The sequence below is a fragment of the Nocardioides malaquae genome (genome assembly GCF_015070385.1).
In the GTDB taxonomy this organism is placed as follows: domain Bacteria; phylum Actinomycetota; class Actinomycetes; order Propionibacteriales; family Nocardioidaceae; genus Nocardioides; species Nocardioides malaquae.
Genome location: NZ_JADCSA010000006.1, coordinates 57672 through 173014, shown reverse-complemented (window position 1 = coordinate 173014; position 115343 = coordinate 57672). Strand labels below are relative to the sequence as shown.

General features: G+C 69.8%; 97 protein-coding genes and 1 pseudogene (1 of these 98 only partly in view). 36 read left to right on the top strand and 62 right to left on the bottom strand.

Translation table 11 applies throughout. The features are described from left to right. Positions 1-15: 15 nt before the first annotated feature. Entirely contained in the window at positions 16-1794 is a 1779-nt protein-coding gene (locus tag IEQ44_RS08170) for a DUF429 domain-containing protein (RefSeq protein WP_193637952.1), read from the top strand. Positions 1795-2052: 258 nt separating this feature from the next. Here the strand turns inward: IEQ44_RS08170 and IEQ44_RS08165 are convergent, their stop codons facing one another. Next, positions 2053-4263, bottom strand: a complete 2211-nt coding sequence (locus IEQ44_RS08165) for a 3-hydroxyacyl-CoA dehydrogenase NAD-binding domain-containing protein (RefSeq protein WP_193637951.1) — start codon at positions 4261-4263, stop codon at positions 2053-2055. A 27-nt stretch (positions 4264-4290) separates the two neighbouring features. Beyond that, a complete protein-coding gene (locus tag IEQ44_RS08160; protein ID WP_193637950.1) occupies positions 4291-5502 on the bottom strand; it encodes an acetyl-CoA C-acetyltransferase in 1212 nt (403 codons plus the stop codon). A 139-nt stretch (positions 5503-5641) separates the two neighbouring features. On the opposite strand from IEQ44_RS08160, the gene IEQ44_RS08155 reads away from it, so the two are divergent. Continuing rightward, the gene (locus IEQ44_RS08155) at positions 5642-6391 is read left to right on the top strand and encodes a MerR family transcriptional regulator (protein ID WP_193637949.1); all 750 of its coding nucleotides are present in this window, start codon (positions 5642-5644) and stop codon (positions 6389-6391) included. Between the two features lie 3 nt (positions 6392-6394). On the opposite strand, the gene IEQ44_RS08150 is transcribed toward IEQ44_RS08155, so the two are convergent. From IEQ44_RS08150 to IEQ44_RS08120, 7 genes are all read right to left on the bottom strand, one after another. After that, positions 6395-9085, bottom strand: a complete 2691-nt coding sequence (locus IEQ44_RS08150) for an ABC transporter permease (RefSeq protein WP_193637948.1) — start codon at positions 9083-9085, stop codon at positions 6395-6397. Continuing rightward, positions 9082-9807 (bottom strand): ABC transporter ATP-binding protein, encoded by a 726-nt coding sequence (locus IEQ44_RS08145; protein ID WP_193637947.1) that lies wholly within the window; start codon positions 9805-9807, stop codon positions 9082-9084. Before IEQ44_RS08145 ends, IEQ44_RS08150 begins: the two co-directional genes overlap by 4 nt. Then, entirely contained in the window at positions 9804-10427 is a 624-nt protein-coding gene (locus IEQ44_RS08140; protein ID WP_193637946.1) for a PadR family transcriptional regulator, read from the bottom strand. The genes IEQ44_RS08145 and IEQ44_RS08140 overlap by 4 nt, the downstream gene beginning before the upstream one ends. A gap of 246 nt (positions 10428-10673) precedes the next feature. Then, positions 10674-11099, bottom strand: coding sequence for a pyridoxamine 5'-phosphate oxidase family protein (locus IEQ44_RS08135; protein ID WP_193637945.1), 426 nt, complete (start codon positions 11097-11099; stop codon positions 10674-10676). Positions 11100-11142: 43 nt separating this feature from the next. Then, a complete protein-coding gene (locus IEQ44_RS08130; RefSeq protein ID WP_193637944.1) occupies positions 11143-12612 on the bottom strand; it encodes a DEAD/DEAH box helicase in 1470 nt (489 codons plus the stop codon). Positions 12613-12876: 264 nt separating this feature from the next. Further along, entirely contained in the window at positions 12877-13389 is a 513-nt protein-coding gene (locus tag IEQ44_RS08125; protein WP_193637943.1) for a transthyretin-like family protein, read from the bottom strand. A 121-nt stretch (positions 13390-13510) separates the two neighbouring features. Continuing rightward, on the bottom strand, positions 13511-14656 hold the full coding sequence (locus IEQ44_RS08120) for a CaiB/BaiF CoA transferase family protein (RefSeq protein WP_193637942.1): 1146 nt from the start codon (positions 14654-14656) through the stop codon (positions 13511-13513). Between the two features lie 192 nt (positions 14657-14848). Here IEQ44_RS08120 and IEQ44_RS17910 point away from each other — a divergent pair, with 192 nt between their 5' ends. From IEQ44_RS17910 to IEQ44_RS08105, 3 genes are read left to right on the top strand one after another with little or no spacing between them, the layout of a single operon-like run. Then, positions 14849-15436 carry a PadR family transcriptional regulator gene (locus IEQ44_RS17910; protein ID WP_193637941.1) on the top strand — a complete coding sequence of 196 codons (588 nt, stop codon included), beginning with the start codon at positions 14849-14851 and terminating at the stop codon, positions 15434-15436. Beyond that, positions 15433-17445, top strand: coding sequence for an NADPH-dependent 2,4-dienoyl-CoA reductase (locus tag IEQ44_RS08110; RefSeq protein ID WP_193637940.1), 2013 nt, complete (start codon positions 15433-15435; stop codon positions 17443-17445). Before IEQ44_RS17910 ends, IEQ44_RS08110 begins: the two co-directional genes overlap by 4 nt. A 17-nt stretch (positions 17446-17462) precedes the next feature. Then, complete coding sequence (locus IEQ44_RS08105) at positions 17463-18638, top strand: nucleotide sugar dehydrogenase (RefSeq protein ID WP_193637939.1); 1176 nt, start codon at positions 17463-17465, stop codon at positions 18636-18638. A 17-nt stretch (positions 18639-18655) separates the two neighbouring features. On the opposite strand, the gene IEQ44_RS08100 is transcribed toward IEQ44_RS08105, so the two are convergent. The 3 genes from IEQ44_RS08100 to IEQ44_RS08090 are packed head-to-tail and all read right to left on the bottom strand — an operon-like array spanning position 18656 to position 23656. Beyond that, the gene (locus tag IEQ44_RS08100; RefSeq protein ID WP_193637938.1) at positions 18656-20308 is read right to left on the bottom strand and encodes a glycosyltransferase; all 1653 of its coding nucleotides are present in this window, start codon (positions 20306-20308) and stop codon (positions 18656-18658) included. Continuing rightward, positions 20305-22251 carry a hypothetical protein gene (locus IEQ44_RS08095; RefSeq protein ID WP_193637937.1) on the bottom strand — a complete coding sequence of 649 codons (1947 nt, stop codon included), beginning with the start codon at positions 22249-22251 and terminating at the stop codon, positions 20305-20307. Before IEQ44_RS08095 ends, IEQ44_RS08100 begins: the two co-directional genes overlap by 4 nt. A gap of 37 nt (positions 22252-22288) precedes the next feature. Next, the gene (locus IEQ44_RS08090) at positions 22289-23656 is read right to left on the bottom strand and encodes a GH1 family beta-glucosidase (RefSeq protein ID WP_193637936.1); all 1368 of its coding nucleotides are present in this window, start codon (positions 23654-23656) and stop codon (positions 22289-22291) included. A gap of 17 nt (positions 23657-23673) precedes the next feature. On the opposite strand from IEQ44_RS08090, the gene IEQ44_RS08085 reads away from it, so the two are divergent. The 3 genes from IEQ44_RS08085 to IEQ44_RS08080 all read left to right on the top strand — a co-directional run bounded on the left by IEQ44_RS08085 (position 23674) and on the right by IEQ44_RS08080 (position 25462). After that, complete coding sequence (locus IEQ44_RS08085) at positions 23674-24390, top strand: pirin family protein (RefSeq protein ID WP_193637935.1); 717 nt, start codon at positions 23674-23676, stop codon at positions 24388-24390. A 153-nt stretch (positions 24391-24543) separates the two neighbouring features. Continuing rightward, complete coding sequence (locus tag IEQ44_RS17660) at positions 24544-24678, top strand: hypothetical protein (protein ID WP_264674449.1); 135 nt, start codon at positions 24544-24546, stop codon at positions 24676-24678. A 190-nt stretch (positions 24679-24868) separates the two neighbouring features. Beyond that, complete coding sequence (locus IEQ44_RS08080; protein ID WP_193637934.1) at positions 24869-25462, top strand: YceI family protein; 594 nt, start codon at positions 24869-24871, stop codon at positions 25460-25462. 184 nt (positions 25463-25646) lie between these two features. Here the strand turns inward: IEQ44_RS08080 and IEQ44_RS08075 are convergent, their stop codons facing one another. The 3 genes from IEQ44_RS08075 to IEQ44_RS08065 all read right to left on the bottom strand — a co-directional run bounded on the left by IEQ44_RS08075 (position 25647) and on the right by IEQ44_RS08065 (position 29409). Further along, a complete protein-coding gene (locus IEQ44_RS08075; protein ID WP_193637933.1) occupies positions 25647-26360 on the bottom strand; it encodes a hypothetical protein in 714 nt (237 codons plus the stop codon). A gap of 115 nt (positions 26361-26475) precedes the next feature. Then, positions 26476-28275 (bottom strand): DEAD/DEAH box helicase, encoded by a 1800-nt coding sequence (locus IEQ44_RS08070; protein WP_193637932.1) that lies wholly within the window; start codon positions 28273-28275, stop codon positions 26476-26478. A 105-nt stretch (positions 28276-28380) separates the two neighbouring features. Beyond that, positions 28381-29409 carry a hypothetical protein gene (locus IEQ44_RS08065; protein WP_193637931.1) on the bottom strand — a complete coding sequence of 343 codons (1029 nt, stop codon included), beginning with the start codon at positions 29407-29409 and terminating at the stop codon, positions 28381-28383. Positions 29410-29639: 230 nt separating this feature from the next. Between IEQ44_RS08065 and IEQ44_RS08060 the strand changes: the two genes are divergently transcribed. Genes IEQ44_RS08060 through IEQ44_RS08050 form a run of 3 tightly spaced genes read left to right on the top strand, consistent with a single transcriptional unit; the run spans position 29640 to position 33382 of the window. Next, the gene (locus IEQ44_RS08060; RefSeq protein ID WP_193637930.1) at positions 29640-30200 is read left to right on the top strand and encodes a hypothetical protein; all 561 of its coding nucleotides are present in this window, start codon (positions 29640-29642) and stop codon (positions 30198-30200) included. Further along, positions 30188-31387 carry an aminotransferase class V-fold PLP-dependent enzyme gene (locus IEQ44_RS08055; RefSeq protein WP_193637929.1) on the top strand — a complete coding sequence of 400 codons (1200 nt, stop codon included), beginning with the start codon at positions 30188-30190 and terminating at the stop codon, positions 31385-31387. The genes IEQ44_RS08060 and IEQ44_RS08055 overlap by 13 nt, the downstream gene beginning before the upstream one ends. Before the next feature lie 9 nt (positions 31388-31396). After that, on the top strand, positions 31397-33382 hold the full coding sequence (locus IEQ44_RS08050; RefSeq protein WP_227487126.1) for an MFS transporter: 1986 nt from the start codon (positions 31397-31399) through the stop codon (positions 33380-33382). An 86-nt stretch (positions 33383-33468) separates the two neighbouring features. On the opposite strand, the gene IEQ44_RS08045 is transcribed toward IEQ44_RS08050, so the two are convergent. The 4 genes from IEQ44_RS08045 to IEQ44_RS17905 form a co-directional block, all read right to left on the bottom strand. Next, positions 33469-35901 (bottom strand): ABC transporter permease, encoded by a 2433-nt coding sequence (locus IEQ44_RS08045; RefSeq protein ID WP_193637928.1) that lies wholly within the window; start codon positions 35899-35901, stop codon positions 33469-33471. After that, positions 35901-36707 carry an ABC transporter ATP-binding protein gene (locus IEQ44_RS08040; protein WP_193637927.1) on the bottom strand — a complete coding sequence of 269 codons (807 nt, stop codon included), beginning with the start codon at positions 36705-36707 and terminating at the stop codon, positions 35901-35903. The genes IEQ44_RS08045 and IEQ44_RS08040 overlap by 1 nt, the downstream gene beginning before the upstream one ends. Positions 36708-36836: 129 nt before the next feature. Next, positions 36837-37523 (bottom strand): response regulator, encoded by a 687-nt coding sequence (locus IEQ44_RS08035; protein ID WP_193637926.1) that lies wholly within the window; start codon positions 37521-37523, stop codon positions 36837-36839. Further along, positions 37520-38686: a sensor histidine kinase gene (locus IEQ44_RS17905; RefSeq protein ID WP_193637925.1), complete on the bottom strand. Its 1167-nt coding sequence runs from the start codon at positions 38684-38686 to the stop codon at positions 37520-37522. Before IEQ44_RS17905 ends, IEQ44_RS08035 begins: the two co-directional genes overlap by 4 nt. A gap of 150 nt (positions 38687-38836) precedes the next feature. Here IEQ44_RS17905 and IEQ44_RS08025 point away from each other — a divergent pair, with 150 nt between their 5' ends. Then, complete coding sequence (locus IEQ44_RS08025) at positions 38837-40366, top strand: SDR family NAD(P)-dependent oxidoreductase (RefSeq protein WP_193637924.1); 1530 nt, start codon at positions 38837-38839, stop codon at positions 40364-40366. A 146-nt stretch (positions 40367-40512) separates the two neighbouring features. Then, entirely contained in the window at positions 40513-41394 is an 882-nt protein-coding gene (locus tag IEQ44_RS08020; protein ID WP_193637923.1) for an alpha/beta hydrolase family protein, read from the top strand. A 115-nt stretch (positions 41395-41509) separates the two neighbouring features. Here the strand turns inward: IEQ44_RS08020 and IEQ44_RS08015 are convergent, their stop codons facing one another. From IEQ44_RS08015 to IEQ44_RS07985, 7 genes are all read right to left on the bottom strand, one after another. Next, positions 41510-42766 carry a VWA domain-containing protein gene (locus IEQ44_RS08015; protein ID WP_193637922.1) on the bottom strand — a complete coding sequence of 419 codons (1257 nt, stop codon included), beginning with the start codon at positions 42764-42766 and terminating at the stop codon, positions 41510-41512. Continuing rightward, positions 42763-45177: a DUF5682 family protein gene (locus IEQ44_RS08010; RefSeq protein WP_193637921.1), complete on the bottom strand. Its 2415-nt coding sequence runs from the start codon at positions 45175-45177 to the stop codon at positions 42763-42765. Before IEQ44_RS08010 ends, IEQ44_RS08015 begins: the two co-directional genes overlap by 4 nt. Before the next feature lie 4 nt (positions 45178-45181). Beyond that, positions 45182-46270 (bottom strand): ATP-binding protein, encoded by a 1089-nt coding sequence (locus IEQ44_RS08005; RefSeq protein WP_193637920.1) that lies wholly within the window; start codon positions 46268-46270, stop codon positions 45182-45184. Next, positions 46267-47778 carry a DUF5691 domain-containing protein gene (locus tag IEQ44_RS08000; RefSeq protein ID WP_193637919.1) on the bottom strand — a complete coding sequence of 504 codons (1512 nt, stop codon included), beginning with the start codon at positions 47776-47778 and terminating at the stop codon, positions 46267-46269. Before IEQ44_RS08000 ends, IEQ44_RS08005 begins: the two co-directional genes overlap by 4 nt. After that, positions 47775-49106 (bottom strand): SWIM zinc finger family protein, encoded by a 1332-nt coding sequence (locus tag IEQ44_RS07995; RefSeq protein ID WP_193637918.1) that lies wholly within the window; start codon positions 49104-49106, stop codon positions 47775-47777. Before IEQ44_RS07995 ends, IEQ44_RS08000 begins: the two co-directional genes overlap by 4 nt. A 66-nt stretch (positions 49107-49172) precedes the next feature. Next, positions 49173-49595: a VOC family protein gene (locus IEQ44_RS07990; RefSeq protein WP_193637917.1), complete on the bottom strand. Its 423-nt coding sequence runs from the start codon at positions 49593-49595 to the stop codon at positions 49173-49175. Between the two features lie 84 nt (positions 49596-49679). Continuing rightward, the gene (locus IEQ44_RS07985; protein ID WP_193637916.1) at positions 49680-50003 is read right to left on the bottom strand and encodes an antitoxin; all 324 of its coding nucleotides are present in this window, start codon (positions 50001-50003) and stop codon (positions 49680-49682) included. A 90-nt stretch (positions 50004-50093) separates the two neighbouring features. Here IEQ44_RS07985 and IEQ44_RS17900 point away from each other — a divergent pair, with 90 nt between their 5' ends. Further along, entirely contained in the window at positions 50094-50714 is a 621-nt protein-coding gene (locus IEQ44_RS17900; RefSeq protein WP_319804569.1) for a TMEM165/GDT1 family protein, read from the top strand. 309 nt (positions 50715-51023) lie between these two features. Next, positions 51024-51605, top strand: a complete 582-nt coding sequence (locus tag IEQ44_RS07975; RefSeq protein ID WP_193637915.1) for a hypothetical protein — start codon at positions 51024-51026, stop codon at positions 51603-51605. A 60-nt stretch (positions 51606-51665) separates the two neighbouring features. Here the strand turns inward: IEQ44_RS07975 and IEQ44_RS07970 are convergent, their stop codons facing one another. The 3 genes from IEQ44_RS07970 to IEQ44_RS07960 all read right to left on the bottom strand — a co-directional run bounded on the left by IEQ44_RS07970 (position 51666) and on the right by IEQ44_RS07960 (position 56362). After that, a complete protein-coding gene (locus tag IEQ44_RS07970; RefSeq protein ID WP_193637914.1) occupies positions 51666-53006 on the bottom strand; it encodes a hypothetical protein in 1341 nt (446 codons plus the stop codon). A gap of 389 nt (positions 53007-53395) precedes the next feature. Then, a complete protein-coding gene (locus tag IEQ44_RS17895) occupies positions 53396-55507 on the bottom strand; it encodes a GmrSD restriction endonuclease domain-containing protein (RefSeq protein ID WP_193637913.1) in 2112 nt (703 codons plus the stop codon). A gap of 618 nt (positions 55508-56125) precedes the next feature. Beyond that, positions 56126-56362, bottom strand: a complete 237-nt coding sequence (locus IEQ44_RS07960; protein ID WP_193637912.1) for a hypothetical protein — start codon at positions 56360-56362, stop codon at positions 56126-56128. Between the two features lie 164 nt (positions 56363-56526). Here IEQ44_RS07960 and IEQ44_RS07955 point away from each other — a divergent pair, with 164 nt between their 5' ends. Next, positions 56527-57534 carry a hypothetical protein gene (locus IEQ44_RS07955; protein ID WP_193637911.1) on the top strand — a complete coding sequence of 336 codons (1008 nt, stop codon included), beginning with the start codon at positions 56527-56529 and terminating at the stop codon, positions 57532-57534. A gap of 14 nt (positions 57535-57548) precedes the next feature. On the opposite strand, the gene IEQ44_RS07950 is transcribed toward IEQ44_RS07955, so the two are convergent. The 6 genes from IEQ44_RS07950 to IEQ44_RS07925 form a co-directional block, all read right to left on the bottom strand. Continuing rightward, positions 57549-58550 carry a hypothetical protein gene (locus IEQ44_RS07950; RefSeq protein WP_227487125.1) on the bottom strand — a complete coding sequence of 334 codons (1002 nt, stop codon included), beginning with the start codon at positions 58548-58550 and terminating at the stop codon, positions 57549-57551. 2 nt (positions 58551-58552) lie between these two features. Next, the gene (locus tag IEQ44_RS07945) at positions 58553-59629 is read right to left on the bottom strand and encodes a hypothetical protein (RefSeq protein WP_193637909.1); all 1077 of its coding nucleotides are present in this window, start codon (positions 59627-59629) and stop codon (positions 58553-58555) included. 262 nt (positions 59630-59891) lie between these two features. After that, positions 59892-61586 (bottom strand): competence protein CoiA family protein, encoded by a 1695-nt coding sequence (locus IEQ44_RS07940; protein ID WP_438861846.1) that lies wholly within the window; start codon positions 61584-61586, stop codon positions 59892-59894. A gap of 301 nt (positions 61587-61887) precedes the next feature. Then, positions 61888-63231, bottom strand: coding sequence for a hypothetical protein (locus IEQ44_RS07935; RefSeq protein WP_193637907.1), 1344 nt, complete (start codon positions 63229-63231; stop codon positions 61888-61890). Next, positions 63228-65963, bottom strand: coding sequence for a restriction endonuclease (locus IEQ44_RS07930; protein ID WP_193637906.1), 2736 nt, complete (start codon positions 65961-65963; stop codon positions 63228-63230). Before IEQ44_RS07930 ends, IEQ44_RS07935 begins: the two co-directional genes overlap by 4 nt. Positions 65964-65967: 4 nt before the next feature. Further along, entirely contained in the window at positions 65968-67827 is a 1860-nt protein-coding gene (locus IEQ44_RS07925; RefSeq protein WP_319804568.1) for a site-specific DNA-methyltransferase, read from the bottom strand. 862 nt (positions 67828-68689) lie between these two features. Between IEQ44_RS07925 and IEQ44_RS07920 the strand changes: the two genes are divergently transcribed. Both IEQ44_RS07920 and IEQ44_RS07915 read left to right on the top strand, forming a co-directional pair. Next, positions 68690-69751, top strand: coding sequence for a site-specific integrase (locus IEQ44_RS07920; protein ID WP_193637905.1), 1062 nt, complete (start codon positions 68690-68692; stop codon positions 69749-69751). Further along, complete coding sequence (locus tag IEQ44_RS07915) at positions 69748-71535, top strand: hypothetical protein (RefSeq protein ID WP_193637904.1); 1788 nt, start codon at positions 69748-69750, stop codon at positions 71533-71535. Before IEQ44_RS07920 ends, IEQ44_RS07915 begins: the two co-directional genes overlap by 4 nt. 399 nt (positions 71536-71934) lie before the next feature. Here the strand turns inward: IEQ44_RS07915 and IEQ44_RS07910 are convergent, their stop codons facing one another. From IEQ44_RS07910 to IEQ44_RS18045, 8 genes are all read right to left on the bottom strand, one after another. Then, the gene (locus IEQ44_RS07910; RefSeq protein ID WP_193637903.1) at positions 71935-72894 is read right to left on the bottom strand and encodes a DUF5926 family protein; all 960 of its coding nucleotides are present in this window, start codon (positions 72892-72894) and stop codon (positions 71935-71937) included. Positions 72895-72912: 18 nt separating this feature from the next. Further along, a complete protein-coding gene (locus IEQ44_RS07905) occupies positions 72913-73692 on the bottom strand; it encodes a glycerophosphodiester phosphodiesterase (protein WP_193637902.1) in 780 nt (259 codons plus the stop codon). A gap of 41 nt (positions 73693-73733) precedes the next feature. Continuing rightward, complete coding sequence (locus IEQ44_RS07900; RefSeq protein WP_193637901.1) at positions 73734-74159, bottom strand: hypothetical protein; 426 nt, start codon at positions 74157-74159, stop codon at positions 73734-73736. Between the two features lie 121 nt (positions 74160-74280). Continuing rightward, the gene (locus IEQ44_RS07895) at positions 74281-74736 is read right to left on the bottom strand and encodes a hypothetical protein (RefSeq protein WP_193637900.1); all 456 of its coding nucleotides are present in this window, start codon (positions 74734-74736) and stop codon (positions 74281-74283) included. 46 nt (positions 74737-74782) lie between these two features. Further along, positions 74783-75997 (bottom strand): ATP-binding protein, encoded by a 1215-nt coding sequence (locus IEQ44_RS07890; RefSeq protein ID WP_193637899.1) that lies wholly within the window; start codon positions 75995-75997, stop codon positions 74783-74785. Between the two features lie 62 nt (positions 75998-76059). Further along, the gene (locus tag IEQ44_RS07885; RefSeq protein ID WP_193638007.1) at positions 76060-76662 is read right to left on the bottom strand and encodes a cadmium resistance transporter; all 603 of its coding nucleotides are present in this window, start codon (positions 76660-76662) and stop codon (positions 76060-76062) included. Then, a complete protein-coding gene (gene cmtR, locus IEQ44_RS07880) occupies positions 76659-77018 on the bottom strand; it encodes a Cd(II)/Pb(II)-sensing metalloregulatory transcriptional regulator CmtR (protein ID WP_006590980.1) in 360 nt (119 codons plus the stop codon). The genes IEQ44_RS07885 and cmtR overlap by 4 nt, the downstream gene beginning before the upstream one ends. A 76-nt stretch (positions 77019-77094) precedes the next feature. After that, the gene (locus tag IEQ44_RS18045) at positions 77095-77397 is read right to left on the bottom strand and encodes a DUF4192 family protein (protein ID WP_193637898.1); all 303 of its coding nucleotides are present in this window, start codon (positions 77395-77397) and stop codon (positions 77095-77097) included. Positions 77398-77713: 316 nt separating this feature from the next. On the opposite strand from IEQ44_RS18045, the gene IEQ44_RS07870 reads away from it, so the two are divergent. The 7 genes from IEQ44_RS07870 (at position 77714) to IEQ44_RS07845 (ending at position 85072) form a co-directional block, all read left to right on the top strand. Next, positions 77714-79696: a heavy metal translocating P-type ATPase gene (locus IEQ44_RS07870; RefSeq protein WP_319804567.1), complete on the top strand. Its 1983-nt coding sequence runs from the start codon at positions 77714-77716 to the stop codon at positions 79694-79696. 80 nt (positions 79697-79776) lie between these two features. Further along, a complete protein-coding gene (locus tag IEQ44_RS18040; protein WP_227487124.1) occupies positions 79777-80223 on the top strand; it encodes a DUF6153 family protein in 447 nt (148 codons plus the stop codon). Positions 80224-80309: 86 nt separating this feature from the next. Then, positions 80310-80906 carry a DUF305 domain-containing protein gene (locus tag IEQ44_RS07865; RefSeq protein ID WP_193637896.1) on the top strand — a complete coding sequence of 199 codons (597 nt, stop codon included), beginning with the start codon at positions 80310-80312 and terminating at the stop codon, positions 80904-80906. A gap of 69 nt (positions 80907-80975) precedes the next feature. Next, on the top strand, positions 80976-81827 hold the full coding sequence (locus IEQ44_RS07860) for a F510_1955 family glycosylhydrolase (RefSeq protein WP_193637895.1): 852 nt from the start codon (positions 80976-80978) through the stop codon (positions 81825-81827). Continuing rightward, positions 81743-82681 carry a DUF3152 domain-containing protein gene (locus IEQ44_RS16890; RefSeq protein WP_227487123.1) on the top strand — a complete coding sequence of 313 codons (939 nt, stop codon included), beginning with the start codon at positions 81743-81745 and terminating at the stop codon, positions 82679-82681. Before IEQ44_RS07860 ends, IEQ44_RS16890 begins: the two co-directional genes overlap by 85 nt. Before the next feature lie 27 nt (positions 82682-82708). After that, positions 82709-83335: a CueP family metal-binding protein gene (locus tag IEQ44_RS07850; protein WP_319804566.1), complete on the top strand. Its 627-nt coding sequence runs from the start codon at positions 82709-82711 to the stop codon at positions 83333-83335. 855 nt (positions 83336-84190) lie between these two features. After that, entirely contained in the window at positions 84191-85072 is an 882-nt protein-coding gene (locus IEQ44_RS07845; RefSeq protein WP_193637892.1) for an Fpg/Nei family DNA glycosylase, read from the top strand. A 51-nt stretch (positions 85073-85123) separates the two neighbouring features. On the opposite strand, the gene IEQ44_RS07840 is transcribed toward IEQ44_RS07845, so the two are convergent. Further along, positions 85124-85564, bottom strand: coding sequence for a PaaI family thioesterase (locus IEQ44_RS07840; RefSeq protein WP_319804565.1), 441 nt, complete (start codon positions 85562-85564; stop codon positions 85124-85126). Between the two features lie 29 nt (positions 85565-85593). Then, positions 85594-86214 carry a LysE family translocator gene (locus IEQ44_RS07835; protein WP_193637891.1) on the bottom strand — a complete coding sequence of 207 codons (621 nt, stop codon included), beginning with the start codon at positions 86212-86214 and terminating at the stop codon, positions 85594-85596. A gap of 82 nt (positions 86215-86296) precedes the next feature. On the opposite strand from IEQ44_RS07835, the gene IEQ44_RS07830 reads away from it, so the two are divergent. From IEQ44_RS07830 to IEQ44_RS07815, 4 genes are all read left to right on the top strand, one after another. Then, positions 86297-86749, top strand: a complete 453-nt coding sequence (locus IEQ44_RS07830) for an Lrp/AsnC family transcriptional regulator (protein WP_193637890.1) — start codon at positions 86297-86299, stop codon at positions 86747-86749. A gap of 98 nt (positions 86750-86847) precedes the next feature. After that, complete coding sequence (locus IEQ44_RS07825) at positions 86848-88071, top strand: outer membrane protein assembly factor BamB family protein (protein ID WP_193637889.1); 1224 nt, start codon at positions 86848-86850, stop codon at positions 88069-88071. Then, the gene (locus IEQ44_RS07820) at positions 88068-88415 is read left to right on the top strand and encodes an FAD-dependent oxidoreductase (RefSeq protein ID WP_319804564.1); all 348 of its coding nucleotides are present in this window, start codon (positions 88068-88070) and stop codon (positions 88413-88415) included. Before IEQ44_RS07825 ends, IEQ44_RS07820 begins: the two co-directional genes overlap by 4 nt. A 26-nt stretch (positions 88416-88441) precedes the next feature. Next, positions 88442-89953: a SulP family inorganic anion transporter gene (locus IEQ44_RS07815; protein ID WP_193637888.1), complete on the top strand. Its 1512-nt coding sequence runs from the start codon at positions 88442-88444 to the stop codon at positions 89951-89953. Positions 89954-89996: 43 nt separating this feature from the next. Here IEQ44_RS07815 and IEQ44_RS07810 read toward each other — a convergent pair whose 3' ends face one another. Together IEQ44_RS07810 and aat are read right to left on the bottom strand one after the other, a co-directional pair. Next, entirely contained in the window at positions 89997-90413 is a 417-nt protein-coding gene (locus tag IEQ44_RS07810) for a hypothetical protein (protein ID WP_193637887.1), read from the bottom strand. A gap of 17 nt (positions 90414-90430) precedes the next feature. Next, positions 90431-91162 (bottom strand): leucyl/phenylalanyl-tRNA--protein transferase, encoded by a 732-nt coding sequence (gene aat / locus IEQ44_RS07805; RefSeq protein ID WP_319804563.1) that lies wholly within the window; start codon positions 91160-91162, stop codon positions 90431-90433. Positions 91163-91231: 69 nt separating this feature from the next. On the opposite strand from aat, the gene IEQ44_RS07800 reads away from it, so the two are divergent. Beyond that, positions 91232-91927 (top strand): EcsC family protein, encoded by a 696-nt coding sequence (locus IEQ44_RS07800; RefSeq protein ID WP_193637886.1) that lies wholly within the window; start codon positions 91232-91234, stop codon positions 91925-91927. Here the strand turns inward: IEQ44_RS07800 and IEQ44_RS07795 are convergent. From IEQ44_RS07795 to IEQ44_RS07785, 3 genes are read right to left on the bottom strand one after another with little or no spacing between them, the layout of a single operon-like run. Beyond that, the gene (locus IEQ44_RS07795; protein WP_193637885.1) at positions 91885-93117 is read right to left on the bottom strand and encodes a hypothetical protein; all 1233 of its coding nucleotides are present in this window, start codon (positions 93115-93117) and stop codon (positions 91885-91887) included. The two genes, IEQ44_RS07800 and IEQ44_RS07795, sit on opposite strands and share 43 nt — an antisense overlap. Before the next feature lie 14 nt (positions 93118-93131). After that, a complete protein-coding gene (locus IEQ44_RS07790; RefSeq protein WP_193637884.1) occupies positions 93132-94274 on the bottom strand; it encodes a hypothetical protein in 1143 nt (380 codons plus the stop codon). Beyond that, complete coding sequence (locus IEQ44_RS07785) at positions 94271-95353, bottom strand: hypothetical protein (protein ID WP_193637883.1); 1083 nt, start codon at positions 95351-95353, stop codon at positions 94271-94273. The genes IEQ44_RS07790 and IEQ44_RS07785 overlap by 4 nt, the downstream gene beginning before the upstream one ends. A 109-nt stretch (positions 95354-95462) precedes the next feature. Here IEQ44_RS07785 and IEQ44_RS16885 point away from each other — a divergent pair, with 109 nt between their 5' ends. Further along, complete coding sequence (locus tag IEQ44_RS16885) at positions 95463-95960, top strand: hypothetical protein (protein WP_227487122.1); 498 nt, start codon at positions 95463-95465, stop codon at positions 95958-95960. 27 nt (positions 95961-95987) lie between these two features. Here the strand turns inward: IEQ44_RS16885 and IEQ44_RS07775 are convergent, their stop codons facing one another. The 3 genes from IEQ44_RS07775 to IEQ44_RS07765 are packed head-to-tail and all read right to left on the bottom strand — an operon-like array spanning position 95988 to position 100467. Next, positions 95988-96950, bottom strand: a complete 963-nt coding sequence (locus IEQ44_RS07775) for a hydroxymethylglutaryl-CoA lyase (protein WP_227487121.1) — start codon at positions 96948-96950, stop codon at positions 95988-95990. Next, the gene (locus tag IEQ44_RS07770; protein WP_193637882.1) at positions 96947-98881 is read right to left on the bottom strand and encodes an acetyl/propionyl/methylcrotonyl-CoA carboxylase subunit alpha; all 1935 of its coding nucleotides are present in this window, start codon (positions 98879-98881) and stop codon (positions 96947-96949) included. Before IEQ44_RS07770 ends, IEQ44_RS07775 begins: the two co-directional genes overlap by 4 nt. Further along, a complete protein-coding gene (locus IEQ44_RS07765) occupies positions 98881-100467 on the bottom strand; it encodes a carboxyl transferase domain-containing protein (RefSeq protein WP_193637881.1) in 1587 nt (528 codons plus the stop codon). The genes IEQ44_RS07770 and IEQ44_RS07765 overlap by 1 nt, the downstream gene beginning before the upstream one ends. Before the next feature lie 109 nt (positions 100468-100576). On the opposite strand from IEQ44_RS07765, the gene IEQ44_RS07760 reads away from it, so the two are divergent. Then, positions 100577-101134 carry a TetR/AcrR family transcriptional regulator gene (locus IEQ44_RS07760; RefSeq protein WP_193637880.1) on the top strand — a complete coding sequence of 186 codons (558 nt, stop codon included), beginning with the start codon at positions 100577-100579 and terminating at the stop codon, positions 101132-101134. A gap of 7 nt (positions 101135-101141) precedes the next feature. Here IEQ44_RS07760 and IEQ44_RS07755 read toward each other — a convergent pair whose 3' ends face one another. Together IEQ44_RS07755 and IEQ44_RS07750 are read right to left on the bottom strand one after the other, a co-directional pair. Then, complete coding sequence (locus IEQ44_RS07755; RefSeq protein WP_193637879.1) at positions 101142-101807, bottom strand: SWIM zinc finger family protein; 666 nt, start codon at positions 101805-101807, stop codon at positions 101142-101144. Then, positions 101804-104524: a DEAD/DEAH box helicase gene (locus IEQ44_RS07750; protein WP_193637878.1), complete on the bottom strand. Its 2721-nt coding sequence runs from the start codon at positions 104522-104524 to the stop codon at positions 101804-101806. The genes IEQ44_RS07755 and IEQ44_RS07750 overlap by 4 nt, the downstream gene beginning before the upstream one ends. 158 nt (positions 104525-104682) lie before the next feature. On the opposite strand from IEQ44_RS07750, the gene IEQ44_RS07745 reads away from it, so the two are divergent. Then, a complete protein-coding gene (locus tag IEQ44_RS07745) occupies positions 104683-105171 on the top strand; it encodes a glutathione peroxidase (RefSeq protein ID WP_193637877.1) in 489 nt (162 codons plus the stop codon). A gap of 158 nt (positions 105172-105329) precedes the next feature. Next, positions 105330-106922, top strand: a complete 1593-nt coding sequence (locus tag IEQ44_RS07740; protein ID WP_193637876.1) for a DHA2 family efflux MFS transporter permease subunit — start codon at positions 105330-105332, stop codon at positions 106920-106922. Between the two features lie 15 nt (positions 106923-106937). Here IEQ44_RS07740 and IEQ44_RS07735 read toward each other — a convergent pair whose 3' ends face one another. Both IEQ44_RS07735 and IEQ44_RS07730 read right to left on the bottom strand, forming a co-directional pair. Then, a complete protein-coding gene (locus IEQ44_RS07735; protein ID WP_193637875.1) occupies positions 106938-107387 on the bottom strand; it encodes an SRPBCC family protein in 450 nt (149 codons plus the stop codon). Between the two features lie 65 nt (positions 107388-107452). Continuing rightward, positions 107453-108757 (bottom strand): hypothetical protein, encoded by a 1305-nt coding sequence (locus tag IEQ44_RS07730; RefSeq protein WP_227487120.1) that lies wholly within the window; start codon positions 108755-108757, stop codon positions 107453-107455. A 112-nt stretch (positions 108758-108869) separates the two neighbouring features. On the opposite strand from IEQ44_RS07730, the gene IEQ44_RS07725 reads away from it, so the two are divergent. Both IEQ44_RS07725 and IEQ44_RS07720 read left to right on the top strand, forming a co-directional pair. After that, positions 108870-109106: a hypothetical protein gene (locus IEQ44_RS07725; protein WP_193637874.1), complete on the top strand. Its 237-nt coding sequence runs from the start codon at positions 108870-108872 to the stop codon at positions 109104-109106. After that, positions 109103-109651: a hypothetical protein gene (locus IEQ44_RS07720; RefSeq protein ID WP_193637873.1), complete on the top strand. Its 549-nt coding sequence runs from the start codon at positions 109103-109105 to the stop codon at positions 109649-109651. Before IEQ44_RS07725 ends, IEQ44_RS07720 begins: the two co-directional genes overlap by 4 nt. Positions 109652-109667: 16 nt before the next feature. Here IEQ44_RS07720 and IEQ44_RS07715 read toward each other — a convergent pair whose 3' ends face one another. The 5 genes and pseudogenes from IEQ44_RS07715 to IEQ44_RS07700 form a co-directional block, all read right to left on the bottom strand. Continuing rightward, positions 109668-111785 carry a RecQ family ATP-dependent DNA helicase gene (locus IEQ44_RS07715; RefSeq protein ID WP_193637872.1) on the bottom strand — a complete coding sequence of 706 codons (2118 nt, stop codon included), beginning with the start codon at positions 111783-111785 and terminating at the stop codon, positions 109668-109670. A 70-nt stretch (positions 111786-111855) separates the two neighbouring features. Continuing rightward, positions 111856-112632, bottom strand: a complete 777-nt coding sequence (locus tag IEQ44_RS17890; RefSeq protein ID WP_319804562.1) for a phospholipid scramblase-related protein — start codon at positions 112630-112632, stop codon at positions 111856-111858. A 150-nt stretch (positions 112633-112782) separates the two neighbouring features. Continuing rightward, positions 112783-112878, bottom strand: a pseudogene (locus IEQ44_RS18035) (DUF2510 domain-containing protein); the annotation flags it as partial. A gap of 354 nt (positions 112879-113232) precedes the next feature. Then, the gene (locus IEQ44_RS07705; protein WP_193638001.1) at positions 113233-115152 is read right to left on the bottom strand and encodes a M13 family metallopeptidase; all 1920 of its coding nucleotides are present in this window, start codon (positions 115150-115152) and stop codon (positions 113233-113235) included. Between the two features lie 69 nt (positions 115153-115221). Beyond that, a protein-coding gene (locus tag IEQ44_RS07700; protein WP_193637870.1) for an NADPH:quinone oxidoreductase family protein crosses the window boundary here: on the bottom strand, positions 115222-115343 show its 3' portion. The gene runs 853 nt beyond the window's last position; 122 of the gene's 975 nt are visible here — the last part of the coding sequence; its start codon lies beyond the right edge, outside the window; it ends in the stop codon at positions 115222-115224.

Below are 115343 nucleotides of genomic sequence, written 5' to 3'. Positions count from 1 at the left end.
TGCGAGGCTGCTCCCATGCACTTCGTCGGAGTCGACCTCGCCTGGGGGGAACGCAGGCCCACCGGGCTGGCGGTCCTCGACGACGCCGGGCAGCTGGTGCACCTGGCCAGCGTCGTCACCGACGAGGAGATCGTCGCCTCCCTCGAGCCCTACACCGACGACGCGTGCGTGGTCGCGCTCGACGCCCCGCTCGTCGTCACCAACCCGACCGGCAACCGGCCCGCCGAGCGGGCTCTCAACAAGGTGTTCGCCGCCTTCGACGCCGGCGCCCACCCCGTCAACACCGGGCGGGCCGAGTTCGCCGAGCAGCCCCGCGGCGCCCGGTTGGCCGAGCGTCTGGGCCTCGACCTCGACCCCGCCTCCTCGCGCACCCGGCGGGCCATCGAGGTCTACCCGCACGCTGCCACGATCTCGCTCTTCCGACTCGGCCGCACGCTGAAGTACAAGCAGAAGACCGGCCGCGGCCTCGAGCAGCTGCGCGCCGAGCTGCTCGTGCTGCTGGGCCTGGTCGAGTCACTGGCCACCGCCGATCCCCCGCTCGTGCTCGACCCGCCGGCCGCCCCCGACGCCTGGGCCCAGCTGCGTACGGCCGTGGAGACCGCCGGGCGCAAGAGCGACCTGCGCGTGGCCGAGGACCAGGTCGACGCCGTGGTCTGCGCCTACGTGGCACTCTTCGCGACGCGCCGCCCGGAGGAGACCGCCACCTTCGGTGACGCCGCCACCGGCGCGATCGTCACCCCCGCGCTGCCGGAGGGGCACTCCCCCGCCAAGCGCGGCCGCCGACGGACGCCGGTCGCCGACCCCGGCACGGCGGTGCGGGAGTACGCCGAGCAGCTGCCCGCCCTGCGCGCCGCCACCACCGAGTGGGTCGACCTGGTGCGCGCGATGCTCGACGACGCCGGCATCAACTACCTGACGGTGGACGGGCGGGCCAAGTCGCTCAGCTCGTTCGCCGCCAAGGCCACCCGCCTCGTCGACGGGGTGCCCGCCTTCAGCGATCCGCTGCGCCAGATCCACGACCAGGTGGGCCTGCGCGTCATCACCTACGTGGAGAGCGACGTGCAGGCGGTCGTCGACGTGCTCACCGACCAGGTGAGCGTGCTCGACGACCGCGACATGGGGGTCGAGACCGCCAGCGAGGGCCGCTTCGGCTACTCCAGCCGCCACCTGCAGATCGGCCTCGACGCCACCCGGGATGCGGAGCGGCCCCAGCTGGCCGGTCGCAGCGCCCAGGTGCAGGTGCGCACGGTGCTCCAGCACGCCTGGGCGGAGTTCGAGCACGACATCCGCTACAAGGGCTCCATCCCCGAGGAGCATGCCCCCGACCTGGACCGTCGCTTCACCCTGGCTGCCGGGTTGCTGGAGCTGGCCGACCGCGAGTTCTCCATGATCCGCGAGCGGCTGATGTCCCCCGGAGAGACCGGCGGAGACCTCGAGGAGAGTCTGGACCAAGAGCTCAGCGCAGACCCCCGCATCACGCCCCGCGAGCTGGCCGCCTTCCTCGCCGGGCAGTATGCCGACGCCGGTTGGTCTCGCACCGACCACTACGCATGGATCGGAGCGCTGGCGCTCGAGCTCGGCATCACCTCGCTGCGCGAGCTGGGCGAGGTGATCCGCTCCGTCGACGCCGACCTGCTGGCCAGCCGGATGGGCTACCGCTACCCGCCCGGCGCGGTGCGCCGACTCGACGACGCCCTGCTGTGGACCTACGGCGACACCTACGTGCAGCTGCGCGACAACTCCCACCGGGTCGACTCCCTGCGGGCCAGGCTCGCCAAGATGCGCGGGGAGTGACCACCACGTCGGAAGCTCGCGCGTTGTGGCGGCGTATGGGCCCAATGGGGGCCGAGTCTCCGACACGGTGGTGGTCGAACTCGCTGCGGGTACTGCCGGTGCTCGGGATGTCTGCGGCGTGCACCGGCGCCGAGCCGGAGTCCGGTTCCGGGTCCGGGCCGGCCCAGGAAATGGCCGGACGGGGAGGGAACCTCGCGGCTCCCTCCCCGTCCGTAAGCAACTCAGCGCGTCACGCACTGCGCCTTCTCACTGCACTTTTCACTGGGGCAGCGACTCACCCTTCGCGGCGAGACCCTCCAGGTAGGCGCCCGGCTCGAAGCGGTCGCCGTAGGTGGCGGCCAGCTCCTTCGCGCGCTTGATGAAGGCGTCCAGACCGACCGAGCCGTCGGCAGCCTCGTAGCCGGTGATGAACTGCGCCGCACCACCGAGGCGGGCCGGGAAGCCGATGCCCATGATGGAGCCGATGTTGGCGTCGGCGGCGGAGGTGATGACACCCTCCTCGAAGCACTTCGCGGTCTCGAGGGCCTCGATGAAGAGCATCCGCTCCTGGATGTCGACGAAGGGGATCTGCTCCTCGCTGGGCGGGAACTCCTCCTTCAGGCCGGGCCAGAGCTTGGCGCGCTTGCCGGACTCGTCGTAGTCGTAGAAGCCCTTGCCGACCAGGCGCGAGGAGCGACCGAGCTCGATCATCCGGTCGACGACCGTCTTCGAGGCGTCGTTGGGCACCTGGATGCCCGCCTTCTCCATGGCCGCCTCGGTGGCCTTGCGGATCTTGACCATCAGCTCGAGGTTGAGCTCGTCGGAGATCTGCAACGGCCCGACCGGGAAGCCGGCCATGGTCGCGGCCCGCTCCAGCGAGACCGGGTGGACGCCCTCGCCGAGCATCCGCAGACCCTCGTTGATCTGCACGCCGATGACCCGCGAGGTGTAGAAGCCACGCGAGTCGTTGACCACGATCGGCGTCTTGCGGATCATCTGGACCACGTCGTACGCCTTCGCGAGCGTCGCGTCGGAGGTCTCCTCGCCGCGGATGATCTCCACCAGCGGCATCTTGTCGACCGGCGAGAAGAAGTGCAGGCCGATGAAGTCGGCGGGACGGTCCACACCCTTGGCCAGGCCGGTGATCGGCAGGGTCGAGGTGTTGGAGCACAGCAGCGCGTCGGGGGCGACGTTCGGCAGGACCTCGGCGTAGACCTTCGCCTTCAGCTCGGGGTCCTCGAAGACCGCCTCGATGACCAGGTCGGCGCCGGCGGCATCGGCTGCGTCGGCGGTCGGGGTGATCCGGGCAAGGAGCGCGTCGGACTTCTCCTGGGTGAGCTTGCCGCGGGAGACACCCTTCTCGTTGATCTTCGCGGAGTAGGCCTTGCCCTTCTCGGCGTTCTCGAGGGAGACGTCCTTGAGCACGACCTCCATGCCGGCGCGGGCGCAGACGTAGGCGATGCCCGCGCCCATCATCCCGGCGCCGAGCACGACCACCTTCTTGGCGACGTACTTCTCGAAGCCGTCGGGACGCATCGCGCCCGAGTTGATGGCCTGCAGGTCGACGAAGAACGCCTTGATCATGTTCTGGGCGTTCTGGCCGGTGACCAGCGAGACGAAGTAGCGCGACTCGATGCGCGAGGCGGTGTCGAAGTCGGTCGTGGCGCCCTCGACGGCGGCCGACATGATCGCCTTCTGCGCCGGGTAGTCAGCACCCTTGAGCTGCTTCTGCAGCAGGGCCGGGAAGGCCGGCAGGAAGGAGGCGAGCGCCGGCGAGGACGGCTTGCCGCCGGGCATCTTGTAGCCGGGGCGGTCCCACGGCTGCGTGGCCGCGGCCTCGTCACCGGCGTTGTCGAGCACCCACTGGCGCGCGGCCGGCAGGAGCTCCTCCTGGGTGGCGACGAGGGCGTCGACGAGGCCCTTCTCCTTCGCCTGGGCCGCCTTGAAGCGCGGACCCTGGAGCAGGATCTCCATCAGGGCGGTCTGCAGGCCGAACATGCGCACGGTGCGGGTCACGCCGCCGCCACCGGGCAGCAGGCCGAGGCTGGCCTCGGGCAGGCCCACCTGGACGCCGGAGGAGTCGACGGCGATGCGGTGGTTGGCGGCCAGCGCGATCTCGAGGCCACCGCCGAGGGCGGCGCCGTTGATCGCGGCGACGACGGGGACGGGGAGGGTCTCGAGCTTGCGCAGGGTGGCCTTGATGCCCTCGACCTCGGCGAAGAACCGCTCGGGCGTGCCCTCACCGGAGGTCATGGCCTTGAGGTCACCGCCGGCGAAGAAGGTCTTCTTGGCCGACGCGATGACGACGCCCTTGACGTCGCCGGCCTCGACCTCGGTGGCGAGCCGGTCGACGACGGCGGCCATCGAGCGGGCGTACAGCTCGTTCATTGTGTTGGCCGACTGGTTCGGGTCGTCCAGGGTCAGGGTGACGACGCCGTCGGCGTCGCGCTCGTAGCGGACCGCGGTCTCGGTCTGGTTCTCGGTGCTCATCAGTTCAGTTCCTTCTCTCAACCCGACTCAGACCAGCTCGACGATGGTGGCGATGCCCATGCCGCCGCCGACGCAGAGCGTGGCGAGGCCGCGACGCTGGCCGCGACGCTCGAGCTCGTCGATCAGGGTGCCGAGGATCATGGCGCCGGTGGCGCCGAGGGGGTGGCCCATGGCGATGGCGCCGCCGTTGACGTTGGTGATCGAGTCGTCGATGCCCATGTCGCGCATGAAGCGCATGGCGACGGCGGCGAACGCCTCGTTGATCTCGAAGAGGTCGATGTCGGAGACGCTCAGGTTGGCCTTGGCCAGCGCCTTCTTGGCGGCGGGGCCGGGGCCCGTCAGCATGATGACCGGGTCGGCGCCGGAGACGGCCGTGGCGAGCACGCGGGCCCGCGGCGTGAGGCCGAGGTCCTTGCCGACCTGCTCGGAGCCGATGGCGACCAGGGCCGCGCCGTCGACGATGCCGGAGGAGTTGCCGGCGTGGTGGACGTGGTCGATCTCCTCGAGCCAGTGGTACTTCTGCAGCGCCACCTCGTCGAAGCCGGCGTCGCGGCCGATCTGGGCGAACGACGGCTTGAGCTTGGCGAGCGACTCGGCGGAGGTGCCGGGACGGATCGTCTCGTCACGGTCGAGCACGACCAGGCCGTTGATGTCGCGCACGGGCACGACGGAGTTGGCGAAGTAGCCCTTCTCCCACGCCTCGGCCGCACGCGCGTGCGACTGCGCGGCGTACGCGTCGACGTCGGTGCGGCTGAAGCCTTCGACGGTGGCGATCAGGTCGGCGCCGATGCCCTGGGGCACGAAGGAGGACTTGAACGCGGTGGCCGGGTCCTGGGCCCACGGGCCGCCGTCGGAGCCCATCGGGACGCGCGACATCGACTCGACACCGCCGGCGAGGATGAGGTCCTCGAAGCCGGAGCGCACGCGCTGGGCAGCCTGGTTGACGGCCTCGAGGCCGGAGGCGCAGAAGCGGTTGAGCTGCACGCCCGCGACCTCGTCGGGGTAGCCGGCGGCGAGCGCAGCGGTCTTCGCGATGTCGGCGCCCTGCTCGCCGATCGGGGAGACGACGCCGAGCACGACGTCGTCGACGCGACCCGGGTCGAAGCCGGGGTTGCGGTCCTTGACCGCGTCGAGGAGGCCGACCGCGAGGTCGATCGGCTTCACCTCGTGGAGGGTGCCGTTGGCCTTGCCCCGCCCACGCGGCGTCCGGATGTGGTCGTACACGAATGCTTCTGCCATGACCGTCCTTGGTGATCGTGTTGGTGCGCCGATTGTGACATTATCGGTGTCACGGTCGTCAAGGGGTGCCACGGAATCCGGCGCCCCGACCTTCCCGTGCGGCGCGCACGAGGGCCAGATCCAGCGAGAGGGAGACGCGATGGCGGACCAGGACGTCGACACACCCGTGGAGCCGCGCGACGCCCTGCGCGACCTGCTCACCCTCGACGAGCTGACCGCCCGGGTGGGGATGAGCGTGCGCAACGTGCGCTTCTACACCACCAAGGGCCTGGTGCCCCCGCCGATCCGCCGTGGCCGGTCGGGCTACTACACGCCCGCGCACGTCGCCCGCCTGGAGCTCGTCCAGGAGCTGCAGGCCCACGGCTTCACCCTCGCGGCCATCGAGAAGTACGTGGCCGCGATCCCCGAGGACGCCTCCGCCGAGGAGATCGCCATGCAGCGCACGATGCAGGCCCCGTGGATGGCCGACCGGCCCGTACGCCTGACGCGCGCCGAGCTGGACTCGCGCGCCGGGCGTGAGCTCACCGACGACGAGCTCACCACCCTGGAGGAGATGGAGATCACCCTGCCCTGCGGCGACGGCACCTACGAGGTGGCGCTCACCCAGTTCTCCGTCGGCCTGGGCCTGCTCGAGATCGGCTACCCCGCCGCGGCCGCCCGCGCCGGCCGCGAGCTCTACGCCCGCCACGGCAAGGAGCTCGCCGAGGAGCTGCTCGCGGTCTTCCGCACCCAGGTCTGGCCGACGTACAAGGAGGCCGGCATGACCCGCGAGCGCCTCTCCGAGGTCGTCGCGCGGATCAAGCCGCTCTCCATCACCTCGCTGGTCTCCGCCTACGAGACCGCGATGGACGAGGCCACCCGGGCCGACATCGTCCACCGCGGTCGCTGAGGCTCAGTCGATCCGCGCCACCATCGGCAGGCGCGACCGGGAGAAGAGCCAGACCACCGCCGCGGAGAACAACGGCAGCGCGACGACCAGGGAGCCGATCAACACCCACGGCACGTCCAGGTAGGGACCGGTCGGAGCAAACCCGTAGTCCGTGACTGTCATCGATCGGGAGAGCGCCAGCCCCGGCACGAATCCGACCAGAGCGCCGAGCACGGCCCCGACCGAGGCGATCATCAGGGCATACGACGCCGCGACGGACCGTCGGGTCCGCGGCGACCCACCCACCGCCGAGACGGTGGCCAGGTCAGGCTTGGCGTCGGCCAGCGACAGGAACGTCGCCGTCAGCGTGCCGGCGAGCATCAGCAGGGCGCCGACCACACCCAGGACCCAGATCAGCACGACCACGTCCGCGTCGCGTTGGAAGCCGCGCTCGACCTGGAGGTGGGCGCGCGCACTGACGTCGCGCACCGCCCCCGCCAGCGTCCGCTCGTCGGCGGCGTCGAGCTGGCTGGTCACCGCCAGACCGATGGGCTTCACCGCACCGTCGGCGAAGCGGCTCTCCAGCGACGTCGGCACGATGACCTGCGCCCACGGCGAACCTGCCACGCGCACGACTTCCGCAGGCATCGTCACGCGGTCAACGACCCGGTCCTCGCCACCCTCCCACTGCCGGTGGACGAGGATGACCTCCTCGAACGCCCTGCGGGGCTCGCGGTTCCCCAGGACCACGGCCTTTCCGGTTGCCAGCACCGCCGCGATCTCCTCACGCTCAGCAGCGCTCAGGGTCATGTCCGACGGCGCGTCCTGGACCAGGATCGAGCTGCCGAAGCTGGAGCCGTAGGACTCCAGAAGATGAAGGTCACGTCCTCGGTCGTTGCGGATCATCCAATAGCTGTTGCTCTGGTGGCCGTAGACCTCCTCGGCCCCCCGCACCCGCACCACCTCTGCGCTCGGCAGCGCCGTGGTCGCCGCGGACTCGATCTCGTCCCACGGCGGCTCGTCGCCGGGCTCCATCAACTCGGTGTCGAAGGTGACCAGACCCGTCCCGAGCGCGGTCATCGGCATGTAGGTCTCCTGGTTCTCCAACTCGTCGCTGGCGACGCTGATGCCCAGAGCGACCACTCCGGCCACCGTCGCGGCCACGGCAGCGATCGCCGGGACCGTCCGCGTCCGGTGCCGCGCGGCGTCACGGGTGGCATACCGCATCGGCAGCGGGAGGCGGCGGGCGGAACGGGCCACCAGCCCGACCAGGGCCGGCACCACCAGGATCATCCCGATCATGGTCACCACCGCGGAGGCCGACATCAACACCGGTCCCAGGTCTTGCTGACGCTGGGCGCCGATGACCGCTCCGGTGACCCCCAGCCCCAGGACCAGGACACCGATCACCGGGACCTGCAGTTTCGGGGCCCCGTCGGACCGGCGACCCGCCAACGCGGCCACGACGTCCTGGCGCGAGGTCAACCATGCCGGTACGACCGCGGCGAGCAGGGCCGAGGCCAACCCGAAGGCGCCGACCACCAGCAACACCAACCACGGCACGTCGAAGGGGCCGAAGCGCTCCCACATGAGCCCCTGCGCCCACGGCATGACGGCGGCCGCCACCGGGACGCTGAGCACCAACCCTGCCAGGGTGGCGACGAACCCCAGGACCACACCGGCAGCGAGGATGACGCGACGGGCCTGCCGCGGCGTGCCACCAGAGGCGGCGACGAGCGCGAGCGTACGCGTGTGGTGGCGCGCCATGACGGCGAACGCCGGCCCGGCCAGCAGCACCACCTCGAGCAGCACCATCGTGATGATCATCGCCACGACGGCCATGTACTCCACCTGCTCCGCGGAGGAGGAGTACATGCCCTCGTCCTCCTTGTAGGGCACCTCGGAGTCCGGGGGCGGGTCGGTGACCACGGCCCGGGAGAAGACGACGAACTTTTCGTCGTTGAGCTCCAGGACCTCGTCCCAGGTGACCGGGTCACCACCCACCAGCCATGTCGTGCCCCACCACTGGTCGCGTTCGGGCGCGTCGGCCGCCAGCAGCGACCCCGGCGGCCCGTACGCGATCGTGTTGTTGACGTCGGTGGCGTCGCGGACCACGCCGACCACCGAGGGGGCTGGCTCCACGCCGCTGACCGGGAAGGCAGAACCGATGTCGAACCCGGCGGCGAGCAGCTCCTCGGTCACGACGACCTCGTCGGGCGCCCCGGGAAGCCGACCGTCGACCACCTCGACCAGGCCGGCCAACAGCGGATCGCTCCACTCCCCCTCGCGCACGTCCACGAGGGAGGGCGCACCATCGGGAAGAAGCACGGTCGAGGAGGAGCTCAACAGTTGCTGCACCGGGCGGTCGTCACCCAGGAGGGCGGCCAGCTCCGTCGCCCCGGGGAGCTTGCGGGACGAGCCGTCGCCACCCACGAAGTTGACCCCCTCGCGTGGGTCGGGCAACTGCAGGACCTGCTCGGTGCCCTCGCTCCAGATCTGGGCCTGCGCCACGTCGCCGAGCTCACGCCCGATGCGTTCGGCCCCCCGCACGTCGGCGGTCATCACCACGATGGCGCCCGACGAGACCAGCAGCACCGGCAGCGCGATCAGCGCCAGGACCAGCGCGCTGCGGGCCTTGTGGCGCCGCACGTCGCGCCAGGCGACGCGCAGGGCCATGCCCCAGCCCGCTCGCCACCCCGCTCCAGGGGCACTCATCGCAACACCTGGGCGCCGACGCCCACGCTGGCGCCGGACTCGTCGACGACCAGGCCGTCACGCAGGTAGACGACGCGGTCGGCCCAGGCAGCGTGACGGGCCTCGTGGGTCACGAGCACCCCCGCGGCGCCGGCGTCGCAGAAGTCGCGCAGCACCCGCAGCACCTCCTCGCCGGTCTCGGTGTCGAGCGCGCCGGTCGGCTCGTCGGCCAGGATCAGGCGGCGCTCGCCCACCACGGCGCGAGCGATGGCGACGCGTTGCTGCTGACCGCCCGACATCTCGTCGGGGAAGCGGTCGGCGAGCTCGGTGATGCCGACCCGCTCGAGGGCGACCAGCGCGGCCTCGCGGGCGTCGCGACGGGAGTCGCCGTCGAGTTCGCGCGGCAGCGCCACGTTCTCCGCGGCGGTGAGCGCCGGGATGAGGTTGTAGTCCTGGAAGACGTAGCCCACGGACGTACGCCGCACGCGGGCGCGGCCGGCGCCGTCGAGGGTGTTGAGGTCGGTGCCCTCGATGACGACGCGGCCGGTGCTCGGGGTGTCGAGGCCGCCGGCGAGGTTGAGCAGGGTCGACTTGCCCGAGCCCGAGGGGCCCATGACGGCGACGAGCTCGCCGGGGCGGGCGGTGAAGGTGACGCCGCGCAAGGCGTTGACGGCGAGCACGCCGTCGCCGTGCACGCGGGTCACGTCGTCGAGGTGGAGCACGGCAGAGGTGAGGACGTTCATCGGGTCTCCCCAGGGGTGACGGCGGGGCGCGTCGCCCCGGAGCTGTGGTCGAGGGCGGCGCGGCGCAGCCGGTTCTCGCAGTGGTCGAGCCAGCGGATCTCGGCCTCGGTGTCGAAGATGAGCGAGTCGAGCACCAGGCCGTGGGCGAGGCCGGCGGTGCTGCCCGGCTCAGGGGTGTGGGCGCGCTTGGCGCGGGTGTGCTCCTGCAGCGCGGCCATCGTGGCCGAGCGCTGCTGCTGCACGAGGTGACCGATGTCGACCCCGGGCAGGGTCACGGCCAGCGCCAGCTTGATGGCGAGCTCGTCGCGCGGCGGGTGGGCCCGGGGGACGGGGGTGGCGAACCACGTCGCCACCTCCGCCCGCCCGGCCTCGGTGATCCGATAGCTGACCTGGCGCTCCCCCGCACCGTCGGTCTGCCCGGACCCCGCTGACGCTTCGGCGTCGTCACCGGCCACCACCTCGACCAGCCGGTCACGCTCGAGCCGCGACAGGGTCTGGTAGACCTGCCCGACGTTGAGCGGCCAGGTGGCCCCCGTGCGCTGCTCGAACTCCGCCCGCAGCTGGTAGCCGTACATGGGTCCCTGCTCCAGCAGGGCCAGCAACGAGTGCTTGATCGACATGCGCACCCCCTCTCGAGCCGTCCTCCGCTCGACGGATTTCGAGTGGATACCGGGTATGTATAGCAGGTATGCATACCCGGTATCCAGTTGTTCAGCCCGCGCGCCATCGGCGCACGCGTCAGCACAGGGCAATTTGCGAAATGATCGAACGGTCGATCATTTCGGCGGGACCCCTGCGCCGAGGCGCGGGCGACGAGAGGAGTGGGCCGACTCCTCAACAGGAACCGGCGACGCCGAGCAGCAGGCTCAGTCGCGAGGAGTGATGCGCGTCCAGGGCTTTGTCAGGTCGAAGCGCCGCCCGGTCATCTCGGTCGGGGTGATCTCGACGACGTTGTACTTGAAGTCCGCCACCCACGGTCGCAGCGGCACGTTCTCCGAGCGGTGGGCCTCGTCCTCGGGCAGCAGGCGCGCGGTGCCGCGCACAATGACACTGGCGGCCTTCGCGTCGTCGTACTCGTCGATCTCGAAGGCCACGTCGGGGTTCATCACGATACCGAGCAGCTTCGAGCCCTCGGCGGTGCGGAAGAGCAGGGTCCGGTGGTCGACCGCGTAGTTGATCGGCGCGATGTGCACCTCGTCGGCGAGGTGGAAGGCGAGGCGGCCGAACTCATGGGAGCGCAGGAACTCCCAGCACTCGTCCTCGTCCATGATCCGGGGCGCGTCGGCGGTCATGGGGCCAACCTACTCCCCCGCCGGCGCGGGGAGGGAGTGGCGGTCAGCGACCCCGGCTGAACGACGCGGCGCTGTGGCTCGACGAGCCGCCGGAGCGGTTGCCACCCCGGGCGCCGCCGGAGCGACCGCCGGAGCGCTGGCCACCCTGGCCGCCTTGACCGGCACCTGCCTGGGCGCGACCGCCGGAGCGGCCACCGCCGCTGCCCTGGCCGCCACCCTGCTTGGGCTGACCCGAGCGGGTGTTCGGGCTGTTGCCCGCCTTGCGGCGCTGACGGTTGCGACCGCCCGACTTGGGGGCGCCGGACGACTGCGCCTGCACGGGGGCGGGCGCCTCGTAGCCACCGGGCACGAGGACCCGGTCGCCGGGCGCGAGGCTGGCCAGCACCGGGTGCTTGGCGGAGTCCAGCTTGGTCGTCGTCGGCTTGATGCCCGCGAGACGGGTCAGCGAGCGGACGTCCTTGACCTGGTCGTCGGTCATCAGCGTGACGACGGTGCCCTCGGCGCCGGCGCGGGCGGTGCGGCCCGAGCGGTGCAGGTAGGCCTTGTGCTCCGACGGCGGGTCGGCGTGGATGACCAGCGCGACGTCGTCGACGTGGATGCCGCGGGCGGCGACGTCGGTGGCGACGAGCGTCGCGGCCTTGCCGGAGTGGAAGGCCTCCATGTTCCGCGTACGCGCGTTCTGCGACAGGTTGCCGTGCAGGTCGACCGCAGGCACGCCGTTCTTGTTGAGCTGGCGGGCCAGCGCCTTGGCGCCGTGCTTGGTGCGGGTGAAGACGACCGTACGCCCCGGCGCGCTCGCCAGGTCGACGAGCACCGGCAGGCGGTGGTCGCGGTTGATGTGCAGCACGTGGTGGCTCATCTTCGCCACCGGCGACTGCGCGGAGTCGGCCTCGTGGGTGACCGGGTTGGTCAGGTAGCGCTTGACGAGCACGTTGATCGCACCGTCGAGCGTGGCCGAGAAGAGCAGGCGCTGACCCGACTGCGGGGTCTTGTCCATGATCCGCTTCACGCCGGGCAGGAAGCCCAGGTCGGCCATGTGGTCGGCCTCGTCGAGGATGGTGACCTCGACCGCGGAGAGGTCGCAGTGGCCCTGACCCATGAGGTCCTCGAGGCGGCCGGGAGCGGCCACGACGACGTCGACACCCCGCTTGAGGGCGTTGACCTGCGGGCCCTGGCCCACGCCGCCGAAGACGGTCTGGACCGTGAGCCCGGCGACGCGCGCCAGCGGCTCGAGGGAGTCCTTGATCTGGGTGACCAGCTCACGGGTGGGGGCGAGGATGATCGCGCGCGGCTTGTTCGGCATCGCGGGCAGCTTGGCCGCGTCGAGGCGGGCCACCAACGGCAGCACGAAGGCGTACGTCTTCCCGGAGCCGGTGCGGCCACGGCCGAGGACGTCGCGTCCGGCCAGCGAGTCGGGAAGCGTGGCTTCCTGGATCGGGGTGGGGGAGGTGATGCCCTGCGCGGCGAGGACGTCGGACAGCGCAGCGGGCACGCCGAGTTCGGCGAAGTTCATGTGGAGATCTCATCTGTGCGGGTGTCTCACCAACGCACTTCCGCCGGCTGGCGGAGCTGGCAACCCTGGGTCTACCTGGGGCTGCGGCGCACCTCGCGAGGCGAGGCCGGGGCTCCCGACGGGAGACCAGGGACGATCGAGGCAAGACTGGACGATGCGTCTGTTTCCCCAGCCTACGTGGCGCGGGCTGTCGCTGGGCAATCGGGCGCGCCGCCGACTACGTCACACCCGCCCCACGCAGGCCTCGGCGCTGCGCCTGAGCGACTAGTCGCCGCCCCCACCCTCGGTCTCCTCGCCACCCTTGGCGGGCGTCAGGTTGATCTGCAGTCCCTCGGCGGCGTGCACCTCGGTCACCCCGGTCTCCTCGGCCTTGGTGAGCCGGACCGTCGTGCGGGCGAGGAACTCGTCGGCACCCACCCGACGCACGTCGATGCCGACCATGCCGTCGCCGGAGGCATGGGGACTCAGCTGGGCCACCATCCCCTCGAGCACGAAGCGGCCGTCCTCGTCGGTGGTGTCGGTGTCGATCGACAACAGCTCCGGCGCAGCGGTCGCCCCGCCCTGCGGCGCGGGCCAGACCCACAGCTCGAGCTCGACGCCCGCGGCGGGCTCACCGCCGTCGAGCAGCACGCCCGAGGCCACCTCCTGCACGTCGTCGTCGCTGCCCTCCGCGTCACCGCCGCAGCCCGCACTGCCCCACGCGACGCCGGCCACGAGCAGCATCGCTCCCACCTTGCGCCGCCACGACCCGACAGGTCTCTTGCTCGCCCAGCTCACGCGTCCCCCATGCATGCCACCAGTCGCCTCCCCCGCGACTGCCTACCGAACGGTAACCGGCACCTCGCCCGGTGTCACCCACGTCCGCCCACCGGGCTGGACCACCTGCCCGGCCGGCCCCTCACCGCTGGACGGCGGCCCCGGAGTCGATGAGGGCCTCGACGTCGTCGATGCCCCACGCGGTCAGCGCCGCCCGGGTGTCGGCGCCGCGGTTCGACGGCGGCGTCGAGAGGGTGGCCGGCGTGCGCGAGAAGCGCGGCGCCGGCGCCGGCTGCAGCACGCCGCCCGGGGCGACGTAGGTCTCGCGCGCCGCCATGTGGGGGTGGGCGGCCGCCTCGGTGAGCGTCAGCACGGGGGCCACGCAGGCGTCGGAACCGTCGAAGACCGCGGTCCACTCCTCCTGCGTACGCTCCGCGAAGCGCGCCGCGATCGCTTCACGGATCGCAGGAGCCTGGGCAGGGTCGTTGCGGTCGGGCAGGTCGAGCTCGGCGAGACGGCAGAACTCGTCCCAGAACTGGGGCTCGAGCGCACCCAGCGTCATGTGGCCGCCGTCGGCGGTCTCGTAGAGGTCGTACCACGGAGCGCCGCCGTCGAGCGGGCCCGTGCCACGACCACCGGCCACGCCCATGCCGGCGAAGGTGGCGGCCATCGCGTTGAGGTGGGCGGCGCCGTCGACGATGGCGGCGTCGACCACCTGCCCCTCCCCCGAGAGTCGCGCCTGCAGCAGCGCGGCGAGCACCCCGATGACGAGGTAGGTCGAGCCGCCGCCGAAGTCGCCGACGAGGTTGGTCGGGAAGTGGGGACGGGAGGGGTCCTGGCCGAGCCCGTGGAGCACGCCGGCGAGGGCGATGTAGTTCATGTCGTGGCCGGCCGCGTGGGCCAGCGGACCCTCCTGGCCCCAGCCGGTCATCCGGCCGTAGACCAGGCGGGGGTTGCGGGCCAGGCACGCGTCGGGACCGAGGCCGAGTCGCTCGGTGACCCCGGGGCGCATGCCCTCCACGAGCACGTCGGCGGTCTCGACGAGGCGGAGCACGGTCTCGACGGCCGCGGGGTCCTTGAGGTCGAGCGCGACGCTCGGCCGGCCACGGTTGAGCAGGTCGGCGCTGCCGAAGTCGAAGGTGCCGCCGCTGGAGCGCTCGACGCGGATCACGTCGGCGCCGAGGTCGGCCAGCAGCATGCAGGCGTGCGGACCCGGGCCGATGCCGGCGAGCTCCACGACCCGCACCCCGCGCAGCGGACCGGTCCCCTGTCCGAGTTCGTACGTCATGGTCGGGAGTGTGACAGAAGAACTGTCACGGTCAACACCCCTCCGCGCCGGACGGCATCGGAGACACGCGGAGGAAGGTCCCGGATGGGCGGCGTGTCGCAGCTGGACCGGGGCCTTTCCCCTGTCGATCTACGGCGAGCCCTGACCGATAGGACCTTGCAACTCGTTGCATAGGTGTGGCACGCTCCTCCCGTGGCCCTCGAACACGCACTCCTCGTCGCGCTCAGCGAGAAACCCGGCTCCGGGCTCGAGCTGACGCGCCGCTTCGAGCGCTCCTTCGGCTACTTCTGGCACGCCACCCACCAGCAGATCTACCGCGTGCTCGGCCGCCTGGTCGACGCCGGCGAGCTCGACGTCGAGGTCGTCGCCCAGACCGGTCGCCCGGACAAGAAGGTCTACCGGGTCAACGAGGCCGGGCAGCGCGCGCTGGCCGACTGGCTCGCCACCTCCACGCCGCTGGAGCCACTGCGCAGCGAGGTCGCGGTCAAGATGCGCGGCGCCTCCTTCGGCGACCGCGCAGCCGTGCTGGCCGGCCTGCGTGAGCACCTCGACGACCACCGCGTACGCCTGGAGCACTACCAGCGGCTCGCCGCGGCGTACGGCCTCGACCCGGGCAGCGACCTTCCCGGCGCCGCCCGCCACCTCGAGGGGGCGACCCTCGACCAGTACCTCGTGCTGCGCGGTGGCATCCGCCTCGAGGAGTTCTGGATCGGGTGGATCACCGACTACCTCGACGCCCACTCCACCAACCCCGAACCCGACCCAGGGAGCACCCGATGAGCCACGACCACCTGCTGAGCCCGATCACCCTCGGTCCGCTGACGCTGCGCAACCGCATCGTCATGGGCTCCATGCACACCGGGCTGGAGGACCGTGCGCGCGACCTCGACCGCTTCACCGCCTACCTGGCCGAGCGCGCCCGGGGCGGCACCGGCCTCATCGTCACCGGCGGCTTCGCGCCCAACAAGCGCGGCTGGCTCAAGCCGCTCGGCTCGGAGATGTCGAGCCCGCGCCACGCGCGACGCCACGGCCAGGTCACCGACGCCGTGCACGCCGAGGGCGGCGCGATCGCGCTGCAGGTGCTGCACGCCGGGCGGTACGCCTACCACCCCTTCCAGGTGGGCGCCTCGACGAAGAAGTCGCCGATCACCCCCTTCAAGCCCTCCGCCCTCTCGTCGAAGGCCGTCGACCGCACCGCCACCGACTTCGCGAAGGCCATCGCCCTGGCGAAGCAGGCCGGCTACGACGCCGTCGAGGTCATGGGCTCCGAGGGCTACCTCATCAACCAGTTCATCGCCGCCCGCACCAACGACCGCACCGACGCCTGGGGCGGCAGCGCCGAGAAGCGGATGCGCTTCCCCGTCGAGGTCGTGCGCCGCGCCCGTGAGCTGGTCGGCGACTTCCCGATCATGTACCGCATCTCCCTGCTCGACCTCGTCGAGGACGGCCAGACCTGGGAGGAGACCGTCGAGCTGGCCCACCGCCTCGAGGCGGCCGGCGTCACCGTGCTCAACACCGGCATCGGCTGGCACGAGGCGCGCGTGCCCACGATCATCACGCAGGTGCCGCGCGGCGCGTGGCGCGACGTCACCGCCCGGCTCAAGGCCGCCGTCGACGTGCCGGTCTGCGCCTCCAACCGGATCAACACCCCCGACCTGGCCGACGAGATCATCGCCTCGGGCGACGCCGACCTCGTCTCGATGGCCCGTCCGCTGCTCGCCGACCCCGAGTTCGCGAAGAAGACCGCCGAGGGTCGCACCGACGAGATCAACACCTGCATCGCCTGCAACCAGGCCTGCCTCGACCACATCTTCGTCAACAAGGAGGCCTCCTGCCTGGTCAACCCGCGCGCCTGCCGCGAGACCGAGCTGGTGCTCGGCCCGGTGCGTACGGCCGCGACGGTCGCCGTCGTCGGCGCCGGACCGGCGGGCCTGGCCACCGCGGTCTCCGCCGCCGAGCGTGGCCACCGGGTCACCCTCTTCGAGGCCTCCGGCGAGCTGGGCGGCCAGTTCCGCCTGGCGATGCAGGTGCCCGGCAAGGAGGACTTCGCCGACACACTGCGCTACTACCGCCGCCGCCTCGAGGTGCTGGGGGTCGACGTACGCCTCCACACGCGCGCCACGGCCGACGACCTGGCCGACTTCGACCACGTCGTCGTCTCCACCGGCGTGGTGCCGCGGGTGCCGGCGATCGAGGGCATCGACCACCCCAAGGCGGTCTCCTACGCCGACGTGCTCAACGGCTCCGTCACCCCCGGCGAGCGGGTTGCCGTCATCGGGGCGGGCGGCATCGGCGTCGACGTCTCCCACTTCCTCACCCACGTCGAGACCGACCTCGAGGGCTGGAAGGCGCAGTGGGGCGTCGGCGACCCGTCGCTGCACCGCGGCGGACTCACCGAGAAGAAGCCGCGCGAGGTGGCCCGCGAGGTCACCCTCGTGCAGCGCAAGGAGACCCCGATCGGCATCGGCCTGGGCAAGACCTCGGGCTGGGCGCACCGGGCCGTGCTGAAGCAGTCGGGCGTGACCCAGGTGATCGGCGCGAGCTACGACCGCATCGACGACGCCGGCCTGCACGTCACCGTCGACGGCGAGCCGCGGGTCATCGAGGCCGACCACGTCGTCGTCTGCGCCGGCCAGGAGTCGGTCCGTGACCTGTACGACGCCCTCAGCGGCTCGCGTACGACCCCCGACGCGCAGTGGCTCCACCTCGTCGGCGGCGCCGACGTGGCCGCGGAGCTCGACGCCAAGCGGGCGATCCTGCAGGGCACCGAGGTGGCGGCAGCCCTCTGACTACCTAGACTCGCCGCGTGACGAAGACGAAGATCTCGGTCGCCGGCCTCGGCTACGTCGGCCTCTCGGTCGCGGTGCTGCTGGCCCGCCACCACCGGGTGGTCGGCCTCGACCTCGACGCCGACCGGGTCGCGCTGCTCCAGCAGGGCACCAGCCCGATCCACGACCCCGAGATCTCCCGCTTCCTCGCCAGCGAGGAGCTCGACCTCACCTTCACCACCGACCCGGCGACCGCCCACGCCGACGCCGAGTTCGTGGTGATCGCGACGCCGACCAACTACGACCCCGAGACCACCTACTTCGACACCTCCAGCGTCGAGGCCGTCATCACCCAGGTCCGCGAGCTCAACCCCGACACCACGATGGTCGTGAAGTCGACCGTGCCGGTCGGCTTCATCCAGGACGTGCGCGCACGGCTCGGCACCGACGACGTGCTCTTCTCCCCGGAGTTCCTGCGCGAGGGCCAGGCGCTGGCCGACAACCTGCGACCCTCGCGCATCGTCGTGGGCGAACGCTCCGAACGCGGCCGCCGCTTCGCCGAGCTGCTGCTCGAGGGCGCCGACGTCGACGACGTGCCGGTGCTGCTCACCGAGCCCACCGAGGCCGAAGCCATCAAGCTCTTCGCCAACACCTACCTGGCGATGCGGGTGGCCTACTTCAACGAGCTCGACTCCTTCGCGCTCGCCCGCGGCCTCGACACCCGCCAGATCATCGAGGGCGTCAGCCTCGACCCGCGCATCGGCGACCACTACAACAACCCCTCCTTCGGCTACGGCGGCTACTGCCTGCCCAAGGACTCCAAGCAGCTGCTGGCCAACTACTCCGACGTGCCGCAGACCCTGATCCGGGCCGTGGTCGAGGCCAACGCCACCCGCAAGGACTACATCGCCGACGACGTCCTGGCCCGTGACCCCGAGGTCGTGGGCATCCACCGGCTGATCATGAAGGCCGGCAGCGACAACTTCCGCGAGTCGTCGGTGCAGGGCGTGATGCAGCGCCTGGTCGAGCGTGGTGTCGAGGTCATCGTGCACGAGCCCGAGCTCGACGCCGAGACCTTCGGGGGCTGCGAGGTGGTCAACGACCTGGCCGTCTTCAAGGCCCGCGCCGACGTCGTGGTTGCCAACCGCTTCACCGACGACCTGGCCGACGTCGCGGAGAAGGTCTACACCCGCGACCTCTCCGGCACCGACTGACCCGACGGCCGCCCGGCTCAGCCGTCGCCGCGTGAGCGGCGACCCAGCCCCAGCCCCAACCGGGTGCGGGGCGACGAGCTCGCGCGTACGCCCTGGGTCGCGGCCTCCGCCGTGCCCTGTGGTCGTGGCGTGGCGGGGCGCAACGGTCCGCGCTGCACCTTGGCCCGGCCCGCGGCGATCTCGCGCTGGGCCCGCGCCCAGGACTCGGCGCGGTCCATCTGGCGCAGGTCCTGGTTGCGGAAGCGGGGCACCTCGCGCTCCTCCAGCGGCTGCCAACCAGCCTCGAGGGCAGCGACGTCGTGCGCGCCGAAGGCCTCGGCGACCAGCGCGTCGGCCTCGGCGCCGCGCGCACCGTGCCACGCGGCCCGTCCGTAGGCCGCCACCCGCTCCATGCGGGCGACCTCGCGGCCGTCGGCGGAGAGGAAGCGGCGCAGCCCCAGACGCGTACGCTCCATGTCGTAGGCCCAGGCGCGCACCGCCGGCACCGCGGGCGCAAGGTCGCTGGCGTGCAGGGTCAACCGGTAGACCGCCCGCGCGGGCGCAGCCAGCCGGGGGTCGTCGGGCTCGACCAGGTCGACCCGCGGCTCCTCGCGGAACCACCGGTGCGTGACGCCCAGCTCGCGGGCCGGGTCGTGCAGCGGCGAGACCCGGCGGTCGTCGAGGCTGCTCCAGCGACCGACGAGCAGGACGCGCAGGTCGAGCATGTCGGAGTCGAGCAGGGCGTCGACGCACTGGGTGACGCTCTCGAGCTGACCCTCGGCGTCACCGTCGGCGCGCACCACGACCTCCACGTAGGGCACCCGGTAGGAGCGGCCGTAGCGGTTGCGCCGCGAGCGCAGCGACGGGACGTGGTCGGCGAAGTCGGCGTGGTTGTAGCGGTTGACCAGTGCGGAGTGCTCCATGGCGTGGGTGAACCCCAGGTGCCACGCGCGGGCCTCGTGGTCGGGCAGCAGCACCGCACCGGCCTGCGCCAGCCGGAAGCCGAACTCGGTGTCCTCGCCCAGACGCAGGCGCCGCTGCAGCCCACCCGCCGCCTCCGCCATCGCCCGACTCATCGAGACGGTGGCGCCGACGACGCTGCGGAAGCTGCCCCACCCACCCGTGGTCAGGTCGTCGGTCTCGGCCCACAGCTCCTCGACCCACCCGTGCGGCACGGAGGTCTCCCAGTCGTGCAGGGTGGCGATCGAGCCGTCGACCACCCGGTCACGCACCTCGGCGGGCGTCAGCGGCACCTCGGGGTCGACGAAGCGCTTGGTGCCCAGCACCACGGCGTGGTCGATGACGTGGTGCCAGCGTGCGTGGGCCTCCAGGTGGTGACCGAAGACCAGCATGTCGTCGTCGAGCCACACGATGATCTCGCCGTCGGAGGCCTCCACCCCGGTCTGGATCGCGTTGGCGCGGCCCCAGCCCTCCTCCACCCGCACCACGCGGGTGCGCTCGGGGCGCAGCTCGGGCAGCTCCACCGGGGCGGGGTTGCCGTCGTCGACGACCAGCACCTCGACCAGCTCGGAGGGATAGGTCTGCCCGGCCAGCGCCGCGAGCACGGGCGCGAGCTTGGTCGGGTTCCATGCGGGCATGACGACGCTGACGGTCTTCGTCGGCGTCCAGCCACCGAGCGCCGCGACCGACAGGGAACGCCAGTCGTTGCCGCGCACCAGCGGTTGTCTCACAGCGCCTCCTGCGGGGGACGGAAGCCGGGCCAGGAGTGGCCGAGGGTGCCCGGGGCCCGGAAGTTGTCGGGGTCGCCGGCCCAGGTGTGGCCGTGGCCGTGGCGGCGCAGCACGTAGTTGAGGCCGTGGCCGCGATAGATCGTGCCGCCGGAGGCGCGCACCCGCTCCAGCAGCTGGGCGTCGACCCACCGGCGTACGGGCCGGAACCAACCCACCTCGCGCAGCAGGTCGCGCCCCAGCAGCATGGTGCCGCCGGCCACGAAGGTGGTCGAGCACTCGCTGGCGTTGGTGCGCCACAGCGTCTCGTCCGACTCCTCCAGGTGCACGAACTCCGCCGCCGAGCCGACCACGTCGGCGCCCGAGCAGCGCCGCGCCATCAGCAGGTCGTGGACCGTGTGTGGGGAGTACCAGTCGTCGTCGTCCATCTTCATCACGACGTCGTGGGAGGCGGCACGCGCCGCGGCCGTCAGCACGTCACCGAAGAGCACGTCGTCGCCGAAGGAGAGCAGCGTGGGCGCAGTGCCGAGCAGCTCGCCGAGGCGGCCCGGGTCGGCCTCGAAGCCGTGGGTGGCGACGACCAGCTCGACGCGGGCGCCCATCTGGGCGGCGACCCGCGCGACGGCGCCCTCGAGCTCGTGCTCGCGCTTGGTGGCCAGCAGGATGCTCACGCCGGGCAGCGCAGCGCTCGCGCCCTCGCCGGCGCTGACTCCCCGGACCCCTGCGCTCGTGGCCAGCGCGTGACGCCGCACCAGGGTCGAGTGGTGGTCGAAGGTGGCCCGCCGCAGCTTCACCGACCAGGCCTCGCGCGCCAGCGCGTCGTCGAGGTCGGGCGGCGCGACGAGCAGCTCGGCCACCGCGGGCGCCAGCCCTCGCGGCTGCCCGGTGACCAGGGGCGGCACGCCGGCCATCGTGAGCGCGAGCAGGTCGTGGGTGGTCGTGGTGGCCGCGTCGACGCGTACGGCCCGGTGGTCGCGCAGTCGGCGCACCACCTGCTCGGTGACCACGCCGTGGGTCAGCAGGTCGGCCAGGTCGACGTCACCCTTGCCCGGCGTGCGGCGCCACCCACGCGGGGAGTGGACGCGCTCGTCGACGGGTGCGACCTCAGGCTCGGCGACGACCACGGGCGGGCGGGCCAGGATCGGGTGCACGTCGGGGGTCGCGGAGACCGACCCGGGGCCGGGGGTGACCACCACGTCGGGCGGCACCACGCGGTCGGGGTCCACCGCGGCGGTCAGGTCGTCGAGCACCTGCGCGTGCGGGTCGAGGCCGGGCTCCGGGCGGGCACCGACGTACGCCGTCACGAGCGGCGAGCGGTCGGGCAGCGAGGTCGGCACGGCCTGGCGCGCCACCTCCTGCAGCACCTGGCGCGCCGGCACGGGCCGGCCGAAGGAGAGCGTCAGCAGGGCACCGCGCCCGGGTCGGGTCAGCTGCCGGGCCTCGAGGTGGCGCAACGGCGCCCACCCCGGCGGCGGGACCAGGGTGACCGGCTGACGATGTCCGGCCAGCCACACGCCCAGGTCGGTGACCGGCCCCGGGTCGGGCATCCCGGCCGCCGAGCGGCGCAGCGTGGCGCGGTCGAGGGTGACCAGCAGCACCGACTGCCAGGCCGGCTCCTCGTCGGCGGGCCAGGTGGCCGGCAGGTCGTGCTCCCACAGGTGCACCACCCGCGCACCGGCCTCCGACTCGGCGGAGGAGAGCGCGTCGGGCAACGCGGCGAGCGCCTCGGGCTCGGCGACCAGCACCAGGGTCGTACCGGCCCAGGACCGCACCTGGTCGACCAGCGGTCCGGGCCGCTGGCGTGCGCCCGAGGAGGAGGCGACCCGGTCGGTGGAGGCACCAGGGTCGGAGGCGGTGGAGGCGGTGGTCTCGCCGGCTGCGAGGTCGCTCGTCGGGCCAGATCGACGTCGCCGGGAGCGACCTCCCGCGCGCGAAGTCCAAGCCATGCGCCAGAGGATATCCGCCCGCGGGTGGGCCGCCGCGTCAGCGGTCGAGCGGCTGCCCGGCGATGAACTCCGCATACCAGTCGAAGGAGCGCTTGGGCGTGCGTACGCCCGTGGCGGGGTCGACGTGCACGAGGCCGTAGCGCTGGGAGAAGCCGTCGCCCCAGTTGAACTGGTCGAGCAGCGACCAGTGGTAGTAGGCGCGCACGTCGACGCCGCGGTTGATCGCCTGCGACAGCGCCGTCAGGTAGCCCTGCAGGTAGTCGATACGGCGCTGGTCGTCGACCACGCCGTCGGCGTCGGGGCCGTCGTTGACCGCCACCCCGGACTCGGTGATCATCAGCGGCGGCAACGCGGCGCGGTAGCGGGCGCGGAAGGTCATCAACCACTCACGCAGGGAGTCCGGCACGATCGGCCAGCCCGCGTCGGAGGTCGGATGCCCCACCACGTGCTTGGCCTCGAAGGGCATGTCGTGACCCTCGGGCGAGACCCCGATGCGCACCGGGTTGTAGAAGTTGACCCCGTAGAAGTCGAGCGGCTGGCGGATGGTGCTCAGGTCACCCGGCTGGAGCAGGTCGCCGAGCACCTCGTCGATGCCGGTCGGGTAGCGGCCCAGGAGCATCGGCTCCACGAAGCAGGCGTTCCACAGCAGGTCGAAGAGCTTGGCCGCGCCGGTGTCCTCGGGCGCCTCGCTGGCCGGCCAGACCGGCATGTGGTGGGTCGCGCACCCCACGCTGGTCGCGCCGGCCGCACGCAGCGCGCGTACGCCCAGGCCGTGGGCCAGGAGCATGTGGTGGGCGGCGTAGATGCAGTCGAGGCCCCACTGCTTGCCGGGCGCGTGCACCCCCAGCCCGTGGCCCAGCACCGTGGCCACGTTGGGGTCGTTGATCGGCACCCAATGGGTGACCCGGTCGGCCAGCCGCTCCGCCACCACGCCCGCGTAGTCGGCGAACGCCTGGACGGTGGCCCGGTTGACCCAGCCCCCGTCGGACTGGAGGCTTTGGGGCAGGTCGAAGTGGTGCAGGGTGACCATCGGCTCGATGCCGGCCTCCAGCAACCGGTCGACGACCCCGTCGTAGTGGTCGAGGCCCTTCGCGTTGACCTCCCCGCGACCCTCGGGCACCACCCGGGACCACGAGATCGAGAAGCGGTGCGACTGCACGCCGAGGCGCGCCAGCAGCGCGACGTCCTCGTCGACGCGGTGGTAGTGGTCGGCCGCGACGTCGCCGTTCTGGTCGCCACTGGTGTGGCCGGGCGTGTGCGAGAAGGTGTCCCAGACGCTGGGTCCTCGACCGTCCTCGGCGGCGGCCCCCTCGGAGGGATAAGCCGACAGACCGGTCCCGAACCGGAAGCCGGCCGGGAAGAGGGGGAGCTCGGAGGCACCCCGGCTTGATCCTGCCTCGGTCACCCGAGGACGATAACCGCATGCAGACGCGCCTGTACCCCGGATCCGAAAGGTGCGCGACCCAGTCGGCGGACCGGGTCACGCGCCACTCCTTCTCGTTCGGGGAGCACTACGACCCCGACAACCTCGCCTTCGGACCGATGCGCTGCCACGACGACCACCGCTTGTCGTGGGGCGCCGGCTTCGAGGAGCACACCCACTCCGGCGTCGAGCTGGTGACCTGGGTGCTGCACGGTCAGCTGGTGCACACCGACTCCCTGGGGCACCGGACCCTGCTCCCCGCGGGCACGGTGCAGGTGCAGTCGGCCGGCAGCGGGATCCGCCACTCGGAGTTCGCGGACACCTCACCCGAGCCGACCCGCTTCGTGCAGACCTGGCTGGTGCCCGACGAGCCCGACGGTCCCCCGGCGACGTTCGTCGCCTCGGGCATGCGCTCGGGCCGGCTGACGCCGGTGGCGGGCGTGGGCGCCCAGGTGCCGATCGGCACAGCCGGGGCCACCCTGTGGGCCGGCACCCTGGCGCCGGGCGAGCCCCACGACCATCCGGTCTGCCCGATGCAGCACCTCTTCGTGGCCTCGGGCGAGGTGCGGTGGCAACCGGCGGGCGGCGAGGCGGTCGTGCTGGGCGCCGGTGACGCGCTGCGCGTCACCGAGGCCGACGACGTGGAGGCCACGCTCACCCCGACCCGCGAGAGCGACGTCCTGATCTGGACGTTTGGGCCGCCGAACCCGGGGTAGATCCTCCGCAGACCCGCTGAGCGGGTTGACCGCCCGCTCGCCTGAGCAGGCACGCAGGCCCTCGCTGACCCCATGCAGCGAGGGCCTGTTGTCGTCCACGGGCACTACCGGCGTGCTAGGTTAGGTGAACAGAAGGTGAACAGGAGGTGACCCATGGTCAACGTGAAGCCGCTTCACGGCCGCCCGGTCGAGATGACCTGGGTGCCGGTGCGCGACCGCGAGGGTCGGGTCCACATGGAGGCCCGCTGGCACACCCAGCCCCCCACCGACGCCACACGCCCCGCCTGACGGCGTACGACACGACTCATCCAACCGAAGCCCCGCAGTGTTCACTGCGGGGCTTCGTCGCGTCCGCCTGCCGCACCGCGTCAGGATGGAGTGACCCGCCTCACACACTTGCGCGGAATGGCCACCCGTGCCATCCTGTTACTTAGTTGAACGTTGAACAACAACCACCACGACTTCGGGAGCCACCACCATGGGCATCTTCAACCGCAGCAAGAACACCGAGACCTTCGACGCCCCCACGCAGGCCGTGCAGGACATCACCGGCGACTACACCATCGACCCGTCGCACACCCGCCTCGGCTTCTCGGCCCGCCACGCCATGGTCACCACGGTCCGCGGCCAGTTCACCGACTTCTCCGGCACCGCGCACGTCGACACCGCCAACCCGGCCAACTCGTCGGTCTCCGTGACCATCCAGACCGCCAGCATCGACACCGGCTCCGAGGACCGCGACGGCCACCTGCGCTCCGCCGACTTCTTCGACGCCGACAACAACCCCACCATCACCTTCACCTCGACCAAGGTCGAGCGCGACGGCACCGACTGGGAGGTCACCGGCGACCTCACGATCAAGGGCGTCTCCAAGCCCGTCACGATCGTCTTCGAGGAGAACGGCTCCGCCCAGGACCCCTTCGGCAACGTCCGCATCGGCTTCGAGGGCCAGACCGCGATCAACCGCAAGGACTGGGACCTCACCTGGAACGCCGCGCTCGAGACCGGTGGCGTCCTCGTCTCCGAGAAGATCAAGCTCGAGTTCGACGTCTCGGCGATCAAGAACGCCTGACCCACGCGCGGCCTCAGCGCCGCGACCTGAGTCCCGCAACTGTCGGGATGATGAGCCGACACGCCAGTGGCGGCCACATCATCTCGACAGTTGCCATTTCGGGGGCTACGCACCAACTGGTGGCTCGGAGACGGCTGCGCCCCGCACCGCGTCTCCGCTCCACCACTTGCGCAGGCGGCTCGTCTCATGGGGTCGCGCGGCGCCACCCGTCGCCCGGGGGCGGCCCCACCCGGGGTTCCAGCGGGTAGGCCGTCGAGACGGTCCGCGGCCCCTGGACCGCGACGAGCTGCCATCCCGCCTCCCCGTGCTCGACATCGATCCGCATCGAGAGGTCCTGCACCGGCTGCGGGTGCGACCGCCAGGTCACCGCGCCGGCCAGCTCCACCTGCACCTGCTGGTCGTCGCCCGTCGCGACCGAGCGCACCCAGACCGCCCGGTCGTGGTCGAGCCGACGCTTCCCCGCCGACACCCAGGCGTCGCAGTGGCTCTTCGTCAGCCCCTCCACCTGCTGCTCGGGCAGACGTGGTCCGTGCCGCTGCAGCAACGACTGCAGGTCCCCCAAGTCGCGGGAGTCGAGCGCGTGCGTCGCCCAGCCCAGGGCGTACGCCTCCGCTCCCGCCCGCGTGCTCGGCCCCGCGGCGAGTGCGTCAAGGTCCTCGGCACTGACCCGCGTGGCGGGCAGGGTCGGCGCGTCGTCCACTACGTCATCCGCAGTGCCGTCGAGCGGTGCGACCGGGGTGAGGACGGCCCGGTCGTACGCCCGGTTGAGCAGTACGCACCGGCCCGTGGGGTTGTCGAGGTCCTCCGTGCCGAGCACCTCGCCAGCGAGCGAGCACCCCGTCGACACCACCACGACGAGCAGCGCCACTCCCGCAGCCAGGCACGACCGTCGACCCATCGTTCCCCCTCAGCCAGCGCCACCGTGGAGCCGACCGGCCCATCCCAACACGGGATGCGGGGCCGGCACCTGAGTAGACAGGCTCACCCGACAACGCCCGTGAGGGCGAGGGGGGTCAGCCCTTGTGGCGGGGCTTCTTGTAGCCGCCCTCGCGCTTGTCGTAGCCGCCCTCGCGCTTCTTGTAGCCGCCGTCGCGCTTGGGACCGTTGTCCTTGGCGAGCTCGATGAGCTTGCCGGAGATGCGGGTGTCGCGCAGCTTGTCCCAGGCGTCGGCCGGGAGGTTGGCGGGAAGGTCGACCAGCGAGTGGTCCATCCGGATGTCGATGCGGCCGAAGTCGCTGCGGCCCAGGCCCCCCTCGTTGGCGAGCGCGCCGACGATCTGGCGGGGCTCGACCTTGTGGCGCTTGCCGACCGAGATGCGGTAGGTGACGAGGTCGTCGCGCTGCTGGCGCGGAGCACGGTCGCGGCGCTCGCCACGCTCGGGACGCCCGCCACGGTCGCGGCGGTCGCCGCCACGGTCGTCGCGCTCGCGCGGCGTGTGCAGCACCTCCTGCTTGGGGTCGAGCAGCAGCGGCTGGTCGCCCTGCATGACCGAGACCAGGGCGGCAGCCACGTCGACCTCGGGCACGTCGTACTCGGCGACGTAGTGCTTGACGACGTCGCGGAAGAACTCGATCTTGTCGCCCTCGGCCAGCGCCGCGGTGATGGCGTCGTCGAAGCGGGAGAGACGCGTCTGGTTGACGTCGTCGACGCTCGGCAGCTGCATCTGGGTCAGCGGCTGGCGGGTGGCCTTCTCGATCGCGCGCAACAGGTGGCGCTCACGCGGGGTGACGAAGGCGATCGAGTCACCCGTACGCCCGGCGCGGCCGGTGCGGCCGATGCGGTGCACGTAGGACTCGGTGTCGGTGGGGATGTCGAAGTTGACGACGTGGCTGATCCGCTCGACGTCGAGGCCGCGGGCGGCGACGTCGGTGGCGACGAGGATGTCGAGCTTGGCGTCGCGCAGCTGGTTGATGGTGCGCTCGCGCTGCACCTGGGCGACGTCGCCGTTGATCGCGGCGGCGTTGTAGCCGCGGGCGCGCAGCTTCTCGGCGAGCACCTCGGTGACCTGCTTGGTGCGCACGAAGATGATCATCGCCTCGAAGTTCTCGACCTCGAGGATACGGGTCAGCGCGTCGACCTTCTGCGGATAGCTGACCATCAGGTAGCGCTGGGTGATGTTGGCCGACGTGGTCGTCTTCGTCTTGACCGTGACCTCGGCCGGGTCGTTGAGGTGCTTCTTCGAGATGCGGCGGATCTGGGCCGGCATCGTCGCGGAGAAGAGCGCGACCTGCTTGGTGTCAGGGGTGTCGGCCAGGATCGTCTCGACGTCCTCGGCGAAGCCCATCTTGAGCATCTCGTCGGCCTCGTCGAGCACCAGGAACTTCAGCTCGCTCAGGTCGAGCGTGCCCTTCTCCAGGTGGTCCATGATCCGGCCCGGGGTGCCGACCACGACGTGCACGCCACGGCGCAGCGCGGAGAGCTGCACGCCGTAGCCCTGGCCGCCGTAGACCGGCAGCACCCGGACGCCGGGCAGCTTGGCGGAGTAGCGCTCGAACGCCTCCGAGACCTGGAGCGCGAGCTCGCGGGTCGGGGCAAGCACCAGCGCCTGCGGCGTCTTCTGCGACAGGTCGAGGTTGGAGAGGATCGGCAGCGCGAAGGCGGCCGTCTTGCCGGTGCCGGTCTGGGCGAGGCCGACGACGTCGCGGCCCTCGAGCAGGGTGGGGATCGTGGCTGCCTGGATCGGCGAGGGGGTCTCGTAGCCGACCGCCGTGATCGCCTTGAGGACCTTGGGGTCGAGGCCGAGGTCGGCGAAGGTGAGGGCTGCCTCGCCCTCCGTGGTGTCGACGGCAGGGCCAGGCGCAGAGTCACTCATGGCTCCACGGTAGTCGCCCGCGGCGAGCGAGCAAGATTTCTCACCTACGCGACATCGGTCACCCGCAGCCGAGCGCCGGCCGTCACGCGCATCCCGGTGCAGCCGTCACCACGTCCAGCGGAGCCCCACCACGCCCGGACCGAAGTCGTCGCGGGCCACCCGCGCGACGCCCCCCTGGGGCACCACCTCACCGGCGCGCTCCTCCACGTCGTCACGGCTGAACCCCTGCCAGGTGCTCGGGGCGTGCTCGGGGTCGAAGACCACGGCCACACTGATCCGCTCGGCGCGGTGCAGGAGCCGGTGCTCGTAGACGGTGTCGGGAGCGACGTCCTCGGGCAGGTGGGTGCGGTGCACCGTGGTCACGCTCTCCTGGGCCCGCAGCGGCACGGGCAGCACCAGGGCCGCGGCGAAGACGCCGTCGGCGAGGTCGGAGTAGGTGGGTCCGAGGCGGCAACCACTCACCGGCTCCACCCGGGCCCGACTCCGGCTGGGGGAGGCGGTGATCAGCACGGCGGGAAAGGTGTCGACGCCGTCGACCTGGGCGACCCACTCCGTGCGCTGGGTGATCCGGCGCTCCACGCCCCGGGCGTCGAGCTCGAGCACCAGGTCGACGCTGCGCTCGACGAGCTGCCCGGTGCGTTCGAGGCCGAGGGCCGTGCGGGCCCGGTCGACGGCGGCCGCGGCGCGGGCGTCGCGAGAGCCACCGACCTCCTCGACGGCGAGGAGGTCGCCGTCCGGACCGGGTGCGCGGTCGGCGGCGAGGTCGGTGACGACCGGGGACGACGACGCGGGCTGACGCTGCTCACCGAGGCGCCGCGGGGTCGCGGTCGGGTCGACCCAGCGCGACAGGTGGCCCGCGGGCGCGGTCAGCACCTCCTCGAGCACCCGGACGGCGGTGAGGTGGTCGACGCCCGCAGGGGCTGCCGTGCCGGACCGCCAGGCGGCGAGCAGGGGCGTACTCACGTGTACGCCGCGCTCGGTCAGGTGCAGCGAGAGCCCACGCAGCGACGAGCGGCGAGCAGCCAGCAGCGCGCGGAAGTCGCGCGCGAATCCCTGGCCGTCGACGACCTCGCCGACCGGACCGACACCCTCGATGCCACCCTCAGCCAGCCCGTTGCGTTCGTGTTCCCCCATGAACATGTCCTCCCGGAGCGCGGAGGGCCACCGGCCCCGTGCGCCCTCACCACAATAGGGGTTGAGGAGGAGGCGGATCGAGTGCGTCCATACCCCATTTGGCGTGTCGGGCGTCACAAGAACCCCCCGAGCTCCTTCGGTGAGGTCACCGATTGGGGTGATGCCCGTGACAGGAGTGACTGACTAGCGTCCGGGCTTGACCTTCCCCCGTCAGCAACGAGGACCTGATCGTGACGATCTTCGCCCCCATCACCGTGCCTGCCCCGCGCACGGCCCCCGAGACTGACCTGCAGGCCGTGACGCCCCTGATGTCGGACTACCTGACCGACGGCGTCCACCAGGACAAGTTCTCCCTGACCGGAATCACCCTCACCCCGTCGGCCGCGGCCGGGCGGCTGCGCCTCGACGAGTTCGGTCTCTCACCGGAGGACGTCGGCGGCTTCCACCTCACCGCCCCCACGTGCTTCCGGATGGCCGGCCAGCTGGTCGTCATCCACACCCACTGGCTCGCCGGCCTCGAGCAGAAGGCGTTCGAGGTCTGGGTGCGCGACCACACCATGCGCCACAACCGTCCGGTGCGCGACCACCAGGACATCGACCTCACGATGACGTTGACCGCGGCCCGCACCGCCCACCGCCACCCCTCGCTGCTGCGCGTCGAGTACTCCGCGCAGATCGGGCAGGGCGACGTCGTCGGCACCACCACCAGCTTCGTCGACCTGACCCCGCACCCCGAGGCCCTCACCCAGGTGCGGGCGAGCCTGCGAACGGCCGGCGTGTGGACCGACTAGGCCCCGGGGCCCCCGACGCCGCGGAGCGCGGGACGACGCCGTCGCCGGTGCGGGCGATGGTCGGGGCCACCAACCTGCCCCGGCAGCTCAACGTGGCCGGCGCCGGCCCGCTCGGCGTCTCCGCCCACGAGACCATGCGGCTCCTGGTGGACGCCCACCACACCGGTGGCTACTCCGGGCGCGACACCCTGCTCGACCTGTACGCCGAGTCCCGCGCTCGGGTCGCGACCCTGATGGGCACCCTGCCGGGCCTGCTCTCCTTCCAGCCCAGCGTCTCCAGCGTCGTCACGATGCTGTCGCGCTCGGTGCCGTTGGCCGCCGGCGACGAGGTGCTCACCTGGGACGTGGAGTACGGCTCCAACATCCGCGCCTGGCACGTGCGGGCCCGCGAGGTCGGCGCCGAGCTGGTGCGGGTGCAGCCGCCTCTCGACGAGCGGTGGGACACCGGCCTGCTCCTGGAGCAGGTCACCGAGCGCACCGCCGTGGTGACGGTCTCCTCGATCCAGAGCTTCGACGGCTCTGCCACCGACCTGTACGCCCTGCGTCATGCCTGCGACGAGGTCGGGGCACTGCTGCTGGTCGACGTGAGCCAGCACCTCGGCATCGCCGACGTCACGCAGGCCGTCGCGCTGGCCGACGCGGCCTACGCCTCGGCCCACAAGTGGCTGCTCGGGCCCGTCGGGATCGCGGTGGCCGCCTTCACCCCGGAGCTGGTCCGGCGCCTCACGCCACCGGCGTACGGCGCCTCCAGCATCGACATCGTCCAGGCGGCGGAGGCGGCGATCTGGTTCGACCCCACCGCCCCGTTGCGCGACGACGTGGCGCTGCTCGAGGCCGGTACGCCCCCGCTGATCGCCGCCGTCACCACCGGCGCCGCCGCCCATGCGATGTCGCAGGTCGGCGTCGACCGGGTGCACGCGGCCGCGATGGGCGTCCGGGCGCTGCTCGCCGACCACCTCGTCTCCCTGGGGTTGCAGCCGGTGCCGACCACGGTCGACCCGGTCAGCCCGATCATCGCCCTGCGGCCCGCGCCCGACCGCCTCGCCCGGCTCGTCGAGGGGTTGCGTCGCGAACGCTTCCACTTCATCGTGCGGGGCGACATCCTGCGCTTCTCGCCGTGGGCGATGGACGACGACGAGGTCGAGGAGATGCTCACCGGGATCGAGAGGGCCGCGGCCGTCTGGTAGAACGCGGTGATGAGCCAGACCCCGTCCCCGGCCGATGACCGGACCGTCACCGAACCCGGACGCAGTGGTCTGGTCATCGCGGTGCTCGCGGCGGCCGGCATGGCCGTGGCCCTCCAGCAGACGCTGGTCGTCCCGCTGGTGCCGCACATGCCGTCGATCTTCGGCACCACCGTGGACACCGGGTCGTGGCTGCTGACCATCACGTTGCTGGCGGGCGCGGTAGCCACCCCGATCGTCACCAAGCTGGCCGACATGTACGGCAAGCGACGGATGATCATGCTCGCCCTCAGCCTGATGCTGGCGGGCTCGCTGTTGCTCGCGCTGACCACGAGCCTGGCCCTGGCCCTGACCGGCCGGGCGCTGCAGGGGTTGGCGGCGGCCGTCATCCCCATCGGGATCTCGATCCTGCGCGACGAACTGCCGAAGGAGCGCGTCGGATTCGGCATCGCCCTCATGAGCGCCACCCTCGGCATCGGCGGTGGTCTGGGCCTCCCGCTCTCGGGCTTCCTCTACGACAGCATCGGGTGGGCCTCGATCTTCTGGGTCTCGGCAGCCGTGACGGCCACGATCCTGCTGGCCGTCATGCGATTCGTGCCGGAGTCGCCCGTACGCAGCCCCGGCAGCTTCGACCTCGTCGGTGCCGTGGTGCTCTCCATGGGGCTCACGGCGGTGATGCTGGTGATCTCGAAGGGCACCGTGTGGGGCTGGGTCTCGACGCCGACCGTGTTGCTCGCAACGGCCGGCGTCGTGACGTTCGCGCTCTGGGTGCCGATGCAGCTGCGCCGCAGCGAGCCGATGGTCGACCTGCGCACCACGGCCAGCCGCCCGGTGCTGCTGACCAACATCGCCTCGGTGCTGGTGACGATGGGCATGATGGCCAACGGCCTGCTGACCATCCCCTTCCTGGAAGCCCCGGTCTCCACCGGCCACGGCTTCGGCGTCTCGGTGATGACGGCCGGCCTGCTGATGGCCCCCTCCGGGCTGGCGATGGTGGCCTTCGCCCCCGTGTCCGGCCTGATGCTCAACCGCCTCGGGGGCCGGGTGACCCTGATCGTCGGGGCGCTGGTGGTGGCTGTCTCCTACCTGGCGCGCCCGCTCGGCGACGAGGCGCTGTGGCAGGTCGTCGTGCTCTCCACCCTCACCGGCCTGGGGGCGGCCATCGCGTTCGCGGCCATGCCGGCGCTGATCATGTCGGCGGTGCCGATCACCGAGACGGCGTCGGCCAACGGCATCAACTCCCTGATGCGGGCGGTCGGCATGGCGACGGCCAGCGCCGGCACCGCAGCCCTCTTCGCGACCCTCACCACCACGGCCGTGGTCGACGGGGCGAGGGTGCCGGTGCCGTCGACCGAGGCCTACTCGATCGGCTTCCTGCTCTGCGGTCTCTTCGGGGCGGTCGCGGCCGTGGTGGCCGCATTCATCCCGACCGGCGGCGGCGTCGGCAGCGTGCCGGAGCCCGGACGAGGCACCGAGAAGGTCGTGGCGGGCCGCATCGTGCTGGGCACGCCGCGCCACGAGCAGGTGCTCGGCACCGTCGTGCTCACCCGGCCCGACGGCCAGCAGGTCGACTGGGCGCGTCCCGACTTTGACGGCCACTTCGCCCTGGCCTATCCCCATGACGGCCGCTACCTCATGGTGGCCACCGCCCGCGGGTGGGCGCCCAGGGTCACCGTCACCGACCTGGCCGGCGAGGAGGCCGTGGTGGAGGTGGTGCTCGCCGACCGACTCACCGTGCACGGCACCGTGACCCTTCAGGGTGCACCCGCTGTCGGAGCCACGGTGACGATGTTCGAGGGCACGGGCGAGCACACCGGTCACACCACGACCGACGACCGTGGCGCGTTCGAGTTCGCGCTTCCCCCGGCCGGGGTCTACCTGGTCGCGGCGGCGCTGCCGGAAACCGGCGAGTCACGGGCCAGGAAGGTCACGGTGACGGCCGAGTCGGTCGCCGTCGACCTGGAGCTGCTGCGCGAGACCAACGACGCTCCCGCCTGACCGACGACGTCATGCGGAGCGAGCCACCCAGCACCCCCTCCGCATGACGCCGCCGGCCCCGTATGACGCCGTGCCCCAGCGCCGCCTCAGTCCGCGGTCAGCCCGGCCGCCGGGGAGACCCGGGTCGCCTGACGGGCCGGCAGCACGCTGGCCGCCGTCCCGAGGACGCCCGCCGCCGCGAGGATCGCGAGCAGCGCCGGCACGGGCACGGCGAACGAGTGCTCCACCAGCCCGACGACCATCACCTTCACGCCCACCCAGGCGAAGAGCAGGCCCACCGCGACGCCCAGCAGCGACGCCACGCCCGCCAGCAGCGCGCCCTCGACCGCGAGCACCCGGCGCAGCTGGCTGCGGGTCAGGCCCATGGCGCGGAGCAGCGCGTTCTCCCGGGTCCGCTCCAGCACCGACAGGCCGAGGGTGTTGACGATGCCGATGAGGGCGATGACGACGCCGACCGACAGCAGCCCCAGCGCGGCCCCGGTGAGGACCTTCATCTGGGTCTCGACCCAGGCCCGCTCGGCGAAGCCGACGACCAGGCTGCTGCCCACCTCGGCTCCCACCCGGGCCAAGCCCGTCTCCAGGTCGCCGGCGTCGGCGTCGTCGACGGCGCGCACCCAGACCGCGCGGGTCTCGGGGGCGTCCGTCCACTCGGCGAGCGTCTCCTCCGGCACGAGCAGGCCGGGGCCATAGCTGTTGTCCGAGGCGGCCCGGACCCGGTGGACGGTGCCGTCGACGGTCACCGACAGCAGCCCGGTCTCGTAGTAGCGCTCCTGCGCGCGCGGCGCCATCGCGTCGACCACGAGGTGCGAGACCACGGCCTCGGAGTCGCCGAACGGGTCGAAGTCGTCGTCGCGCACCACGGCGCCGTCGGTCGCACCGGCCCCGATGCCGACGACCGGCACCCGCTGACCGCCGACGGTGGCCAGCACGCCCGGCAGGGCGACGGCCTCGGCGACCTCCCCGAGCTGCTCCACGCCGGCGACGACCGCGTCGTCGTAGGGCGCGCGGCCGTCGGCGACCATGATCGCGTCGACCGGGTGGCTGGCGTCGTTGTCAGCATCGATCGCCGCGGAGATCACCCCGAGGCCGGTGAGCATGGCGACGGTGAGCGTCACGCCGACCATCAGCGAGGCGGTGGCCGTGGCCGTACGCCGCGGGTTGCGCGTCGCGTTGGAGGTGGCGAGCCGCACCACGGAGGCGCCCCGACCCCACCCGGCCAACCGGCCCAGCAGCCGGACCAGCGCCGGGACCACGACCGGCCCCAGGAGCAGCACGCCGGCGAAGAAGACGCCGCCACCGGCGACCATGCGCGCCAGCTCGACCCCCTCGGTGCTGCGCTCGGCGGCCTGGGCGAGCAGCACCCCGCCCCCGGCCAGCAGCAGCACGCCGAGCAGGAGCCGGAGCCGTCCTGCCCCGCTGCGGGCGTCGAAGCCCCCGAGCGGTCGCAGGGCGGCGAGCGGGCTGACCCGGGTGGCGGCCCGGGTGGGCAGCCAGGCCGCGACGATGCTCACGAGGACACCGAAGACCATGGCCGCGGCGATCCACCACCAACGGAAGGAAGCCTGCCCGAGCTCCTCCCACCGGGCCCCGACAAGGATGGCGGCGACCACGGAGAGTCCGACGCCGAGGGCCACGCCCAGGACGGACGAGACCACCCCGAGGGCGAGCGCCTCGAGCCGGATCGAGCGCCGCAGCTGCCTGCGGGTCACGCCGACGCAGCGGAGCAGGGCGAAGTCGCGGGCCCGCTGGGCGAAGAGGATGGCGAAGGTGTTGGCGATGACCAGGACGGCGACGCCGAGGGCGATCGCGGCGAAGAAGGAGACCAGCAGCGCGATCACGTCGACGCCCTGGGTGATGCGCGACTGCAGCTCGGCGACGTACTCGTCGGCGGTGCTGACCGCGCCGGCGTCGCCGACCACCTCCGTCGCGACGTCCGGGGGCCCGTTCCACAGCACCGCGTCGACCCACGGCTGGAGCCGGCTGAGGTCCTGCCAGGGCAGGTAGAGGTCGGAGGAGACCCCGACCGCGGCGGCCGCCACCCCGACGACCGTGGTGGTGACGGCGGCCTCGCCGTGACCGATGACGACCTCGTCACCGACGGCCAGGACCTCGGCGGCCACCACGCGTTCGTCGACCAGCGCCTCCCCGCGACCCGTCGGGTGGCGGCCCTCCAGGAGCTCCTGCCAGCGCAGGTCGGGGTGGCGGGCCGCCGTGGCGACGGTGACGTCGTGGGTGCGGCCGTCGTGGCGCAGCGTCTCCCAGGTCATGGCGGCCGGCTCGGCGGCGAAGCCGCCCCGGTCGGCGGCGGCGAGCAGCGCCCCGACCTGCTCGGAGTCGGTGTGGACCACATGGTCGACGCCGGCGTAGGGCTTGCCCACGTCGGCGGTCATGCCGTCACGCAGGGCACCGGCCAGTCCCTCGGTGGTGACGATGAAGGCGACGCCGATGATCACGGCGAGCGCGCTGGCGACGTAGCGCCGGGTGTGGTGCCGCAGCGAGGCGAGCAGGACGGTGCGCATCACGCCACCCGGCGGCGCAGCGCCGCGGTGAGCACGTCGACGGTCGGCTCCACGAGGTGAGCGGAGACGGCGCCGTCGTGCAGCACGACGACCTCGTCGGCGTAGGCGGCGGCCTCCAGCTCGTGGGTCACCATCACGACCGTCATGCCGGCCTCGTGCACGCTGCGGCGCAGGTGCCCGAGGATCTCGGCGCTGGCCTCGGAGTCGAGGTTGCCGGTGGGTTCGTCGGCGAAGACGATGTCGGGGTCGCAGACCAGCGCGCGGGCGATGGCGACGCGCTGCTGCTGCCCGCCGGAGAGCTCGCTGGGGCGGTGGCCGAGCCGGTCGGCGAGCCCCAGGAGGGTGACCACGGCGTCGTAACGGTCACGGTCGACGGAGCGTCCGGCCAGCTCGAGGGGCAGCAGGATGTTCTGGCCGGCGGTCAGCATCGGCAGCAGGTTGAACGCCTGGAAGACGAAGCCGATGTGCTCGCGGCGGAAGAGGGTCAGCGCGGTGTCGTCGAGACCGGCGAGGCGGCGGCCCGCGACCTCGACCTCCCCCGCGGTGGCGGCGTCGAGGCCGGCGAGGCAGTGCATCAGGGTCGACTTGCCGGAGCCCGAGGGCCCCATGATCGCGGTGAACCGGGCGCGCGAGATCTCCAGGTCGACGCCGCGCAGCGCGTGGACGAGGTTGTCGCCCTGGCCGTAGGTCTTGGTGAGCCCGGTCGCGCGGGCGGCCGGGGCGGCACTCGGGCTGCTGGTCGGGCTGGGGGTCTGGCTGCCGATCGGGCTGCCGGTGGAGGGACTGGGGAAGGCTGCGGTACTCATGGCTCCAGCCTCGTCGCCAACGGGGGCATGCGCGTCGGCCTGCGGGACGGTCCTGCGGTCCTCCCGGAGGAGTACGCCCGTCCCCGCCGTCCTCCCGTGGGAGGAGGCGCCCGGTGGCCGGAGCCCGGCTCAGGGCGTGACGAGGCCGGTCTCGTAGGCGAGCACCACCAACTGCACCCGGTCGCGCGAGCCCGTCTTGGCCAGCAGGCGCCCGACGTGCGTCTTGACGGTGGTCTCGGCGACGACGAGCTCGGCGGCGACCTCGGAGTTCGTCAGGCCCTGGGCGACCAGGCGGAGCACCTCGGTCTCCCGCTCGGTCAGGCCGGCGAGCCGGACGTCGTGCGCCGACGCCTGCGGGAAGGCCGGGTCAGGCAGGGCGGCGAAGTGGTCGAGCAGGCGGCGGGTGGTGCTGGGCGCCACGACGGCGTCGCCGGCCTGCACCGAGCGGATCGCGCCGAGGAGCTCGGGCGGGGTCGCGTCCTTGAGGAGGAACGCCGACGCGCCGGCGCGGATCGCGGCGAAGGCGTACTCGTCGAGGTCGAAGGTGGTCAGCACGATCACCCGCGGCGGTTCCGGCTCGGCGAGGAGGCGTCGGGTGGCCTCGACGCCGTCCATCCGCGGCATCCGGACGTCCATCAGCACCACGTCGGCCGCGGTGACGGCGAGCTGGGCGAGGGCCTGGCCGCCGTCGCCGGCGTCGCCGACGACGACCATGTCAGGCTGGCTGTCGACGAGCATCCGGAAGCCGGCCCGCACCATCTCCTGGTCGTCGACCAGGAAGACCCGGATCGGGTCCTGGTCGGGGGTCGCGGTCACAGCGGGATCCTCGCATCCACGACCCAGCCGCCCCCGACGGCCGGTCCGGCGTCGAGCTCGCCGCCGTGCACCCCGACCCGTTCGCGCATCCCGACCAGGCCGTGGCCGGTCCCGTCCGGTGCGGTCGGGGGGTCCCCGGCGGCGCCGCGCCCGTCGTCGGCGACGTGCACGCGTACGGCCTCGCGCTCGACGGTGACGCGCAGCCGCACCGTGGCCTGCGGTCCGGCGTGCTTGCGGACGTTGGTGAGCGCCTCCTGCACGACGCGGTAGGTCGCCAGCCCGACGCCCTCCGGCACCGTCGGCCACTCCTCTGGCAGGTCGGCCTCGACCGGGGTGCCGGCGGCAACCGCCTCGTCGACCAGGTGCGGCACGTCGTCGAGCCTCGGCTGGGGGCGCGTGCCCGACTCCTCGGTGCGCAGCAGCCCGAGCAGGCGGCGCATCTCGGCGAGCGAGGAGCGGCCGGTGTCGGCGATGGTGCCGAGCGTGGTCACCGCCACGTCGGGGTTCTGCGCGGCGGCGTAGCGCGCGCCGTCGGCCTGGACCACGATCACGGAGAGGCCGTGGGCGACCACGTCGTGCATCTCGCGGGCGATCCGGGCGCGCTCGTCCTGGGCGGCGAGTGCGACGTCGCGCTCGGCCATCCGCCGGGTCTGCTCGGCCTGCTCGACGAGGCCGCGCACGTAGCGGTCGCGCTGGCTGCCGGCGACGCCGAGCGCCCACGGCGAGACCGCGAGGCCGGCGCAGGCCAGGGCCGGGGCGACCATGCTGTCGACCCGGGTGGCGGTCGTGGGCGCCCAGCTCGTCCACGCCCAGGCGGCGACGAGGCAGGCGCAGAGGATCACGACCAGGCTGACCGGCCGGCCCCACCGGCTGCCCCAACGTCCGACCGAGTAGGCGGCGACCGGGAAGGCGAGCTGGCCGACGATCGGCTGGTCGGTGACGAGGAGCTGGGTGGCGGAGGCGGCGGCGACGGCCACGAAGACGAGGGTGGGGCGGCTGCGGCGCCACCACAGCAGCGCGACCTGCGCGCCGGAGAGGACGGCCTCGGGCAGCTCGCCGGCCAGGGCGTGGAGGGTGCTGAGTCCGAGGAGCCCCAGGACGAGGAGTGCGTCGAACCACCGGCGGGCGCGGGGGCCGAGGGTCCAGGGCAGCACGGGTTCCACCGGGCGATCGTAGGTGGCGTGGGCGGACGGCCGCGTCCTCCTGCGGGAGGACCCTGCCCGCCGCCCACCCCGCGGACGTCATCACGGACGTACGCCTCGGCAACCGGTCACGATGACGTCCCGCGGCGGGCGCGGTGGGACAATTCGCGGGTGAACGCGCAGCACCCCGAGCAGGACACCCCGCAGCAGCCGGTCGACGGCATCGACCCCGACGAGCTGGCGACCGCGATCAAGGTCCTCCGCGCCCTGCCGGCGCTCGGGCCCGAGCACCCGGACGTACGCCTCATGAAGCGCGAGGCGTCCTACATGTACAAGCTCGTGAAGAAGTCGCGTCGCGCCGAGATCCGCCAGGAACGGATACGCCACGACCAGAGCATCATCGAGAAGACCGCCACCGGGTCGCCGATGCGCATCGACGACGAGACCGCCGGCATCCCGCTGGTCTCGACCGCGCAGGGCGCCTTCGCCGGTGAGCTGATCACCGCGCGGGGCTGCTACATCTGCAAGGAGGACTTCACCCTCGTCGACGCCTTCTACCACTGGCTCTGCCCGAAGTGCGCGGCGATGAGCCACGCCAAGCGCGACCAGGGCACCGACCTCACCGGCAGGCGCGCCCTGCTCACCGGTGGCCGGGCCAAGATCGGCATGTACATCGCGCTGCGTCTGCTGCGCGACGGCGCGCACACCACGATCACCACGCGCTTCCCCAAGGACGCCGTGCGCCGCTTCTCCGCGATGGAAGACTCGGGCGACTGGATCCACCGGCTCAAGGTGGTCGGCATCGACCTGCGCGACCCCACCCAGGTGATCTCGCTGGCCGACGACGTCGCCGCCGCGGGCCCGCTCGACATCCTCATCAACAACGCCTGCCAGACCGTACGCCGCACGCCGGGGTCGTACGCCCCCCTCACCGAGGGCGAGCTGGCGCCGCTGCCCGAGGGCATCGCGCTTCCGGAGATGGTCGCCTTCGACCGGATCTCCGAGGCCCACCCGGCCGCGATCGCCGGCGCCCTGGCCGACGTCGCGGTCGCCCACCACGAGGGCGAGACTCCCGAGTCGGCGCTGGCCGCCCACAACGCCGCGTCGCTGACCGCGCTCGCGCTCAAGGCGGGCAACGCCTCGCTGGAGGCGCACGTCGCCGGCACCGCGGTCGACGCCGGCGGGCTGCTTCCCGACGTGCAGCTCAACAACTCGTGGACCCAGACGGTCGACGAGGTCGACCCGCTGGAGCTGCTCGAGGTGCAGCTGTGCAACTCGATCGCGCCCTTCCTGCTGGTCTCGCGGTTGCGCCCCGCGCTCGCCGAGGCCGCCCGCCGGGCGCCCTCGAAGCGGGCGTACGTCGTCAACGTCTCGGCGATGGAGGGGCAGTTCTCGCGCCGCTACAAGGGGCCGGGCCACCCGCACACCAACATGGCGAAGGCCGCGCTCAACATGATGACGCGCACCAGCTCGGGCGAGATGTTCGAGACCGACAAGATCCTGATGACGGCCGTCGACACCGGCTGGATCACCGACGAGCGGCCGCACCACGAGAAGCTGCGGATCGCCGCGGAGGGCTGGCACGCGCCGCTCGACCTGGTCGACGGGGCCGCGCGGGTCTACGACCCGATCGTGATGGGTGAGCAGGGTGAGGACATCTACGGCTGCTTCGTGAAGGACTACAAGCCGTCTCCCTGGTGACCCCCGGAGACGCACAGGGAGTGTGGGCGCCGCGCCCATAGGCCGCCCCCGCACTCGCTCCTAGTGTGAGCCGGGACACATCCCTCGGGGGGCCAGGTGTTCGACGTCGTCGGCGCCGGCGCCCATGTCCTTCACGGAGCACACCCATGAACAGACGATCGCACTTCCTCGGGGCCCTGGCAGCCAGCCTGACCCTCATCCTCTCGATGGTCGGCTTCGCGCCGTCCGCCTCGGCCGACAGTCCCTACGAACGGGGGCCGGACCCGACCCAGTCGAGCATCGAGGCCCGCCGGGGACCCTTCGCCGTCACGTCGACGTCGATCTCCGACTTCTCCACCCCGGGCTTCGGCTCGGCGACCGTCACCTACCCGACCTCGACCAGCCAGGGCACCTTCGGCGCGGTCGCGATCTCCCCCGGCTACACCGCCTCGGAGTCGACCATCGCGTGGCTCGGACCGCGGCTCGCCTCCCACGGTTTCGTGGTGATCACCTTCAACACGCAGACCCGCCTCGACCAGCCCGCCTCGCGCGGTGACCAGCTCCTGGCGGCGCTCGACTACCTGACGCAGCGCTCGTCGACCGCGATCCGGTCGCGCATCGATCCCACCCGTCTGGCCGTGATCGGCCACTCGATGGGCGGCGGCGGCACGCTCGAGGCGGCCAAGGACCGGCCCTCGCTCAAGGCCACCGTCGGCCTGACGCCCTGGAACCTCGACAAGACGTGGCCCGAGATCCGGACGCCCAGCCTCATCATCGGCGCGGAGAACGACTCGGTCGCCTCCGTCAGCTCGCACGCGATCCCCTTCTACCAGTCGATCCCGTCCTCGACGAGCAAGGCGTACCTCGAGCTCAACAACGCGAGCCACTTCGCGCCCAACACCGAGGACACCACGATCGCCTGGTCCACGATCAGCTGGCTGAAGACCTACGTCGACGACGACGACCGCTACCGGCAGTTCCTCTGCCCCGGCCCCCGGGCCTCGACCTTCGGCGAGATCTCGGACTACCGCAACACCTGCAGCAACTGACACCCGCTGTCACCGCGACGTCATCGTGGGTGGTCGCCCCCGCGGCCACCCACGATGACGTCCGGCGTCGGACACGGCCGGGGTCAGACACGGCCGGGGTCAGACACGGCCGGGGTCAGTCGGAGACCGGTACGTCGTGGGTGGTCACCACGTCGTTGGCGGCGGCCCAGGCGCTGATGTCCCGCTTCTCGATCGCGGCCGCCATCAGGTCGGGGAAGAGGTCCGGGGTGCAGGCGAAGGACGGTACGCCCACCTCGGCGAGCGCGGCGGCGTGCTGGTGGTCGTAGGACGGCGCCCCCGAGTCGCTGAGCGCGAGCAGCGCGACCATGGTGGCGCCGGAGTCGACGACCTGGCGGGCCCGGCGCAGCATCTCGTCGGCGATGCCGCCCTCGTAGAGGTCGCTGATGAGCACCAGCACCGTGTCGGGCGGCTGGGTGATCTGGTTTTGGCAGTAGGCCAGCGCCCGGTTGATGTCGGTGCCGCCACCGAGCTGGACGCCGAAGAGCACGTCGACGGGGTCGTCCATGTCGTCGGTCAGGTCCACCACCTCCGTGTCGAAGACGACCATCCGGGTGCGCACCGAGCGCAGCGACGCCAGCACCGCGCCGAAGACCGAGCTGAAGACCACCGACTCCGCCATCGACCCGGACTGGTCGACGCAGAGGATGATCTCGCGCTGCACCTGCTGCTGGCGGCGGGCATGGCCGACCAGCCGCTCCGGCACGACCGTGCGGTGCTCGGGCAGGTAGTGCTTCAGGTTGGCGGCGATGGTCCGCGGCCAGTCGACGTCGGCGAAGCGGGGACGGCGGGTGCGCGAGGACCGGTCGAGCGCACCACTGACGGCCTGCACCGTCCGCTGCCGCAACCGCTCCTCGAGGGCGTCGGTCACGGTGCGTACGACCTGGCGCGCGGTCTCCTTGGACCGTTCCGGGATCGCGCGCCCCAGGCCCACGAGGGTCGAGACCAGCGCGACGTCGGGCTGGACGGCCTGCATCGTCTCCGGCTCGAGCAGGAGCTCGCGCAGGCCCAGGCGCTCCATCGCGTCGGCCTGCATCACCTGCACCACCGAGGAGGGGAAGTAGGTCCGGATGTCGCCCAGCCAGGAGGCAACCCGCGGGGCGGAGCGGCCCAGCCCTGCACGGCGGTCACCGTCGTAGAGCGCCTTCAACGCCCCGTCGCGCCGCTGGTCGTCGGTCGAGAGCGCGACCGGCTGCCCATCGGCGCCCACCAAGGTCTCGCCGGCGTCGTCGCCGAGCACCAGCCTCCACCGGGTCAACCGGTCCCGGCCCTGAGGCACGTCGTGGGCGACGTCCTGCGCCACGTCCTGGGCCGCGTCCTGGGGCACGTCCTGGGGCACGTCGGGCTCACTCATGCGCCCACCTCCTGGGTCTCGTCGATCCGGGGCCACCCGACCAGCCGGGCGACGGCCCCGATCCCGGGCCACGCGTGGTCCAGCCGGATCCCGGCCTCGACGGGTCGCTGCGCGGCACGACCGCGCTGGGCGAGCCGGGTGCCGAGCGCACGCCGTTCGGCGGGTGACCAGTCGGCGAAGGAGCGGCGCACCAAGGGCAGCAGGTCGTCGAAGTCGCCCTCGGTCAGGGAGGAGACCCAGTCGTCGACGAGCGCCAGCAGGGTCGCGTCGTGCACCAGCAGCGTGGCGTCGCCGGCCAGGAAGCCGGTCAGCCAGGCCGCTGCCACCGGGGCCGGCACCGTCCGGCTCAACCGGCGCGACATCGTGGCCGCGACCTCGTCGACCTCCCACTGCCCGGCGTCGAGCAGGATCCGGGCGGCGCGTCCGGCGACCGTGCCGTGCACGTGCTCCGGGGCGGCGACCGCAGCCAGCGCGGCGTACCACTCACGGTCCAGCTCCTCCTCGGCCAGCAGCGCCAACCCCCGTTGGGCGCCGTCGAGGTCGGTCCGCAGCTGGGTGGCCGCGTCGTCGTCGAGCGAGGCGCAGGCGGTGGGCAGACCGACGCAGGCACGCACCACCATCGTCTCCAGGATGGTGCGGACCTGGCCGGTGTCGACGCCGCGGACGTCGCCGTAGCGGCAGGTGGTGGCGAGCGGCTCGACCGTACGCAGCAGCGCGGGCACGTCGTGCTGCAACGCGGCGCGCTCCTCCAGCGCCGCCAGCACCGCACGGACCGCCTCGGGCAGGTCGGCCACCAGGCTCTGCTGGACGAGGGTCGCCAGCGTGGCCAGGTCGGCGGTCGCTGCGGCCCGGTCGGCGACCCGACCCGCCGCAGCGGTCTCGACGGTCGTGCCCCACACTCCTGCCACGACGAGGTCGACGACGAGCTCGGGGCGCCACTCCAGGCTCCACGCCTCCTTGAAGGTGCCGGTGCTGGAGGTCGCGACGCGCTCGCCCCAGTCGACGCCGAGCAGCTCGAGGCGGTGCAGCAGCACCGAGCGGGCCAGGTGGTTGGGCTTGCGCAGGTCGAGCTCGGAGACGGCGGCGGTCGCGCTGACCTTCATCCGCAGCGCCTTCTGCTGCCGCGTGAGGTCGGCGGTCAGCGGCACGACGGGCGCCGAGTCGGGCACCTGGCCGAGCTCCTCGCCCACCACCACGCGGCGGTGGACGGCGTCCAGCGGCGCCCGGTGACCCTCGCAGAGCACCACCTCGGCGGCGTCGTCGAGCTCGGCGAGACCGACCGAGGGCCGCCCGCGCAACGCGGCCAGGGTGTGCGCGAGCCGGGTGGCCTCGACGACGGAGGCGGTGGAGGCGTCCCAGTCGGCGCGGCGCAGCTCGTGGGCGACCCGGACCAGCCACGTGGTGGCCACGTCGGCCCGGGGAGGTGCCCCCTCGGCGCGGGAGTCAGGGTGGCCGTCGCCCAGTCCGCTCTCGACCAGTCCGCTCTCCGCGAGCCAGTGGGCGAAGAGGTGCTGGTACCAGCCCGGCGAGCTGACACCTGCGCCGTAGCCGGAGTGGAGGCTGAGCCGGGCCGAGGTCCACGGCGCCCAGGCGGCGGCCACCTTCACCTTCGGCAGCCCCTTGACCAGGGCGTTGTCGCGGGTGGCCGGTGGGAACGACTCCGGCACCAGGACCGGCGCGTGCATCGCTCCGCAGACGACGGCGATGCGACCCTCGTCGCCGACCTCCTTCATCGCCGCGCGCAGCACCCTGCGCATCCATGCCTCGCGCCGCTGGTCCTCGACGACGCGGGGGTCGTCGTCGGGGCGGGGGTCGCGGGCACGGACCTCCGCCATCGCCTCGCGCACTGCGTCGAACCGGTCGGCGGCCGCCTCGTGGCGCTGCTCGACGGCGTCCTCCCACCAGCGTTCCGGGTCGTCGTAGCCCGCCGCGGCGGCAAGCATCCCGATCGGGTCGAGGTGGAGGCGCTCGACCACCTCGTCGACCTCGACCTCGTCGGCCACCTCGCCCTCAGCCTCGTCGGTGGCCTCGTCGGCGGCTGCCTCGACCGCGGCCTGCAGCTCCTGCTCCTTCAGCCCCAGCACGTGGGTCGCGGGCAGGTCGAGGAAGCGGACCTCGACACCGTGGGTCAGCGCCCACCGGATCGCCACCCACTCCGGCGAGAACTCGGCGAAGGGGTAGAAGGCCGACAGCTGCGGCGCGTGCGGCGCGTAGACGAGCGCCGCCACCGGCGGACACATCTGCTCGTCGCCGGCCAGCGCCACGATGCCGTCGAGCTCGGGCGGGCCCTCGACGAGCAGCAGGTCGGGCGGTCGCTCGCTGAGGGCAGCCAGCACCGACCGGGCCGACCCGGGGCCGTGGTGCCGGATCCCGAGCACGTCGACCGCGGCGCCGGAGGTGGACCGTGCCATCGACTCAGCCCAGGTCGCGGCAGGCGCGGTAGAGGTCCTGCCACTCGGGACGTTGCCGGACCACGGTCTCGAGGTACTCCTGCCAGACCACGCGGTCCTGCACCGGGTCCTTGACAACCGCACCCAGCAGTCCGGCGGCCACGTCGTCGGCGCCCATCCGGCCGTCACCGAAGTGGGCGGCCAACGCGAGGCCGTTGGTGACGACGCTGATCGCCTCGGCGGTCGACAGCGTCGCGGTCGGCGACTTCACGGTGGTCCGCCGGTCCTCGGTGACACCGCCGCGCAGCTCGCGCATCACCTGCACCACACGGCTGATCTCCGACAGCGACGCCAGGTCTGCGGGCAGGTCGAGCGAGGCGCCCAGGGAGACGACGCGGCTGCGGACGATCTCGACCTCCTGCTCCAACGAGTCGGGCAACGGCAGCACGACCGTGTTGAAGCGGCGCCGCAGCGCGGAGGAGAGCTCGTTGACGCCCTTGTCGCGGTTGTTGGCGGTGGCGATCACGTTGAATCCGCGCTTCGCCTGCACCTCGACGTCGAGCTCGGGCACCGGCAGGGTCTTCTCCGACAGGATGCTGATCAGGGCGTCCTGCACGTCGGAGGGGATGCGGGTCAGCTCCTCGACGCGCACCAGGGACCCCGACTCCATCGCCCGCATCACCGGGCCGGGCACCAGCGCGTCACGCGACGGTCCCTCGGCCAGCAGCCGGGCGTAGTTCCAGCCGTAGCGCAGCGCCTCCTCCTGGGTGCCGGCGGTGCCCTGCACCACGAGCGTGGAGGTGCCGCTGACGGCGGCAGCGAGGTGCTCACCGACCCACGACTTGGCGGTGCCGGGCACGCCCAGCAGGAGCAACGCCCGGTCGGTGGCGAGCGAGGAGACCGCGAGCTCGACGAGGCGCCGCTGGCCGACGTACTTGGGCGTGATGACGGTGCCGTCGGGCAGCTCGCCGCCCAGCAGGTAGGTCGTCACCGCCCACGGCGAGAGCCGCCACGACGGTGGGCGCTGCCGGTCGTCGTGGGCCGCGAGCGCGGCCAGCTCGTCGGCGTAGGCCTGCTCGGCGTGCAGCCGGAGGACGTCGGTGGTGTCGGTCATCGGAAGGCCTCCGTGAGGGTGTGCTGGAACTCGTGGAGCTGCAGGACGTCGGCGAGCAGCTTGCGGCGGTCGATGCCGTGGACCCGGTCGACCAGCGACCGGACGTCGGCGTGCACGTCGGCCGGCAGGGCGTGGGCGAGTACGGGTGCGACGTGGTGGACGACCTCGGGCCGCTGCGGGTCGGCCAGCGCCTGCAGCACGGCGCGGGCCACCTCCGGCTCCCACGGGTGGGGGCCGGCGCGCAGCAGGTCGCCGGTGGCGGGCGGCAGGGGTCGCTTCGCCAGCCCGGCGAGCACCAGGGTCCGGCGGGTGGCGGCGGGCAGCAGCGGGTGGAGGCGGGGGTCGGCGACGCCGGCCCCGTGCAGCGCCTGGGCCCACTCCGGGTCGCGGGTGCGGACCACCGCCTCGGTGAGCAGCCCCAGCAGGGTCGTGTCGCCGCGCAGCATCGCCACCGTCGCGGCGGGTGGTCGGTCGGTGACGTCGGTCCAGGTCGTCAGCGGCGCCTCCTCGACGAGCTGGCGCAGCCACCCGGCGCGCTGCTGCACGGTCGGCGTGCCCTTCGCCGGGGCGAGCCCGTCCCGCACGCCCGCGGCGTCCGGCGCGTCCGGCACCGCCACCTCGAGACGCCGACGCAGGGCACCGCTGACGGTGAGCAGCCCCGCGAGCCGGGCACCCATCCGCTGGCTGCGGGCACTGCCGGGCAGGTCGGCGAGGAGGCCGGCGGCGCGGCGGCGTACGCCCGCGGCACGGTCGTCGAGCGCCGACTCCAGCAGCGGCTCGTCGTCCGGGGAGAGGCCGACGGCGAGCACGGCGAGCAGGTCGGCGCGCTGCTTCGCGCCGTACGTCCCCACGTGCTGCTCCAGCGCCGCCCGCGCCTGCTGCGGGTCGTGCGCGCGGGCCCGAGTGAGCAGCTCGACCGCCTCGCGCACGGGCAGCGCGGTCCACAGCGTGGTCCAGTCGGGCGGCAGGGCACCGCCCAGCTGGCCCGCGACGGCCTGCCCGGCCACGGAGTCGGCGGCGGCCAGGTCCACGTCGGGGTGCAGGGCGGCGAACCACCGGCCGCGCGCGCCGATCGCGGCGGCGAGGTCGGCGCGCGCGGAGGCCGGCACGAAGCGGGAGGTCAGCAGGCCGGGCAGCAGCCGCGGCGGCACCCGCTGCCCAGTCCGCACGGCGTGGGCCAGCCAGGCGGCCACCATCTGCTTGGTCTGCGCCGCCCCGAAGGGCGACTGTCCGAGCAGGAGGTCGAGCAGCTGCTCGGCACGCTGCCCCACCACCGGCAGGTCGTCGGAGGGGGCGACCTCGAAGGGCACGGCCTCCACCGGGGGTCGGGTGCCGGTGCGGGCCACCACGTCGGCGAGCGCCGCCGCCGACAGCAGCGCCTGCTCCCGGCTGCCGGGCGGACGGGCGGCCAGCCCCCAGCCGGCGGGCACGGCCGGCGCCTCCCGGCGCGCGGTGCCGACCAGCGCGGCGGCGCGCAGCTCCTCGGTCCACTCGTGCAGGGTCGTCACAGCGGCACCGCCCCGTCGTCGGACCAGACCGTCAGCGGCAGGAACTGGTGCCCGCCCCACTCGCCGAAGACGTCGGCGGGGCGCCCGCCGGTCAGTGCGACCAGGCTCCACAGCTCCGGACCGGCCACCAGCGGCACCGCGGCGCCGTCGGCGTCGACGAGCTGCCAGCGCCGGTGGTCGGCGTCGGCCGGCGCGGGCCGCACGGCGCCGAGGAGGGCGGGCACACGCGTACGCCACGGGGCCGCGGCCAGCGACTCGCCCGCCGCCGCGACGAGCGCGGCGATGGTCGAGGCGCTCTCCGCCGCGTCGGCACGGGCCGCCACGCCGACGCTGGTCGGCAGGTCGACGAAGAGCGCGCGCCGGGGCGGCAGGCCGGGGTAGCGGGCAACCTCGACGTCGATCACCGCACCGCTCAGCTGCGGCACCGCGAGACTCTGGCCCTGTCCGGCGAAGTCGAGCACCTGGACCACCTCGCCGTCACCGTGGCGCAGCCAGGTCCGCTGGGACTGCAGCGTGCCGTCGTCACTGCGGTGCGCCCCCAGCACGGTCCACGGACCGGGCCGGGAGTCGGCGTCACGGACCTCGGCCGACGGCAGCGCCCAGCCGACCGCGACCCGGACCTCGGCCTGCTCCTCGGGCGAGAGCGCGTCACGTCCGAGCCAGGCGGCGGTGACGGTCCACAGCCGGCCCACCTCGGGCAGCAGGGTCTCGTCCCAGTCCGGCCGGGCGGCCAGATCGCCGAGCCGTCGGACGCGTTCGGCCAGGCCGGGCACCTGGGCGTCGACCAGGCGGGCCGCCGCACCGTCCCACCAGCCGTGGCCCTGGCGCCGCGCAGAGGCCAGACCGCCACGCACCAGGTCCTCCAGCCAGAGCCGGAGGTCCTCGACGCCGGCGTCCATCCGCGCCAGGCGCTCGGCGACCCGCCTGGCCCGGGCCTGCTCGTCGACGGGTGCCGTCGGGGCGTCGGCGCGCGCCTCGCGGTCCGCCTGCGCGGCCACCTTCGCGGCTCGGCCGGCCGCCCACTCACCGGCGTGCTCCGCGACCTGGCCGGACTCGTCGAGGACGCCGTCGGACCAGAGCATGAGCAGGGCGAGGCCGTGCTTGCAGGGGAACTTCCGGCTGGGGCAGGAGCAGCGGTAGGCGGGCGCGAGCACGTCGATGCTCACCTGGTAGGGCTTCTTGCCGCTGCCCTGGCACTGACCCCACACGAGGGAGTCGGTGCACCCGGTCTCGCGCCACGGACCGGGGTGGGCCAGCTTGCGGGCAGCCGTCAGCGAGGCCGCGTCGGGGGCGGCCGCCTGCACCTGGTCATGCGTCCATCGAGCCATCGCCGGTCATCCAACCAGCGACGGCCGACAACGGGACCCCGAACGGCCAGATCCCCTGTCTCGGGATCAGGCCGCCGCGCCGGCGATGTTGACCATCCAGTGGATGCCGAACTTGTCGGTGAGCATCCCGAACTCGTCTCCCCACGGCGCCTGGGCCAACGGTTCGTCGACGCTGCCACCCTCCGCGAGGCCGGAGAAGTAGCCGCGCAGCGCAGCAGCGTCGCCGGCGTCGCCGGAGATCGAGAGGGAGACGTTGCTGCCGACGGTCACCTGGACCATCTCGGACGGAGCGTCAGCGACCATCAGCACGAAACCCGCAGGGGTGTCGAGCCGGGCGTGCATCACCTGGTCGGCGAACGGACCCTCCATGCCGCTCTCGCCGAACGTGGTGACCTGCGGAGTGCCGCCGAGCACCGATGCGTAGAACTCCACGGCTTCACGCGCGCGGCCGTCGACGAGGTTGACGTAGGGGGTGAGCATGCTGGCCATGGAGTCCTCCGGGTGCGTCGGTGGGTGAACCCTTCGACGCCAGTGCTCCCGCGGCCCACCGACAACGGCCACGGCGCCCGCGGGTCAGGCCTCGGGCAGCTGCGGCGGGTCGGTCGGCTCGGCCGGGGCACTGGGCGTACGCCGCTGCGCCAGCTTGTCGAGCCCCCCGAGGAGGGTGTCGCGCACCTGGGTGACCTTGTCGGCGTACTTGCCCTCGGTCTTGTCGTTGATCGCGCCGGTGGCCTTCTCCAGCCACCCCTGCACGTCGTCGCGGCGCTCGTGGGCGACGTCGCCGGCCTTCGTGACGGCTTCCTGCACCAGCTTCTCGCCCTCGTCGACCAGGTCGGTGAGCTGCTTCTCGACGTCGACGTCCTTGATCTTGGCCTTGATGTTGTCGGCGAACGACATGGTTCCTCCTCAGACGAGCGGTCTGGCTCCGCGCCGGGGCCCGAACCACCAGCGTAGGCCCGGCCCCCACACCAGGCTCGCCGTGAGATCGTGGGCGCCGTGGACCCCTTCGTGATCGCCCTCGCCTTCGCGACCATCTTCGTGGTCGAGCTGCCGGACAAGACGTTCATCGCGACCCTGGTGCTGAGCACCCGCTTCCGGCCGCTCTTCGTGTGGATCGGCGTCGGACTGGCCTTCGCCGTGCAGACCGGCATCGCGGTGGCCCTGGGCAAGGCCGCCTCGTTCCTGCCCGACGACGTCGTACGCGGCGCCGCGGCGCTGCTCTTCGCCGTCGGGGCGGTGTTGCTGCTGCGCGAGGCGCGCACTGCCGACTCGGAGGAGTCGGAGACCGAGGAGGAGTTCGCGGCGAAGGCGGCGGCCCGCGGCGAGGTGCACGGCGGCAAGGTGGTCCTGACGTCCTTCATCGTGCTCTTCGCCGCCGAGTGGGGCGACCTGTCGCAGCTGTTGACCCTCTCACTCGTCGCCCGCCACGACGACCCCGTCTCGGTCTTCGTGGGGGCGTGGGCCGCACTGCTGGCGGTCTCCGGACTGGCCGTGATCGTGGGCCGGATCCTGCTCGCCAAGGTGAAGCTCTCGGTCCTCCACTACCTCGGGGCGGCCGTCTGCACAGCCCTCGCCAGCTTCACCGTCTACGAGCTCGTCGCGGGCTGAGCCACCTCCCGGCCCGCTGGCTGGTGTCATACGTTCCGGCTGGCGTCATACGGACGGTGTCGACGGTGGCTCCCTTCGTATGACGCGAGCGGAGAGTGCGCCACGAGCGGGGGTGCGCCAACGAGCGAGGGTGGCCGGCGCGAACGGGGGCGGCCCGGGCAAATGAAGAGGACCTACGGGGAAAACTCTCTTGTCGCAGGTCAAGAGGTCGAGCAACGGCTTCAAATAACGCGCAGTGACCGTTTCAGTAACGCGCATCGTCGTGCCGCGTGCTTCCCCGTCCCTAGCGGTTCGGCGTAGTGTGGGCACATGAATGCGCCAGCGAGTGTGGAGGCCGTCGCGGTGAGGCACGGCGTGCCTGCTGTTGCGCTGGCTGAGGCGTTGGATGACGACCTCGGCGGAACGGCGACGCTGTCTGCTGGTGAGGTGGAGTTCCTCGCCGGGCACGGTGGCGTACCCGTGGAGGTGATCACTTCGCCTGAACTGCGTCGCGCTGCGCTCGTGGAGCGGGAGCGAGCGTCGCGTGCCGATTGGGCGCACGTGGTGGAGACCGCGTTGACGACCGCAGAGGTCGTTGACCGGTTCACTTGGTCGGCGACGAAGGTGTCGCGTCTCGTGCGAAGCCGGGACCTGTACGTAGTGAAGGGCGTCGGCCCGAGGCGCGGGAACGTGTTCCCGGCGTGGCAGTTCGTCGAAGATGGAGTCGTGCCCGGCTTGAGGCACGTCCTGTTACGTCTACCTTGGGACTGGCTCCCCGTCGACGTTGAGCATTGGATGACCACGGCGAACGAGAATCTCCCTGATGATGTGTCCCCGCTGGAATGGTTGATCGGCGGCGGTGCCCCAGAGGATGCTTCTGTGGCGTTCACTACTGACCTGATTGCTTGGTAACGCAACCTCCCGTTGCTGGGCCTATGCGACGGCGGGCACACGACAGGAGGTGCTGGGCAGTCACCAGAGGTTTTGGTAGAACCCGAGGAGGCTGCTGGCGAGCATGATGGCTTGGACCGCGTTTCCTGAGGTCAGTTGGCCGTCGGCGACGGTGTGAACGGTGGCGTGCCGGTTGTACATGCTGCGGTCGCTCTTCTTGTACTCCTCGCTGTAGGTCTTGATGTGAGCAGTTGGAAGAGGTAGCAGGAAGAAGGCATCCCGGAAGTCGTGCTTCGTGTCGATGTAAGCGTGGCCTTCGTCCGCATTCTTGAGTTGTGGGTTGTTGGGGTGTCGAGAGACGAGGCCATCGAGAATCACCGTGGCGAGGGCTTGGGCTGCCTCATGGTGGCCGTCGCGGTAGGTGGCAATGGCCGAACGAATGAGCACTCCCTTCTGAGGTAGGTCATCGTTGACGCTGAGGGAGATCACGTCGTCACAAGCGTCGAAGATGCTTTCCGCGCGCTGAACGAGGATCTTCTTGCGTGCCGCGCTGTCCGCTGCCTCAACCAGCAGAGTTGCGGTCTCTGGGTCGGTGACAAGCGCGAAGGGGATGGCTTCTTCACGCATGAGGGTCAAAGCGATGCTGATGTCGATCTCGATCCCGCGCAGGTTACGTGGCTTGAATCGTTCGATCAGGCGCGAGAAGCGGTCGAGGTCGAGGTCGAGGTCGAGGTTAAGCAGCGACTTGAGGTGTTCCGCCAGCCCGAAGTCAAAGTCTGGTACGCGCGAGCCCTTCAGCGATGTCTGGAAGGCCGGAGCGAACCTCGCGGTCACCGCTGGATGGCTGGCGAGCATCCGTGTCAGGCTCGGGTAGGTCGGCTGCTGGAACGCGCTGCTCGCGAGGGACGCTGCTCTTAGGCGGTCGATGTCGAAGTCGAACTTGGGCGTCTCGACACGTGGCATGAAGTTGGCGACGATGTTGTTCATCTGAGCCTTGTGGCTCTCGGTCAAGTTCGCGTACGCCGCTGCGCCGAGTCCGTCGAAGTTGAAGTTGTTGAACGTCCCCTTCGGAATCAGGTTGGACGCATCTGCGGCCCGCTTGAGCATCGCCCTGTTCGACTCAGTAATTCGGGCCATGGTGCTCTGGAAGTGGTTGGGGAACTTGAACCGTTCGATGCCGTAGCCCCTCGCTCCAAGTGCCCCGAGGTTGGCGGCGCTGCCAACTCCGCGACGTGTAGCCCGCTTCCAGACGTCAGTGTTGGTCCTCAGGTTGGCGAGTAGTTCCTTGCGGGCAGCCTCGTCCTCTTCTGGGGTGCGTGTGCGTTCGTCCCGGATATCGTGGATGTCGAGTGGCTCGTGCTCGGTTTCGGCGGAGGCCGGGTCGTCGGGGGGCTCATGGCTGGGTGGTTCGGTCGCTGTCATCGCGGGTTGGCTTTCTGGGCGGGGGCGTGTCGGGTGGTCATCGGGTGCTGAAAGTTTCGCCGTCGCTGTGGGTGAGCAGGGCACGCCGGTAAAGGTTGTAGAGGTGGTCCTCGACAGCCCGTGTGGCTTCGGGTTTGCTGACCGGTTCGATGTGAGCAGCGGCGAGCGTTGTGATCGCGTCGGTGACAGTGACGACGGTCCCAGTCGGCTTGTCGGGACTGCTGCACGATCAGGCGTCAGTGTGACCTATCCGTGCTGCAGTCCCGTCCCCTTCTCGTTCTGCTGCCTCGATGTGATTCTCATTGGCCGATGAGCGTGGCGACTGTACGCATCCACCGGGTCTCGCAGGGAAGGGCTAGGGAAGCCCTCCGACTCATCGGAGGTGCGTCTCAGACGACTGGTCGCTCTCGGAGGTCTGAGAGAGTCACGACTTCGTCCTCTCCGTCGAAGTGGGCCTGCCAGTAGTCCCATCCGCTGCCGCTTTCGGCGTGGTCTTCCTTGGCGGCTCGGTCCACGGTTTCGCAGAGGTGGTCACCGACCTTGATGTAGCCGTCTTCCATCACTTCTGCGATGGTGCCGGTGCCTTCGGGGTCCACCGGGGTGAGGAGGGTGCCGGGCGGGATGACTCCGGAAGTGACGAGGTACTCGAACGTGGGCAGCGTGGTCGCTGCTGGCGTGGAGGGACTTGCGGGGCGGGTGAGGTCGGGCTCGTAGTTCGGGTCGAAGAGACGCTTGTAGCCCTCGTGGATGACCTTGGCCATGAGGTGACGGCGCTGCTGCAGGAACTCTTCGTAGTCGAGGTTGATCCACCCTTCGGGCAAGGCGTGCCATTCCTCCTGGCGCACCCGGCGGACTTCTTCGATGTTCTTGGCGCTGACCTCTTGGGGCCAGTACGCCGTGGGCGGCTGGTTGGAGATGGTGATGTTGTCCGACCACTCCACGAGCGCGAAGTTCGCGACTTGGTTGATCTTCTTGTTGTCGGTGAGCCCGAGGACGCTCTTGAGGTAGTCCTTGGGGAACAGGTGGTGCTTCTCGATGCCCTTAACGGTTCGACGAAGTGGGTTGATCCAGTCCTTGATCTTGGAGGTGGCCAGCAGCACCTCGGCGTCGAGGATGTTGAGCGCGGCGATATAGCCGACGTAGGCCGGTGCCCCCGTAGAAGACGTGTTGAGGTTCTCGGGCAGGGTGACGCGCCACCAGTCCTCGGGGACGGCGGCGGCGATCTGCCCACTGAGGACCTTGATGAACTCATCAGGGGTGGGGTTGACGCCTTCGAGGCGGTTGAGGTCTTCCTGCATCCGAGTTTCGGGGGACGAGGTGTAGCGCCCAGTGATCTGCGACATGAAGAACCAGCGGGCCATGACCTCGCGCAGTTCATCGACCGGGACCTTGAAGTCGATGCGTCCGATGATCCACAAGGCGTAGGAGTACAGCACCGTGTTCTCGGACGTGATCATGTCCTTGGTGCGGAACCCGGCACGTTCGAGGACCTTCAAGAACTCGTCCCAATGGAGGTTCTTGGTCGCGTGAGCCTGACCAGTCTTCAACCGAGCCAACTCGGTAGTGCGGCGTGCCGGGTCAATCACCCGAGTGCGGGGGTCGCGGCCACGGAGGACGTTGTAGGCGTCTTGGAGTTTGGCGCGGCGCAGACCGACGGCAATGGCGACACGAAGGATCTGGCCCGGCTCGAACGTCATGTACGGGTTCTGAGGCGTCCACTTGGTCGGCTCATTGAGGATGGAGACCACCTCGGCGGGCGTGAACCGCGAGTTGCGTGCCCAGACCTCAAGTTCGGTGCGGCCCTCCTCCCAGAAGACGCTCATCCACGTGAGGATGAAGTCTGCCGACGACAGGTTGACGCCTTCGGAGTTGATGCGCACGAAGATGTCCGCGACAGTTTCGCGCTCTACTTCCTCCTTGATCTGGACGACTTGGAACGTGTAGTTGCGCAGGTCAGCCAGCCGCTGAATGGCAAGTTCGATGGCGTCCTCAGTGTCGGCGTCCACCGTGTGCTTCGGGTCGGCCTTGAGACGCGTCAGGTAGTTACGGCGTGCGGAGATTTGTCCGGCGAAGACGTCACCGATGTCCGCGATCCAATCGCTCTGCCGCTCGATGACTGCCGTGGGCACCTCAAACCGACCTGTCATCGGGTTGAACGCCAACTTGATGGCTTCGCGTGAGTAGTCCTCACGCCAGACCTCCAACCCCTTGAGGACCGCGTACAGGCTGGTGAGCCGCTGCTGCCCGTCCACGACCTGCATGGACGCATCTTGGGTCTTGGCGTTCCCGCCGATTGCCTTGGTGTGCTCACCGTCCTTGTTGGCCCAGAACATCAACTCTCCAACCGGATAACCCCTGTACATGGAGTCGATGAGGTCACGGACTTTGGCGTTGGGCCACACAAACGGGCGCTGGATGTCGGGCAGCCTGATGGTGCCCTTGTCGACCCCTGAGACGAGTTCTTCAACAGTCCATGGGTGGTGTCCAAACTTCGCGCTCACATGTTCCCCCTGCTTGTAGATGGCGTCTTGTGGAGTCGTATCGACGGACGCTGATGCCTCCTAGAACCAGTCCGGCGATCTGCTTGCGAAGGACCCGTCAAGACGCGCCTCAACCCTATGCAAAGACAGGGCTTGTCTTGCCTTGAATCGTTGGTGAGGCTTCAGCGGTCTGCCGAAACAGTCAGTGGCCGTCACCGCCGCGCGAGTCCTGCTTCAACCAGTTGCGTCAGGTCGGTTGTGAGTGTGCGAGTCTGGGTGAGCACTCTGTGGGTGTACGTGGTGATGTCGGCGACGGCGTGGAAGTAGGTGGCGGGCTCTAGGTCAACCGGGAAGGTCGTGAAACCGCTTTCGGCGATCACTCCCTGGGACGTCCTTGATGGCGCTCGTCATCGGTACCCCGGCACCTGGTCTTGAGAGTGACCTCTGCCGTCTCACCCACGCAAAGAGGTCGGCTCGGCGCTGTTCAAGCCACGCCTTCCGCTCGGCAATCTGTGCGCCGGGAATCTTGGCCGCGTTGTTTGCGTGCGCCAGTTGGTAAGCGATTGCCTCATTGGCGACGACGGCGGACCGACGCAACTGCTCCTATGACTCTTGGTAACGCCGTGGGTGGGGCGAGCGTCACTCTTCGGTGCGGATGAACGCGTGGAGTCCTTTGGCGACGGTGAGGAACATCAGAACGAAGGCGACTGATGCGACTGCGGCCGTGATGGCCATGGGAGCGGACTGGGACGTGTGCGCGGTGAAGCCTGCGGTTGTGGCGCTGAGGGCGGCAACGCAGAAACTGATGGCGCAGATGACGAAGGTGCGCAGGTCGAGGATGCCGTTCGGCCTGTTGGGGGTGTTCGTGGTGGCCATGGCCCTCTTCCTTCCGATGTCGTGGTCTCCATGGGAGCACGATTTTGGGGGTCATGGGGTACAGTCAGGTTTGCGTTTTAACCCGCATGGCTAGGCCCAGATCGTTCATGTCATGCCGTAGGCGTCTGGCGGGTTGAAACGTTGATTTTGAGGAGTAAAGATCCGTGCCAAAGTTCTTCGGTTTCGGTGTGTCGGCTCCTCCCACTGTGCGTGAGCGGGTTGCGTTGGAGGGTCGCGCGGCACGGCTGGAGATGGCGGCTCCGTCCGTGAGGGTGGCCAATGACGGCTTCAAGACGATGCAGCAGACGCTGGGGGTGCAGGCGTTTCGTCTGCGGTCCGGGTACGTGTTCGGCGAGAGGGGCGCCAGTTCGGGTGTGTCTGATTTGCGTCAACCCCCGTCGGCGGAGTGTCCTCCGGCGGGGTCGTTGGTTCGGTCTCGTGGCGGCCTGCTGAGGTTCCACTTGCTGGCGTTAGCGGAGGCTCAGTTCCGTGTCCGCGAGGGGGCCAGAGCCTCATCCAACGACCGGCCTCTCGTTCCCGTGAGCAGTGGAGACACGGGGTGGACCGATCTGTTTGCTTCCGACGCTCGGACGACTACCGACAAGCGGTTGTACGTGAGGGCACAGGACAAGCGGTTGCGTGCCATCAAGCAGGCGTTGGACTCGTTGGAGGCAAGTCGGTTGGTGGTGCTGCCGAACCGGGGTCGGGGCGCAGGCAAGCACGAAGGGTTTCTTCTGACGGACGAAACGGCGAGCAGGCTCCCGGACGCTGAACCCTTGCCGTACCGAGTGCCTCGAAGGGACGCGTCGTTTTCGTTGCCGATGTCGTTCATCACCAACGGGTGGGTACATCTCCTTGAGGACACTGAGATTGCGGTTCTGTTGATGGTGGCGTGTGGGCGTGGGTCTATCGCCTCGGGTGCGGTAGCGATTCCGTCGGACGTACGGGTCCTGAACTACGGCATCGGGCGAGATCGGTTCGAGTCGCACCGCTGGCTTGAACGGTTTGGACTCATCACAGTGGAAGGCGTTGACCGTGACATCGACGGCAAGGCCATCGACTTTGAGACGAAGGGGGCATCGCTTCACCGCTTGAGGCTCCGACGGGAAGCATTCGACACGGATGGGCTGACTGTGGTTTCGGGAGCGTTGAAGACGCGTTTGGCACGCTGAGCGTGGGACTGGCGCTAGATATGGAACAGGGCCAGTTGCTCGACCGACGGCGCTGGGCGCTCTCGTGGCGGGAGGACGCTGGAGGTTGTTTTCGAGGCGCGGCTCAGGATGATTCGGTGGACGTCAGTTTCGGTCTTGCTCTTCATCTGCCTTAGGGACACATCCCACGTTTTGTCAGGGTTGCATCGGGCGTAACCGGCCTTTTGGATCAGGTCAAGGGCCTGCCTGATATTGGAGGCCCGGATGCCGCCACCGTACTGACGGCGCAATACCTCAGCCACGTCCGCTGGGACGACGGCTGCTTGTTCTCCGACTGGGTGGACGCTGGGCAGGTAGTGCATGAGCAGGTGTGTTGCAAGGTAGAGAGTTGATGGAACGTCGTTGATGAAACGATGGGCAATCTTGCTCTGGGAGAAGAGGCGGGCGGGCACGGTGAGGTCCTCGTCGAGGACGTGACCGAGGTGGTGGGCACGGGAACCGGGGTCCAGCGTGCCGTTGTCTGCGTGAAGCAGGCGCTGGATGGTGTATTCCGAGTCGCCCTTGGCGTATTGGGCGATGACGGGCCGCTTCGATGGCGCGTAGGTGCCGTCCTTGAGCCGCTCCTCAATCCGAAAGAATGCCCGTTGGCCTCTCGAAATCGGCACAATGAGCAGCACGTCTGGAGTCTGAATCGGGGCGACGCTGCGGCGCGATGGACCCGCTGGCACGGCAGTGATCGTGTCGTAGTTCGCCAGTTGGTTCACGATCTTGGTGATACTGCCATCGTGGCGCGCCACCGAGGCCACCTCACCTATGAGAGCGGTGCCGTCGGTGTACAACACAGTGAAGTCAGGGGTCAGCGACGGTTTCCCGTCTTGTGGGATGACGGGAAACCGTTCGAAGTGCTGGACCGTCGGCCTGAGTTCCGTCGAAACCGTGAGCAGGCTCTGGATGGCTGAAACCACGTCAACGTGCTGGTCGTACACCTCAAACTCACGAAGCAGGTCTTCAACCTGTGTGCTCGACAGTCGTGCCATGGTCACCGAGAGATAAGGTCGTAGATGGAGAACGCTTGCTCCGTGGCCGCTTCGCTGATCCTGTCTGCCGCGAACCAGTCCCCGAGGTATTGGGCGAGTTCGGTAAACGCCCCCGGTGAGGCACGGAAGCCGGGGGTGATTTGGATGCGGTCTGCGGACGTGACCATGACATCGAAGTTTGAACCGTCATGGTGGTCGGTTACAGACAGATGGAAGTAGGGGTTGCGGTGGAGGACCGCGTGGCTCAGGTGGCTGACCTTCGCGATGTGGTCGAGGATCTTTGCGGTGTCGTCGGCTCCCTTGAACCGGTCGATGGGCAGGACGACTTCGATGGGTTCCGGGACGGGGGCACCTGCTCGACGCTGCCGGTCATGCATCAGACGACGTCGCCTGTCAGCCGCATTAGCGAGACGCGGGAGGACAACTGAGTTGAAGACCTCAAAGTTCCCGCTGTAAAAGGTGGCCCCTGAGACGCGACGGACATGCAGGTCCAGCCCCTCGCTTTCAGCGAGGTAGAGCCGGAGGCTGCGAAGGGAGGCTTCTTGCTCTTCGGCTTCTTCGATAGCGGCTCGATGATCTGGGCGCAGTTGGTACTCGTCGCGCTTCCACGACAGGTTGATGGATTTGGGGTCCCGTCGGTGGCGCGCCGACAGGGTACGCACTTCGACCGTCCCGAATTCACTGAGCGCCGACCCAATGTCGGCGAAATCGTTGTGGTTTAAAAAGCAGGGCACGAGGTTCGGGGCGCTACTTCTGATACGCCGCTCAATGCGCTGCCAACGAGCATCGGACGAGGGCGTGCTCCCTACGATGTGGAAGACACCCTCCGCGCCAGCCGGTTCAGCAACAAGCACGAAGTCGCCGTCACGGTCACTGACAAGCATGACCGAACGCTGCCCAACGTTGACCGTGTGGCCACCCGACAGGAGGTCGAGTGGCTCCACCTCCTCAGCCACGATGACCGTTTCAAAAACGACGCACTCGGACGGTCTACCTGCGCTTCCCGCAACCAGCGACGGCAGGGAGGGGGCGGCACCGTTCAGGGCGGCCGACCACACAAGTTCGTCGAAGCGTGACATGGACATGGCCAACCCCCTTCGCGTCCTGTGCTTGGGCTCATCCGTGACATCGTTTGAGTCGATATTGGGTCATCCTCGCGCACTTGAGGTCCGGTTGGGAGTGGCTTCGTGGCATCCGTTTCGTCACAGGGGACTGCTGCACGATCAGGTGTCAGTGTGACCTATCCGTGCAGCAGACCCGAATGAGTGGCTCAGTGGCTCTCTCCAGGACGCGCACCACCCTATGCAAAGACCGGGTTCGTCTTGGCTCGAATCGTGGCGGTCACCAGAGGCCCTCTTGGGGGTCCTCAACTGGAAGGACCTCGTGGGCAGCAGGCGGGGTTTCAAATGTCTGATCGTCGACGCGAACGAGTAGCCCGCGCTGGTGGAGGTTATAGAGGTAGTCCTCGACTGCGCGTGTGGCTTCGGGCGGGGAGACGAGGTTGATGTCGGCGACGGTGAGAGCGGTCAGTGCGTCGGCGACGGTGACGACGGTTCCGGCTGGCTTGTCGTAGATGCAGCGCAGGAAGATTTCGGCGTGCCATTGGGTGGGGTCAGCGTCGATGCTGCGGCGGTAAAGCCCACCTTCCCATCGGATGTGGACTGGGATGGTGTTGTAGATCAGTAGGGTCGCCCGGTGTGCCTCTGACGCTACCCAGCGCTTCGTGAGTGCGAGGTGATGCTTCTGGCGTGCCTCGCGCTCCCGGCGGGATTCTTCGTCCCGCCTCCGTTCGTCTTCTTGCCGCAAACGGTGTTGTTCGGCTTGCTGCTGTAGGAGTCCTTGGCGTTCGCGGTCTCGGCGGGCTCGTTCCTCTGCTTCGGCTCTCAGGAGTGCTTCTCGGTCGACGACGGTGAGGTGTTGGACCCACCCGTTGGCGTTGTCGCTGTGGATCGTGATGTGTCGTTCGTGCTGGAGGCGTTCGAGGAACTCGATGACGGATCGGAACAGTCTTCGGTTGTCGTAGGTGGTTCGGATGTGGTTCTGGGTGAACGCGGCGTAGATGTCTTTGACGGTGAAGGTGTGTCCGGCGGGGCGACCGTGAACTTGAGTGATGAACAGGACGGTGTGCCAGTGCGCCGGGAACGCGTGGACTCCCCGAGGGCGTTCACCGCGATCAGCGATGAACGCAGGAAGCCCGATGCCCCACACCTCATGAGCGCGGGCCTTCCACGGAGACGCGGTCCAACGTTTGAGGTTATCGGCGTCGATCTCTTCCAGAGTCCGTCTGTACGTCCGGTTGCCCTGGGGATCGCGGGTCTGGTCGAGTCGGGCGAGCAGTCCCTGCCGTCGCCGTAGGGCTTCCTCTTCGGCGACACGTGCCGCTGCTTCGCGCAGGCGCGCGGCTTCGTCGATGGCCCACATTCCGGGGGTCACGAGACCGAGAACGGGGTCAAGGCGGCACACCGAAAGGTCGTCAACACGCAGGTACGCCTCGGAGGCGAACTGTCGAACTCGATAGGTGAATTCGGGGTCGGCTGCCAGAGTCCCAACCTGCCGGGTTTGCGGGTTCACGATGAGGACGTGTCGACCGGAATCGATGAAGGCCCGAGCCAGTTCAGGCACTCGAACCTTGACTGGCCCTAAGAGCGACATGTCCGAGTCAGGTTCGACGACTGGCTTGATGCGTGTGTGGCCGAGAAGCCATGCGCATGCAACGTGCTTCGTGTCGTAGTCGGCTTGCTTGGTACGCCAAGCGTCCGGGGTGAACGGCTTGTACTCAACCTCGAACGCCGTGAGCCGCTGATCAGGCCATGTGACCATGACATCTGCGATGCGGTGGATGGATGTTGCAGGGTCCTTCACCGTCTGCTCTTCACGCACCGACCCACCGGCAGGAACCCGCTGGGACGCCCACTCGGCGAGCATCGCCTTCGCTGACAGGTGCGCTTCACTCTCACCATCGGACGGGTGGGGCGCTGGCTGGTTGTGCCGGAAGTGGTCACGACGGGAGTCACTCGCCACGGTGGTGATCTCCACCGTGCACCCCGGCACAGGGCACCGCCAGTCCCGCTTCGCTTCCTCACGCACCTGTCGAGCCATGCCATCCGCGAGGTAGCGCGGGTGACCGGTCGCCCGGTCAACCGCCCACACCTGCCGCGTGTCATCGGTCAGGAAGGCAAGCGAGTCTCTCGCTTCATGCCGTGCAGGCACCTTCGAAGGTGCACCAGTGACTGAGTTGCGCAAGCCGATCCCCCCGGTTCGTCGATGTTGAGGGGTATATCGGACACTGCCGACAGTTTTGTGAGCATTGAGCGCTGAGATGCGCCAGAGACGTCGCTCAGAGCAGCGCGATGAGGTTGCGGTAGTAGGTGCTGTACGCCGTAAGCCAACGGGTTTCTGTTGGCCCCACTTCTTCTGAGAATTTCTTGATCTTCCCTGACCAGAGGTTCCTGTTTTCGAGTCCGGACTGGGCCACGGTGATGAGTGTCGAACGTGGGTATGTGTTGCGTCGGTCCACGAGGCGTTCCCACAGAAAATCCTGGAGGGCGTGTGCAACGTTGAGGGCAGTTTCGGCTTCGGCTTCGGTGGGATGGTATCCGCCGTGAATGATTCTGTGCCTGAGTCGGTAAGCGTTCTGGTACCAGTCTGCGAGTGGCCCTTGACTATCGACGGACCAATTCCCTCTCAGTTTGACTGGGAACTGAGTGTTGACTCGCTTTAGAATTTTGCCTTGTTCAAAAATTGGTGCCGCGTCCGCTTCTGTGACGCCCTCTTCCCATAGGAGGAGTGCGAGCACAGTGTCCAGTAGTACCTCGCAAGATGTATTGGCGAGTAGTACCGTACTTGTAAGATCGCCAGTTACATGGAGTGCGCGACGTGCTTCTACGTATCTTTCTCGCCAGAGGAGTAGGGGATTGTCGGATTGGAGTTCGGTCAACCAATGGCGGAATCCGTCGGTGGTTTCTTCTGTCCAATCTTGACTGGGGAATGGGTCGCCAAGGTTGGTGTGGTCGAGCAACATGATGCCGCCCTCCCAGTGTCCAGTGGGATCTATGAAGACGTGCAGTTCGCGGTCTTTGATGACGTATCTACGTAGAGCGGGTGCTCTGTAGGTCAGCACCAGTAGAGGCAAGCGAACGTATGTCAGAAGGCCGTGGGTGCCTTCGGTTACGTGGCGATGGGCACGCAATGCCTCGTTGGCTGCTGCGACGCAGCGCGTGAAGGCATCCTGTCGCGGTGACCACCGCCGAGGACGTGCTGCATCCGCTTCGGAGATCTCCTCGGGCGATTCGCTGAGCGTCACTGCCTCCACGACGGTGAACGGAACCGAAATGCCAATCGGTTCCACGTTGCCATCAGTGTCTATGTCCAACCCATCTGCCTGCGACGCAACTTTCATTACGGCTCGTTGGGCGGTCTCTGTGCGACCACCTTCGACGTCGACCTGATGGAACGTCAGTGCTGCGTAGGGGATGGTTGCTGAATCTTCGCTCTCGCCCCCGGTGGGAAACGTTGAGAAGTGCTGAAAACCGTCAGGGAAGGCAAGGGGTTCAGGAATTGCAAAGAAATAGCGAACGAGTTCCACTTCTTCTTGGCGAACTAATTTGGGTCGTTTAGAGCGAAAGTGAATATTCGCCAGCCTTGACTTGAGCCATCGCTTTGAGCCTCCCGAAACCGTCACGAACCCTCCGCAATCTGGTCTGCGCTGTCAATGACACCGAAGTTGACGTCGTCGAGGGCTGCGAAGTGGGCGTAGCCGAACTCGACCTTCAGATGCTCCTTCTTGCGCAGTTCGCTGGTGTCTTGGGTGGGTTTGGTTTCGCGGACGAGGTAGAGCCGTTGGTGGCCGTCTTCGTCTTGTTTGATGTAGGCCCAGTCGGGGTTGTAGGGGCCGACGGGGGTGTCGATGAGGAACCAGCGTGGGAGTTTGAGGAACACGAGGACGTCCTCGTGGGCGTCGAGTCGGGCTGCGACTTCGGCTTCGAGGGTGGAGTCCCACACGACGTGGCTGTAGGGGGCCTTGTTGGTGTTGGTGACTTCGTAGACGCGGGCTGCGAGTTCTTCGCGTTCCTTCTCGTCGAGGAAGAGGCTCATCTCGTAGAGAGAGTTGGTGCCGGTGCCTCGTTTTTCGTATTTGATGCCGTCGACGAGGAGTTCGGCGAGGGTCTGGTCGATGGCGTCGCGGGCTTGTTCGATGAACTGTTGGGGGTTGGTGGTGACTTCGCCGAGTCGTCCGCACTGGATGAGGATTTGGGCGATGGAGGCGCGGCTCACGGGGACCAGCCGGGTGAGGTTCCCGAGGAGGTCGGGGATGGGGTAGGAGTTCTGGACGGTGATGGCGCTCTTCTCCGCTACGACGTCAGCGTGAACACCGTCGGTAGTGATGTCGACGTCGCTCTTGACGACACGGATTTTCGCGCCAACCAGTGACGGTTTGCGGCTGAGGCGTGCTGCGGCGTTGCTGATTAGGTCGCTGGTGGAGTAGGTGACCTGATAGGTGGTGCGGTGTTGGATGCGTGCCCAGAGGTCGTTGAACGCTTCGCTGTTGATGGTGTTGGGCTGCCGGGTGACGGGGACACGTTTGGCGCGTGCGTTCTCGATGCTGGTCTTGTCGAACTTGACGCCGGTTTCCGCTTCGATTTCGTGTTGCAGGGTGGCGGCGAACTCGTCGTATGCCTCGTTGGCTACGACAGTCAGTTTGGCTACGCGGGGGTCGGTGACGCGGTTGCCGTTGGCGTCAACGGGCAGGCGGAGGCCACGTCCGATTTCTTGGCGCTTACGCATCTCGGACTTGGAGTCGTTGAGGGTGCAGATGACGAACACGTTGGGGTTGTCCCAGCCTTCGCGGAGGGCAGAGTGGGAGAAGATGAATCGGAGGGGTTCGTCAGTGGACAGCAGACGCTGCTTGTCTTTCATGATGAGTTCGTAGGCGGTGGCGTCGTCTGCGGTGGCAGCGCTCCCTCGGGAGTCCTTCACGGTGCCCTTCTTGTCGACCGCGAAGTAGCCGTCGTGGACCTTGTCGGCGGCGGGGAGGTCAAGGTCGGCGTACTTGGGGCGTGCCTTGGCGGCGTTGTATTCCTCGGTGAACCAGCGGCGGAACTTGCCGTCGTCGGGGGCGTAGTGGGCGACCTTGTCGATGAAGAACAGTGACAGGACCTTGGTGGGTGCGAAACCGGGGTCGTTGCGTCGCTTGTGGAACTCCAGTTCCCGGTCGAGGTGCTCCGCGATGGTCGCGCGGATTTGGGCGCGTTGCACTTCGTCGTGGGACGCGCCTTCGGTGTCGCCCACTGCGACGACGGTGCCGTTGGTGAACTCGATGTAGCCGCCTTCGGCGTTGATGTCTTCGACTACGTAGCCGTCGTAGTTGTCGAGGTCGGTGACCTTGCGAAGGTCGGTGGGTGTTCTCCCGCCTGTGACGTTGACCTTCTTGCGCTTCACGCCGTCGTCGGTAAGGACTGACACTTCGACTTGTGCGGTCACAGTGGTCTTCTTCGCGGTGACCTTGAGGACCTTGAGGTAGGGCTTGTTGCCGTTCAGTTCCTCGGTCACCGACCACACGCTGATGCGTTTGACGAGGCCGAGCCGGTACGCATCCACGGGGGTGAGTCGGTAGACCTGCTGGTAGCGGTCGCGGTGGGTGGCGGAGTACCTAAGGGTCGCTGCCGGGTTGAGGGCGGCGATGGCCTTCTTGGCGGTGTCGGACTCCATGTTCTGTGGCTCGTCGATGATGACGATGGGGTTGCAGGCGCGGATGAAGTCGATGGGACGGTTGCCCATCATGGAGTCTTGGGTGTCGTCGTAAATCTTGTTGGTGTCGGTCTTGTTGAACGCGTCGATGTTCATGATGAGGAACTGCATCGAGTTCGAGTTCGCGTACCCCCGCAGGCGGGCGAGGTCCTTCGAGTCGTACTTGACGACGCCGTACTGGAGACCGTCGTAGAGGTCGGCGAAGTGGGATTGCAGCAGCCGCAGGTTCTGTTCGACGCCCTCACGGATGGGGACCGATGGGACCACGATGACGAACTTGGTGAACCCGTACTCCTTGTTCAACTCCAACGCAGTGCGCAGGTACACGTAGGTCTTGCCGGTGCCGGTTTCCATCTCGACGGTGAAGTCCCACGACGCCAGCGTGCTCACGGCGTCGTTGGCTAGGCCACGGAACGCAGCGGGGATGCCGTTGCGGTCCTGAACTTCGTCGAGGTTCGCCCGGACCTGCTCGTCCGCGACCATGACGTTGTTGCCGAACCCGACGTGGCTGATGAGCGCACCTTGCGCGCCGTCATGGGACATCTCGAACTGGCTGGGGGCCATGGACTGGCCCCTGAACAGGTCGACGACTGCGCGGATGGCGTCGTGCTGGAACTCTTGGTCAGGGTCGAACTGAATCTCGACTGGGGCAGGTTGGGTGGTCAAGTGGTTACACCGTTCGCATCGTGATGTCGGCGTTCTTCAACCGATAGAACGCATTGCTCTTCGCTTGGTCCTTATCGGTAAAAGCAGCGTCGAGCATGACCACTCGTGGGACTCCGAGGTCGACGAGTGCGTCGGTCAGTTCGGTGGTGACGTTGCGGGCGAGGCAGATGGCCAGTTTGTTTCCTACGAGGACGGTTCGTTCCCCGGCGAGGGACACGTCCCGCCATGGCAGGTCGAGCGTTGCGCCTTCCTTCAGCACGACTTCGGCGACGATTGCGTGGTCATCTGCGTCGGCGGCAAGGTTCGAGGAATACAGGGCGAGGGCTTCGGCGAGTTCAGGCTCGCTGGTGGGCGCGGTACTTGAGTCCCACACCTTGAAGTTGCTCGCTGCCAGTTCGAGGTAGCGAAACTCGAACGTTCCGGCAGGACAGGTGGCCGCGTTACCGGTGTTCTGAGTTGCCTCGATGGCCGCTGCCACTCGGGTGCGGGTGATGTCAGCGACGGTTCCGTAGTCGCTGTGCCCGGTGGGCTCGGGGAACTGAACTGAGATGAACCGTCGGTTGCCGCCATCCTCAGCGTTGGCTTGCAGCACACCGTCGGCGGTGGAACCCGACCCTGCGAAGAAGTCGAGCACGATGTCGTCGCCGTCTGGGCTGGTGGCGAGGGTCAGCATCCGTCTGATGAGCCCCGTGGGCTTGGGAGTGTCGAACACGCTGTCGGACGTTTCGAACGTGACGCGCTCCAGCAACTGCTTCTTGGCGTCTTGGTTGTGCCCGACTTCCTTGTAGGTCCACAGGGTCTGCGGGACACGTCCCTGCTTCACCTCAGACAGGAACCGCTTCACCGACGGTGTTGCGTTGCCGTCCGTGCCCCACCAGATGCGACCGTCGGCATCCATTTCGCGGAATGACTCTTCGCTGACACGCCAGTAGTTGCCCTTGGGCGGGCCGTCGATGACACGTCCGCTGGGGCAGGTGATGGGGTAGGTGCCCTTGCTGTAGAAGTTGCGGGCTGAGAGGTCGCCGCTCTTCCACGGGCCGCGAGGGTCGTTGTCGGGGTTCTTGTACGCCGCGTCCATCTCTGCCGTGCGGGGCAGCAGGTTGGGGGTCCACTCGTTCGCGTTGCGGGCGTACACCACGAGGTAGTCGTGGTCCTCGGAGAAGTGCCGTGCGCTGCTCTTCGGGGAGTACACCTTCTGCCAGATGACAGTGCCCACGAAGTTCTCCGGCCCGAACACCTCGTCCATGAGGTGGCGCAGGTTGTGCACTTCGTTGTCGTCGATGGACACGAAGATGACACCGTCTTGGGCCAACAGGTTCCGTGCCAGCGCGAGGCGGGGGTACATCATCGACAGCCAGCCGGAGTGACGGCGACCGGCGGCTTCAGTCTTGGAGGACTTGCGGTTGCCGTCCTCCGCAACCTGCCCGGTCGCTTCAAGGTAGGCAATCAGACCGTCGGAGAAGTCGTCGTTGTACAGCCAGTTGGTGTTGCCGGTGTTGTAGGGCGGGTCGATGTAGATGAGTTTGACCTTGTCGTTGTACCCACGCTGGAGCAGGCGGAGCACTTCGAGGTTGTCACCCTCGATGACAAGGTTGCGGGCCGTGTCGTAGTCGATGGACTTCGCAAGGTTCGGGCGGAGAGTCGCAACGGAACCGACCTGAAGGGAGGCTTGGGCTTCCTGCTTGCCTGCCCACCGCAACCCGTAGTGCTCACGCTCGCCCGTGGTGGCGATGCCGAGAACTTCGGCTGCCTTCGCCGGGTCGAACTCCCCGTCAGTGAACGCCTCAGGCAGCAGGTCCTTCAACTCGGTGACACGGCGGTCGAGGTCCGAGGTCATTGCGAGTTCTACGCGGTCCGCGTCCACTGATTCTGCTCCTAGGTAGCCCATATACAAGCCGTCAACGTACCGGCGAAGAGCAGCCTAGGAGCCAGCGCCGACACGGTGGGCCAGCGCCACGAACTCAAAGGGTCCGGAAACCAGCGAGTGCCTCGGTCCAGTGCTCTGGCGCGAGCGGTTCGCGATGGGGCGATGCCAGCCGGAAGCGATTTAGGTGATTTCGACTGATGCGGCGAAATCAAAGATGAGCCCGAGGGCGCATCGGTGGCGTGCGGAGAGGCTGCTGTTCCCATTGAGGAGGTGGTCGAGGTGGGAGCGGGACACTCCCATCAGGTCAGCAAGTTCCCTTCGTGACATGCGCCGGAAATGCAGTCGGTCTTTCGTGAACTTGGCTATCTCGTGCTGCTCACGAGCGGCGTCTCGGGCAGCACGTGCGGGGACGCTGGACGGGTCGGCGGGCAGCCACGCCACAGGCTGGTGGGTTCCAAAGTGGCTGCTGGTCTCTGGGGTGAGCCACTCACGGGGGGTGGCCGGCAGCGGCTGGGGGACGAGCGGCATCGGTTGGTTCCGCTGGTTCTCAGGGGCATCGGGCACGCCTGACGGTAGGCAGACGCGAGAGCGTTCCACCCACGGTTTCGATCATTATATACGCTAATGACTTGTATCAAGATTCACTGCATGGTTTGCTGATCGAACCCGGTCGGCGCGCGTCCCAGCACTCCGATGACCGGCGCATGAACACACTGCGCACCTCGAAGACGACCTGCTCGTCCACTGACCTCGAATCACGAACCATCGCTCGACCAGCGACCCCACAGCGGGTGAGGAGGTCGAAGTGCCCGACCTCCGCCCACGCCAAGTTGGGCGCTACCGACTCCACCCGGAAGGGGTGGACGAAGTGACGCGCCGTCGCGCCGGGGAGGCGAACAAGCGAGGCCAGTTGGCGACACTCACTGGTCCGTTCATCCTGCGGGACGGGCTGGCCCAGTCAGGGGCCATCTCCCTCGTGGACGCATTCACCATCGTGAAGGCTGACTGGGAGCGTCAGGTCGCTGAAGGTGTCATCAGCGACGGTGTCATCAAGACGTACCTTCACACCCTTTCCTTTTTCCTCGGAGTCGCGGCACGTCTCGGCGTGACCCTGCTTGGGGATGTCACCCCGAACGTGGTGCTGGCGTGGCTGCAGATGCCGGGCAAGGCTGGCCTGTCTCCAGCGCGCAATGTCATGTGGCAGCGACGTTCGGCTATGCGGTCCTTCCTTGAGACGTGTCGGGTGCTCGGGTTGGTGGAGCACAACGCTGCCCATTCTGTTGAACTGCCCGGTCGTAGCACCCGCTACGTGCGCCCCTACTCCGACGTCGAGATGGGCCAGTTGCAGCGGGTGTCGCGCAGTGAACTAGGGGACCTGCGTACCCCTGCTGTGTTGGCGCTGGTGATGTGCGGTGCCTCCACTAAGGAACTCATCAACGTGACCGTCGCCGACGTGGACGTTGCGAACGGGCGCGTGTGGCTGTGTGGTGGCGGTTACCGCCAGCGCGACCGCTGGGTGACGTTCCTGACCGACTGGACGACAGAAGCCATCACCCAGCGTGTCACCGAACTGCGCACCACCTATGGAGCCGACGCTGACGCGGTGTCGCTGGTCTACAAGCCGCACCCCTCCCAGCCGACCCCAACGCGTCAGGCCACCGCAGGCAACACCGTGCTCCTCCGCTTGCAGAAGAAAGCGCGCCTGCACGTCCCCGGCGTGACCCGCACAGAGTCGATTCGCGAATGGACCGCCGCCACTATCTACGCCGAAACTGGCTCCCTCATCGAGGTGGCCCGCCGATTGGGCATGGCATCCCTCGATGCTGCTGCGCACATCGTGGAGTACGACTGGACCAGCGACATCGACACCACCCCGCCGCCTCACCGCGTCGCCACTCCAGAGGCGGGTGAGCAGGCATGACCCAGTCCGCTCTCACCGCCGCAGCCGTTGCCTACGTCAGCAGCCTCACCCCCAAGCAGGTCAACGACGCCCTCACCGACGAAGACATCACCACCGTTGCTCCCGTCCAGTTCCGTCCCCGCATGAGCCGAGCCGGTGAAGACACCTCCTCCGTCGGTCCCACGGTGCAGATGCGGGCCATCTACACCAGCCAGTGGTTCTGGGAGATTGCCGCCGAATGCCCCAACAACCGCATCTGGTGGGGCGGCAAGGAAACCGACCTCGACAAGCGCCGCGAAGGCGCACCGCTCCACTTCCCCGACTACCTGATGCTCTTCTTGGTCTGCCTCGCGGGCGTGAAGGGCGTCGGCACCATCAACGCAGCAGCAACACTGCTGCGCGACGAGAAGGTCTGGCGCGACCTCGTCGAACACATGGACACCTACGTCCCCGAAGAGTGGACCAAGTTGGGCGACCTCCCGCAGCGAAACCCCAAGAGGACCCCAAAGCACGCCACCTTGGCGACCCCCGGCACGGAGCCCACCGACCGCACCCGGCCACTCCAGCCCACCAAGAAGAAGGCCAAGCGCAAGAGGAAGGGAAACGTCACCCAGTTGCGCCCCCGCAACGAGCGCCCCCTCACTGCACCGCCCAGCCCGAACACCCTCGACTACTGGGTCCTCAAATGGCGTGGATACCGCCGCAGCAGCGCAGGCCGGGTCCGACTGGAGCCCGGACACGAGTACTACGGCCTCCAAGCCCGCGTCATGGCGAAGTTCCGTGAAACCGCGTTGGCACAGGCGCAAGCCATGGGTGTCCTCGACTCCACCGCGAACTTCGTCTACAACCAGCCCGACCGCAACCAGTACGTGGGGTTCGATGGGGTCGTATTCAAGGCACCCCGCAAGGGCCGCTTGAGCACCGTCGGTACCTACATGACTGGAACCGGTGAAGCCGCTCGCGGCACGAAGTACGGCATCACCTCAACCCGCGTGAACGGGCAGCGACACTCCCGCGTCATCCTCGACTTCGCCCACATCCACAAGTCCCTCGACGGCTCCTACCGAGGCGAATCGCCGATGGTCGAAGCCACCCTTCCCGGCATGCGTGAAGCCACCAATGGCGGCATCAAGGGACTCCTCGTCGACTCAGTGATTCGGGGTCGGGCCGTCGAGCACCTCCAACGTCACGGCGTCACCGTCATCAACTACCCGCACGCAAAGACCAACCCCAAGGGTGGAGCGGGCCGACGCCTCGCAGAAGGCCGCGTGGAGAAGACTCACCTGCGGCACGCGGTCAGCCACCTCAACGACTTTCACATCAACTGCGAGCATCACGTCTTCGCCGTCGGCGGCGAACTCATGGAAGCCGTGTTCACAGGCGAGGGCACCTACGCCCTCACGCCACTCCCAGTCGTCAAGTACGAGCAGCGCGGCAAGGCCACCAACGGCACCCGACGCGAGTACCTCACCGTGAAAATCACGTGCCCCCACACCCGAAACGACCTCACCGAACGCATCGCGCTGTTCCACACACCCGCCACCTCGAACGACCCCAACTACATCTGGGGCGAGGTGTGCCGCGTCTACCCACCCGGCTCATGGCAAGCCAAGTACCTCTACGGCGCACGCAACGACACCGAAGCCCGCCACGCCGACCTCAAAGCACGCGTTCAACACTTGCCCGGAGACCGCGACGGCCAGATGCTGCGCCTCCTCGGCGCATCCATCGCCAACAACGCGTTCTCATGGCAGGTCCACCTTCAAGCACACGGCCTCGACAATGTCGTCGACGACACCGCCTAGCCACATGCACCCCTCAAAGCCACCGCCTCAACCACCACCCGGTTCAGGCGGCAACAGGCATGCCCACACTCCGAAATCAGGCCCTCAACACCCCAGTTGAGGGCCTTCTTCATACCCAAAACACCCCGAGAAGGTCAGCCTCCGGCCCGAGGCACCCCCAAAACGACCTCTGCCCGACGCTGTTCGCGTCGGGCAGAGGTTTTCAGGGACGATTTCCCTGTAAGCGATGAAGAGCCCGGCCGTTGTTGACGGGGGATACAACAACGACCGGGCCGGGTGAAAACCTACGCCACCGAAGGTGGGGACACAACCACTGGGTTAGAAATCAACCACCAGTCGGACACGCTGTCGGTCATTGGACCCGGAATCGCCGGGGCTCTCTCACGACACCGGCCGCGATCAGCGGATCGTCACCTGACGGTTGGCCAGTCCCGCGCGCGCCGAGCGCTCCTCGGGAGTGAGGTCGGCGCTCTGGGCCAGCGCCGTCTCCAGCTCGGCGGCGAAACGGCTCGCGGGCTCCTCCAGGGCAGCGGCACCGGTGCCGACGGGCAGGTCCCAGACGGGCGCCAGCAGGCCGTGGGCGCGGAACATGCCCACGAAGCGCGAGTCCTCGACCAGGACGTCCTTGCCGGCGGCGTGGAGCCGGGCCAGGGCGGTGAGCAGTGCGTCCTCGTCGTGCGGCATCACCCAGCGCAGGTGCTCCTTGGTGCCCACGTTGGTCCAGTAGGCAGCCTCCACACCCGTCAGCCGCTCGGTGGGGTGGATGGTCTCGTTGGCCTGCTGCAGGGCGGCGGTGAAGTCGTCACCGGCCTGGTCGACGTCGGCGACCCAGTACTCGAAGCCGTCGTGCACCGTCACGTCGAGCTCGGGCGTCGCCAGTACGTCCTGCAGGCGCGGCCCCGCGCCGGGGTCGGAGGTCAGGCCGACGATGCCGGACTCCCCGCGCTCCGCCTGCTCCAGCGCGGTGAGCAGCACGGCGGCCAGGTCGCGCGACGGGTCGCCGTAGTGGTGCTGCACCTGCAACCCCAGCCAGACCTCGCCCGAGTCGCGCACCATCGCCGGCGCGGCGGCCGGCAGGAGCGTGCAGAGCTTCACCACACGCGTACCGGCGCCGGTGACGCCGTCGGCCAGCGTCAGGGGCGCGGTCGCCGCGGGCACCAGCTCGCGCAGGGCGATCAGGTCGCACTCACCGGCCAGCCCTTCGAAGGGTCGTGCGACGAAGGGGCTCGTCGCTCCCCCGGCGGCGCCGTGGCAGGCCTTGTAACGCTTGCCCGACCCGCACGGGCAGGGTTGGCGCGGGCCGACCTCGCCCTCGGCCGGCGGGGCAACGTCGCGGTTCTTGCGGGACTTCTTCGCCATGGCGCAGAAACTACCCGCTCACTCGTCGAGCAGCTCCAGCATGTAGCCCGGGCGGTCGGAGATGACCGCCTTCACCCCGAGGCTGCGGCAGAGCTCCAGGTCGGCCCGGGTGTTGACGGTCCAGACGTGGATGTCGCGTCCGCTGGCGACCAGCCGCCGCGCCAGGCCCGGGTGGTCGCGCAGCTCCTTGATGCCCGGCCCCACGATCCAGTCGTCGCCGATCACCCGCTTGAGCATCGGCCACAGGTGCGCGTGCTCGATGAGCTGCACCAGGCGTACGTCCGGCGCGGCGCGCTCGACCCGCTGCAACGCCGTCCAGGAGAAGGACATGACCCTCACCGGTGAGTCCTTGCCCGCCCAGCCGAACTCGCGCAGGAGCTCGACCAGGCGGCGCTCGACCAGTCCGCCGTAACGCACCGGGTGCTTGGTCTCGACGGCGATCTCGACGGGCCGGTGGTAGTCACGCACGGTCTCGAAGAGCCGCCTCAGCGTCAGCACGCGCCGGTGGTCGTCCGCCTCGTCGGGGGCCTCGTCGTCGAGGTCGCCCCACGGGTTCTTCCAGGAGGCGAAGTCGAGCTGGGCCAGGTCGTCGAGGTTGAGGGTGGAGACCACGCCGCGCCCCTCGGTCGTGCGGCGCACGTGGCGGTCGTGCACGCAGACGAGGTGACCGTCCGCGGTGAGTCGTACGTCTGCCTCCAGGCCCTCGGCCCCCACGTCGAGGGCGGCGACGTAGGCCCCCAGGGTGTGCTCGGCCTTCTCGTGGCTGGCGCCCCGGTGGGCGACGACCTGCGGTCTCATGCCCCGATCATGACCCACGTCAGCGCCGACGGCAGAGAGGCTCAGGCGCTGAAGCGGACGGCGCGCTGCTTCTTCCACGCGCCGGCCAGCGCCGCGAACATCTCGTCGCAGAGGAGGCGGTCGACCTCAGTGCGGTACTGCGGGAAGAAGTAGGTGTCGGTCGGGTGCGCGTCGTCGGCGGTGACCACGCGGAAGGCGTGGAAGGCGCCCATCCGTTGCGGTTGGTCGACACCGAGCACGTCACCCAGCATCACGTCGAAGCCGGAGCCCTCGGGCTTGCGGGGGTCGATGGTGCGCCACAGCAGGTGGTGGGTGGTGAGGAAGAGAGCTCCCGCGACCTCCTCGGTGCCCTGGGCCCGACGCAGCTGGGCGAAGTGCACCGGCGTCTCCCCCGGGACGAGGGCGGGCTTGACGAGCTGCCAGAAGGGGCCGCCCGTCAGCCGACCGATGAGATGCGAGTCACTCATGCCGGACACAGTAGAGGAGTCGCGACGCCCTTCACCGGGCTTCCGGGACGGCGTGGCCTCTCGCCAATGTGGAATGACCCGAACGGACCATGCGTCCTAGTCCGAGCGGGACTACCCGCGGTCAGGCGTCGTCGGGCGTCACGGTGGCCAGGAGGGCCAGGCAGCTCACCAGCACGGTGCCGCAGAGGAAGACCGCCAGCATGAGCCCGGGGGCGACCGACTGGTCGACGCCGGAGGCGGCCAGCTCGCGGGGCGAGGCAGCACCCACCATGACGAAGACCGCCGCGAGGGAGAGGCCGCCGGCGCTCACCGCGGCGCCGACCGACCGTCGCCACCAGGAGAGAGCGGCTGTGACCGCCACTGCCAGGACCAGCGCGAGCACCAGCACGGCGAGGAAGGTGGGGATCGGCGAGTCGCCGACCTCGGCGTCGCCCGACGCGAGCCACCACCCCGGCACCCAGGCCTCGGCGTCACCGGCCGTACGCCGCAGCCACGGCAGCGGAAGGGTGAGCAGGAGGAGGAGACCGGCGACCCCTTGGATCCGGTGCAGACTCGAGGAAGGGAGGTAGGCAGCCACGCCGTGACTCTACGCGGCGGGCCCACGCACTCCGACGGTCGGCGGCTCAGGCCTGCTCGCGCAGGTACTTGCCGAAGTGGGGCACCGTGAAGGCGATCTTGCCGCGCTCGCCGGAGTAGATCAGTCCCTTCTTCAGCAGCGCGTCCCGGGCCGGCGAGAGCGACTGCGGCTTCTTGCCGAGGAGCGCGGCGACGTCGGCGGTGGGCACCGACCCGATGTCGTCGACGGGGTCACCGCCCTGCTCGGCCAACGCGACGGCGGCGTCGGCCATGGCCCGCAGGTAGTCGCGCTCCCCCGGGGTCGCCCGTTCGAAGCGTGACCCGAAGAAGCCGACGGCCAGCTCGGCCTCCGCCTCGGGGGCGGCGACCGTGACGTCGTCGAGGGTGATCGGCGAGCGCGGCGCCCGGTCCCAGACCGCCTTGCCGTAGGCCTGGATGAAGTAGGGGTAGCCGCCGGTGGCCGCGTGCAGCGCGTCCAGGGCCTCGACGGTGTAGCAGGCGTCCTCGTCCTCCGCCGGCAACGACAGCGCCGCGTCGGTGCCCTCACGGGTGAGCCGGTCGATGCGCTGGTAGGAGAAGAGGCGCTCGCTGTACGACTTGCTGGCGCTCAGCACAGCGGGCAGGTGCGGCAGGCCGGCGCCGACCACGATCACCGGGAGCCGGGACTGGCTCATCTCGTGGCAGGCGGCACAGAGCGCGGAGACGTCGTCGGGCCCGAGGTCCTGCATCTCGTCGATGAAGACGGCGACCCCCTTGCCGAGGTCCTGGGCGAGGCCTCCGACGTCGGTGAAGAGCTCGACCAGGTCGATCTCGATGTCGCCGGAGTCGGCGCGGCCCCGCACGGCCGGTGCGTCGATGCCGGGGCTCCACTGCTCGCGCAGCTTCGCGCCCGCCGGGGCGTCGCGCTGGGCGAAGGAGCGGATGACCCCGAGCACGTGGTCGGTCTCGTCGGGCTGGGGGTGGCCCAGCTCGCGCACCGCCTGGTGCAGGGCGCTGGAGAGCGGGCGCCGCAGTCCCTGGTCGGGTCGTGCCTCCAGCTTGCCGGTGCCCCAGCGCTTGCGGACCGCGGCCGAGCGGAGGGTGTTGAGCAGGACGGTCTTGCCGACGCCCCGCAGACCGGTCAGCACGATCGACCGCTCGGGCCGGCCCTTCGCCACGCGTTCGAGCACGACGTCGAAGGCGGCGAGCTGGTCGTCGCGTCCGGCCAGCTCGGGAGGTCGTTGGCCGGCGCCGGGCGCGTAGGGGTTCCTGATCGGGTCCACGATGGGACGGTATCGGCGTTTCTAGCAGACTCCCTAGATTTGGCCAGAGTGTCGTATCAGCGTCAGAGTCCGAAGGCTCCGCCGCTGACGAGGATCACGATGCCGAGGCCGATGAGAACGATGGGGAAGAGGATGTGCTCCCAGCGTTCGAGCACTTCGGCGATCGGGGGGCGGGTGGCGACGAACTTTGCCAGGGCCACCAGGACCGCGACGAGCGCGAGGAAGACGATGCAGTAGGCGACTACTGCGAGAGGTTCCACGCTGAGGAAGACAGGGGTGTAGACGCCGATGTTGTCGCCGCCGTTGGCAAGGGTGACGCCTGCGACTGTCCACACGCCGACCTTCTTGCCGGCAACCTTGGCTTGGTCGTCATCGTCGTCATCGTCTCCGCGCCAGGCCTGCCATGCGGCCCAGAGGCCGAGGCCCAGAGGGATGAGACCGAAGTACGGGATGGCTGCCGAGGGCAGGAATGCTCCGGCACCGATGGTCACCAGGACCGCGGCACCGAGGATGCCGGCGAATCCGAGGTACTGGCCGGCCAGAATGCGGGCGGTAGTGCCGCGCTGGCCTGCCCCTCGCGCGAAGAAGAGGGAGAGCACGATGATGTCGTCGATGTTGGTCGCTGCGAACAGGCCCATCGCCTGCAAGACCGAGGTGAGGATCATGCGCCCTCCCCAGCTGCGTCGCATCCGGGAAGCGAGCAGGCGGGATCGATGCACGGGGCGTCTTCGTCCACTGCCAGGGTGGCATCGACCAGTGCCGTCAGCGCCTGCGCCAGGTGCGAATCGGCGATCTCATATCGTGTCCGACGACCCTCGGGCTCGGAGACGACGATCCCGCAATCGCGCAGGCATGCCAGGTGGTTGGACACGTTCGGGCGTGTCAGGTCCAGATCTCGGGCCAGTTCCGCCGGGTAAGCGGGATGGTCGAGCAGGGTCAAGATGATCCGGGATCGAGTGGGGTCGGCCAGTGCACGACCCAGGCGGTTCATCACGTCGAGACGCGAAGCAATAGTCAGCATGGACTGAATTATACAGCGCGCACTGAACACTCGGTCACAGGCGTCAGCCCAGATCGCATGCCCGTAAGGGGAACCCTCACCGGACACCACCGCTACTTATCGAGAGGAACGACGGCACGCCTGGCGGGCTGTCCCGCAAGACCCGTGGGTCATGCAGACGATGGCGACACTGGCGCCCGGTTGGGGCGTAGCAACTGAACGCTCCGCGGATGGCGCCCCAGACCTCGTTGCGTTGGCTGGCAGTGGTGGGTAGGTCGACGCGGGCGAGGGGCAGATCGGGGCGTAGTGGCACGAACACGATCGACTCCTCGGCCTTGAATCCGAGCAGGTGGGGGACGGCGGCGATCAGCTCGTCGGGGGAGTGAATGGAGAGGGTCATACCTGTCAGGTGCGCGGTCCGATCCAGAGGCTGAAAAACCCTCACATCAGGTGTCGCAATAGTGATCGACGCACCCTTTCGTTCGCGGTGGCGCTTGGTGGAAATATACCCAGGGGGGGTATACCCTCATGGTATGAGTACGCATCGCGATCATCAGCACGAACACCGTACGGATGACGCGGGCCATCATGCTGGCCACCAGGGAGGCGGCGCAGACCTTCGGGACGCCCCTGGGGATCACGAACATGGCCCCTCTGCGCACGAGGGCCACGGCGAGCACCACGAACACGGCGGCCACTCCGGGCACGGCGACCACGTGGGCCAGTTCCGACGACTGTTCTGGATCATGCTGGTCTTGGCGGTCCCTGTGGTGGCATTCAACGCGATGTTCGCCCATCTGGTCGGCTATCACCTACCAGATGGTGAATGGGTCCAGTGGGTCTCGCCGATCCTGGGCACAGTGCTCTACGTCTGGGGCGGCTGGCCGTTCCTGACGGGCGCGGTCTCGGAGATTCGGTCGCGCAAGCCCGGGATGATGTTGCTCATCGGGTTGGCCATCTCTGTCGCGTTCGTGTCCTCGTGGGGCTCCACGTTGGATGTGTTGGACGACCAACTGGACTTCTGGTGGGAGTTGGCCCTGCTGGTCGTGATCATGCTCCTTGGGCACTGGATCGAGATGCGCTCGCTGGCCCAGACCACCTCCGCGTTGGACTCCCTGGCCGCGCTGTTGCCCGATGAGGCCGAGAAGGTCGACGGCGACGCCGTCGTGAAGGTTGCTCCCTCGGACCTGGCAGTGGGCGACGTGGTCATCGTTCGCCCCGGGGCAGCGGTTCCTGCCGACGGCAAAATCGTGGACGGCAGCGCGAGCATGGACGAGTCCATGGTCACCGGCGAGTCCAAGACCGTACGTCGAGAGGTGGGAGAGTCGGTGGTCGCTGGAACGGTCGCCACCGACTCTGGCTTGCGGGTGGAAGTCACCGCCATTGGTGATGACACTGCGTTGGCTGGCATCCAGAAGCTTGTCGCGGATGCGCAGGCTTCCTCCTCGCGTGCGCAACGGATCGCCGATACCGCAGCCGGCTGGCTGTTCTGGTTCGCGCTGGGCTCCGCGGTCATCACCGCCATCGTGTGGACACTCGTCGGGCTGCCCGATGACGGCGTCGTACGCACGATCACCGTGCTGGTGATCGCGTGCCCCCATGCACTGGGCCTGGCGATCCCACTCGTGGTGTCGATCGCGACCGAACGCGCGGCTCGCGGTGGCGTGCTGATCAAGGATCGCCTGGCGTTGGAATCCATGCGCACGGTGGACGCCGTGCTCTTCGACAAGACCGGAACCTTGACCAAGGGCGAGCCGACCGTCACCGGCATCGAGCCAATCGATGGGTACTCCGAAGACGCGGTCCTGTCACTTGCTGCCGCAGCCGAGAGCGACAGCGAGCACCCGCTCGCAAGAGCGGTGACCGGCGCTGCGAAGCACCGGAGCCTGGACGTTCCGGCGTACGCGGAATTCTCGTCCTCACCGGCAGTTGGCGTCCGCGCGAGGGTCGATGGCTCCGTGGTTGAGGTCGGAGGACCGTATCTGCTGGAGCACCACGGCCTGTCGGAGTTGCCGATCGCCGACAAGTGGCGCACCGAGGGCGCCATCATCTTGCACGTCGTCGCCGACGGTGAGGTGATCGGCGCCCTGCGCCTGGCCGATGAAATCCGCCTTGAGTCACACGACGCAGTGGACGCGCTCCATGCAGTGGGCGCGCAAGTCGTGATGATCACCGGTGATGCCCAGGCGGTCGCTGAAACAGTCGCTGCTGAACTCGGCATCGACCGGGTGTTCGCCAGTGTGCGGCCCGAAGACAAGGCAGCCAAGGTTGCCGAACTCCAGCGTGAAGGCCGGAAGGTGGCCATGGTCGGCGACGGCGTCAACGACGCTCCAGCCTTGGCGCAGGCCGATGTTGGTATCGCTATCGGCGCAGGCACAGATGTGGCGATCGGCTCGGCCGGGGTGATCCTGGCCAGTTCGGATCCGCGTTCGGTGCTGTCGATCTTCGAACTGTCGAATGCGGCATACCGCAAAATGAAACAGAACCTCTGGTGGGCAGCTGGATACAACCTCATCAGCGTCCCCCTCGCCGCAGGTGTCCTGGCACCGGTCGGGTTCGTGTTGCCGATGAGCGTCGGAGCGATCTTGATGTCCGCCTCCACCGTCGTCGTGGCCCTGAACGCGCAACTCCTACGCAGATTGGACCTGACGCCTGAACAGAGCGCGGCGAGGACTCTGAACCGCACGGCGTCCAACTGAACGCCGCACCCCGTCCATCTGACCCACATCCAGTGAAGTCACCTACTGTCCCCAAAGGCAGGCCAACTAGACTGCTGGCGATGACCCTAAACGCTCGCTGGAGCGCCCCGCACCGACCTGCAGCACGCCTGCTGGTCCTTGTGGGCGTGTTCTTGGGACTGTTCGCCATGCATGGCCTCGGCGGCCACGGCACCGCGGGACACGCGGTGAGTGACACAGGCGCAACGCAGATGACGCTCATGGCTCACGCAGGAGACGTGAGCCACGCAAGCGAGACCGCTCCAGAGCAGGCCACGCTGAGTAGTGCCGCCGAGCCGGATGACGACGGCGACGGGGCCATGACGATGGTGGGCCTGTGCCTGGCTGTCCTGCTCGTGGGGCTCTTGCTGCTGCGGCTCCTGCGCGGGCTACCCCGCGGATTGGTCTTCCTTCAAGAACGTGCTCCAAGGTCGGCCCCGATCCCGCAAGCCGCCGCGCGCGATCCAGATCCTCCTTGCATCTACAAACTGTCGGTCCTACGGAACTGATGGGCGCCCGACTCGACTGTGCCCCAGGTGCGGTCGAGTCCTTGGCATGCCCATCACGTTTCCCAACAGACCAACAAGGAGCATCAATGATCAAGAAGCTTGCAGCATTATTTACAGTCGTATTCGCCCTGGCTCTGCTCACCGCATGTGGCAGTGACGACGAACCCACACCCGAGACTCGCACTGCTTCTGACGGAAGCAAGTTCAACGACGCTGACGTCACGTTCGCCACCGACATGGTGCAGCACCACGCCCAGGCACTGTCGATGGTTGACATGACTCAGGGCCGCGAGCTGGATCCTGAGGTCGCCGAGCTCGTCGAGGGCATCCGTGCGGCACAGGCCCCCGAGATTGAGCAGATGGTCGACTGGCTTACCCAGTGGGACAAGCCCATTCCCGAGACTTCGCGCGACCATGCGAACGCGCACGGCGACATGGAAATGGACGCTGACATGCCCGGAATGATGTCGGCCGACGACATGGCCAAGCTCGAGGCTGCCAGCGGCGCTGACTTCCAGCGGATGTGGCTGGAAATGATGATCGAACACCACGAAGGTGCCATCGAGATGGCCAAAACAGAACAAGAACAAGGCGTCTTTGGGCCCGCGGTCGAACTCGCAGAGTCGATCGCGACATCGCAAGACACCGAGATCACGACCATGAAGGACCTGCTCGGGTCCTGATCGCCCCTTGGGGTCGACCACCTATGTGGTCGGCCCCAACCCTTCATGCCTTGATCGACAGGAACAATCATGCTTGCCCGCAATCTGCTCGCCAGTTTCGCGATCGGCGCGCTCATCCTGACCACCGGTTGCGCCGCTGAAGAGGAGCCCGCCGCGCCCGCCACATCGGAGGTCCAGTCGCTGGGTCACGTCCACGGCCTCGGAGTCAACCCAGGTGACCAGATGCTCTATGCCGCGACCCACTTCGGAGTCATCCGCATTGGTGATGACGGTTCCCTGGCCAGGATCGCCGATCGATGGCAGGACACCATGGCGTTCACCATCATCGGACCCGACCACTTCCTGGGAAGCGGCCACCCCGACATGAGGGAAGACCTTCCACCTCATCTCGGAATGATCGAATCGACTGACGCAGCCAGCACCTGGTCGAGCGTTTCGTTGAAGGGCGAGGCTGACTTCCACGCCCTCGACGTGGTGGGAGACCGTATCTATGCCTTCGACTCGGTGACTGGCCGGCTGCTGACTGCGACAGATCGCAAGAACTGGTCGGTCGTGGCCGAGGAACCGGTCATTGATCTCGTCATCAACCCCTCAAACACACAAGAGGTCCTCACTTCATCGCCTGAAGGGGAACTGCAACTGCGTGGAGTCGACTCGACCTCGATCACTCTCGACTCTGCACCTCCGCTGGTCTTCCTGGGATGGCCCACGTCCGATCAGCTTGCCGGACTCGCCGCTGACGGATCGGTCTACTCCAGCAACGACCAAGGGGAGACCTGGGATCGTGTTGGCCGAGTTCCGGGGGACCCGGAAGCATTCGACGTAACGGGGCAGCAATGGCACGCCGCCACGGATCAGGGCATCTACCGATCCGAGGACGTCGGACGCACCTGGGTGCCCTTGATCCAGGTCATCTCGTGAACCGACAGCCAGGAGCACGCCGCGCACGCGGCGCGCGAGCCGATGTCGGCCGGCGCCGAGCGAACAGGCCACGCGCTGTTGGCAGGCGTCGAGCAGAAAGTGCGCGGCCACACCACCGAACGACCCGAATCCTGCTCGGCCTCGCAGTTGCAACTGGCGTCATCGCGCTCACCGGCGCGCTCACGTTCTGGAACTCGTCGCAACCAGCACCCGCCAACACGACGAAATCGTCATTGGCCGACACGCCGCCATCGCCGCCTTCGCCGGCGACGTCGCCTTCGCGGCTCTCGCCCATTGCGCCACCGGTCACGCTGACACCTCAGGTGCCGCAAGCAGGGACAGGAGAGTTCATGCTCGCCACAAGCGCAGGGGCCAGCACTGGACCTGCACCATTGCGTTACTCCGTAGCCGTGGAAGAAGGGCTCGACGTTGACCCGGCCGAGTTCGCCAAAATCGTCGACCAGACGCTTGCACACGACAGGGGATGGCGAAGCGTCGGCGACCACGAGTTCGAACGCGTTGCCAGCGGCGAAGAGATACGCATACTGCTCGCCACACCTGACACCGTCGATCAACTGTGCGCGCCCCTCGACACAAAGGGAGACGTCTCGTGCCGAAACGAGGACCGGGTGGTGATCAACGCCAAGCGGTGGTTCTTCGGCGCAGAGCCGTTCCAGCGGCCCCTTCGTGAATATCGCCAGTACGTCATCAACCATGAGACAGGACACGCGTTCGGATACCCCCACCAGTCCTGCCCGCAACCCGGGACGCCCGCCCCAGTCATGCTGCAGCAGACCCTCACGATGGAGGGTTGCTCGCCGAACCCCTGGCCCGCAGATGGCCCGCCCCACTAGCCAGCTCCCCATCAAAGGAACATGTACGTGAGAAGAAACATCAGAAACCGCGTCAGCGCCTTCGGCCTTGTAGCCGCGTTGGGCCTGACCGCCTGCTCTACTACCGACGACAGCTCTGACACCACCGCAACCGGCGCGGCCGGGTCCGCAACAGGGGCAACCGCCGCAGACGCAAGTCAATTGCTCAGCGCGCATGGAATGAGCGGGATGGATGACGTAGTCGAAATCATCGACCACCTCGACCGGCTTGGTGGATCAGAGCGGCCACAAGACCTGATCGCATCCGTGCGCCCTGACCAACTGGTGCTGTCGTCCGGTGGCGACGAGGTCAGCATCGCAATTCCAGACGACGCCTTCTACCTCTCGATCGCGCCATACGTGAATCAAACCCACGAGTGCTACAACCACTCACTGACCACCTGCACGGGAGAGCTCGCCTCCACTGAGGTCGAGGTGCAGATCGTCGACGAAACCAACGACGAGGTCCTGGTAGAGAAAACAGTCACGACGTTCGAAAATGGGTTCGTTGGCTTCTGGCTGCCCCGCGACATCAAAGGCACCATAAAGATCACCCACGACGGCAGGAGTGGCGAAGCGGACATCGCGACAGGCACAGACGATCCCACCTGCCTCACCACAGTGAGATTGGCCTGACCCAAACTTGGGCCGACCCGCTGCGCTGTCGGCGGTCCCATCGTCCGATGCCTTGCTCACGAATCGATCGCCCTCCACTTACCCTCCGGATTCAGCCAGCCCCAGGGTCGCCGGAGGCGACGTGCTTGCCCTTGCGCGCGCGGGGGCTCGTATCAGGATTGGCGGCGCCGGGAGCAAGGTGATTTGTGGTGGTGACGCGGGCCGGAGGTCCGTGTCCGAGGCCGGCGCGTCAGCGTCCGGCCCTGGTGTCCCGGATGGGTCACGTGTGACTGCGATGGGGCTGCCTGCCCCGTAGGGGTTGTCCTTGCTGGGTGAGGTAGGCCGCTCAGCGGATGGGCGGCCTACCTCGTGTTCAGGTCGTGAAGACGTTGAGGATGTCTGCCAGTTTCTGCGGCTGGATGCCGCTGTCGGCGAGGTCTTGGGTGAGGCGGGCCAGGCTGGTGTGCTGTCCTTCCGGGATCTTGTCGAGCGCGATGTGGGCGAGGGCACCGTTGCCGTCGAGCAGCGCGTTCAGTGCCAGCAGGGCACAGGCTCCGGGGAGGCTGGCCGCGGGAATCGCGCGACCGGCGTAGACCCTGACGGCGGCGAGAAGGGTGGTGGCGTACGTGGGCGAGGTGGGGGGTGGTTGTAGACGCGGGCGGTGATCTGGGCGGCGGTGAGGCCGAACGCGGCCAGTTGGCGATCAGGAAGTATCTGGCTTTCTAGCTCAACCGCTAGACCGGCCAAGACGGCCTCATAAACTAGCCGGGGGCCACCGCTGCGGAAGTTCGCGCCTCCTCCTGGACCTGCCACGCTCACGCCGGCGCCACCTCCGACCAACTCCCGCAGCAGCGGCCCCTCCCCTACGCTCGTGACATGCCCGAACTGCCCGAGGTGCACGCCCTGGCCCACGACCTCGACCAGCGCCTGCGTGGCCGTCCGATCACCCGGATCGACCTTGCCTCCTTCCAGGCGCTGAAGACCTTCGACCCGCCGCTGTTCGCGCTGCACGGCACGCTGGTCGAGTCGGTCACCCGCCACGGCAAGTTCCTCGACATCGACGCCTCGGGCGTCCACCTGGTCATCCACCTCGCCCGCGCCGGGTGGATCCGGTGGCGCGAGGAGTTGCCCGCGCTGCCGCCGAAGCCGGGCGGCAAGAGCCCGCTGGCCGCCCGGGTGGTGCTCGACGAGGACGAGGCCGGCCACACCAACGGGCTCGACATCACCGAGGCCGGCACGAAGAAGAGCCTGGCGATCTACGTGACCCACGACCCGATGACCCTCGACAACATCGCCCGACTGGGCCCCGACCCGCTGGCCGACGACTTCACGGTGGACCTGCTCGCCGAGATCCTGCACGACGCCGGCCGCGCGCAGATCAAGGGGGTGCTGCGCCACCAGGGCACGATCGCCGGCATCGGCAACGCCTACTCCGACGAGATCCTGCACGCCGCCCGGATGTCGCCCTTCAAGCCCGCCAGCAGCCTGGCCGACGCCGAGGTCGAGACCCTCTACGCGGCGCTGCGCACCACGCTCACCGACGCTGTCGAGCGCTCCACGGGACTGGCGGCGAGCGAGCTGAAGGGCGAGAAGAAGTCGCACATGGCGGTGCACGGGCGTACGGGCGAGAAGTGCCCGGTCTGCGGCGACGTCGTGCGTGAGGTCTCCTTCGCCGGCTCGTCGTTGCAGTACTGCGCCACCTGCCAGACCGGCGGCAAGCCTCTGGCGGACCGGAGGACGAGCAAGTTCCTCAAGTGACAGGCGCGGCATCACCGGCTCGTGCCGCGGGTGCCCCCACCTGTGGGCGGCTCAGGCGAGCTCGACCCGCATCATCGTCGCGCTCATCGTGGCGACCTTCATCTCGCTGCCGTCGGCGGCACGGACGTACGCGGCCCCCTCGGTGAAGGTGATCGTCCGGCCGGAGCGCACCACGTGGCCGCGGGCGACGAGGTCGCCCCCGACGGCCGGGGCGAGCAGGCTGACGTTGAAGTTGACCGAGACCACCTCGGAGCCGGGCGGCATCAGGGTGAGCGCGGCGTAGCCGCAGGCGGTGTCCATCGCGGTGGTGGTGAAGCCGGCGTGCACCAGGCCCTGCTGCTGGGTGAGCTCGCGGCGGAAGGGCACCTCGATCTCGACCTCGCCGGGCTCCACCCGGGCCAGTGCGGCTCCGACGAGCTTCATCGCCGCCTGGCTGGCGAACGAGCCGCGCACGACGGCGTCGAAGTCGGGGTTGCGGGGGATGTGGGACACGTCAGGCCTTCCGTCGGGGGGGGACCCGGTCAGGGTGCCACCTGTCCGTGCAGCAGGAAGGCGGCGACCCCGAGCAGCACCGCACCCGAGCCTCGTGTCACCCACAGCGCCACCGCTGGGCGGGTCCGCAGCACCAGCCTCGCGCCGGTGCCCACCGCCATGTAGACGACGAAGCTGCCGGCGATGTGCAGTCCGCCGAGCGCCAGCACCTGGCCCCAGACCGGCCAGGAGGAGCCGTTGTCGGTGAACTGCGGGAGGAGCGCCAGCAGCAGGAGCAGCACCTTCGGGTTGAGCCCGCTGACCCCGAAGCCGGTGACCGCCTCCCGGGCCCACGAGCCCGAGTCCTCCGCCCGACCCTCCGCGACCGCGGCCGCCGACGTCCGGAGCATCGAGAGGCCGAGCCAGACGAGGTAGACGACCCCGGCCAGGGTCAGCGCATCGAGCAGGCCGGGTCGCGACGCCATCACGGCAGCCAGACCCAGCGCGACCAGGACCGTGACCGCGAAGTGGCCCGTCAGCATCCCGACCACGGCCGGTGAGACGCGACGGTGACGCAGGCCCGCGCTGATGGCGTAGGCCCAGTCGGCGCCGGGGGTCATCGCGAACATCACGGAGACGCCCCAGAAGGCGGCGACGGTTCCAGCGGACATGGGAGCAAGACTAGGTCGCAAACGCCGGAAGGTGTTCCCGACTTCTTGCCCCCCATGCCCTCATAGCGCAAGGATCTCCCTCATGGACGTCACCGACCGCAAGATCCTTGCTGCGCTGCAGAAGGACGGCCGCCTCACCGTCACGGAGCTGGCCGAGAAGGTCGGCCTCAGCGTCTCCCCCTGCCACCGTCGACTGCGGGCGCTGGAGAAGTCCGGCGCCATCGCGGGCTACCGCGCGCACCTCGACCACGCCACCCTCGGCTTCACCTTCGAGGCACTCGTCTTCGTCACCATGCACAGCGCCGACCGCGACACCCTCGCGGCCTTCGAGGGAGCAGTCGTCGAGGTGCCCCACGTCCTCCAGGCTCAACGCCTCTTCGGCGACCCCGACTTCCTGCTGCGCGTCATCGCCCGCGACCTGCCCGACTTCCAGCGGCTCTACGACGAACGCCTCTCCGCGCTGCCGGGCGTACGCCGCCTCACCTCGACGCTGGTGATGAAGAGCGTCGTGGAGGACGCGCCGCTCCCCCTCTGAGGAGGCGGTGTGAAGGTTCTGCACGGATTCACCGTCGAGGCGCCCACGTCGCTCCGGCCTGTGCCACGGTGCTCACTCCACACCTGACCGGAGGGCTCATGCGCGTTCGTCCACTCGGCGCCGTACTCCTCGCGGCGGCGCTCGTCCTGGCCAGTGCCTGCTCCACCCTGGACCTCGAGCTCTCCTCGCACGGTGAGCCGGCCCCGACCGCGGAAGGGGCCTGGCAGACGCCGGGCGCCGGACACTTCGTCGAGGCCGGTGACCTCGCGGTCGCCCCGGTGCCCTCCGAGGAGGCCGGGCTGCTGGACGTCATGGCCGTCACCGCCGACGGCAAGGTCGCGTGGCGCTCGACCGTGCCGCCGTTGACGGACGACAGGCGCATCGTGACCTACGAGACCCACCGCCCCAGGATCGACGCGAGCGACGACGTCGTGGTGCTGCACCACTACCTCGAGGGTGGACGCTTCGCCGGCATGCGCACGCGCACCGAGGCCCTGACCGCCTTCGACGCCCGGACCGGAGCACACCTGTGGACCGACCGCGACGGGGCCAGCCGGGTCGAGGCGGTCACCGAGGGGCACCTCGTGGTCGCCGTCCACGACGGGAGGCACCTCCTCGCTGTCCGCGACCCACGCACCGGTCGCGACCGCGGCGTTCGACTGGGTCGCCCCAGCGAGCTCGGCACCTTCCTGATGGGCACCACCGACGACATCGGGTTCCTGATGCGCCTCGACGACCGGGGCACCCACGTCACCGCCCACGACCTCACCACCGGCGAGCGCCTGTGGCGGACCCGCACCGAACGACCGACGCACGAGCGACTCGACTCCCTGTCGACCTCCTCGTTCGCTGGCGCCTCGTCGGGGAGGGCCCTCCTCCAGGTGCGCGGTGACGACGGGAAGCCGGACCGGGTCGAGCTGCGCGACGCCCGCACCGGCAGGGTCCTCTCCTCCACCGGCCTCGCCCTCTCGTCGGCGGCGACGCACGACCCGGACTCGGACGTCGTGGTGCTGCACGGCGGCGGCGTCGACCCCCTCGAGCCGCACCCCCTCGACGCGATGTCGGCGGTCGACCTGACCACGGGCGAGGTCCTGTGGCACGTGCCTGCCCACGAGGCCCAGGACGAGCGCTTGATGCTCGTGGCCCTGGGGGCGGGCCGGCTCTGGGTCGAGAGGGACGTGTCGTTCTTCACCGGCGACGTGCGGCAGCGACCCACCACCTACGAGCAGACCCCTACCGCCCCACCGCGGGGCGACATCATCCTCGAACGGTTCGACTCCCCCCTCGACGGTCCTCCGGAGACCATTCCCGACCTGGAGTGACCTCGGCGCGGGCTGGGTGCCGGCTCGGTGCGGGCAGGGTCAAGGAGCTCGACGGCCGGATGGAGGTGCGGACGGCCGACGGGTCGACCACCGATCTCGACGGTCTCTTCGTCGCCACCACGCTCATCCCCGCCGCCCCGCACGCCGAGCAGCTGGGCCTGACCCGGCTGGAGAGCGGTGCGGTCGAGGTCGACCTGCTGGGCCGCACCAGCGACCCCCTCGTCTTCGCCGCCGGCGACCTCGCGCACCACCGCGACCTGCCGATGCCCTCGGGCAGCGTGCTCGCCGCCGCGGCGGCCGGTCAGGTGGCGGGCAGCGCCTGTCTCACCAGCCTTTTGGGCTGAGCCGACCACCGCAGGAGAATGCGGCGGTGACCCCGCCGCCCGCTGCCTCCTCCACCCCTGCGCGCGCCGCCGCCCCCGATACCGTCCGGGCGGTGCTGCGCTCGCCGCGGCGGCTGCGTACGGAGGCCCTGGCCGGACTGGTCGTCGCCCTCGCCCTCATCCCCGAGGCGATCGCCTTCTCCGTCATCGTCGGCGTCGACCCCCGCGTGGGCCTCTTCACCTCCGTGGTGATGGCGCTCTCCATCGCCTTCCTCGGCGGGCGACCCGCGATGATCTCCGCCTCCACCGCGGCGGTGGCCGTGGTCATCGCGCCGGTGATGGAGCGTCACGGCTTCGATCACCTGGTCGCCACCGTCATCCTCGGCGGCCTGCTGCAGGTGCTGATGGCCGTCGTCGGGGTGGCGAGGCTGATGCGCTTCGTGCCGCGCTCGGTGATGATCGGCTTCCTCAACGCGCTGGCCACGATGGTGCTGCTCAGCCAGGTCGAGCACGTGGTCGACGTGCCGTGGGTCGTCTACCCGCTCGTGCTGCTCGGCCTCGCGGTGATCGTCGGCTTCGGCCGCCTCACCCAGGTGGTCCCGCCGCCGCTGGTCGGCGTCGTCGTGGTCACCCTCGTGGTCGTCCTGGCCGGGATCGACGTGCCGACCGTCGGCGACCAGGGACGGATGCCGGACTCGCTGCCGCAGCTCTTCTGGCCCGACGTGCCGCTGACCGCCGAGACGCTGCGGATCATCGCGCCCTACGCCTTCGCGATGGCGATCGTCGGCCTGCTCGAGTCACTGCTCACCGCCAAGCTGGTCGACGACCTCACCGACACCCACTCCGACAAGACCCGCGAGGCGTGGGGCCAGGGTGCCGCCAACCTGCTCGCCGGCCTCTTCGGCGGCCAGGGCGGCTGCGCGGTCGTGGGCCAGACGATGATGAACGTCAAGAACTCCGGTGCCCGCACCCGCGTCTCCACGTTCCTCACCGGCGCGTGGCTGCTGCTGCTCGTGATCGGGCTGGCCGACGTGGTGGCCCGCATCCCGATGGCCGCCCTGGTCGCGGTGATGGTGATCGTCGCCGTCACCGCCTTCGAGTGGCACTCGATCACTCCCGCGACGCTGCGCCGGATGCCGAGGTCGGAGACCTTCGTGATGGTCACCACCGTCGCGCTGACCCTGAGCACCCACAACCTGGCCGTCGGGGTCGGCGGCGGCACGCTGGTTGCGATGGTGCTCTTCGCCCGCCGGGTCGCCCACCTGACCACTACCCACCGCGAGCTGCGTGAGGACGCGGAGGGGACGTACGCCCACTACCGGGTGAGCGGCCAGCTCTTCTTCGCCTCGAGCAACGACCTCTACACCCAGTTCGACTACGCCGACGACCCCGAGCGGGTGGTCGTCGACCTGTCGGCGGCCCAGGTCTGGGACGCCTCGTCGGTCGCCGCGCTCGACTCGATCGAGACGAAGTACGCCCGGCGCGGCAAGCAGGTGACGATCACCGGCCTCGACGCCATCAGCGCCGAGCGCCACGGCCGCCTCACCGGCACCCTGTGACCCTGGGAGCCTGGCACCTGTGACCCTGTGAGGCAGTACGCCCTCACTCCTGGTTCTGGCTCGCGCTCAGGCAGCGGGCGTTGCTGTAGAGGTAGTAGGCGTCGAGCTGCTCGACCTGCTCGGCGGTGAGGTCGTTGCTCAGCGCGGCCACGTCGGCCTGCGTCGCGTCGTCGGGCACCTTGGCCATGAGCTGGATCCAGGTCTGGAGCCCCGTGCTGGCCTCCTGCGACATCGACTCCGGGATCTCCAGCTGCGCGGCCTCGGCGGCGAAGGCCTTCATCGAGGCGACCACCTCGGCGTCGTCCTTCTGGTCGTTGGTCGAGCTGCGTTCGTAGTAGTCGCGGAACGCCTCGCAGAAGACCTCCTCGGCCGAGGGCTGCTCCGGCTCCTCCTTCTCCGCGCAGCCGACGAGGCACGCCGCCGACAGCAGCAGCCCGACACCCAGACCGAGAAACCTCATGGGCACAGGGTGCCGCATCACACGCCGTCCGACCGCCATCGGGTCCGTGATTCGGCCCACAGTCGGTCGAAGGCCACCGGCAGCGGCAGGGTGAGCGCCCGCGCCAGGCGGGCAGCGTACTCGGCACGGGTCAGCTCGACGACGCCCAGCGAGGCCAGGTGGTCGGTGCTCCACTGCACGTCGAGCAGCCGTGAGGAGGTGTGGCGGTCGACGAGCAGGTCGACCAGCCCCATGAGCGCGACCTTGGACGCATCCCGCGCCCGGTGGAACATCGACTCCCCCGCGAAGAGCCCACCCACCGCGACGCCGTACAGCCCGCCGACCAGCTCACCGTCACGCCACGTCTCCACCGAGTGGGCCCAACCCATCTCGTGCAGCTCGGTGTAGGCGTCCAGCACGTCGTCGTCGATCCAGGCCCCCGGCCGCGAGGGGTCACCGCAGGCGGCGACCACCTCGGCGAAGGCGGTGTTGACGCGCACCTCCATCGTGCGCGCCGAACGTCGCATCGAGCGGGTGACCCGCAGCCCGTCCAGCGGCAGCACCCCGCGCCGCCGGGGCAGGAACCACAGGGGCGGGTCACCGGGGTCTCCGCTCGGCATCGGGAAGAGCCCGCTGCGGTAGGCCTGGAGCAGGGTGCCGGGCACGAGGTCGGCGCCCATCGCCACCAGGTCGTCGTCGGGGTCACGGCGCACCGCGTCACGGGCGACCTCGGAGAGGTTCCACGTCGACGGGGGCGGCTCGAAGGGCACCCGCCGAGACTAACGCCGCCCCACGACACGACCGGCGGCGCGTTGTCGCCCACCCCTACGCTTGGCGACATGGGCATCCGCAAGAACGTGATGGGCACCGTCACAGGCAAGATCGCTCCCCAGGTCGCGCAGGCAGCGCCGGGGGTGACCTCCCGTGCCGTGCTCGAGGCGCTCGACCGCGCCATCGACGGGGTCGGCCCCCTCAAGCCCGCCGTCCACGCCGCGGAGAAGCAGCTCGCCGAGCACAACGGTGACGCCCTGCGCGCGGTGCGTGACGTCGTCGAGAACCACGTGCGCCTCTCGGGCATCCAGGGCTTCGTCACCAACATCGGCGGCCTCGCCACCGCCGCCGTCACGATGCCCACCAACGTCGTGGGCCTGGCGGTGCTGCAGGCGCGGATGATCGCCGGCATCACCCACCTGAGCGGGCACGACGTCGCCGATCCCCGGGTGCGCAACGCCGTGCTCGCAGCGATGCTCGGAGAGGAGGGCGTGGAGCAGATGGTGAAGAAGGGCCGGCTGCCCGGTTCTCCCCTGACCCTGGCCACCGCCCAGGTGCACGACCCCGAGCTGCGCACCCTGCTCGCCACCGAGGTGGGTGCCTTCCTCGTCTCCAAGGTCGCCGGACGCCGCCTGGTCACGGTCGCGGGCCGGCGGGTGCCCGTCGTCGGCGGCGTGGTCGGCGCGGGCGCCGACGGCTGGTCGACCTGGCGGGTGGGGCGTTATGCCGAGAAGGAGTTCACGCCGTTGCGCAAGCGGCGGTAGACCCCGAGGCCCGCGCGTCCCGGCGCTGACTGCTCCATGCCGCGTACGACCTTCTCGCGCACCCGGTAGCTGGGCCGCAGGTGGGCCCGGTCGAGCGCCTCACGGGTGTCGTGGAGCTGGCGGGCCAGGTCGGCCTCGACCTCGCGCAGCCGCGCGGCCTCCAGCAGCAGCGCCTCGATCGCGTCGAGCGAGGCCCGCGCCACCGAGCGCGCCGACGGCCGGTCGGGGTCCACCCAGTCGTCCTGGGCGACACCGGACGGCACGCCGAGCAGGTCGGAGACGTCACCGACGACGTCGTAGCCACGGGCGCCGATCTCCTCGACCCAGCTGGCCGAGAGGGCGCGCACCCACTCCTCCTGCTCGGGCGGCAGGGAGAGCCGCGGCGACTCCGAGCTCTGCGACAGCGTCTGGTGGGCAAGCAGCTCCCGCACCAACGGGCGGTAGTGCTCCGAGGGCAACGACTTGGCGACCCGCCGGTTGATGCGCCGCACCAGCGAGGTCTCCGGTACGCCCATCGAGGGGTTCGCGCGCTCCGGGGTGAGGTCGAGCCCCTCCAGGCCGTCGAGGCCGAAGGTGTGGCTGAAGCGTCGCCAGAGCTCGTCGCGCGGCGCCCCGGGAGCCGGCACGGTCACCAGGTGGATCCGATCGGGCGGCAGCGCCGCACCCCACCGGTTGATGATGTCGGGGATCTCCTGCACGCTCCAGAACCACGACCCGATCCGCGAGGAACGCCCCGGGTCACGGATCGTGTCGAGGAAGTCGGCGAAGCTGATCTGGGCGCGGTGCTTCACGTTTTCCTGCCACTCGGCCGGGATCTGGCGCACCAGGTCGCGCACCGACAGCACCAGGTGCACCTCGGCGTCGCCGAACGACTCCAGCGCCCGGTCGACCTGGGTGCGTGAGGCCTTGGCGAGGATCTCGTGGCTGACGATCGAGGTGCCGTCGGCCTCCCGCACCTGGGCGGCCAACCGGTCCCACGCCCCGATCGCCTGCTGCTCGAGACCGGCCCAGGGCAGCTGCATGAGGTCGAGGGCAGCGAGGAAGTGGGCGTCGAACCGGTCGGCGGGGTAGTGGACGCCCTGCTCGGCCAGCACCTCCTGGTTGCGGAAGAGCACGTCCTGCAGGTGCGAGGTGCCCGTCTTGGGGGTGCCCACGTGCACGAGGACCTTGCGGCGACCCGTCGCGTTCATGCCGTTACTCCTGATCACTCCTGGCCCCGCCACTCGCTCCGCAGCAGGCGGAGGGCGAGGTCGAGGGCCCCACTGGCCCCGCCACCGGTCAGTGGTGGGGTGTCCACCGGCGTCCCGGGGCCGTCAGGTGCCCACTGGCGAGGAGCCACAGCGTATCCAGCCCGGCGCAGGCGAGCCGCGACGCGGTCACCCCGCTCGGTGACCCACCCGCGGTGCTCGGGCGGCAGCACCGGCAGCCCGGTGTCGAAGCAGTCGTCCGGCAACCGCGGCAACAGGCCGTCGCGCAGCAGGCTGCGGTGCTCGGCCACTGGCGCGAGCAGGTCGAGAGAGACGGCGACCCGGCGGGCGAGCGCCGCGCTGGGGCGTCCGGGGCGGCGTACGAGGTTGCCCTCGCGCCGGGCAGCGCGCGGCAGCGAACGTCCCAGCGCCGCGGGCAGCTGCGTCTCGTCGACGACGACCTGCACCCGGTCGCGTCCGACGCGCGCGGCCCAGCGCTGGGCGATCGCGGCGATGCCGACGCCCGGCGGCAGGCCGCCGCTCTCGCGCCACTGCTCGAGCCACTCCTCCCAGCCGATCGCGGCCCGCTCGAAGCAGGCATGGGTCCAGGCGTCGGCCAGCATCACCGGCAGTGGGGCGCCCACCACGACGACCCTCGAACGGCGCCGCGGTGGGTGGCCGTGCTCGGGAAGGCGACGCTGCAGCTCGCTGCGCAGCCACGGGTCCCCGGCCACCCGCACCCGCGGGCGCCACGGTCGGGGCCGTCCGACGCTGCGCGGCACCGGGCCGAGCGCGACGAGGTCCTGGGCCACCAGGTGGGCGGCGGTGCGCAGCAGCTCCTCGTCGGGCAACGCGGAGGGGTCGACGGCCGGCAACCCGAAGCGGACGTCGTGCTCGGCGCCGACGAGCTCGTACTCCGCCGGGGCGCGGCCCGCGGGAGTCGCGGCGAGCACCCGCTCGACGAGTGCTGCGGGCACGCTGGCGCCGGCCGGGGCGGTCAGGTGCAGGCGGCGCACCAGCTCGAGCTGGGCGGCGCCCGGCAGCACCCGCCCGCCCGGTGCGGCGCTCCCCTGCCACTGCGACCACTGGGTCGTGCCGCCGGCGCGCAGGTGGGCCACCCACCCCCAGGCGCGGGACCGGCCCGCCGCGGCGTCGCTCACTTCGCCCGCAGCTGCCGGGCCCGGTGCTTGAGGACCTCGGTGACGGTCGGTGGCTGCTCGGTGCGCACGGCGGCCTCCCGGGTCATCGCCGCGAGGGCGTCGAGGGCGGCGTCGAGCTGCTTGCGCGGACGGATCCGGTCGGGGTCGACCCACCTGGTCTCCGGGTCGGGCCGGCGCGGACGCAGGTCCTCCACGTCGCCGATGACGTCGACGCCGCTGCCCTCGAGCCAGTCGATCCAGATCTGGGCCTGCTCCTCGACGCTCTCCCACCGGTCGGGCGGCAGCGTCACGGGGCGGCTCTTGCGGTTGACCAGCTCACGCTCGGCGAGCATCTCGCGGATCAGCAGGTCGTAGGTGATCTGGCGGCGTACGCCCGTCTCGAGGCGACGGTTGAGCCGCCGGATCAGCTGGGTCTCGGCGATGCCCAGGGAGCGGTTGGTGCGCTCGCTGTCGTAGGGCGCCCACGCGGGGTCGATGCCGAACGCCTGGCAGAAGCGGTGCCAGAGCACGTCGCGGCCACGCTCGTGGGGCACGGTGACGACGTGGATGCGCTCGGGCGGGAGCTTGGAGCTCCAGTTGTTGAGCACGTGGGGCAGGTCGAGGGCCCGGTGGAACCAGTTGTGGCCGGTGTCGACCCGCTTGAGGAAGGTCGCGAAGCTCCACCGACGGCCCTGCTTGATCGACTCCTGCCACGCGGCGGGCAGCTGCCGCCCGAGGTCGCGCGCCGAGTAGACGATGTGCACCTCGGCGTCGGAGAGGTCGTTCATCGCCTTGGCGATGTACTCGGGGCGGGCCGGGGCGAGGATCTCGTGGCTGACCACCACGGTGCCCGTCGAGCGCCGCACCTGGGAGACGAGGGAGTCCCAGGCACCCACCGCGTGACCGGTGGGGCCGCCCCAGTCCTCACCCAGCAGGTCGAGGGCGGCGCGGAAGTGGAAGAGGTCGGCCGGCACCCCGCGGCGACTCGGCACCGTCACCCCGTGGCCCGCGAGGTGGTCGGCGTTGCGCGCCAGGCGGTCCTGGAGGTAGGTGGTGCCCGTCTTGGGCGCACCGATGTGGAGGTAGACGACCCGGCTCATGGTTCCGATTGTGCCAGCGCCGTCGTCGACCGCCGGCTCCCACCAGCCAGTTCGAGGAGAATCGACGTTTTCCTCCGGGCCGGGCCGCGCTCCCCCTACGCTCACGCCCATGACGCCGCCGTTCACGCCTTCGCGCCGCACCGTCGTCCGCACCGCCGCGTGGAGCGTGCCCGTCGTCGCGGTGAGCGCCGCCGCGCCGGCCTTCGCGGCCTCGACCGTGGGGCTCACGTACAACCCGGGCGGGAGCGCACCGGACTTCGACGGCGCCTTCTACAACTACGTCTTCCGGGGGGCCTCCCTCACCTTCACCGGCGACGCGGGGCCCTCCACCCTCACCCTGACGGTGACCTTCGAGCCCACCTCGGGCGCTCCGCTGGTCTACACAGAGAACACGGCTCCGACGGGGTGGACGCTGGCGCCCCGTCCGGGCGGGAACACCGACCCCGTGGTCTTCACCTACCAGACCCAGGTCCGCGGCGGCGACGTCGTGCCGATCGAGGACGGGCTCTACTTCGGCAACGACGTCTTCGGGCAGGAGGGCACCTTCGTGCTCACCTTCCGGGCCCTCGGCTTCCCCGACACCCAGTGGCTGGCCCCGACCTCCTGAGACCGACTCGTCAGTCGGGCGCCCTGATCAGGCGCCGGCCAACGCCCGCGCGACCGCCGAGGCGGGCGACTTGCCGAGGGCGTCGGCCATGAAGACCGTGGTGTCGACGACTGCGTCGAGGTCGACGCCGGTCTCGACGCCGAGGCCCCGCAGCATCCAGACCAGGTCCTCGGTGGCGAGGTTGCCGGTGGCCGACTTCGCGTAGGGGCAGCCACCCAGGCCGCCCGCGGAGGCGTCGAAGGTGGTGACGCCGACCTGCAGCGCCGCGTGGGTGTTGGCGAGCGCCTGGCCGTAGGTGTCGTGGAAGTGCATCGCCAGCCGGTCGACGCCCACGCCCGCCTCGGCGAACGCGGCGACCATCGCCTGCACGTGGCCGGCGGTCGCGACGCCGATCGTGTCGCCCAAGGAGAGCTGGCCCGCGCCCATCTCCAGCAGTCGTACGCCAGCGCGTACGACCTGCTCGACGGGGACGGCACCCTCCCAGGGGTCGCCGAAGCACATCGAGAGATAACCGCGTACGTCCATCCCGGCGTCGCGCGCGCGGCGCACGGTCGGCTCGAACATCGCGAACTGCTCGTCGTAGGAGCGGTTCAGGTTCTTCTGCGCGAAGGTCTCGGTCGCGGAGCCGAAGACGGCAACGTGCTCCAGGCCGAGGTCCAGGGCGCGGTCGAGGCCCTTCTCGTTGGGCACCAGCACCGGCATCCGGCGCGCCGCGTCACCGATCCGGTCGACGAGCAGGCCCATCAGCTCGGCGGCGTCGGCCAGCTGCGGCACCCACTTCGGGTGCACGAAGCTGGTCGCCTCGATGACCGGCAGGCCGGCGTCGAGCAGCCGGGTGATCATCTCGGCCTTGACCGCGACCGGCACGACGGCGGACTCGTTCTGCAGTCCGTCGCGGGGGCCGACCTCGTAGATCGTCACCCGCTCCGGCATGGGGGCGGGGGTGAACGGCGCGGCGGGCACCGTCATCGGCAGGTCGCCGTGGCTCATGACGCGTCCTCCTCGGCAGGCTCGACCACGAAGAGGGTCGCCCCGAGGCCGACAAGGTCACCGACCCCGGCGCCGACCTCGGTGACGGTGCCGGCGAAGGGCGCCTTGAGGGAGAGCTCCATCTTCATGGCCTCCATCATGCCGAGCACCTGGCCGGCCTCCACCGTGTCACCGACGGCGGCCACCACCTCGAGCACCGTGCCCGGCATCGGGGCGGTCAGCGTGCCGCCGCCGGCCGCGCCGGCGGCGTCGGCGAACGGGTCCGGCAGCGCGAAGACGTGGCGCTGGCCGCGGTGCACGACCTCCACGTGGCCCGCGCCCACGAAGCCGACGGCCTCCTCACCGTGCGCGTCGATCGCGATCATCGGGAGGGCGGGCAGGTCGAGCCAGAGGGGGCCGCTGACGGTCACGTGCTCGCTGACGTGGACCTCGTCGGGCACCTCGACCCACTCGTCCAGACGGACGCGGCGTGGCGCCGGCGTCCCACCGATCCGCCAGCCGTCGGCGGCGAAAGGACCCGCGTCGCCACGTGTGCGCGGGCTGAGCATCGCGGCGGCGAGCCGACGCGCCGCAGCAGGGTCGGGCTGGGCGACCTCGTGGCGATCGAGCCAGGCGGTGTCGATCGTCGCCTCCGCGAACTCGGGGGTCTCCAGCAACGCCCGCAGGAAGCCGGCGTTGGTGGTCAGGCCGAGCACGACGGTCTCGTCGAGCTCCTCGACGAGCGCCCGGCGGGCTGCCTCCCGGTCGGCGCCGACGGCGATGATCTTGCCGAGCATCGGGTCGAACTGGGTGCTGACCTCCTGACCGCTCTCCAGGGCAACGTCGAGCCGGATGTCCTCGTCGCCGCCCCAGTGGACGTAGGACGCCGTGCCGGCCTGCGGCAGGAAGCCACCGAACGAGTCCTCCGCGTAGAGCCGCCCTTCGATCGCGTGGCCCTCGAGGGTGACGTCGGACTGGTCGAAGTCCAGGCGCTCGCCAGCAGCGACGGCGATCTGCATCGCGACCAGGTCGGGCTTCTCCCCGCGGACCCGCACGACCTCCTCGGTGACGGGGTGCTCCACCTGCAGGCGGGTGTTCATCTCGAGGAAGTAGAACGCGCCCGTCCCGTCGTTGGCCTCAGTGTCGAGCAGGAACTCGACGGTGCCCGCGTTGGTGTAGCCGACCTGCGCGGCCAGCGCGACGGCGGACGCGGTGATCGCCTCACGCTGCGCGCCGCTGATCGTGGGCGCGGGCGCCTCCTCCAGCACCTTCTGGTGGCGGCGCTGGGTGGAGCAGTCGCGCTCGAAGAGGTGGCGGACGGTGCCGTGGTGGTCGGCCATCACCTGCACCTCGATGTGCCGGCCGGACTCGACGTACTTCTCCACCAGCAGCGTGTCGTCGCCGAAGGAGTTGAGGCCCTCACGGGCGGCAGCGGCGCGCGCCTCCGCGAAATCGGCAGCGCTGCGTACGACCCGCATGCCCTTGCCGCCACCGCCGGCGGCGGCCTTGACCAGCACCGGGTAGGCGAAGGTCGCCGGGTCGTCGTCGATGTCGTAGGCAGGGATCACCGGCACGCCCGCGGCCACCGCGACCTCGCGGGCGGCGTCCTTGCGGCCCATCGCGTCCATCACCTCGGCGCTCGGGCCGACCAGCGTGATGCCGGCGTCGGCCAGGGCGCGGGCGAAGACGGAGCGCTCCGAGAGGAAGCCGTAACCGGGGTGCACGGCGTCCGCGCCGGCCTCCTTGGCCGCTGCCACGACGGCGTCGACGTCGAGGTAGCTCGCGACCTCGAGGCGTACGTCTGCCTCCCGCACGTGGGGAGCGTCCGCGTCGACGGCCGTGTGGATGGCGACGGTACGGATGCCGAGCTCGGCGCAGGTGCGGAAGACGCGCAGCGCGATCTCGCCGCGGTTGGCGACGAGCAGGGTCTTGATCGGGCGGGTCACGGTCATCACATCCGGAAGACGCCGTAGGACGGCGCCGGGGTCGGGGCCTGGGCGGCCAGCTCGAGGCCCATGCCGAGGACGCGGCGGGTGTCGACGGGGTCGATGATCCCGTCGTCCCACAGGCGGGCGGTGGAGTAGTAGGCGGAGCCCTGGGTCTCGTACTGGGCACGGATCGGGTCCTTGAACGACTCCTCGTCCTGGGCCGACCACTCACCGCCCTTCGCCTCGATCCCGTCGCGGCGCACGGTCGCGAGCACGCTCGCTGCCTGCTCGCCACCCATGACCGAGATCTTGGCGTTGGGCCACATCCACAGGAAGCGCGGGTCGTACGCCCGCCCCGCCATGCCGTAGTTGCCAGCGCCGAACGAGCCGCCGATCACGACGGTGAACTTCGGCACGACGCTGGTCGCGACCGCGGTCACCAGCTTGGCGCCCTCGCGGGCGATGCCGGCGTTCTCGTACTCGCGACCCACCATGAAGCCGGTGATGTTCTGCAGGAAGACGATCGGGATGCCGCGGCTGTTGCAGAGCTCGATGAAGTGGGCGCCCTTGCGCGACGACTCGCTGAAGAGGATGCCGTTGTTGGCGACGATGCCGACCGGGTGGCCCCAGACGTGCGCGAAGCCGGTCACCAGGGTCTCGCCGTAGAGCTTCTTGAACTCGTGGAAGCGGCTGCCGTCGACGATGCGGCGGATCACCTCGCGCACGTCGTAGGGCTGGCGCGTGTCGGTGGGCACGACGTCGTAGAGACCCTGCGGGTCCTCCAGCGGCTCCTCGGGCTCGCGCTTGTCGTAGGCCGGGCGCCCGGGCGCGTCGTACCCGCTCAGCGGCGGCAGGGTGTCGACGATGCTCCGCACGATCTGCAGGGCGTGGTCGTCGTCCTCGGCGAGGTGGTCGACGACGCCGGAGACGCGGGCGTGCACGTCGCCCCCGCCGAGGTCCTCCGCCGTGACGACCTCGCCGGTCGCGGCCTTCACCAACGGCGGTCCGCCGAGGAAGATCGTGCCCTGGTTGCGCACGATGACCGTCTCGTCGCTCATCGCGGGCACGTACGCCCCACCCGCGGTGCACGAGCCCATCACGGCGCTGATCTGCGCGAGGCCGCGGGCGCTCAGGTTGGCCTGGTTGTAGAAGATCCGGCCGAAGTGCTCCCGGTCGGGGAAGACGTCGTCCTGCATCGGCAGGAAGGCGCCGCCGGAGTCGACGAGGTAGACGCACGGCAGGTTGTTCTCCGCGGCGATCGTCTGGGCGCGCAGGTGCTTCTTGACCGTGATCGGGTAGTAGGTGCCGCCCTTCACGGTGGCGTCGTTGGCGACCACCATGACGTTGCGGCCGTGGATGCGGCCCACGCCGGCCACCACGCTGGCCGAGGGCACGGCGTTGGTGTCGTCGGCGTCCTTCCCGTACATGCCCCAGGCGGCGAGCGGAGCGACCTCCAGGAAGGGGCTGCCCGGGTCGAGGAGCCGGTCGACGCGCTCACGGGGCAGCAGCTTGCCGCGGGCGGTGTGCTTGGCGCGCGCCGCCTCGGAGCCGCCCTGGCGGACGAGGTCGAGGCGCTCACGCAGCTCGGCGGTGAGGTCGTGGAGGCTCATGGACCGAGGTTAACAACCATTAACCTCAGAGTCCACTGATCAGTCCACTGTTCCGGGTCCCGCTCTTCAGGCTCCCCCGTTGACGGTGAGCAACCGTTAACCTTCCACGGTGACCACCCGACGCCAGCAGCTCCTCGACATCGCCGCCGAGGCCTTCGCCCGTCGCGGCTTCCACGGCGTCTCGGTCACCGACCTCGGAGCCGCCGCAGGCATCTCCGGTCCGGCGCTCTACAAGCACTTCCCCTCCAAGGACTCGATCCTCGCCGAGATGCTCGTCTCCATCTCCGAGGAGCTGCTCGCCGTCGGACGCAGCCGGGCCGCAGCAGCAGCGGAGGAGGGCCCGCGCGCCGCACTCGCCGCACTCGTCGAGTGGCACGTCGACTTCGCCCTCGCCCACAAGGCGCTGATCATCGTGCAGGACCGCGACTGGAGCTCGCTGCCCGACGACGCCCGCGACACGGTGCGCGGTCTGCAACGCGACTACGTCGACCTGTGGGCGCACACCCTGCGGGAGCTGCAACCCGAGGTGACCCTCGACCGCGCCCGGGCCACCGTCCACGCGACCTTCGGGCTCATCAACTCCACCCCGCGCAGCGCTCGGGTGCCCGACGCCGAGATGCGCGAGCTGCTCGCCGAGATGGCGATGCGCGCCCTGGACGCCGCCTGAGCGAGCCTCAGACGTCTGCGTCGTCCTCCTGCTCGAGCGCCACCGCTGCCCACTCGGCCGCCTCGAGGGCGATGGCCAGGTCCTCGTCGGGCTCTCCCCCGCCAGAGGGCTCCGGCCCACCGGGTCGGGCGGTCGCGGCCACCCGCTCGGTCAGCCCGGACCGGTCCAGGCCGCGCAGGTGGAGCAGGGTCAGCGGCTCGTCCTCCACCCACCACGCCACCTGGAGCAGCACCGCCAACGCGTGCGGGCAGGGATCGACCCAGGCGTCACAGGTGCAGGAGCTGCGCAGCCCGCCGTGGGGCACCAGCTCGACGCCCGACTCCTCCAGCCCCTCGTCGAGCTGGTCGGGCACCCGGCCGGACAGCAGGGTGCCGACCCAGCCAGCCGCCCCGGCCACCACCTCGGCGACGGTCTGCGCCTCGTCGGCCGAGAAGACCTCCACCTCCACCTGCACCGTCTGCACGTCGTCGCCCTCGCTCACCGCCGCGACGACCTGGCCGGCCTCGACACGGATCTCGCCCACCGCGCCCCGGCGCGCCAGCCGGGCCCCCTTCGTCCAGTCGCCGGGGTCGTAGGCCGACTCCTCCGCCTCGGAGGCGACGCTGCGCGCCCACCACCCCCGCACCGCCGCCGAGCGGCGTGGGGCGTGGCGGGGAAACGTACGCGAGGTCACCGCAGCGCCACCAGGTCGCGCAGCTCGTCGTCACCCAGCTCGGTCAGCGCCGCCTCGCCGCGCGCGAGCACCGCGTCGGCCAGGCTGCGCTTGCGCTCCAGCAGCTCGGCAATCCGCTCCTCGACGGTGCCCTGGGTGACCATCCGGTGCACCTGGACCGGCTTGGTCTGGCCGATCCGGTAGGCCCGGTCGGTGGCCTGCTCCTCGACCGCCGGGTTCCACCAGCGGTCGACGTGCACGACGTGGTCGGCCCGGGTCAGATTGAGGCCGGTGCCTCCGGCCTTGAGCGACAACAGGAAGACCGGCACCCGCTCGCCCGGGTCGTCGGACTGAAAGCGGCGCACCATCTCCTCCCGCTCGGCGACCGGCACCGATCCGTGCAGGAACTGGTGCGGCACGTGCGCGCGCCGCAGGTGGGTGGCGATCAGCTTGCCCATCGCGACGTACTGGGTGAAGACCAGCACCGCGCCCTCCTCGGCCAGCACCGTGCCGATCAGCTCGTCGAGCAGGTCGAGCTTCTCCGAGCGGCCGGTCAGCTTGGGGTTGGCCTGCTTGAGGAACTGCGCGGGGTGGTTGCAGATCTGCTTCAGCCCGGTCAGCATCGCCAGCACCAGGCCGCGGCGCTCCTCCGGCTCGGCGCGCTCGATCCGCTCCATCCGGTCCTTGACGAACGACTCGTAGAGCACCGCCTGCTCGCGGGTCAGCCCCAGCAGGTGATCGGTCTCGGTCTTCGGCGGCAGCTCCGGCGCGATGCCGGGGTCGGACTTGCGCCGCCGCAGCACGAACGGCTCGATCAGGTCGGCGAAGCGCTGCGTCACCTTCGGGTCGACCCCCGCCTCGATCGGCGCCGCCCACACCCGCCGGAAGGCGAGCCGGCTCCCCAGCAACCCTGGCACCACCCAGTCGAGGATCGCCCACAGCTCGGTGAGGTTGTTCTCCACCGGCGTGCCGGTCAGCGCCACCCGGGCCCGCGAGTCGATCGTGCGCAGCGCCCGGGCCGTCGCCGAGCCCGCGTTCTTGACGTGCTGCGCCTCGTCGGCGACGACGAGGTCCCACGCGACACCGGTCAGGCTCTCGGCGTCGTTGCGCATCGTCCCGTAGGTGGTGAGGACGAACCCGGCGTCCTTCCCCGCGCCCAGGCCGCTCAGCGAACGGCGGCCGCCGTGGAAGCGGCGTACGGGAACGCCCGGGGCGAACCGCTCGATCTCCGCCTGCCAGTTGCCGAGCAGCGAGGCCGGGCAGACCACCAGCGTCGGCCCGTCGAGGCCGGCCTCGCGGCGGTGCAGGTGGAGGGCGATCAGGGTGATCGTCTTGCCGAGCCCCATGTCGTCGGCGAGCACCGCCCCCAGGCCCAGACCGGTCAGCCGCGACAGCCAGGTCAGCCCCTGGCGCTGGTAGTCGCGCAGCGTCGCCGCCAGGGCGACCGGCACGTCGACCGGCGGGCCGCTCGCCGCCTGCCTGACGCTCGCCCGGAGCCGCTCGATAGAGGCGCCGGGGTGCACCTCGACGACCCGCTCCTTCTCGATCGGCAGGACCCCCGTCAGCGCCGCCGCGACCGCCTCGGCCGGGCGGGCGGTGCGGATCAGTCGCTTGCGGGCCCGCTGCGCGGTGGCGGCGTCGACGACCACCCAGTTGTCCCGCAGCTTGATGACCGGGCTCGCGGCGGTCGCGAGCTGCTCCATCTCCTCCTCGGTGAGGTCCTCGCCCCGCAACGAGACCTGCCAACGGAAGGCGAAGAGGTTCTCCGCCGAGAGGGTGGAGGACTGGAGCGGCGCGTCCTGCGACAGGGCGCCGCCGCGGGCCTCCACCACCGCCCGGCTGCTCAGCTCGCGGCCGATCGAACGCGGCCACAGCACGTCGACCCCGACCTCCCCGAGGGCGTCGAGGCCGTGGTCGAGCAGGTCGACGATCTCGTCGGAGTCGAGCACCAGCTCGTCGGGCACCCGCTGCTCGACCAGCCGCTCCAGGGGCGACCAGGCGTCGGCCGCCCGACGCAGCGCCGTGCTGGCGTGGGTGCGCGCTCGGTCGCCGAATCCGTGGGAGGCCTCAGGGCCCGACTCGAACCAGAGGGCGCTCGCGTCGGCCAGGTGCAGCGGGTTGCCGTCGGCGTGCACCTGCGGCACCAGCCGCAGCTCACCGGCGTACAGCTGCTCGTCGGCCGCCTCGACCCGCAGCGAGAGGGTGACGGCCTGAGGTCGGTCGTCGATGCCGTGGCTGCGGCGCACCCGCTTGAGCCGGGAGTCCAGGTCGCGGGCGAAGTCGGCCGGCTGGCGCCGGACCCGGCCGGGCTCGGTGACCCGGGTGACCTGGCTCGGCGCCTTGCGCGGGCTGGCGTCGACGACGGCGTCGACCATCCGGCGCACCACTCCCTCGGCGGCGGCCGGGTCGAGCCCGTCGGCGGCGCGGGCCGCGGCGATCTGCGCCATCTGGTCGTCGTCGGCCGCGGACAGCACCGGCACCCACCACGGCTGGTCGGCGTGCGGTCCGAACCGCCCCTCGGCCACCACCTTGAGCGCCAGGTGCGCCGCCCCTGCCAGCAGCACCACCGTCGGGTGCAGGTCGTGGCCGGAGCGGTGGGCACGCGAGAGCACCGGCAGCGCCGCGGTGATGGGCAGCTCCACGCTGCGGCGGCCCTCACCGGTGAACTCGATCACGCCCTCGCGCGGCGGCTCGGCCGATCGGAGGGTGGCCGGGCCGGAGGTGGGGACGAGACTCACGCGTCGACGGTAGCCGTCGGCGCCCACAGTTCGCCCGGACGTGGCGACTCGGCCCACGTCGCCACCACGTCGGAGACTCGGGCTTCATCGGCTCCACACCGCCCGCATCCGCCCGAGCGTCCGACGTGGTGGCGACCAGAGGGCCTACCCTCGGGGCCATGACGCTCCTCGACGCCCCCATCGCCCGCCTCGACGGCACCTCCGGCACGCTCCGCGACCTGACCGGCGGCAAGCCGGCACTGCTGGTCAACGTGGCCAGCAAGTGCGGCCTCACGCCGCAGTACTCCAAGCTCGAAGAGTTGCAGAAGACGTACGCCGACCGCGGCTTCACCGTCGTCGGCCTGCCGTGCAACCAGTTCATGGGCCAGGAGCCGGGCAGCGCCGACGAGATCGCGGAGTTCTGCTCCGCGACGTACGGCGTCACCTTCCCGATGAGCGAGAAGATCGAGGTCAACGGCGAGGGTCGTCACCCGATCTACACCGAGCTCACCCGGCTGGCCGACGAGGAGGGCAAGGACGGCGACGTGCAGTGGAACTTCGAGAAGTTCCTGGTCGACGCCGACGGCCGCCCCGTCGCCCGCTTCGCGCCGGCCACCTCACCCGACGCTCCCCACGTGGTCGCGGCCATCGAGGCGCAGCTGGCCTGAGACGTCGGCGTGGGGGCTCGGTGCGGGGGCGTCGGTGCTGATGCATCCGTGGGGTGACGGGCCTGCGTACGTCCGGCCGTTCGGGACCACTTGGTTGTGACGCACCCCACCGCGGCAATGAAGTGGTTGCCCGGGGCAACCGCCTCTAGAGTCCTCGGGTGACCACGACAGCAACCCCACCCGCAGCCGCGCCGGAGCCCACGCCGGAGAAGAGCGACAAGCTCGACCGTCAGCTCCTCCTGATCGCCGGTGTCGTCGTGCTCGGCGGCATCATGTCGATCCTCGACGTCACCGTCGTCTCGGTGGCGCTGAAGACCTTCGAGACGGAGTTCAACGCCACCACCGCCGACGTGGCGTGGACGATGACGGCCTACACGCTGGCGCTGGCCACCGTCATCCCGCTGACCGGGTGGGCGGCCGACCGGTTCGGCACCAAGCGGCTCTACCTGGTCGCCGTCACCCTCTTCACCATCGGCTCGGTGCTCTGCGCGCTCGCGCCCGACCTGACCTGGCTGATCATCTTCCGGGTCGTCCAGGGCCTCGGCGGCGGGATGCTGATGCCCCTGGGCATGACGATCCTGACCCGCGCCGCCGGGCCGGAGCGCCTCGGCCGCGTGATGGCCGTGATGGGCATCCCGATGCTGCTGGGCCCGATCTTCGGCCCCATCCTCGGCGGGTGGTTGATCGACATCGCCTCGTGGCACTGGATCTTCCTGATCAACCTGCCCATCGGCATCATCGGCCTGGTCTACGCCTCCAAGGTCCTCGCGCCCGACGACGTCGAGCCGTCGGAGACCTTCGACTTCATCGGCATGCTGCTGCTGTCGCCCGGCCTGGCGCTCTTCCTCTACGGCATCTCCTCCATCCCGGGCGCGCGTCAGGAGGAGGGCACCGCCTTCACCACCGAGGTCGTCGCCACCATGGCCCTCGGTGCGGTGCTGATCGCCGCGTTCGTGCCGTGGGCGTTGCGCAAGGCCAACATCCACCCGTTGATGGACCTGCGCCTGCTGCGCAACAAGAACCTCACGGTCGCGCTCATCACCATGTCGTTCTTCGCGATCGCCTTCTTCGGGGCCTCCCTGCTCTTCCCGCTCTACTTCCAGCGGGTCCGCGGTGAGGAGGCGCTCACCGCCGGCCTGCTGCTGGCCCCGCAGGGCGTCGGCGCGATGCTGACCATGCCGCTGGCCGGACTGCTGGCCGACCGCATCGGCCCCGGCAAGATCGTCATGACGGCCCTGGCGGTCATCGCGTTCGCGATGGGTCTCTTCACCCAGATCGACGACACCACGTCCTACGCCTACATGCTCGGCGCCCTCTTCATCATGGGGCTGGGCATGGGCGGGGCGATGATGCCGATCATGACCGCCGCGCTGGCGACGCTGAACAACCACTCGATCGCGCGCGGTTCGACGCTGCTCAACATCCAGCAGCAGGTGGCCGCCTCGATCGGCACGGCGATCTTCGCGACGCTGCTGACCAGCCAGATGCAGGACAAGACCTCGATCCAGGTGGCCGACGCGTTGGAGGAGGCCGGCGACGACCCGGCTGCGCAGGCCGGGGTGCTGGCCGAGTTCGGTCTCGACCCTGCCGGCCTCGAGGCCCTGCTGGCCAAGGTGCTGCCCGACATGGCTTCGTCGTTCGCCTCGGTCTTCACCGTCGCGACCGTGCTGGTCGCGCTCTGCCTCGTGCCGGCGTTCTTCCTGCCGCGCCGGAAGGTCCACGCGTCGGCGGAGCCGATCGTCCTCCACTGAGCCCGTTTGGGTGGGTCAGTCGCGAAGCACGGCGTCGGACTCGGCGACGGCCCGGAGGTTGACCAAGGTCTCCTCGAGGGCACGGCGCGTGTCCTTCAGCACCAGGAGGCGGAAGAAGGGGCGTACGACCGCGGGGTAGGCGGTGCCGTCCCACGTCTCGGTGACGCGCACCCGGTCACCCTCCGGCTGCAGCTCGTAGCGCCACACGTGGGCGCCGCGGTGCTTCCAGGCGATCAGCCGGTCGTCGGCGAACTCCACCACGGTGTTGGTCACGCGGTAGGGCAGACCCCGTCGCATGGCCACCGAGAACCGCGCGCCCTCACTCAGACGCTCTGGCGAGTCGACGATCTCCTGCACCTGGCCCGATCCGTCGATCCGGGAGTGCTGGTGTGGGTCGGCGAGGATGTCGAAGATCACCGACGCCGGCGCGTCGACGAGGATGCTGGCGGAGGCGGTGAGGTCCATGGAGCGAGGCTATCGACCCCGTCCACGGGCGGCGGCCCCGCTCGTCGTCGCAACTCATCCGCAGGTCACCCGTCGGGGGCCTCCCCTCGCAACTTCTTGGCCCGTTCGATTCCCTCGGCGACGCGTCCGCCGACCTTGTCCACTCCCGAGCGTGCCCGAACCGTGGCCCCGCTGCCGAGCTGTCGTACGCCCTGCACACCCCGGGAGCTCGTCTGGACGATCTTGTCGCGCGCGTCTCCGGCGGCTTCGCGCCAGCGCCTGCTCTCGAGTTGGCCTTGGGCTTTCTCAATGGCCAATCGGTCCCGGAACTCCACAATCGAATCGGAGACGGAGCGGGACGCCTGGACCACCTTGGGCGACTCAAAGGGGTTGGTCAACACCTTGTCGTTGGCGGTCGCCACGGCCGCCGCGACCCGGGACAGCAGGAACTCAGTGGTGTCCGCGATGAGTTCGATGCGGTTCTGCCGAGCCTTTCGCAGCCCCACCCGATGCAGGTCGAGCTCCTCAGGGGTGGCGTCGAGGACCCGATCGAGCTCCAGGATGCCCAGTGCGTCCTGTAGCTGGAAGCACCGCGCCAACAGTGCGAGCCACTCTTGGACGCCAGCTTGCAGCTCGCCGGTGACGTCGACGAGTTTGCCCATCCTCTGCTCACCCTCGAGCTTGGTGGCTAGGTCGTCGATCTTGCGCAGTGCATAGGTCTGGGTGCCGAAGATCGTGGGTTGCGAACCTTGGATCTTCGACCACGTCACCTCCGACACCCTGCCAACCGCCTCCCGGACAGTGATGGCCTCGTCGATCGCGAAGCCGACCCCACTGAGGTTGGCCACGAGGGCATCCTTCTGGTTGCGCAATACGTCGTCGAGCTTTGCGTCGATCGTCTCCAGGTAGTCAGTGATTTGGTCCATCGTTTGCTGCATGGCCAACTGCGCCATCAGTCCGGCTGCGCCGGTGAGCAGTGCTGGGTTGGTCAGTGCCGCCCCCGGTGTCTTGGCGAACTCCAAGATCATCTGGGTCTTCTTGGTGTCGGGGTTGACCAAGATCGCCCGGCTCGCGTCCGGGGTGGAACCCTTCATCGCCGTCCCTTGCTTGAGCGCGTGGGCGGACTTCTCGGTCAGCTGGACCCAGCGGCCTGAGGTCTGGGCAGCTTGGGCGGCTGCCTGGGTGCCTGCACTGCTGGCACCCAGCAGCGAAGTCAAGCGCGCCATCCCCAGGTCCCGCGATGGGAGGCCCTCGTCAGCCAGGTAACGCTCGATCGCCGCCGGGTCACCGAGCAGAGCGATGCCGTTACCGTCATTGATGACGGTGATCTCCCGGGAGACTTCAACCATGATGAGCCTTTCATTGCGCTCCTGACGGCGGACCTCCATCATCCTCCACAACCACCGGTGCCCGCTCACGAATTCGCCGGCAGCAACGACTCAACACCGACCTCGCCGTCCGACCGCCACCACGAGCTGCGCCCGATGCTCTACGTTGACCGCCATGAACTTTGACTCCGCGTTCGTGAAGCAGTCCCTGACTATCGGTGGGGCGCTCCTCGCCGCCCACATCGTGCTCCAGGTCGTCCTGCACCTGGTGATGGACCAGAGCTTCTTCGCCGGCGGCACGCCCTACTTCCTCGCCGCGACCATCGTCAACCTGCTGCTCTGGCTGGGCACCCTCGCCGCCCTCCCTGGGCTCGTGGCACTGGGCGTGGCGGCGGCTCGACCGGAGAGGTGAAGGCTCGCGGCCAGGACCTGGGGCCAGCGCTGCCGACGCGCCGCGGTCCCGTCGTGGCACCGCTGCTGCTGGCTCTGGTCTGCGGGGTCCCGATCCTCGCCGACCTCCGCGCCGCGTGGTGGGGCGGCGCCAGCGACCTCGGCCGCGCAGGGTCGGCGGCGATGCTGCTGGTCCTCGTGGTGCTGCCGTTGCTCCTGGCCGGACTCTTGGCGACCTACCGGGTCCACGTCGACGACATCGCCCTCACGTGGACGTGGCGGGGACGAGCGCGCCGCACGGTCCGGTTCGACGAGATGGACCAGGTGGTCGTCGGCAAGGAGCTCTTCCGGCGACCTTTCCGCCTCACCCGCGACGACGTCGTTGTGGTCCGGGTGACCACCGGCCCGCACCCTCGACAGGTCCGGGTCTCCACCGTCCTGGTCCGTACGCTCACCCCGCTGCTCGAGCACCTCGCACCATGGGTGGCGGCCCACCCGGAGCTCGTCGCGCCCGAGCAGCACGCGGCCCTCGACGAGCTGCTCGGTCGCACGTCACTGCCCCGCTGAGCACCGACAGCCCGGGTCAGGCCTGGACCGCCAGCACCAGCGGCATGACGGCCGACGCCCCGGCGTCGCGCAGCTGCTGGGCGGCCAGGGTGAGGCTCCAGCCGGTGTTGACCTGGTCGTCGACCAGGAGCACGCGGCGGTCCTGCACGGAGTCGTCGTCGACGAGGATGCGGGAGCGGCGGCGCACCGCAGCGACCCGTTGGGCGGAGTTGGTGGCGCCGGCGCCCGGCGGCACGTCAGCGTCGACGATCGCGAAGCTGCCGACCACCGGCACCTTCAGGTAGCGCGACAGGCCCTCGGCCAGGTCGTGGGTCAGGGCACCCCGGCGGGTCGACTCCACCACCACGATGGCGTCGACGCTCGGTCGCCAGTCGCCCAGCACCTGGATGACCGCCTGCACCAACGGCACGGGCACCGGACCGTCAGGGGTGTCGTCGCGCAGCAACTCGCGGAGCTGCTGGCCGTGGCCGAGGTCGGTGAGCCGGGCGACGGCTCGGCCGGTCTCTGCCTGACCGGAGATCTTGCCCTTCAGCTCGATGCCGAGGTTGGCCAGCGCGGTGGGCCACATCTTGCGGGGTTCGACCGGCACACCGGGTCGGCTCAGTTGCTGCTGCGCCGCCTCGATGGCGTCCTCTGAGATGGCGGCGTCAAGCGTGAGACCACCGCAGTTGTCGCAGCGCCCGCAGTCGACCGCCTCGGGGTCGTCGAGCTGCTCCCGCAGATAACGCATCCGGCAGAGGTCGGTGTCCAGGTAGGCCCGCATCGCTGCCTGCTCGCGTTCGCGGGCCTCGGTGACACGGGCATACCGTTCGGCGTCGTACGTCCACGGTTGCCCCGTCGCTTCCCAGCCACCGCGCACGCGGCGTACGGCCCCGTCGACATCGAGCACCTTGAGCATCGTCTCGAGTCGGTTGCGGCTGAGGTCGACGTAGGTCTCCAACCCGGCGGTGCTCATGGTGCCCTGAGCGGCGAGCACCTCGAGGGTCTGGCGCACCTGCTCCTCGCGCGGGAAGGCGAGCGAGGCGAAGTAGGCCCAGATGTCCCGGTCCTCGGGCTGCGGCAGCAGCGTGACGACGGCGTCGTCGGTGCCGCGGCCGGCGCGCCCCACCTGCTGGTAGTAGGCGACCGGGGAGCTGGGGGCACCGAGGTTGACGACGAAGCCGAGGGTGGCGTCGAATCCCATGCCCAGCGCACTGGTGGCGACGAGTGCCTTGACCCGGCCGGCGACCAGGTCGGCCTCGAGCCGGTGGCGCTCCTCGGCCTCGGTCTGGCCGGAGTAGGCGGCCACCTCGTGACCGCGTTGGCGCAGGTAGGCGGAGACCTCTTGGGTGGCGGCCACGGTCAAGCAGTAGATGATCCCTGATCCGGGCTGGGTGGCCAGGTGGTCGGCCAGCCAGGCGAGCCGTTGCTCGGGGGTCTTGAGCTTGAGCACGCCGAGGCGCAGCGACTCGCGGTCGAGGGTGCCGCGCAGCACGAGCACGTCGTCGAGCTGGCGCGATCCGCTGAGCTGCTCGGCGACGTCGCCGGTCACCCGGGCGTTGGCGGTCGCCGTGGTGGCGAGCACCGGAATGCCGGTGGGCAGCTCGTCGAGCAGGGTCCGGATCCGTCGGTAGTCGGGCCGGAAGTCGTGGCCCCAGTCGGAGATGCAGTGCGCCTCGTCGACCACGAGCAGGCCGCAGGTAGCGGCCAGGCGCGGCAGGACCTCGTCCCTGAACCCGGGGTTGTTCAGTCGCTCGGGGCTGACCAGCAGCACGTCGACCTCGCCGTTGTTGATGGCGGCGTGGATCGGCTCCCACTGCTCGTTGTTGGTGGAGTTGATGGTGACCGCACGGATGCCGGCCCTCTCGGCGGCCGCGATCTGGTTGCGCATCAACGCGAGCAGCGGCGAGACGATCACCGTCGGTCCAGCGCCGGCCTCACGCAGCAGCAGGGTGGCGACGAAGTAGACCGCCGACTTGCCCCACCCGGTGCGCTGCACGACCAGGGCACGACGCCGGTCGACGGCCAGCGCCTCGATCGCGGACCACTGGTCCTCACGCAGCACGGCGTCATCACGCCCGACCAGGGAGCGCAGTTGGCGCTCGGCTGAGTCGCGGGCAGGGGTGCGCTGGAGTGGCTGCGCGGTGGAAGTCATGCCCACTGTCTAACAGGCGACACCGACGGTTGTCGCACGTCTAGTCTCTGCCCCAGGTGCGACTGCGCAACTACTTGTATCGACGTGTTCCCAAGACTGAGGATCCCCTCGTCTGGTCTCCTCGCTGCTTGAGCTCCATGTCAATCGCGAGCGCCGACGCGAGCACCAGGCTCCGGAAGGGTTCTTCGAGCGGCTGGTGCATCTGCACGACGTAGTTGTCCGCCTTCGTGAACCGCTCTTTGGCCCAACCGGCCCACGTCTTGGTGATACGTGCGACCTCAACCTCGGCGGGATCGCAGACTCTGAAGTCCCACTCCTTTGAGCTCTCGGCGTGGACCGACCCGAGGCGCTGACCGTTCGCCTCAAGACCGAACCGAGCATGACCGGACTTGCCCAGCCCTGCTGCCGCTGCTGACATCTTCCCTTGAACGCTGGCGACTGCGGTGCCGGCAAAAATTCCTGCGATGCCGCCGATGGCGCCTGTCACGATCGCCGTAGTGCTGTCGACACCAGCCTTCGCGGCTTCGCCGGCAGCTCCTTTGATCCCGTGAGACTCGTGCGCGATATGACCGACCGGCGCACCGCCCGGACCGTCAATGACCAACTTCGCCTTCATCTGGAAGAACCCCAACCTCGGGCGGGTCATGGCGAGGAGGATCCGGCCGTCCATGTCGACCACTCGGAAACGATGTTCTCGCCTCTCTTCCGAGCGCCCCCAATATTTGTCACTCAGCGTGGTGGCGAGGTCACGTCGCAGTTCTTCGACCATCCCGAGCTGGTGACCATGCTGGTCGTAGATGGCGTATCCCAGCTTCTTGCCGAAGACCTTCACCTTCTGGTTGACCACGAGCACCTGCTCCGTGAACAGAGTGCTACCCACAACCCCCTGCACGGGAGCGACGGTGCACGACTGTCGTGCGCCCTCCTGGCTCGCCAAGACATCGGTCACACCCACCATCTGGGCTACCGGTAGGTCAACGCCTGGGACACCGCGCGAATGCACGTGCTCGGTCCACCGACTGCCGTCCCAGTAACGAAGTTCGTGACGACCGAAAGGATCGGCGTGCCACGCAGCTGGGACGTTGTTGTGCATGTCAAGAAGTTACCAACGGCGCCGGCGCTAATCCGTCGAATCGAGCAGCCTGCAAAAGTGCGGTGCGAAAGCTCACCACTTCCGCCAGTCACTGTCAGTGCCGTTCGACCGGCGGCAACCGAGCTGTGGCGCGCCCGCGAGTGCAGCTCCACCACCGCGACGCGCAACTGCGGGCGCTCGGTGAGCGCACCACCCGGCCAGGGCACGCGCACCTCGATGGCGGCGCATCGATCTTGGTCTTGCCGCCGACGGCTGAGCTGCTGCTGAGGTATGCAGGCTGGTGCCCGTCACTGCCGTGAGCAGCAATACCACCAGCACCTCATGCGCGCCGCACGCTCGATGCACCGGTCTCCATCACCAGATGCGGACGCGCTGCTCCGGATCGAGCCAGAGCCCGTCGCCCGGCTCGGTGCCGAAGACCTCGTGGAACTCGTCGAGGTTGCGCACGATGTTGGCGCGGAACTCCGGCGGCGAGTGCGGGTCGATCGTGAGGTACTGAAGGTCGAGCTCCTTGCGGCGCTTGGTGCGCCAGCAGTAGGCCCAGTTGAGGAAGACCTTGCGCTTCTGCTCCTCGGTCTCCGAGCCGGCCGCGGCGATCAGGAACGCCTTGTAGCCGATGGTCAGGCCACCGAGGTCGCCGATGTTCTCGCCGACGGTCAGCTGACCGTTGACCCGCTCACCGGGCAGGGCGCGGGGCTCGAAGGCGTCGTACTGCTCAATGAGGGCCTTCGACTTTGCCTCGAAGGCGGTCTTGTCCTCGGCGGTCCACCAGTCGTTGAGGTTGCCCTCGCCGTCGTACTGCGCGCCCTGGTCGTCGAAGCCGTGGCCGATCTCGTGACCGATCACCGCGCCGATGCCGCCGTAGTTCTCCGCGGGGTCGGCGTCGGGGTCGAAGAACGGCTTCTGCAGGATGCCCGCGGGGAAGCAGATCTCGTTGGTGCCGGGGTTGTAGTAGGCGTTGACCGTCTGCGGGAGCATGAACCACTCGTCGCGGTCGACCGGCGAGCCGATCTTGCCCAGCTCGCGGTCGGTCTCGAACGCGGCGGCCGAGCGCACGTTGGCGACCAGGTCGCCCTCGACCACCTCGAGCTTCGAGTAGTCGCGGAACTTCTTCGGGTAGCCGATCTTGGGCCGGAAGGTGGCCAGCTTCTCGTAGGCCCGCTGCTTCGTCTCCTCGGTCATCCAGTCGAGCGCCTCGATGGACTCCCGGTAGGCCTTGAGCAGGTTGTCGACCAGCTCGTCCATCAGCTCCTTCGAGCGCGGCGGGAAGTGGCGCGCCACGTACTCCCGGCCCACCGCCTCACCCATCGCGCCCTCGACGAAGGCGACGCCCCGCTTCCAGCGCTCGCGCAGCTCGGGCGTACCGGAGAGGGTGCGGCCGTAGAAGTCGAAGTTGGTCTCGACGAAGTCGTCGGTGAGGTACGCCGCCAGGTTGCGCAGCACCTTGGCGCGCAGGTAGGGCTTCCAGGTCTCCACCGGCTCGTCGGCCAGGATCCCCGAGAGGTGCTCGAAGTAGGAGGGCTGGCGCACGCAGACCTCGGCGATGGTCGCGTCGCTGCCACCCAGGGCGTCGACCCACCCGGACCAGTCGATCGACGGGGCGAGCGCGTCGAGCTGCTCGCGCGTCATCAGGTTGTACGTCCGCTGCACGTCGCGGGTCTCCGCGCGCTCCCAGTGCCCCTCGGCGAGCCGCGTCTCCAACGCCAGCACCGCCTCGGCCTGCTCGGCGCCGTCGGCCACCTCGGCGAGCCGGAAGAGCTCGGTCAGGTAGGCGACGTACTTCTCGCGGACCTCGGCGAACTTGTCGTCGGAGTAGTAGGACTCGTCGGGCAGACCCAGCCCACCCTGGGTCAGGTTGACCACGTAACGGTCGGACTGCTTGGCGTCGGTGTCGACGTAGGAGCCGAAGAGGCCCCCGCCGCCGGTGCGCTCGTACGCACCCAGGAACGCCCACAGCTGCTCGCGGGTCTCCAGCTCGTCGACGCCCAGGAGCAGCGGCGCCACCGGCGCAGCACCGGCCGCGTTGATGGCGTCGGTGTCCATGAAGGTGGAGTAGAGCACCGCGATCTTGCGGGCGTCCTCGGCATTCGCCGCGTCCTGGGTCGCACCCGATGACAGCTCGGTGATGATCTCGCGCACGTGGGCCTCCGCCGCGTCGGCGAGCGTCACGAACGGCCCCCACGAGCTGCGGTCGGCCGGGATCTCGGCCGTCTCCAACCACGTGCCGTTGACATGACCGAAGAGGTCGTCCTGCGGGCGGATGTCGAGGTTCATGCCCTCACGGGCGTCATCGAGGATCGTCACGCCGTCACACTAGCGGCCTCCCCCGACACCGCCGACCGCTCAGGAGACGCGCACGACCAACTTGCCGACCGCACGGCGCTCGTCGAGCACGCGTAGTGCGTCGGCGACGTCGTCGAGCACGTAGTCGGCGTCGATCGGCGGGTCGACGATGCCGGCCTCGA

Bases quoted from the DNA above. Each gene is read 5' to 3' on its own strand.
- IEQ44_RS08170 (WP_193637952.1), top strand. From the start codon at position 16: ATGCACTTCGTCGGAGTCGACCTCGCCTGGGGGGAACGCAGGCCCACC.
- IEQ44_RS08165 (WP_193637951.1), bottom strand. From the start codon at position 4,263: ATGAGCACCGAGAACCAGACCGAGACCGCGGTCCGCTACGAGCGCGAC.
- IEQ44_RS08160 (WP_193637950.1), bottom strand. From the start codon at position 5,502: ATGGCAGAAGCATTCGTGTACGACCACATCCGGACGCCGCGTGGGCGG.
- IEQ44_RS08155 (WP_193637949.1), top strand. From the start codon at position 5,642: ATGGCGGACCAGGACGTCGACACACCCGTGGAGCCGCGCGACGCCCTG.
- IEQ44_RS08150 (WP_193637948.1), bottom strand. From the start codon at position 9,085: ATGAGTGCCCCTGGAGCGGGGTGGCGAGCGGGCTGGGGCATGGCCCTG.
- IEQ44_RS08145 (WP_193637947.1), bottom strand. From the start codon at position 9,807: ATGAACGTCCTCACCTCTGCCGTGCTCCACCTCGACGACGTGACCCGC.
- IEQ44_RS08140 (WP_193637946.1), bottom strand. From the start codon at position 10,427: ATGTCGATCAAGCACTCGTTGCTGGCCCTGCTGGAGCAGGGACCCATG.
- IEQ44_RS08135 (WP_193637945.1), bottom strand. From the start codon at position 11,099: ATGACCGCCGACGCGCCCCGGATCATGGACGAGGACGAGTGCTGGGAG.
- IEQ44_RS08130 (WP_193637944.1), bottom strand. From the start codon at position 12,612: ATGAACTTCGCCGAACTCGGCGTGCCCGCTGCGCTGTCCGACGTCCTC.
- IEQ44_RS08120 (WP_193637942.1), bottom strand. From the start codon at position 14,656: ATGACGTACGAACTCGGACAGGGGACCGGTCCGCTGCGCGGGGTGCGG.
- IEQ44_RS08110 (WP_193637940.1), top strand. From the start codon at position 15,433: ATGAGCCACGACCACCTGCTGAGCCCGATCACCCTCGGTCCGCTGACG.
- IEQ44_RS08095 (WP_193637937.1), bottom strand. From the start codon at position 22,251: ATGGCTTGGACTTCGCGCGCGGGAGGTCGCTCCCGGCGACGTCGATCT.
- IEQ44_RS08085 (WP_193637935.1), top strand. From the start codon at position 23,674: ATGCAGACGCGCCTGTACCCCGGATCCGAAAGGTGCGCGACCCAGTCG.
- IEQ44_RS17660 (WP_264674449.1), top strand. From the start codon at position 24,544: ATGGTCAACGTGAAGCCGCTTCACGGCCGCCCGGTCGAGATGACCTGG.
- IEQ44_RS08080 (WP_193637934.1), top strand. From the start codon at position 24,869: ATGGGCATCTTCAACCGCAGCAAGAACACCGAGACCTTCGACGCCCCC.
- IEQ44_RS08075 (WP_193637933.1), bottom strand. From the start codon at position 26,360: ATGGGTCGACGGTCGTGCCTGGCTGCGGGAGTGGCGCTGCTCGTCGTG.
- IEQ44_RS08070 (WP_193637932.1), bottom strand. From the start codon at position 28,275: ATGAGTGACTCTGCGCCTGGCCCTGCCGTCGACACCACGGAGGGCGAG.
- IEQ44_RS08065 (WP_193637931.1), bottom strand. From the start codon at position 29,409: ATGGGGGAACACGAACGCAACGGGCTGGCTGAGGGTGGCATCGAGGGT.
- IEQ44_RS08050 (WP_227487126.1), top strand. From the start codon at position 31,397: ATGAGCCAGACCCCGTCCCCGGCCGATGACCGGACCGTCACCGAACCC.
- IEQ44_RS08045 (WP_193637928.1), bottom strand. From the start codon at position 35,901: ATGCGCACCGTCCTGCTCGCCTCGCTGCGGCACCACACCCGGCGCTAC.
- IEQ44_RS08040 (WP_193637927.1), bottom strand. From the start codon at position 36,707: ATGAGTACCGCAGCCTTCCCCAGTCCCTCCACCGGCAGCCCGATCGGC.
- IEQ44_RS08020 (WP_193637923.1), top strand. From the start codon at position 40,513: ATGAACAGACGATCGCACTTCCTCGGGGCCCTGGCAGCCAGCCTGACC.
- IEQ44_RS08015 (WP_193637922.1), bottom strand. From the start codon at position 42,766: ATGAGTGAGCCCGACGTGCCCCAGGACGTGCCCCAGGACGCGGCCCAG.
- IEQ44_RS08010 (WP_193637921.1), bottom strand. From the start codon at position 45,177: ATGGCACGGTCCACCTCCGGCGCCGCGGTCGACGTGCTCGGGATCCGG.
- IEQ44_RS08005 (WP_193637920.1), bottom strand. From the start codon at position 46,270: ATGACCGACACCACCGACGTCCTCCGGCTGCACGCCGAGCAGGCCTAC.
- IEQ44_RS07995 (WP_193637918.1), bottom strand. From the start codon at position 49,106: ATGGCTCGATGGACGCATGACCAGGTGCAGGCGGCCGCCCCCGACGCG.
- IEQ44_RS07990 (WP_193637917.1), bottom strand. From the start codon at position 49,595: ATGGCCAGCATGCTCACCCCCTACGTCAACCTCGTCGACGGCCGCGCG.
- IEQ44_RS07985 (WP_193637916.1), bottom strand. From the start codon at position 50,003: ATGTCGTTCGCCGACAACATCAAGGCCAAGATCAAGGACGTCGACGTC.
- IEQ44_RS07975 (WP_193637915.1), top strand. From the start codon at position 51,024: ATGAATGCGCCAGCGAGTGTGGAGGCCGTCGCGGTGAGGCACGGCGTG.
- IEQ44_RS07970 (WP_193637914.1), bottom strand. From the start codon at position 53,006: ATGACAGCGACCGAACCACCCAGCCATGAGCCCCCCGACGACCCGGCC.
- IEQ44_RS07960 (WP_193637912.1), bottom strand. From the start codon at position 56,362: ATGGCCACCACGAACACCCCCAACAGGCCGAACGGCATCCTCGACCTG.
- IEQ44_RS07950 (WP_227487125.1), bottom strand. From the start codon at position 58,550: ATGGCACGACTGTCGAGCACACAGGTTGAAGACCTGCTTCGTGAGTTT.
- IEQ44_RS07945 (WP_193637909.1), bottom strand. From the start codon at position 59,629: ATGTCACGCTTCGACGAACTTGTGTGGTCGGCCGCCCTGAACGGTGCC.
- IEQ44_RS07915 (WP_193637904.1), top strand. From the start codon at position 69,748: ATGACCCAGTCCGCTCTCACCGCCGCAGCCGTTGCCTACGTCAGCAGC.
- IEQ44_RS07910 (WP_193637903.1), bottom strand. From the start codon at position 72,894: ATGGCGAAGAAGTCCCGCAAGAACCGCGACGTTGCCCCGCCGGCCGAG.
- IEQ44_RS07905 (WP_193637902.1), bottom strand. From the start codon at position 73,692: ATGAGACCGCAGGTCGTCGCCCACCGGGGCGCCAGCCACGAGAAGGCC.
- IEQ44_RS07900 (WP_193637901.1), bottom strand. From the start codon at position 74,159: ATGAGTGACTCGCATCTCATCGGTCGGCTGACGGGCGGCCCCTTCTGG.
- IEQ44_RS07885 (WP_193638007.1), bottom strand. From the start codon at position 76,662: ATGATCCTCACCTCGGTCTTGCAGGCGATGGGCCTGTTCGCAGCGACC.
- cmtR (WP_006590980.1), bottom strand. From the start codon at position 77,018: ATGCTGACTATTGCTTCGCGTCTCGACGTGATGAACCGCCTGGGTCGT.
- IEQ44_RS18045 (WP_193637898.1), bottom strand. From the start codon at position 77,397: ATGACCCTCTCCATTCACTCCCCCGACGAGCTGATCGCCGCCGTCCCC.
- IEQ44_RS18040 (WP_227487124.1), top strand. From the start codon at position 79,777: ATGACCCTAAACGCTCGCTGGAGCGCCCCGCACCGACCTGCAGCACGC.
- IEQ44_RS07865 (WP_193637896.1), top strand. From the start codon at position 80,310: ATGATCAAGAAGCTTGCAGCATTATTTACAGTCGTATTCGCCCTGGCT.
- IEQ44_RS07860 (WP_193637895.1), top strand. From the start codon at position 80,976: ATGCTTGCCCGCAATCTGCTCGCCAGTTTCGCGATCGGCGCGCTCATC.
- IEQ44_RS16890 (WP_227487123.1), top strand. From the start codon at position 81,743: ATGGCACGCCGCCACGGATCAGGGCATCTACCGATCCGAGGACGTCGG.
- IEQ44_RS07845 (WP_193637892.1), top strand. From the start codon at position 84,191: ATGCCCGAACTGCCCGAGGTGCACGCCCTGGCCCACGACCTCGACCAG.
- IEQ44_RS07835 (WP_193637891.1), bottom strand. From the start codon at position 86,214: ATGTCCGCTGGAACCGTCGCCGCCTTCTGGGGCGTCTCCGTGATGTTC.
- IEQ44_RS07830 (WP_193637890.1), top strand. From the start codon at position 86,297: ATGGACGTCACCGACCGCAAGATCCTTGCTGCGCTGCAGAAGGACGGC.
- IEQ44_RS07825 (WP_193637889.1), top strand. From the start codon at position 86,848: ATGCGCGTTCGTCCACTCGGCGCCGTACTCCTCGCGGCGGCGCTCGTC.
- IEQ44_RS07810 (WP_193637887.1), bottom strand. From the start codon at position 90,413: ATGAGGTTTCTCGGTCTGGGTGTCGGGCTGCTGCTGTCGGCGGCGTGC.
- IEQ44_RS07800 (WP_193637886.1), top strand. From the start codon at position 91,232: ATGGGCATCCGCAAGAACGTGATGGGCACCGTCACAGGCAAGATCGCT.
- IEQ44_RS07795 (WP_193637885.1), bottom strand. From the start codon at position 93,117: ATGAACGCGACGGGTCGCCGCAAGGTCCTCGTGCACGTGGGCACCCCC.
- IEQ44_RS07785 (WP_193637883.1), bottom strand. From the start codon at position 95,353: ATGAGCCGGGTCGTCTACCTCCACATCGGTGCGCCCAAGACGGGCACC.
- IEQ44_RS16885 (WP_227487122.1), top strand. From the start codon at position 95,463: ATGACGCCGCCGTTCACGCCTTCGCGCCGCACCGTCGTCCGCACCGCC.
- IEQ44_RS07775 (WP_227487121.1), bottom strand. From the start codon at position 96,950: ATGAGCCACGGCGACCTGCCGATGACGGTGCCCGCCGCGCCGTTCACC.
- IEQ44_RS07770 (WP_193637882.1), bottom strand. From the start codon at position 98,881: ATGACCGTGACCCGCCCGATCAAGACCCTGCTCGTCGCCAACCGCGGC.
- IEQ44_RS07765 (WP_193637881.1), bottom strand. From the start codon at position 100,467: ATGAGCCTCCACGACCTCACCGCCGAGCTGCGTGAGCGCCTCGACCTC.
- IEQ44_RS07745 (WP_193637877.1), top strand. From the start codon at position 104,683: ATGACGCTCCTCGACGCCCCCATCGCCCGCCTCGACGGCACCTCCGGC.
- IEQ44_RS07735 (WP_193637875.1), bottom strand. From the start codon at position 107,387: ATGGACCTCACCGCCTCCGCCAGCATCCTCGTCGACGCGCCGGCGTCG.
- IEQ44_RS07730 (WP_227487120.1), bottom strand. From the start codon at position 108,757: ATGATGGAGGTCCGCCGTCAGGAGCGCAATGAAAGGCTCATCATGGTT.
- IEQ44_RS07725 (WP_193637874.1), top strand. From the start codon at position 108,870: ATGAACTTTGACTCCGCGTTCGTGAAGCAGTCCCTGACTATCGGTGGG.
- IEQ44_RS07715 (WP_193637872.1), bottom strand. From the start codon at position 111,785: ATGACTTCCACCGCGCAGCCACTCCAGCGCACCCCTGCCCGCGACTCA.
- IEQ44_RS07705 (WP_193638001.1), bottom strand. From the start codon at position 115,152: ATGAACCTCGACATCCGCCCGCAGGACGACCTCTTCGGTCATGTCAAC.